Origin of the sequence: Micromonospora terminaliae (assembly GCF_009671205.1) — a bacterium.
Lineage (GTDB): Bacteria > Actinomycetota > Actinomycetes > Mycobacteriales > Micromonosporaceae > Micromonospora > Micromonospora terminaliae.
In genome coordinates, this window is record NZ_CP045309.1 from 2,611,888 (window position 1) to 2,723,997 (window position 112,110).

At 75.0% G+C, this 112,110-nt stretch carries 115 protein-coding genes and 1 pseudogene (2 of these 116 cut by a window edge); 51 read left to right on the forward strand and 65 right to left on the reverse strand.

Translation table 11 applies throughout. From position 1 onward, the window contains the following. On the forward strand, positions 1–99 hold the 3' end of the coding sequence (locus GCE86_RS11690) for an archease (RefSeq protein WP_154226973.1). 330 nt of this gene lie to the left of the window's left edge; 99 of the gene's 429 nt are visible here — the last part of the coding sequence; its start codon lies beyond the left edge, outside the window; its stop codon occupies positions 97–99. A 6-nt stretch (positions 100–105) separates the two neighbouring features. Here GCE86_RS11690 and GCE86_RS11695 read toward each other — a convergent pair whose 3' ends face one another. Next, positions 106–1,524: an RtcB family protein gene (locus tag GCE86_RS11695; protein WP_154226974.1), complete on the reverse strand. Its 1,419-nt coding sequence runs from the start codon at positions 1,522–1,524 to the stop codon at positions 106–108. A gap of 76 nt (positions 1,525–1,600) precedes the next feature. On the opposite strand from GCE86_RS11695, the gene GCE86_RS11700 reads away from it, so the two are divergent. From GCE86_RS11700 to GCE86_RS11720, 5 genes are all read left to right on the forward strand, one after another. Beyond that, positions 1,601–2,407 carry an SDR family oxidoreductase gene (locus GCE86_RS11700; protein ID WP_154226975.1) on the forward strand — a complete coding sequence of 269 codons (807 nt, stop codon included), beginning with the start codon at positions 1,601–1,603 and terminating at the stop codon, positions 2,405–2,407. A 160-nt stretch (positions 2,408–2,567) separates the two neighbouring features. Beyond that, entirely contained in the window at positions 2,568–2,978 is a 411-nt protein-coding gene (locus GCE86_RS11705) for an SSI family serine proteinase inhibitor (protein WP_154226976.1), read from the forward strand. Between the two features lie 138 nt (positions 2,979–3,116). Further along, positions 3,117–4,052, forward strand: a complete 936-nt coding sequence (locus GCE86_RS11710; RefSeq protein WP_244317269.1) for a pentapeptide repeat-containing protein — start codon at positions 3,117–3,119, stop codon at positions 4,050–4,052. Between the two features lie 114 nt (positions 4,053–4,166). After that, on the forward strand, positions 4,167–4,403 hold the full coding sequence (locus tag GCE86_RS11715) for a preprotein translocase YidC (protein ID WP_091259783.1): 237 nt from the start codon (positions 4,167–4,169) through the stop codon (positions 4,401–4,403). A 36-nt stretch (positions 4,404–4,439) separates the two neighbouring features. After that, positions 4,440–4,700, forward strand: coding sequence for a hypothetical protein (locus GCE86_RS11720; protein ID WP_154226977.1), 261 nt, complete (start codon positions 4,440–4,442; stop codon positions 4,698–4,700). A 27-nt stretch (positions 4,701–4,727) separates the two neighbouring features. Here the strand turns inward: GCE86_RS11720 and rnhA are convergent, their stop codons facing one another. Then, a complete protein-coding gene (gene rnhA, locus GCE86_RS11725; protein ID WP_154226978.1) occupies positions 4,728–5,204 on the reverse strand; it encodes a ribonuclease HI in 477 nt (158 codons plus the stop codon). Between the two features lie 108 nt (positions 5,205–5,312). Between rnhA and GCE86_RS11730 the strand changes: the two genes are divergently transcribed. Then, positions 5,313–6,425, forward strand: a complete 1,113-nt coding sequence (locus GCE86_RS11730; RefSeq protein WP_239543521.1) for a serine hydrolase domain-containing protein — start codon at positions 5,313–5,315, stop codon at positions 6,423–6,425. Between the two features lie 106 nt (positions 6,426–6,531). Here the strand turns inward: GCE86_RS11730 and GCE86_RS11735 are convergent, their stop codons facing one another. Further along, positions 6,532–7,791, reverse strand: a complete 1,260-nt coding sequence (locus GCE86_RS11735) for a lycopene cyclase family protein (protein ID WP_154226979.1) — start codon at positions 7,789–7,791, stop codon at positions 6,532–6,534. A gap of 89 nt (positions 7,792–7,880) precedes the next feature. Here GCE86_RS11735 and GCE86_RS11740 point away from each other — a divergent pair, with 89 nt between their 5' ends. Then, entirely contained in the window at positions 7,881–8,939 is a 1,059-nt protein-coding gene (locus GCE86_RS11740) for a Gfo/Idh/MocA family protein (protein ID WP_154226980.1), read from the forward strand. Positions 8,940–8,946: 7 nt separating this feature from the next. Here the strand turns inward: GCE86_RS11740 and GCE86_RS11745 are convergent, their stop codons facing one another. After that, positions 8,947–10,206 carry an MFS transporter gene (locus GCE86_RS11745; RefSeq protein WP_154226981.1) on the reverse strand — a complete coding sequence of 420 codons (1,260 nt, stop codon included), beginning with the start codon at positions 10,204–10,206 and terminating at the stop codon, positions 8,947–8,949. 78 nt (positions 10,207–10,284) lie between these two features. Between GCE86_RS11745 and GCE86_RS11750 the strand changes: the two genes are divergently transcribed. The 4 genes from GCE86_RS11750 (at position 10,285) to GCE86_RS11765 (ending at position 13,769) form a co-directional block, all read left to right on the forward strand. Further along, complete coding sequence (locus tag GCE86_RS11750) at positions 10,285–10,806, forward strand: pyridoxamine 5'-phosphate oxidase family protein (RefSeq protein WP_154226982.1); 522 nt, start codon at positions 10,285–10,287, stop codon at positions 10,804–10,806. Between the two features lie 80 nt (positions 10,807–10,886). After that, positions 10,887–12,218, forward strand: coding sequence for a nicotinate phosphoribosyltransferase (locus GCE86_RS11755; RefSeq protein WP_154226983.1), 1,332 nt, complete (start codon positions 10,887–10,889; stop codon positions 12,216–12,218). 54 nt (positions 12,219–12,272) lie between these two features. After that, positions 12,273–12,782, forward strand: a complete 510-nt coding sequence (locus GCE86_RS11760; protein ID WP_154226984.1) for a DinB family protein — start codon at positions 12,273–12,275, stop codon at positions 12,780–12,782. A 162-nt stretch (positions 12,783–12,944) separates the two neighbouring features. Beyond that, on the forward strand, positions 12,945–13,769 hold the full coding sequence (locus GCE86_RS11765) for an ArsR/SmtB family transcription factor (protein ID WP_154226985.1): 825 nt from the start codon (positions 12,945–12,947) through the stop codon (positions 13,767–13,769). A 44-nt stretch (positions 13,770–13,813) separates the two neighbouring features. On the opposite strand, the gene GCE86_RS11770 is transcribed toward GCE86_RS11765, so the two are convergent. Next, the gene (locus GCE86_RS11770) at positions 13,814–14,236 is read right to left on the reverse strand and encodes a DUF6069 family protein (RefSeq protein WP_154226986.1); all 423 of its coding nucleotides are present in this window, start codon (positions 14,234–14,236) and stop codon (positions 13,814–13,816) included. Positions 14,237–14,409: 173 nt separating this feature from the next. Between GCE86_RS11770 and GCE86_RS11775 the strand changes: the two genes are divergently transcribed. From GCE86_RS11775 to GCE86_RS11795, 5 genes are all read left to right on the forward strand, one after another. After that, on the forward strand, positions 14,410–15,537 hold the full coding sequence (locus GCE86_RS11775) for a sensor histidine kinase (protein WP_244317270.1): 1,128 nt from the start codon (positions 14,410–14,412) through the stop codon (positions 15,535–15,537). A gap of 59 nt (positions 15,538–15,596) precedes the next feature. Further along, complete coding sequence (locus GCE86_RS11780; RefSeq protein ID WP_154230457.1) at positions 15,597–16,208, forward strand: response regulator; 612 nt, start codon at positions 15,597–15,599, stop codon at positions 16,206–16,208. A gap of 303 nt (positions 16,209–16,511) precedes the next feature. After that, positions 16,512–17,000 carry a hypothetical protein gene (locus GCE86_RS11785; protein ID WP_154226987.1) on the forward strand — a complete coding sequence of 163 codons (489 nt, stop codon included), beginning with the start codon at positions 16,512–16,514 and terminating at the stop codon, positions 16,998–17,000. 86 nt (positions 17,001–17,086) lie between these two features. Then, positions 17,087–17,737, forward strand: a complete 651-nt coding sequence (locus tag GCE86_RS11790) for a class F sortase (protein WP_154226988.1) — start codon at positions 17,087–17,089, stop codon at positions 17,735–17,737. Between the two features lie 75 nt (positions 17,738–17,812). Further along, positions 17,813–18,925, forward strand: coding sequence for a magnesium and cobalt transport protein CorA (locus GCE86_RS11795; RefSeq protein WP_154226989.1), 1,113 nt, complete (start codon positions 17,813–17,815; stop codon positions 18,923–18,925). Between the two features lie 4 nt (positions 18,926–18,929). Here the strand turns inward: GCE86_RS11795 and GCE86_RS11800 are convergent, their stop codons facing one another. Continuing rightward, positions 18,930–19,928, reverse strand: coding sequence for a phosphotransferase family protein (locus GCE86_RS11800; protein WP_154226990.1), 999 nt, complete (start codon positions 19,926–19,928; stop codon positions 18,930–18,932). A 79-nt stretch (positions 19,929–20,007) separates the two neighbouring features. Between GCE86_RS11800 and GCE86_RS11805 the strand changes: the two genes are divergently transcribed. Both GCE86_RS11805 and GCE86_RS11810 read left to right on the forward strand, forming a co-directional pair. Beyond that, the gene (locus tag GCE86_RS11805) at positions 20,008–20,784 is read left to right on the forward strand and encodes an SGNH/GDSL hydrolase family protein (protein ID WP_154226991.1); all 777 of its coding nucleotides are present in this window, start codon (positions 20,008–20,010) and stop codon (positions 20,782–20,784) included. A gap of 149 nt (positions 20,785–20,933) precedes the next feature. Next, positions 20,934–22,409 carry a PhoX family protein gene (locus tag GCE86_RS11810; protein WP_154226992.1) on the forward strand — a complete coding sequence of 492 codons (1,476 nt, stop codon included), beginning with the start codon at positions 20,934–20,936 and terminating at the stop codon, positions 22,407–22,409. 129 nt (positions 22,410–22,538) lie between these two features. Here the strand turns inward: GCE86_RS11810 and GCE86_RS11815 are convergent, their stop codons facing one another. Together GCE86_RS11815 and GCE86_RS11820 are read right to left on the reverse strand one after the other, a co-directional pair. Then, a complete protein-coding gene (locus tag GCE86_RS11815) occupies positions 22,539–23,762 on the reverse strand; it encodes an MFS transporter (RefSeq protein ID WP_154226993.1) in 1,224 nt (407 codons plus the stop codon). 1 nt (position 23,763) lies between these two features. Next, positions 23,764–24,381 (reverse strand): mycothiol-dependent nitroreductase Rv2466c family protein, encoded by a 618-nt coding sequence (locus tag GCE86_RS11820; RefSeq protein WP_154226994.1) that lies wholly within the window; start codon positions 24,379–24,381, stop codon positions 23,764–23,766. 287 nt (positions 24,382–24,668) lie between these two features. Between GCE86_RS11820 and GCE86_RS31840 the strand changes: the two genes are divergently transcribed. Further along, positions 24,669–25,250, forward strand: a complete 582-nt coding sequence (locus GCE86_RS31840) for a histone H1 (protein WP_154226995.1) — start codon at positions 24,669–24,671, stop codon at positions 25,248–25,250. Between the two features lie 21 nt (positions 25,251–25,271). Continuing rightward, a complete protein-coding gene (locus GCE86_RS11830) occupies positions 25,272–25,691 on the forward strand; it encodes a YchJ family protein (protein WP_154226996.1) in 420 nt (139 codons plus the stop codon). A gap of 17 nt (positions 25,692–25,708) precedes the next feature. Here the strand turns inward: GCE86_RS11830 and GCE86_RS11835 are convergent, their stop codons facing one another. The 8 genes from GCE86_RS11835 to GCE86_RS11870 form a co-directional block, all read right to left on the reverse strand. Beyond that, positions 25,709–26,254: a gluconokinase gene (locus tag GCE86_RS11835; RefSeq protein ID WP_154226997.1), complete on the reverse strand. Its 546-nt coding sequence runs from the start codon at positions 26,252–26,254 to the stop codon at positions 25,709–25,711. Beyond that, positions 26,244–27,473: a D-mannonate dehydratase ManD gene (gene manD / locus GCE86_RS11840; RefSeq protein ID WP_154226998.1), complete on the reverse strand. Its 1,230-nt coding sequence runs from the start codon at positions 27,471–27,473 to the stop codon at positions 26,244–26,246. The genes GCE86_RS11835 and manD overlap by 11 nt, the downstream gene beginning before the upstream one ends. A 40-nt stretch (positions 27,474–27,513) precedes the next feature. Beyond that, positions 27,514–28,467, reverse strand: a complete 954-nt coding sequence (locus GCE86_RS11845; protein WP_154226999.1) for a sugar kinase — start codon at positions 28,465–28,467, stop codon at positions 27,514–27,516. Continuing rightward, entirely contained in the window at positions 28,464–29,087 is a 624-nt protein-coding gene (locus tag GCE86_RS11850; RefSeq protein ID WP_239543523.1) for a bifunctional 4-hydroxy-2-oxoglutarate aldolase/2-dehydro-3-deoxy-phosphogluconate aldolase, read from the reverse strand. The genes GCE86_RS11845 and GCE86_RS11850 overlap by 4 nt, the downstream gene beginning before the upstream one ends. 2 nt (positions 29,088–29,089) lie before the next feature. After that, positions 29,090–30,238 carry a galactonate dehydratase gene (gene dgoD, locus GCE86_RS11855; protein WP_154227001.1) on the reverse strand — a complete coding sequence of 383 codons (1,149 nt, stop codon included), beginning with the start codon at positions 30,236–30,238 and terminating at the stop codon, positions 29,090–29,092. A 5-nt stretch (positions 30,239–30,243) separates the two neighbouring features. After that, positions 30,244–31,059 (reverse strand): carbohydrate ABC transporter permease, encoded by an 816-nt coding sequence (locus GCE86_RS11860; protein ID WP_154227002.1) that lies wholly within the window; start codon positions 31,057–31,059, stop codon positions 30,244–30,246. Further along, on the reverse strand, positions 31,056–32,003 hold the full coding sequence (locus GCE86_RS11865; RefSeq protein WP_239543525.1) for a carbohydrate ABC transporter permease: 948 nt from the start codon (positions 32,001–32,003) through the stop codon (positions 31,056–31,058). Before GCE86_RS11865 ends, GCE86_RS11860 begins: the two co-directional genes overlap by 4 nt. A gap of 74 nt (positions 32,004–32,077) precedes the next feature. After that, positions 32,078–33,367 carry an ABC transporter substrate-binding protein gene (locus GCE86_RS11870; protein WP_244317272.1) on the reverse strand — a complete coding sequence of 430 codons (1,290 nt, stop codon included), beginning with the start codon at positions 33,365–33,367 and terminating at the stop codon, positions 32,078–32,080. A gap of 137 nt (positions 33,368–33,504) precedes the next feature. Between GCE86_RS11870 and GCE86_RS11875 the strand changes: the two genes are divergently transcribed. From GCE86_RS11875 to GCE86_RS11885, 3 genes are all read left to right on the forward strand, one after another. Further along, positions 33,505–34,245: a FadR/GntR family transcriptional regulator gene (locus GCE86_RS11875; protein WP_244317273.1), complete on the forward strand. Its 741-nt coding sequence runs from the start codon at positions 33,505–33,507 to the stop codon at positions 34,243–34,245. A gap of 221 nt (positions 34,246–34,466) precedes the next feature. Next, positions 34,467–35,165 (forward strand): DUF4287 domain-containing protein, encoded by a 699-nt coding sequence (locus GCE86_RS11880; protein ID WP_239543527.1) that lies wholly within the window; start codon positions 34,467–34,469, stop codon positions 35,163–35,165. Next, positions 35,162–35,551, forward strand: coding sequence for a VOC family protein (locus GCE86_RS11885; protein WP_154227004.1), 390 nt, complete (start codon positions 35,162–35,164; stop codon positions 35,549–35,551). The genes GCE86_RS11880 and GCE86_RS11885 overlap by 4 nt, the downstream gene beginning before the upstream one ends. Positions 35,552–35,593: 42 nt before the next feature. On the opposite strand, the gene GCE86_RS11890 is transcribed toward GCE86_RS11885, so the two are convergent. Both GCE86_RS11890 and GCE86_RS11895 read right to left on the reverse strand, forming a co-directional pair. Continuing rightward, the gene (locus GCE86_RS11890; RefSeq protein WP_154227005.1) at positions 35,594–36,388 is read right to left on the reverse strand and encodes a maleylpyruvate isomerase family mycothiol-dependent enzyme; all 795 of its coding nucleotides are present in this window, start codon (positions 36,386–36,388) and stop codon (positions 35,594–35,596) included. Positions 36,389–36,461: 73 nt separating this feature from the next. Continuing rightward, entirely contained in the window at positions 36,462–36,851 is a 390-nt protein-coding gene (locus GCE86_RS11895; RefSeq protein WP_154227006.1) for a DUF2267 domain-containing protein, read from the reverse strand. Between the two features lie 123 nt (positions 36,852–36,974). On the opposite strand from GCE86_RS11895, the gene ligD reads away from it, so the two are divergent. Continuing rightward, positions 36,975–37,937, forward strand: a complete 963-nt coding sequence (ligD, locus tag GCE86_RS11900) for a non-homologous end-joining DNA ligase (RefSeq protein WP_420846515.1) — start codon at positions 36,975–36,977, stop codon at positions 37,935–37,937. Positions 37,938–37,961: 24 nt separating this feature from the next. Here the strand turns inward: ligD and GCE86_RS11905 are convergent, their stop codons facing one another. From GCE86_RS11905 to GCE86_RS11980, 16 genes are all read right to left on the reverse strand, one after another. Then, on the reverse strand, positions 37,962–39,815 hold the full coding sequence (locus tag GCE86_RS11905) for a transketolase (RefSeq protein WP_154230462.1): 1,854 nt from the start codon (positions 39,813–39,815) through the stop codon (positions 37,962–37,964). Between the two features lie 59 nt (positions 39,816–39,874). Next, a complete protein-coding gene (locus tag GCE86_RS11910; protein WP_154227007.1) occupies positions 39,875–41,227 on the reverse strand; it encodes an MFS transporter in 1,353 nt (450 codons plus the stop codon). Between the two features lie 198 nt (positions 41,228–41,425). Further along, on the reverse strand, positions 41,426–42,388 hold the full coding sequence (locus tag GCE86_RS11915; RefSeq protein WP_154227008.1) for a mechanosensitive ion channel family protein: 963 nt from the start codon (positions 42,386–42,388) through the stop codon (positions 41,426–41,428). Between the two features lie 76 nt (positions 42,389–42,464). Continuing rightward, the gene (locus GCE86_RS11920) at positions 42,465–43,385 is read right to left on the reverse strand and encodes a hypothetical protein (RefSeq protein ID WP_154227009.1); all 921 of its coding nucleotides are present in this window, start codon (positions 43,383–43,385) and stop codon (positions 42,465–42,467) included. A gap of 55 nt (positions 43,386–43,440) precedes the next feature. Then, positions 43,441–45,075, reverse strand: a complete 1,635-nt coding sequence (locus GCE86_RS11925; RefSeq protein ID WP_154227010.1) for a serine/threonine-protein kinase — start codon at positions 45,073–45,075, stop codon at positions 43,441–43,443. A 170-nt stretch (positions 45,076–45,245) separates the two neighbouring features. Further along, positions 45,246–45,746, reverse strand: a complete 501-nt coding sequence (locus tag GCE86_RS11930) for a hypothetical protein (protein WP_154227011.1) — start codon at positions 45,744–45,746, stop codon at positions 45,246–45,248. A gap of 17 nt (positions 45,747–45,763) precedes the next feature. Further along, on the reverse strand, positions 45,764–46,537 hold the full coding sequence (locus tag GCE86_RS11935) for a hypothetical protein (protein WP_208818092.1): 774 nt from the start codon (positions 46,535–46,537) through the stop codon (positions 45,764–45,766). A gap of 23 nt (positions 46,538–46,560) precedes the next feature. After that, the gene (locus GCE86_RS11940; protein ID WP_154227013.1) at positions 46,561–47,799 is read right to left on the reverse strand and encodes an MCE family protein; all 1,239 of its coding nucleotides are present in this window, start codon (positions 47,797–47,799) and stop codon (positions 46,561–46,563) included. Next, complete coding sequence (locus GCE86_RS11945; RefSeq protein WP_244317274.1) at positions 47,796–49,220, reverse strand: MCE family protein; 1,425 nt, start codon at positions 49,218–49,220, stop codon at positions 47,796–47,798. Before GCE86_RS11945 ends, GCE86_RS11940 begins: the two co-directional genes overlap by 4 nt. Continuing rightward, positions 49,217–50,461, reverse strand: coding sequence for an MCE family protein (locus tag GCE86_RS11950; RefSeq protein ID WP_154227014.1), 1,245 nt, complete (start codon positions 50,459–50,461; stop codon positions 49,217–49,219). The genes GCE86_RS11945 and GCE86_RS11950 overlap by 4 nt, the downstream gene beginning before the upstream one ends. Then, complete coding sequence (locus GCE86_RS11955) at positions 50,461–51,447, reverse strand: MCE family protein (protein ID WP_154227015.1); 987 nt, start codon at positions 51,445–51,447, stop codon at positions 50,461–50,463. The genes GCE86_RS11950 and GCE86_RS11955 overlap by 1 nt, the downstream gene beginning before the upstream one ends. Beyond that, on the reverse strand, positions 51,444–52,478 hold the full coding sequence (locus GCE86_RS11960) for an MCE family protein (protein ID WP_154227016.1): 1,035 nt from the start codon (positions 52,476–52,478) through the stop codon (positions 51,444–51,446). The genes GCE86_RS11955 and GCE86_RS11960 overlap by 4 nt, the downstream gene beginning before the upstream one ends. After that, entirely contained in the window at positions 52,475–53,764 is a 1,290-nt protein-coding gene (locus GCE86_RS11965) for an MCE family protein (protein WP_154227017.1), read from the reverse strand. The genes GCE86_RS11960 and GCE86_RS11965 overlap by 4 nt, the downstream gene beginning before the upstream one ends. A 2-nt stretch (positions 53,765–53,766) precedes the next feature. After that, entirely contained in the window at positions 53,767–54,570 is an 804-nt protein-coding gene (locus GCE86_RS11970; RefSeq protein WP_154227018.1) for an MlaE family ABC transporter permease, read from the reverse strand. Position 54,571: 1 nt separating this feature from the next. Then, positions 54,572–55,342 (reverse strand): MlaE family ABC transporter permease, encoded by a 771-nt coding sequence (locus tag GCE86_RS11975; RefSeq protein ID WP_154227019.1) that lies wholly within the window; start codon positions 55,340–55,342, stop codon positions 54,572–54,574. Then, positions 55,339–56,307, reverse strand: a complete 969-nt coding sequence (locus GCE86_RS11980) for an ABC transporter ATP-binding protein (protein ID WP_154227020.1) — start codon at positions 56,305–56,307, stop codon at positions 55,339–55,341. The genes GCE86_RS11975 and GCE86_RS11980 overlap by 4 nt, the downstream gene beginning before the upstream one ends. A gap of 164 nt (positions 56,308–56,471) precedes the next feature. Here GCE86_RS11980 and shbA point away from each other — a divergent pair, with 164 nt between their 5' ends. The 3 genes from shbA to GCE86_RS11995 are packed head-to-tail and all read left to right on the forward strand — an operon-like array spanning position 56,472 to position 59,549. Then, the gene (gene shbA, locus GCE86_RS11985; RefSeq protein WP_154227021.1) at positions 56,472–57,050 is read left to right on the forward strand and encodes an RNA polymerase sigma factor ShbA; all 579 of its coding nucleotides are present in this window, start codon (positions 56,472–56,474) and stop codon (positions 57,048–57,050) included. Then, positions 57,047–57,886 (forward strand): anti-sigma-D factor RsdA, encoded by an 840-nt coding sequence (locus GCE86_RS11990; protein WP_154227022.1) that lies wholly within the window; start codon positions 57,047–57,049, stop codon positions 57,884–57,886. Before shbA ends, GCE86_RS11990 begins: the two co-directional genes overlap by 4 nt. Before the next feature lie 52 nt (positions 57,887–57,938). Then, a complete protein-coding gene (locus GCE86_RS11995) occupies positions 57,939–59,549 on the forward strand; it encodes a sensor histidine kinase (protein WP_204342002.1) in 1,611 nt (536 codons plus the stop codon). A gap of 22 nt (positions 59,550–59,571) precedes the next feature. On the opposite strand, the gene GCE86_RS12000 is transcribed toward GCE86_RS11995, so the two are convergent. The 16 genes from GCE86_RS12000 to GCE86_RS12075 all read right to left on the reverse strand — a co-directional run bounded on the left by GCE86_RS12000 (position 59,572) and on the right by GCE86_RS12075 (position 76,890). Continuing rightward, positions 59,572–60,648: a hypothetical protein gene (locus tag GCE86_RS12000; RefSeq protein ID WP_154227023.1), complete on the reverse strand. Its 1,077-nt coding sequence runs from the start codon at positions 60,646–60,648 to the stop codon at positions 59,572–59,574. Then, positions 60,645–60,992 (reverse strand): PadR family transcriptional regulator, encoded by a 348-nt coding sequence (locus GCE86_RS12005; protein WP_154227024.1) that lies wholly within the window; start codon positions 60,990–60,992, stop codon positions 60,645–60,647. The genes GCE86_RS12000 and GCE86_RS12005 overlap by 4 nt, the downstream gene beginning before the upstream one ends. A gap of 42 nt (positions 60,993–61,034) precedes the next feature. After that, complete coding sequence (locus tag GCE86_RS12010; RefSeq protein WP_154227025.1) at positions 61,035–61,934, reverse strand: SPFH domain-containing protein; 900 nt, start codon at positions 61,932–61,934, stop codon at positions 61,035–61,037. A 156-nt stretch (positions 61,935–62,090) separates the two neighbouring features. After that, positions 62,091–63,875 carry a CehA/McbA family metallohydrolase domain-containing protein gene (locus GCE86_RS12015; RefSeq protein WP_154227026.1) on the reverse strand — a complete coding sequence of 595 codons (1,785 nt, stop codon included), beginning with the start codon at positions 63,873–63,875 and terminating at the stop codon, positions 62,091–62,093. Between the two features lie 165 nt (positions 63,876–64,040). Beyond that, the gene (locus GCE86_RS12020; RefSeq protein WP_154227027.1) at positions 64,041–64,862 is read right to left on the reverse strand and encodes an HpcH/HpaI aldolase/citrate lyase family protein; all 822 of its coding nucleotides are present in this window, start codon (positions 64,860–64,862) and stop codon (positions 64,041–64,043) included. Then, positions 64,862–66,049, reverse strand: a complete 1,188-nt coding sequence (locus GCE86_RS12025; protein ID WP_154227028.1) for a CaiB/BaiF CoA transferase family protein — start codon at positions 66,047–66,049, stop codon at positions 64,862–64,864. Before GCE86_RS12025 ends, GCE86_RS12020 begins: the two co-directional genes overlap by 1 nt. Then, entirely contained in the window at positions 66,046–67,992 is a 1,947-nt protein-coding gene (locus GCE86_RS12030; RefSeq protein WP_154227029.1) for an SUMF1/EgtB/PvdO family nonheme iron enzyme, read from the reverse strand. The genes GCE86_RS12025 and GCE86_RS12030 overlap by 4 nt, the downstream gene beginning before the upstream one ends. Further along, the gene (locus GCE86_RS12035) at positions 67,989–68,927 is read right to left on the reverse strand and encodes a ribokinase (RefSeq protein WP_154230465.1); all 939 of its coding nucleotides are present in this window, start codon (positions 68,925–68,927) and stop codon (positions 67,989–67,991) included. Before GCE86_RS12035 ends, GCE86_RS12030 begins: the two co-directional genes overlap by 4 nt. A gap of 47 nt (positions 68,928–68,974) precedes the next feature. Beyond that, on the reverse strand, positions 68,975–70,378 hold the full coding sequence (locus GCE86_RS12040) for an ADP-ribosylglycohydrolase family protein (protein WP_239542452.1): 1,404 nt from the start codon (positions 70,376–70,378) through the stop codon (positions 68,975–68,977). Next, positions 70,375–71,508, reverse strand: a complete 1,134-nt coding sequence (locus tag GCE86_RS12045; protein ID WP_154227030.1) for an ADP-ribosylglycohydrolase family protein — start codon at positions 71,506–71,508, stop codon at positions 70,375–70,377. Before GCE86_RS12045 ends, GCE86_RS12040 begins: the two co-directional genes overlap by 4 nt. 2 nt (positions 71,509–71,510) lie before the next feature. Then, entirely contained in the window at positions 71,511–72,806 is a 1,296-nt protein-coding gene (locus GCE86_RS12050; protein WP_154227031.1) for an ABC transporter substrate-binding protein, read from the reverse strand. 37 nt (positions 72,807–72,843) lie between these two features. Continuing rightward, a complete protein-coding gene (locus GCE86_RS12055) occupies positions 72,844–73,683 on the reverse strand; it encodes a carbohydrate ABC transporter permease (RefSeq protein ID WP_154227032.1) in 840 nt (279 codons plus the stop codon). 1 nt (position 73,684) lies between these two features. After that, positions 73,685–74,617: a carbohydrate ABC transporter permease gene (locus GCE86_RS12060; RefSeq protein WP_154227033.1), complete on the reverse strand. Its 933-nt coding sequence runs from the start codon at positions 74,615–74,617 to the stop codon at positions 73,685–73,687. Then, positions 74,614–75,705 (reverse strand): LacI family DNA-binding transcriptional regulator, encoded by a 1,092-nt coding sequence (locus tag GCE86_RS12065; protein WP_154227034.1) that lies wholly within the window; start codon positions 75,703–75,705, stop codon positions 74,614–74,616. Before GCE86_RS12065 ends, GCE86_RS12060 begins: the two co-directional genes overlap by 4 nt. 185 nt (positions 75,706–75,890) lie before the next feature. Further along, positions 75,891–76,331, reverse strand: coding sequence for a DUF4395 domain-containing protein (locus GCE86_RS12070; RefSeq protein ID WP_154227035.1), 441 nt, complete (start codon positions 76,329–76,331; stop codon positions 75,891–75,893). Between the two features lie 115 nt (positions 76,332–76,446). Next, complete coding sequence (locus tag GCE86_RS12075) at positions 76,447–76,890, reverse strand: TlpA family protein disulfide reductase (RefSeq protein WP_208818093.1); 444 nt, start codon at positions 76,888–76,890, stop codon at positions 76,447–76,449. 222 nt (positions 76,891–77,112) lie between these two features. Here GCE86_RS12075 and GCE86_RS12080 point away from each other — a divergent pair, with 222 nt between their 5' ends. The 14 genes from GCE86_RS12080 to GCE86_RS12145 all read left to right on the forward strand — a co-directional run bounded on the left by GCE86_RS12080 (position 77,113) and on the right by GCE86_RS12145 (position 92,652). Next, entirely contained in the window at positions 77,113–78,246 is a 1,134-nt protein-coding gene (locus tag GCE86_RS12080; protein WP_154227036.1) for a peptidoglycan recognition protein family protein, read from the forward strand. A gap of 157 nt (positions 78,247–78,403) precedes the next feature. Then, complete coding sequence (locus tag GCE86_RS12085) at positions 78,404–78,817, forward strand: VOC family protein (RefSeq protein ID WP_154227037.1); 414 nt, start codon at positions 78,404–78,406, stop codon at positions 78,815–78,817. A 96-nt stretch (positions 78,818–78,913) separates the two neighbouring features. Then, complete coding sequence (locus GCE86_RS12090) at positions 78,914–79,999, forward strand: endonuclease/exonuclease/phosphatase family protein (RefSeq protein WP_154227038.1); 1,086 nt, start codon at positions 78,914–78,916, stop codon at positions 79,997–79,999. A gap of 194 nt (positions 80,000–80,193) precedes the next feature. Then, entirely contained in the window at positions 80,194–83,382 is a 3,189-nt protein-coding gene (locus tag GCE86_RS12095) for a penicillin acylase family protein (RefSeq protein ID WP_154227039.1), read from the forward strand. 60 nt (positions 83,383–83,442) lie between these two features. Continuing rightward, entirely contained in the window at positions 83,443–84,189 is a 747-nt protein-coding gene (locus GCE86_RS12100; protein ID WP_154227040.1) for an ABC transporter permease, read from the forward strand. A 42-nt stretch (positions 84,190–84,231) separates the two neighbouring features. Beyond that, entirely contained in the window at positions 84,232–86,382 is a 2,151-nt protein-coding gene (locus GCE86_RS12105) for an amylo-alpha-1,6-glucosidase (protein ID WP_154227041.1), read from the forward strand. Between the two features lie 54 nt (positions 86,383–86,436). Continuing rightward, entirely contained in the window at positions 86,437–86,931 is a 495-nt protein-coding gene (locus GCE86_RS12110; protein ID WP_154227042.1) for a DUF2231 domain-containing protein, read from the forward strand. A gap of 27 nt (positions 86,932–86,958) precedes the next feature. After that, positions 86,959–87,876 carry an NADP-dependent oxidoreductase gene (locus GCE86_RS12115; protein WP_154227043.1) on the forward strand — a complete coding sequence of 306 codons (918 nt, stop codon included), beginning with the start codon at positions 86,959–86,961 and terminating at the stop codon, positions 87,874–87,876. A 38-nt stretch (positions 87,877–87,914) separates the two neighbouring features. Continuing rightward, entirely contained in the window at positions 87,915–89,102 is a 1,188-nt protein-coding gene (dinB, locus tag GCE86_RS12120) for a DNA polymerase IV (protein WP_154227044.1), read from the forward strand. A 15-nt stretch (positions 89,103–89,117) separates the two neighbouring features. After that, positions 89,118–89,519 (forward strand): VOC family protein, encoded by a 402-nt coding sequence (locus GCE86_RS12125; RefSeq protein WP_154227045.1) that lies wholly within the window; start codon positions 89,118–89,120, stop codon positions 89,517–89,519. A gap of 108 nt (positions 89,520–89,627) precedes the next feature. Next, positions 89,628–90,560 carry a hypothetical protein gene (locus tag GCE86_RS12130; RefSeq protein ID WP_154227046.1) on the forward strand — a complete coding sequence of 311 codons (933 nt, stop codon included), beginning with the start codon at positions 89,628–89,630 and terminating at the stop codon, positions 90,558–90,560. After that, the gene (locus tag GCE86_RS12135; protein ID WP_154227047.1) at positions 90,557–90,766 is read left to right on the forward strand and encodes an abscisic acid-deficient protein Aba4 family protein; all 210 of its coding nucleotides are present in this window, start codon (positions 90,557–90,559) and stop codon (positions 90,764–90,766) included. Before GCE86_RS12130 ends, GCE86_RS12135 begins: the two co-directional genes overlap by 4 nt. Before the next feature lie 9 nt (positions 90,767–90,775). Continuing rightward, positions 90,776–92,029: a sensor histidine kinase gene (locus tag GCE86_RS12140; RefSeq protein WP_154227048.1), complete on the forward strand. Its 1,254-nt coding sequence runs from the start codon at positions 90,776–90,778 to the stop codon at positions 92,027–92,029. Beyond that, on the forward strand, positions 92,026–92,652 hold the full coding sequence (locus GCE86_RS12145; protein WP_154227049.1) for a response regulator: 627 nt from the start codon (positions 92,026–92,028) through the stop codon (positions 92,650–92,652). Before GCE86_RS12140 ends, GCE86_RS12145 begins: the two co-directional genes overlap by 4 nt. 13 nt (positions 92,653–92,665) lie before the next feature. Here GCE86_RS12145 and GCE86_RS12150 read toward each other — a convergent pair whose 3' ends face one another. The 3 genes from GCE86_RS12150 to GCE86_RS12160 all read right to left on the reverse strand — a co-directional run bounded on the left by GCE86_RS12150 (position 92,666) and on the right by GCE86_RS12160 (position 95,595). Further along, entirely contained in the window at positions 92,666–93,379 is a 714-nt protein-coding gene (locus GCE86_RS12150; protein ID WP_154227050.1) for an RraA family protein, read from the reverse strand. Positions 93,380–93,465: 86 nt separating this feature from the next. Beyond that, positions 93,466–94,788, reverse strand: coding sequence for an FUSC family protein (locus GCE86_RS12155; protein ID WP_154227051.1), 1,323 nt, complete (start codon positions 94,786–94,788; stop codon positions 93,466–93,468). Positions 94,789–94,842: 54 nt separating this feature from the next. Next, positions 94,843–95,595, reverse strand: a complete 753-nt coding sequence (locus GCE86_RS12160; protein WP_154227052.1) for a dienelactone hydrolase family protein — start codon at positions 95,593–95,595, stop codon at positions 94,843–94,845. A gap of 127 nt (positions 95,596–95,722) precedes the next feature. Here GCE86_RS12160 and GCE86_RS12165 point away from each other — a divergent pair, with 127 nt between their 5' ends. From GCE86_RS12165 to GCE86_RS12180, 4 genes are all read left to right on the forward strand, one after another. Beyond that, complete coding sequence (locus tag GCE86_RS12165; protein WP_154227053.1) at positions 95,723–96,061, forward strand: hypothetical protein; 339 nt, start codon at positions 95,723–95,725, stop codon at positions 96,059–96,061. Positions 96,062–96,142: 81 nt separating this feature from the next. Then, entirely contained in the window at positions 96,143–96,895 is a 753-nt protein-coding gene (locus GCE86_RS12170; RefSeq protein ID WP_154227054.1) for a L,D-transpeptidase family protein, read from the forward strand. Between the two features lie 100 nt (positions 96,896–96,995). After that, positions 96,996–97,394, forward strand: a complete 399-nt coding sequence (locus tag GCE86_RS12175; RefSeq protein WP_154227055.1) for a DUF2267 domain-containing protein — start codon at positions 96,996–96,998, stop codon at positions 97,392–97,394. 19 nt (positions 97,395–97,413) lie between these two features. Beyond that, positions 97,414–97,677: a hypothetical protein gene (locus tag GCE86_RS12180; RefSeq protein ID WP_244317275.1), complete on the forward strand. Its 264-nt coding sequence runs from the start codon at positions 97,414–97,416 to the stop codon at positions 97,675–97,677. A 3-nt stretch (positions 97,678–97,680) separates the two neighbouring features. On the opposite strand, the gene GCE86_RS12185 is transcribed toward GCE86_RS12180, so the two are convergent. Together GCE86_RS12185 and GCE86_RS12190 are read right to left on the reverse strand one after the other, a co-directional pair. Continuing rightward, a complete protein-coding gene (locus GCE86_RS12185; protein WP_154227057.1) occupies positions 97,681–98,610 on the reverse strand; it encodes a diacylglycerol/lipid kinase family protein in 930 nt (309 codons plus the stop codon). Between the two features lie 61 nt (positions 98,611–98,671). Further along, positions 98,672–99,895: a multidrug effflux MFS transporter gene (locus GCE86_RS12190; RefSeq protein ID WP_154230468.1), complete on the reverse strand. Its 1,224-nt coding sequence runs from the start codon at positions 99,893–99,895 to the stop codon at positions 98,672–98,674. Between the two features lie 168 nt (positions 99,896–100,063). Between GCE86_RS12190 and GCE86_RS12195 the strand changes: the two genes are divergently transcribed. Beyond that, positions 100,064–100,828, forward strand: coding sequence for a DUF427 domain-containing protein (locus GCE86_RS12195; protein ID WP_154227058.1), 765 nt, complete (start codon positions 100,064–100,066; stop codon positions 100,826–100,828). Between the two features lie 191 nt (positions 100,829–101,019). Continuing rightward, a complete protein-coding gene (locus tag GCE86_RS12200; RefSeq protein ID WP_244317306.1) occupies positions 101,020–101,790 on the forward strand; it encodes an alpha/beta fold hydrolase in 771 nt (256 codons plus the stop codon). Positions 101,791–101,796: 6 nt separating this feature from the next. On the opposite strand, the gene GCE86_RS12205 is transcribed toward GCE86_RS12200, so the two are convergent. The 6 genes from GCE86_RS12205 to GCE86_RS12230 form a co-directional block, all read right to left on the reverse strand. Further along, a complete protein-coding gene (locus GCE86_RS12205) occupies positions 101,797–102,720 on the reverse strand; it encodes a carbohydrate ABC transporter permease (RefSeq protein WP_244317276.1) in 924 nt (307 codons plus the stop codon). Beyond that, on the reverse strand, positions 102,717–103,667 hold the full coding sequence (locus tag GCE86_RS12210) for a carbohydrate ABC transporter permease (protein WP_154227060.1): 951 nt from the start codon (positions 103,665–103,667) through the stop codon (positions 102,717–102,719). The genes GCE86_RS12205 and GCE86_RS12210 overlap by 4 nt, the downstream gene beginning before the upstream one ends. 8 nt (positions 103,668–103,675) lie before the next feature. After that, positions 103,676–105,028 carry an extracellular solute-binding protein gene (locus GCE86_RS12215; RefSeq protein ID WP_154227061.1) on the reverse strand — a complete coding sequence of 451 codons (1,353 nt, stop codon included), beginning with the start codon at positions 105,026–105,028 and terminating at the stop codon, positions 103,676–103,678. 105 nt (positions 105,029–105,133) lie between these two features. After that, positions 105,134–106,378, reverse strand: coding sequence for a low temperature requirement protein A (locus GCE86_RS12220; protein ID WP_154227062.1), 1,245 nt, complete (start codon positions 106,376–106,378; stop codon positions 105,134–105,136). A 98-nt stretch (positions 106,379–106,476) separates the two neighbouring features. Next, entirely contained in the window at positions 106,477–107,259 is a 783-nt protein-coding gene (locus GCE86_RS12225) for an SIR2 family NAD-dependent protein deacylase (RefSeq protein ID WP_154227063.1), read from the reverse strand. Then, on the reverse strand, positions 107,256–107,543 hold the full coding sequence (locus tag GCE86_RS12230; RefSeq protein ID WP_154227064.1) for a DUF1905 domain-containing protein: 288 nt from the start codon (positions 107,541–107,543) through the stop codon (positions 107,256–107,258). The genes GCE86_RS12225 and GCE86_RS12230 overlap by 4 nt, the downstream gene beginning before the upstream one ends. A gap of 113 nt (positions 107,544–107,656) precedes the next feature. Here GCE86_RS12230 and GCE86_RS12235 point away from each other — a divergent pair. Beyond that, positions 107,657–107,914, forward strand: a pseudogene (locus tag GCE86_RS12235) (helix-turn-helix domain-containing protein); the annotation flags it as partial. Here the strand turns inward: GCE86_RS12235 and GCE86_RS12240 are convergent. The 4 genes from GCE86_RS12240 to GCE86_RS12255 all read right to left on the reverse strand — a co-directional run bounded on the left by GCE86_RS12240 (position 107,911) and on the right by GCE86_RS12255 (position 110,852). After that, positions 107,911–108,333 (reverse strand): acyl-CoA thioesterase, encoded by a 423-nt coding sequence (locus GCE86_RS12240; protein WP_154227065.1) that lies wholly within the window; start codon positions 108,331–108,333, stop codon positions 107,911–107,913. The pseudogene GCE86_RS12235 and the gene GCE86_RS12240 overlap by 4 nt on opposite strands. A gap of 27 nt (positions 108,334–108,360) precedes the next feature. Continuing rightward, the gene (locus GCE86_RS12245) at positions 108,361–109,155 is read right to left on the reverse strand and encodes an amino acid ABC transporter ATP-binding protein (RefSeq protein WP_154227066.1); all 795 of its coding nucleotides are present in this window, start codon (positions 109,153–109,155) and stop codon (positions 108,361–108,363) included. A gap of 4 nt (positions 109,156–109,159) precedes the next feature. Beyond that, on the reverse strand, positions 109,160–109,954 hold the full coding sequence (locus GCE86_RS12250; RefSeq protein WP_091258375.1) for an amino acid ABC transporter permease: 795 nt from the start codon (positions 109,952–109,954) through the stop codon (positions 109,160–109,162). Between the two features lie 79 nt (positions 109,955–110,033). After that, positions 110,034–110,852, reverse strand: a complete 819-nt coding sequence (locus tag GCE86_RS12255; protein WP_154227067.1) for a basic amino acid ABC transporter substrate-binding protein — start codon at positions 110,850–110,852, stop codon at positions 110,034–110,036. 216 nt (positions 110,853–111,068) lie between these two features. Between GCE86_RS12255 and GCE86_RS12260 the strand changes: the two genes are divergently transcribed. Beyond that, a complete protein-coding gene (locus GCE86_RS12260; RefSeq protein WP_154227068.1) occupies positions 111,069–111,668 on the forward strand; it encodes a TetR/AcrR family transcriptional regulator in 600 nt (199 codons plus the stop codon). After that, positions 111,665–112,110, forward strand: partial view of an acyl-CoA dehydrogenase family protein gene (locus GCE86_RS12265; RefSeq protein WP_154227069.1) — the 5' portion only. Its footprint extends 1,183 nt past the window's final position; only the first 446 of its 1,629 coding nucleotides appear in the window; its start codon is at positions 111,665–111,667; its stop codon lies off the right edge, out of view. Before GCE86_RS12260 ends, GCE86_RS12265 begins: the two co-directional genes overlap by 4 nt.

A 112,110-nucleotide genomic window follows, 5' to 3' on the forward strand; every position in this document is an offset into this window, starting at 1 on the left:
GAGCTGGTCGGCGCGGTCCCCAAGGCGGTGTCGCTGCACGAGCTGAGCTTCACCGAAGGGCCGGACGGCTGGCGGTGCGCGGTGACCCTGGACGTGTGAGCGGGTTCAGCCCTTCACCACGCCCAGCGGCACCAGCCGGGCCACCTTCCGGCACAGGCCGGCCCCCTCGGCCGCCGCGACCACGGCGGTGACGTCCTTGTACGCGGCCGGCATCTCCTCGGCCAGCCCGCGCCGGCTGGCGCCCCGTACGGCGATGTCCTGCGCCTCCAGCTCGCGGCGCGGGTCGTGCCCGCGGACCGCCTTCGTGGCCTGCTTGCGGCTCTGCACCCGGCCCGCCCCGTGACAGGTGGACGCCCAGGCCGGCGAGCCGGCCACGCCGGTGAGCACGTACGAGCCGGTGCCCATCGAGCCCGGGATGAGGACCGGCTGCCCGGCGGGGCGCAGGTCCTCGGGCAGCTCGGGGTGCCCCGGCGGGAGGGCCCGGGTGGCGCCCTTGCGGTGCACGCAGAGCGGGCGGGACGTCCCGTCCACCTCGTGCGTCTCGATCTTGGCGAGGTTGTGCGAGATGTCGTACACGAGGTCGAGGTCGCAGCCGGTGACCCGGGCGAACACCTGCCGGGCGGAGTGGGCGAGCAGCTGCCGGTTGGCCCGGGCGTAGTTGGCCGCCGCGGCCATCGCCCCCAGATAGGCCCGGCCCTCGTGGGACGCCACCGGCGCGCACGCCAGCTGCCGGTCGGGCACGTCGATGCCGTGCCGGGGCATCACCTTCTCCATCTCCCGGACGTAGTCCGTGCAGATCTGGTGGCCCAGCCCGCGCGACCCGCAGTGGATCATGACGCAGACCTGGCCGGCGCGCAGCCCGAAGGCCCCCGCCACGGTCTCGTCGTAGATCTCCTCCACCGCCTGCACCTCGAGGAAGTGGTTGCCCGAGCCGAGGCTGCCCACCTGGCGGGCGCCGCGCTCCACCGCCCGCTCGCTCACCTGGGCCGGGTTCGCGTCGCCCACCGCGCCGTAGTCCTCGCACCGGTCCAGGTCCCGCTGGACGCCGAAGCCGCGCTCGACGGCGTACCGCGAGCCGCCGCGGAGCACCGCGTCGAGTTCGGCCCGGTCGGTCAGGTGCCACACGGCGCCCTTGCCCATGCCGCGCGGGGTGGACTCGCTCAGGCCGTCCATCACGGCGTCCAGCCGCGGGCGCAGCGCGGCCCGGTCCAGGTCGGCGGCGAGCAGCCGCACCCCGCAGGAGATGTCGAAGCCGACCCCGCCGGGCGAGACCACTCCCCCGGCCTCGACGTCGGTGGCGGCCACCCCGCCGATGGGGAAGCCGTAGCCCCAGTGCACGTCCGGCATGGCGTAGGAGGCGCCGACGATGCCCGGCAGGGTGGCCACGTTCGCCACCTGCTCCAGCGACTTGTCCGCCCCGGCGTCGGGGAGCAGGTCGCGGGACGCGAAGACGACGCCCGGCACCCGCATCGGGTCGTGCCGGTCGATCCGGAACCGGTACGGCGACTCCTCGACCAGGTCCATCCCGCCCGGCTACCCCGGCCCGGACCGGTTACACGCGGTCCGGTTCCCTTCCGCCCGGTCCGGGTAGTGCGCCTGCATGCCCCAGCGATACGAGAACTACGACCGGATCGCCGTCGTCACCGGCGCGGACTCCGGCATCGGCAAGGCGTGCGCCGTCGCGCTCGCCGAGGCCGGCTTCGACATCGGCATCACCTGGTACGGCGATCCGGACGGCGCCGAGCGCACCGCCGGGGAGGTACGCGCGACCGGCCGCCGCTGCGAGGTGGCCGAGATGGACCTGACCCGGCTGCCCGCGCAGGCCGCGGTCGTCGACGACCTGGCCGACCGGCTCGGCGGGCTCGGCGTGCTGGTCAACAACGCCGGCACCGGGCTGGCGACTCCCTTCGTCGACGTGGCCTGGGAGAAGTGGCGGGAGGTGCTCGCCGTGGACCTGGACGGGCCCTTCCTGTGCTCCCAGCGCGCCGCGCGGCGGATGCGGGCGGCCGGCCGGGGCGGCCGGATCATCAGCATCACCAGCGTGCACGAGCACGCCCCGCGGGTCGGCTCGTCGGCGTACTGCGCGGCGAAGGGCGGGCTGGGACTGCTCACCAAGGTGATGGCGCAGGAACTGGCGGCCGACGGGATCACCGTGAACGCGGTGGCCCCTGGCGAGATCGCCACCCCGATGACCGGGCAGGAGGACGTGGACCCGTTCACCGAGGAGCGCCCCGGCGTGCCGGTGGGGCGGCCCGGGGACGCCCGGGAGGTGGCGGCCGTGGTGGCGCTGCTCGCCTCACCGGCGGCCGCGTACGTGACCGGGGCGTCCTGGCCGGTGGACGGCGGGATGCTCATGATGGGACCGCAGGCGTCGTCCCTGCCGGACGACACCTGGCGCTCGGTCTGAGGGTCGTTGTCACACCCCCGGTCAGCCGCGGGTGAAGGGTGTAACACTTCGTGACGCTGCGCGTTCACACCGTCCACTTAGGGTTCTCGTCGGCCCGGTCACACGACGGTCCGGGCCGACGCCCGGCCCCGACCCCGGGGTCCCGACGGAAGGACGACGCATGCCCTTCGCCCGACGTACCGCCGCGCCGGCGCTGGCCGCCGCGCTCACCGGCCTCGCCGTGTTCGCCGCCCCCACGGCGGCCGGCGCGGCCCCCCGCCCCGGCCCCGAAACGCCGTCGGCGCTGCTGCTCACCGTCGACGCCGGCGGCGGCGACGTCCGCGCCACGGTGCTGGTCTGCGGCCCGGCCGGCGGGCTGCACCCCGACCCGGCGACCGCGTGCCGGCTCGTGGCCCGTGTCGACGGGCACCTCGACGCGCTCGAGGTGCAGCCGGGCCCGTGCACCCGGGAGTACGCGCCGGTGACCGCCCGCGCCGTGGGCTTCTGGCAGGGCCGGCCGGTCACGTACACCCGGACCTTCGACAACGGGTGCCACCTGCGGCGCGGCACCGACGTGCTGTTCGACTTCTGAGCCGCCGGGGGCGCGGCGCCCACGCCGCGCCCCCGTCACACCCGCGCGCCCCGCCGGGTGGGCCGGGCGGACCCGGGCGGACAATGGCCACGGGTGCGAGGGTCGCGCCCGGCGGTGACGGGCGGGAGGCCGGGCGGCGTGTCCGAGGCGGTGGACCAGCAGGTGGCGGGCGGTGCCCGGGAGCTGCGCGCCGACTGCGCGCGCTGCGTCGGGATCTGCTGCGTCGCGCCCGCGTTCGCCGCCTCCGCCGACTTCGCGATCGACAAGCCCGCCGGGCGGCCCTGCCCGAACCTGGGCGCCGACTCCCGCTGCGGCATCCACCGGGACCTGCGCCGGCGCGGCTTTCCCGGCTGCACCGTCTTCGACTGCTTCGGCGCGGGCCAGCACGTCGCCCAGGGCACCTTCGGGGGGCGGGACTGGCGGGACGACCCGGCGACCGCGCGGCGGATGTTCGACACCTTCGCGGTGATGCGGCCGCTGCACGAGTTGCTCTGGTATCTGACCGAGGCGCTGGCGCTGACCCCGGCCGGCCCGCTGCGGGACGACCTGGCCGCCGCCCTCGCCGAGACCGGGCGGCTCACCGACGGCACCCCGGAGGAGCTGCTCGCCGTCGACGTCGACGCGCAGCGGGAGCGGGTCAACCGGCTGCTGTCCCGGGCCGGCGAGCAGGCCCGCGCCGGCCGGGCCGGTGCGGACCGGCGCGGCGCCGTGCTGATCGGCGTGGACCTGCGCCGCGCCCGCCTGGCCGGCGCGAACCTGCGCGGGGCGTGCCTCATCGGCGCGGACCTGCGCGGGGTGGACCTCGGCGCCGCCGACCTGACCGGGGCCGACCTGCGTGGCGCGGACCTGCGCGGCGCCGATCTGGGCGGCTGCCTGTTCGTGCACCAGTCCCAGCTCGACGCGGCCCGCGGCGACGACCGCACGGTCCTGCCGCCCGGCCTGCGCCGGCCGGCGCACTGGTCGCTGACCGTCACCCCGGCCGGTTCGGCCGGGGCCACCCGGTCGTCCGGGGCCACCCGGTCGTCCGGTGGGCGGCCGGCGGGCGGCCGCTCCGGGGGCCGGCGCCGCCGCTGACGACACTCCCGCCCGCCGCGGCCGGACGGCCGGGTTTCGTGGCACCCGGGCCGGGTAGGCGGCGTCACCGCGCGACGGACGGGAGGCGGACCGGTGAAGCCCGAGACACGGCCAGTGAAATACGAGACACGGCAGAGCAGGCAGCCGGTCGACCCGGCGCACGCCGAGGACGAGGCCGGCCAGGCCCGGCTGGTCCAGGTGGAGGCGGACACGGACGTGCCGGCACCCGAGCCGGGCGCGCCGAAACCGGACGAAGTGACCGAGGACGACGGTTCCGGCGTGGCGGGCGGGGCGTCGGGCAGCAGCTCCGGCGGCTCCTCGATGCCGACCCACCCGGACGCGGCCCGCTGAGCGTTTGCCCCCGGCCGGGGCGGGCAGGAGTGCCACATGACGAGTGAAGAGTCCTTCGGACGCGCCAGCACCGACGAGCCGGACGGCGCGACCGCGTACGAGGCGTCGCTGCGCCCGCCGGGCGAGTCCCTGCACACCACCGACGACACCGGTGACGACTTCGCCGACCTGCCGGCCGAGGACCGCCGCTCGGCACGGGAGATCAGCCGGGCCGGCTACGACGTGGCCGAGGTCTCCGGCACCGCCGACCCGGCGAACGAGCCCGAGGAGATCGAGGAGGGCCGCCCGGAGCGGTAGGCGGACCCGCCGTCACGGCGCCGCGGCTCAGCGCGCGGCCACCGCCGCGGCCCGCGCCTCGGCCATGCCCCGGTTGGCCAGCGCGTCGGCCCGCTCGTTCTCCGGGTGCCCGTTGTGGCCCTTCACCCACAGCCAGGTCACGTCGTGCCGGGCGCAGGCCGCCTCCAGCCGCTGCCACAGGTCGGCGTTCTTCACCGGCTGCTTCGCCGCGGTCAGCCAGCCGTTGCGCTTCCACGAGGCCAGCCAGCCGGTGATGCCGTTGCGGACGTACGTGCTGTCGGTGTGCAGCCGCACGGTGACCGGACGGGTCAGGCTCTCCAGCGCCCGGATCGCGGCGGTCAGCTCCATCCGGTTGTTCGTGGTCGGCGCGGCCTCGCCGCCGCACAGCTCGCGCTCGTGCCCGCCCCAGCGCAGCAGCACACCCCACCCACCGGGGCCCGGGTTGCCGCTGCACGCGCCGTCGGTCCAGATCTCCACGACCCCGCCGGTCGCCGCCTCCGCCATGCCGGCAACCTACCCGGTACGGCCCGCCGCGGGACCAACCGCCCCACCGGCGACCGGCGGCGGAAAACCCCACGACGCCCACCCGGCCGTCTGGCAGGGTCCCTGATCATGGACGGGCGATGGGACGGCCTGCGGGCCGAGGTACACGCGGCAGTCGGCGAACTCGTCACCTCCGGGCGCGAGGCCGGGGTGCAGGTGGCCGCCTACCTGGCCGGCGCGCCGATCGTCGAGGAGCAGGCCGGGCTCGCCGACACCACCACCGGCCGGCCCATGACCGCCGGCACGCCGGTGCACGCCGTGTCCACCGGCAAGGGGCTCACCGCCACCGTGGTGCACACGCTGGCCGAACAGGGACGGCTCGACTACGACCTGCGCGTCGCCGAGGTGTGGCCGGAGTTCGCCCGGCACGGCAAGGACGGCATCACGCTGCGGCACGCCCTCACCCACACCGCCGGGCTGCCGGCCCTGCCCGCCGACGTCACCCCGGCGGACTTCGCCGACTGGGACCGGATGTGCGGGCTGCTCGCCGACGCGCGGCCGCTCTGGGCTCCGGGCGAGCGGCTGGCGTACCACGCCTGGACCTTCGGCTGGCTGGTCGGCGAGGTGGTCCGGCGGGTCACCGGCAAGCCGGTCTCGCAGGTGCTCGCCGAGGAGGTGGCCGGGCCGCTCGGCGTGACCGGCGAGCTGTTCCTCGGCGTGCCGGAGGTCGACCTGCCCCGGCTGGCCCGGCTGGAGGACGCCGGCCTGGCCGCCCTCATGACGTACGCGAGCGCGAACCTGCCGAACTTCGACGCGGTGGCCCCGGCGCACGTCCGGCCCGACGCGACCACCGGCAGCCGGCCCGAGGTGCTGCGCGCCGACGTGCCGGCGGTCGGCACGATGTCGGCCCGGGCGGTGGCCCGGATGTACGCGGCGCTGCTCGGCCCGGTCGACGGGGTCCGGCTCGTCGGCCCGGACCGGCTCCGCGAGGTGTCCGCGCCGGCCGTGCGCGCCGAGGAGTGGGTGTTCGGGCAGGAGGCGACCTTCGGTCTCGGCTACGCCGTGGACGCCGACGGGTCGTTCGGCACGGCCGGCAGCGGCGGCAGCCTGGCGTTCGCGTACCCGGAACTGGGGTTGACCGTGGCGGCCGTGCGCAACCGGCTCGGCGCGGGCGACGGCGACCCCATGGAGGGCCTGCGGGTGCTGGTCCGCGACCGGGTCGCCGCGGAACTCGGCCGCTGAAGGCGCAGCCCGGGCCGGACATCGCGGTGCTGGGCAGCGGTGCGCTGGTCCGGTCGCTGCGGTTGACCGACAGCGTCACGACCACCATCGGGGTGGTGATCGCCCGCTACGAGCCGGCCTGACCGGCCGCGCGCGGGCCGGCCTCCGGCACCGGGGTGGCGGCCGGATCGCGGCGCAACCGGGCGCGCAGCCGACCGGCGGCGTCGCCGAGGACCGCGCCGGTCATCGGCAGCAACGGACTCGACCGCATGACCGCCAGGTCCTCGGCCGGCGAGGTCGTCCCGTCGAGGAAGCGCAGCACCCGTTCCGGCGGGTTGCGGTCGAAGAGCCGCTCGAAGAACGCCACCCCGCCGACGTGCCCCCGGTCCAGGGCGCGCAGCGCCACCGCGTCCATCCACCGGTGCCGCCCCGGGTACGCGGGCGCGGGCACCGGCGGCCGGCCCGCCGCCACGGCCCCGGCCACCTGCTCGGCCTGCCGGAGCATGGCCGAGAACGTGAACCCGGTGGACGGGCGGGTGGCGCCACCGGCGGTGCCGAGCCGGACCACCCGCGGCGAGGGGCGGGCCACGAACGGGCCGTCGGTCATCGGGATCACCCCGTTCTCCACCTCCCGCACCCGCAGCGCGGTCAGGTCCAGGCCGAGCAGGCCGGCGTACCCGCGCAGCGCCGCGTCGTAGCCGGCGTCGGTGAGCAGGGCGGGGCCGAACTCGGTGTACTCGACCAGCGCGTACCGGTCGTCGACCGGCAGCACGTAACCGAAGGAGACGCCCCGGTCAGGCTGCGGGGTGCGGAAATCCATGAGCACCGCCCGGCCCGGGTCGAAGGTGGGCCGGTCGGCCGCCAGCCACCAGCCCCGGAAGTGCTGCAACCAGCTCGTCCGCCCGGGCCGGGCCGGCGGGCGGGGACGGGAGTCCAGCACCCAGCCGGCGCGCACCAGCGGCCGCCCCTCCGGGTCGTGGACGGTCACCCGGTCACCGTCGTCGACGAGAGCCCCGGCCGGCGCGCCGATCCGCACGGCGCCCAGCCGCCGCTCGGCCGCGGCAGCCCGGTCGTAGACCGGGGCCGAGCGGAGCATGGCGTACCGGAGCGGGGCGAGCGGCAGGACGCGGCGGCCCGCGGGCGTGACCACGTCGACCCGCGACCAGCTCGCGCTGAGCAGCGGTTCGAGGTCACCGCCCGGCGCGCCCCAGAACGCCCAGGTGCGGTCCTGGCCGCGCTTGCGCACCGGGTCGACCACGGCGACCCGCAGGCCGGTCAGGTCGTGCCGGTCCAGGGCGGCCAGCACCAGCGACGCGGCGCCGCCACCGCCGACCAGCGCGAGGTCGGCCTCGACCGGGGTTGGCTGCACCCGCCCACGCTGCCACACCCCCCGGTGGCCCGTCGCCCGGGACCCGCCGTCCCGCGCCGGCCGCGGCGCGTAGATTCGCAGGGGATCATCGGATACGGGGGGACGGCATGGCGCAGGCGCCGCTGCGGGTGGGGTTGCTGGGGTACGGGATCGCCGGGCGGGTGTTCCACGCCCCGCTGGTCGCCGCCACGCCGGGCCTACGGCTGGACGCGGTCGTCACCCGCGACCCGGAGCGCCGCGCGCAGCTCGCGGCCGAGCACCCCGAAGCCCGGGTGCTCGACGACGCCGACCAGCTCTGGCAGGCCGCCGACGCCCTCGACCTGGTCGTGGTGGCCACCCCGAACCGGCAGCACGTCCCGATGGCGCGGGCCGCCCTGGCGGCCGGGCTGCCGGTGGTGGTGGACAAGCCGCTCGCGCCGACCGCCGCCGAGGGCCGCGCGCTGGTCGCCGAGGCGGCCGCCGCCGGGGTCCCCCTCACGGTGTTCCAGAACCGCCGCTGGGACGGCGACTTCCTGACCGTGCGCCGGCTCGTCGAGGCGGGCGAGCTGGGCCGCGTGGCCCGCTTCGAGTCCCGGTTCGAGCGGTGGCGACCCGCGATCAAGCCGGGCTGGCGGGAGAGCGCGGCGCCCGGCGAGGCCGGCGGCGCCCTGTTCGACCTCGGCGCCCACCTGGTCGACCAGGCGGTGCAGCTGTTCGGCCCGGTGCGGCAGGTCTACGCCGAGGTGGACCGGCGCCGGCCGGGCGCCGAGGTGGACGACGACGCGTTCGTGGCGCTGACCCACGTCGGCGGGGTCCGCTCCCACCTGTGGATGAGCGCCGTGACCGCCCAGCTCGGCCCGCGTTTCCGGGTGCTCGGCGACCGCGCCGCCTACACGACCTACGGGCTGGACCCGCAGGAGGCCGCGCTGCGCGACGGCGGCCGGCCCGGCACCCCCGGCTGGGGCGAGGTCGAACCCGACCGGTACGGCCGGCTCGGCGCCGACGGTGACCTGCGGGCGGTGCCCACCGAGGCGGGCCGGTACCAGGACTTCTACGCGCACCTGGCGGCGGCGCTGCGCGACGGCGCGCCGCTGCCGGTGGACCCGGCGGACTCGGTCGGGGTGGTCGAGCTGATCGAACTGGCGCACCAGGCGGCCATGCGGGGCGTGACCCTGCCGGTGCTCTGAGGCCCGCTCAGGCGACCGCCGCCGGGGTGTCCCGGCCGTCCGGGGCCGGCTCGGCGTACGCGGCGGCCACGGTGGCCCGGTCGAACACCCGCCAGGTCGTGCCGATCACCGCCACGGCCACCACGAGCCCCACCCAGTAGGGCGCGGTGATCCCGAACCGGTCCGCGAGCACCCCGCCGAGCAACGCCCCGACGCAGTTGCCGCCCGCCGCGATGAACAGGGTGGTGCTGCCCACCCGCCCCATCAGCGCGGGCGGGGTGAGCCGCTGGCGCAGCGAGTTCGCGACGATGTTCCACAACGCGCTGTGCACCCCGAAGGCGAACAGCGCCACCCCGACCACCACGGCGTCGCGCGAGGCGGCCAGGGCCAGGTGCAGGCCGGCCTCGATCAGCAGGCCCACCCGCACCGTCCAGGTGGCGGTGATGGCGGCGATCAGCCGGTCGCCGACCGCCGACCCCAGCAGCCCGCCCACGGCCATGCAGGTGAACAGCGCCCCGTAGCCGACCGAGCCGAGGCCGAGCCGGTCGGTGGCGAGCAGCACCAGCACCGCGAGGGCGGCGGTCAGCGTGACGTTCAGCAGCCCGATCAGCAGGGCCATGGTCCGCAGCAGCCGCTGGGACAGCAGCCAGCGGAACCCCTCGGCGACCTCCGCCCGGACCGAGCGCCGCCCGCCCGCACCCGGCGCGCCCCGGTACGACCCGGCGAGCAGCCCGACGAGGACGGCGCTGAGCGCGTACGTGCCGGCATTCACGGCGAACGGGATGGCCGCGGCCACCACGAAGAGGAAGCCGCCCAGCGGGCCGGCGACCATGTTCTGCATGATCTGGGTGCCGCCGCCCAGCCAGCCGTTGGCCCGTTCCAGGCGGGACCGGGGCACCACCGCCGGCACGACCGCCTGGGCCGCGGTGCGGAACACCACCTCACCGGTGTTGACCACGAACAGCACCACGTAGAGCAGCGGCACACCGGCCCGGCCGGTGACCAGCGCGGCGGCCAGCACGGCCAGGGCGGCGACCCGCACCCAGTCGATGACCACCATGAGCCGGCGCCGGTCCACCCGGTCCACCAGCACCCCGCCGGGCAGCGCGAACAGCAGCCAGGGCAGCCAGGCCACGGCGGCGCCGGCCGACACGGTCAGCGGATCGTCGGTCTGCGAGGCCACGTAGAGCGGCGCGGCCACCGTGGCCATCCCACTGCCCAGCGCCGACATGGTGCTGGCCGTCCAGAGCCGGGCGAAGCGCCCGTCGAGCCGATCCGTCCCCGTCACGGCGAGGCAACCTACCAGCCCCGGAGCGTCACCCGAACCGGGTTTCCCGCCGTCGCGGCCGCGATGAAAGGATCAAGCATGCCCGTCACGAACCCCTGGCTCGCCGGCCCCGCGCCCACCGCCCGCCTCGACCGCGACCGCCTGGAGGAACGCATCCTCCACCTGCTCTCCACGCAGAACATGTGCGTGCTGGCCACCGCCGGCCCGGACGGGCCCCTCGCCACCCCCGTGCGCTACTTCCACCTGGACTTCACCCTGATGTTCACGGCGGTCGCCGACTCGCCGAAGATGCGCAACCTCGCCGCCGACCCGCGCGTCTCGATCGGCGTCTTCGCGCCCCTGGTCGGGCAGGCCAGCAGCCGCGGCGCCCAGGTCTTCGGCCGGGCCCGGGTGCTGCACCCCGGCGACCCCGGCTTCGACCGGCACTGGCCGGCGTACCGGTGGCAGTCCGACCACGTGGAGCGGTCCCGGTCCCTGGACGAGCCACCGGCCGGGCCGCTAGTGGTGGTGCCGGCCGAGCGGATCGTCTACACCGAACACTGGCTGCGCCGGGAGGGGTACGCGCCGCGCCAGTTCTGGCGGGCCGCCGGCCCCCGCTGAGCCGCCCGTGGCGGATCTCCTGTTTCCCGTACGCCTCGCCACCGGATGGATCACAGTGGTGGCGTGGTGGAGGAGGTGGCATGACGGGACTGCGGACCGACCTGTACGAGCTGCGGATGGCGGCCAGCTACCTGCGCCGCGGCATGACGGAGCAGGCCACGTTCAGCCTCTTCGTCCGCCGGCTGCCGCACCGGCGCGGGTTCCTGGTCGCCGCCGGGCTGGCCGAGGCGCTGGCGTTCCTGGAGGACTTCGCCTTCGACGACACCGAGCTGGGCCACCTGCGCGACGTCCTCGGGTTCGACGAGCCGGCCCTGACGGCCCTGGCCGGGCTGCGGTTCACCGGCGACGTGTGGGCCGTGCCGGAGGGTCGCGTGGTCTTCGCCGACGAGCCGCTGCTGGAGGTCACCGCGCCGATCGCCGAGGCACAGCTCGTGGAGACGGGCGTGCTGAACCTGATCACGTTCCACACGACGGTGGCCACCAAGGCGGCCCGCTGCCGGCTCGCCGCCGGCGGCGCACAGCTGGTCGACTTCGCGTTCCGGCGTACCCACGGGATCGAGGCCGGCGCGGGCGTGGCACGGGCGTCGGCCATCGCCGGCTTCGCCGCGACCAGCGACGTCGAGGCCGCCATGCGGTACGGGATCGCCCCGTCCGGGACCATGGCCCACTCGTACGTGGAGGCGTTCCCGGACGAGCGGGCGGCGTTCCGGGCGTTCGCGGCCGACTTCCCCACGAATCCGATCTTCCTGGTGGACACCTACGACACGCCCGCCGGAGTCCGGGCCGCCGTCGACGTCGTCACCGAACTCGGGTTGACCGGCCCGCTCGGCGTACGGCTCGACTCCGGCGACCTCGGGGCGCTGGCCCGGGAGGCCCGGGCGATCCTCGACGAGGCCGGGCTGCGGCAGGCCACGATCATCGCCAGCGGCAGCCTCGACGAGGACGTCATCGCGGGGCTCGTGGCGCAGGGCGCACCGATCGACGGGTACGGCGTGGGCACCAAGATGGGCGTCTCGTACGACGCGCCGTCGCTGGACAGCGCCTACAAGCTGGTCGCCTACGGTGACCGGCCGGTGCTGAAGCTGTCCCCGGGCAAAGCCACCCTGCCCGCCGCCAAGCAGGTCTTCCGTGCTCCGACCGGCGCGGCGGGAGACGTGGTGGGGCTGCGGGACGAGCCACCACCGGACGGCCGGGAGCCGCTGCTGGTGCAGGTCATGCGCGGTGGCCGCCGGCTCGACACCGCCGACCCCGCCGAGGCGGTCCGCGCCGCCCGTGGCCGCTTCGACGCCGATCTCGACTGGCTGCCGGAGCCGGCCCGCCGGCTGACCGACCCGGCGCCGCCAACCGTGACGGTCAGCCCGGCGCTGGCGGCGCTGCACGAGCGGGTGGCCGCGCGACTCGGGCGCCACTAGCCGGAACGACCCGGCCGGCCCGATGACGGCGACGGCCGGCGCATACTGCCCGGCATGCGCGTGCCGTTTCCCGAGCCCGGCCCGTCGTCGGACGTGCCGGCGCTGTTCCTCACCTACCTCGACTACTACCGGGACACCGTCGCCGATCGCGTCGCCGGGCTGACCGACGCGCAGGTCCGCACCGCCCTGGTGCCGTCCGGCTGGACGCCCGCCGAGCTGCTGAAGCACCTGGCCTTCATGGAGCGGCGCTGGCTGGTCTGGGGCTTCCTCGGCGAGCCGGTGCCGGACCCGTGGGGCGACCGGGCCGACGACCGCTGGCACGTGGCTCCCGGCGAGACCGTCGCCGGCCTGGTGGCCACGCTGCACGAGGGCGGACGGCGGACCCGGGAGATCGTCGAGGCCACCCCGCTGGACTCCCCCGCCGCCCTGGGCGGCCGGTTCACCGACCCGGCACGGCGTCCCACCCTCGCGGCGATCCTCTTCCACGTCCTTCAGGAGTACTCCCGGCACGCCGGCCATCTCGACATCGCCCGCGAGCTGGCCGACGGCCGGACCGGGGAATGATCGCCCGGCGCGGATGCATCCCCGTGCTGCCGTCCGGGCCCGCACACCCGCTAGGGCATCCTAGGAGGCTAGCCGTCTGGCCGAGGCTGGACAGGCAGCCGGATGGTTGCGTATGGTCGTGACAGGCAGCCGGATGGTTGCCTTTTGCGGGAAGGAAGCCGGGTGGACGACGTGTTCCGGGCGCTCGCCGACACCAGTCGGCGGCGGCTGCTCGACCGCCTCAACCTCCGCAACGGCCAGAGCCTGCGTGAGCTGAGCGCCGGCCTCGACATGACCCGGCAGTCGGTGAGCAAGCACCTGGCCGTGCTGGAGGCCGCCGGCCTCGTCACCACCACCCGACAGGGGCGGGAGAAGCTGCACCACCTCAACGCCGCCCCGATCAACGCCGTCGCGGACCGGTGGATCGGCCGGTACGACCGGGCGCGGGCACAGGCCCTCGCCGACCTGCGGACAGCATTGGAGGGGCAGCCCGTGACGAGCCCGACGTTCGTCTACACCACCTACATCCGCACCACCCCGGAGCGGCTCTGGACGGCGCTCACGGCGCCGGAGTTCACCCGCCGCTACTGGGGCGGTGTCACCCTGGTCTCCGACTGGCGGCCCGGCTCGCCCCTGCTCTGGCAGGACACACCGGACGCCGAGCCGAAGGATCTCGGGCAGCGGGTGCTGGAGGCCGAGCCCTACCGGCGGCTCGCGTACACCTGGCACGGCTTCCAGCCCGAGCACGCGGCGCACTTCGGCTGGTCCGACGAGGAGTTCGCCGCCCGGCTCGGCGAGCGCCGCTCGAAGGTGACCTTCGACCTCGCGCCGCACGGCGAGACCGTCCGGCTGACCGTCACCCACGACGACTTCTCGCCGGACAGCGAGATGCACCGGGCCATCAGCGGGCAGCTGACCGGCAGCGGCGGCTGGCCGGAGCTGCTGGCCAGCCTCAAGAGCCTGCTGGAGACCGGCGCGCCGCTGCCGGAGCCGGTGGCGGCCGACTGAGCCGGGGCTGCCCTCCCCCGTGGCGGCAGCCCCGGCCCGCCGGCTCAGCGGCGGGCGGTGCGCCGCAGCAGCGGCACGAGCACGGCGGCGGCCACCAGGTGCAGGGCGACCAGGGTGAGGGTCGCCGCCGTGCCCGCTCCCCCGCCCAGCGGGCCGAGCAGCGACACCAGCAGCACCAGCCCGGCCACGCCGGTCCACGCGGCGCGCGCCCGGGCCGTGAACCGCTCCAGCAGGGCCAGCAGCGCCCACGCCGCCAGGCCGGCGAGCAGGGTGCTGGCCCCGACCGCGACCGCGGTGACGGACTGTTCGGTCCCGCCGGTGCGTACGACCGGGTCGACTCCGGCCACGGGGACGGCGGCGACCCACCCGGTCAGGGTGGCCGCGGTGGTGGCGAGCACCGCCAGGGCGCGGTCGCGGCGGCGCGCCGGACGGGCGGCGGGGACGGCGGGGGCAATGGTGGTGTCCATCGGTGCGTACCTCCAGGAGCGGAATCGGTCACCAGGGACGCTAGGCCCGCGCCGGGGGCGAGCGGATCGCGCCGCGGACCGGTTCACGGCTCCGTCCCGGGGACCAGATCCGGCCCGGATCTCCGTCTGGCGACCGATGAGCCCGAGCCGGTACGCGGCCTAGCATCCGGGGCGTGAACTCCCGGCCTCACCCCCGTAACCTGCTGCTGCTCGACGGCGGCTTCGCCGCCGTGATGCTCACCATCGCCCTGGCCGTGCTGCTCGCCCCGGGCACGCCCCCGGCCTCGGCCGGCGGGACCGCCGCCGCGGCCGGCCTCGCCGCCGTGCAGGCCAGCTGTCTGCTGTGGATCCGCCGGCGACCGGGGTACGCGCTCGCGGTGGCCGCCCTGGCCGGTGTCGGGCTGGAGGTGCTCTGCCCCCCGCTCGGCTGGCTGGGCCTGGTCAACGTGCCGCTGGCCTACGTCGCCCGGCTCCGCCCGCCCCGGTTCTCGCTGGTCGCGCTGGGGCTGCTGCTCCTCCCCACGCCGTGGGAGCTGGTCACCGGCGGCTGGCGGGACCTGCTGTTCGCGTGGACCGCGCTGGGTCTCGGCTGGGCCCTCGGCGAGCTGCAACGGGGGCACTTCCAGCGCCGCCACGACCGGCAGCGCCAGGTGCTGGCCCGGGAGCGGGAGCGGATCTCCCGTGAGCTGCACGACGTGGTGGCGCACCACGTGGCGGTCATCGCCGTGCAGGCCGCCGCCGCCGAGGACGTCTTCGACGCGTACCCGGAGCGGGCCCGGGCCGCGCTCGGCGCGATCCACACGGCGGCCCGGTCGGCGCTCACCGAGCTGCGGTCGATGCTGCACGCGCTGGCCGCCGACGACGGCACGGATCCGGACGGGCCGCAGCCCGGCCTCGCGCAGCTCGACGCCCTCGCCGACGCCGTCCGGGCGGTGGGCCTGGAGGTCACATTGGACCGGGACGCCGGCGCCGAGGCCCTGCCCGGCGGGGTGCAGCTGTCGGCGTACCGGATCGTCCAGGAGTCGCTGACCAACGCGCTGCGGCACAGCCACGCCAGCCGGGCCGACGTCAGCGTCCGCTACGGTGACGGCGTGCTGAGCCTGGCGGTGGTCGACGACGGCACGGGCCCGCCGCGCCGCATCGGTGCGGGCGCGGGCCGGGGCATCGTGGGGATGCGCGAGCGGGCCCGGCTGCTGGGCGGCACGCTGGAGGCCGGTCCCCTGCCCTCCGGCGGGTTCCGCGTCGCCGCCCGCCTTCCCGTGGCGGCAGAGCGAGCCCCACGAACCGAGGTGGCACAGTGAGCGGGAGCGTCCGGGTGGTGATCGCGGACGACCAGGAGCTCATCCGCGCGGGGCTCGCGATGGTGATCGACGCGCGGCCCGACCTGACCGTGGTGGGCGAGGCCGCCGACGGGGTCGAGGCCGTGGCCGTGGCGAACCGGACCCGCCCCGACGTGGTGCTCATGGACGTGCGGATGCCCCGGCAGGACGGCATCGCCGCCACCCGCGAGCTGGTGTCCGGCGGCAACCCGGCGCGGGTGGTCATGCTCACGACCTTCGACCTCGACGAGCACGTGTACGCGGCGCTGCGCGCGGGTGCCAGCGCCTTCCTGCTCAAGGACACCCGCCCGGCCGACCTGGCCGAGGCGGTGCGGGTGGTGGCGCGGGGCGAGGCGCTGCTGGCGCCGACGGTGACCCGCCGGCTGCTGGACCGGTTCGCCGACCGGCTGCCCGGCGCGTCCGGCGATCGGGGGCGGCTCGCCGCACTCACCGCCCGCGAGGTGGAGGTGCTGACGCTCGCGGCGCGGGCACTGTCCAATGCGGAGATAGCCGAGCGGCTGTACCTGAGCACCGCCACCGTGAAGACGCACGTGTCCGCCATCCTCACGAAGCTCGGCCTGCGGGACCGGATCCAGGCGGTGGTCTTCGCCTACGACGTGGGCCTGGTCCGGCCCGAGCCGCCGCCCCGCTGACGTTCGCCCGGGTCCGGTCGACCACCCCAGCGCGGGCCGAACCGGACAGACGCGCCGGCACCGTCGGGACGGGACGTTCCACGCACGGCCGGACGAGCCGCCGTGCCCGGTGCCCGGGCTGGGCGGGCATGTCCGTCGCACCCGGGAGCGACCGGGAACACGTGACGACGGCGAAGATTTCTCAATTACGCCGAGTGACCGCCGCAACCCTCCTAGTGTTGGCCACACCGGTGCTAGTCACGGAGTTGGCCACCCGAACGACGTCCCACGCAGACAGCGGACGAAAAGTGAGGGAAGACGCGGATGAAGGCAAAGACAGTTCTCGGATCGGCGGCGGTCGGCGTGGGCCTCGGCACACTGCTGCTCCCGGCCGCCGCCCTCGCGGACACCACCGTCTCACCGGCCACCACCCCGGTCGGCGGGACCGTCGTGCTCACCACGACGTCGTGCAACCCGAAGGCGGGTGACGCGCTCTTCCGCGTCACCGGCCCGAACCGGGATCAGAACGTCAGATCCACGACCGCCGCGGCGGGCGGCGGCCTGAGCGCCGAGCTCTTCACCGCCGGGTTCACCCTCGGCACGTACACGGTCACCACCACCTGCGGCGACGGCAGCAACGGCGGCACGGCCAGCTTCACCGTGACCCCGATCGGCGGCGCGCAGGCCGGCGCCGGCGGCCGGGACGGCGACACCGGCGTGCTGGTCGCGGGCGGCGCCCTGGCCGCCGCGGCGGTCGCCGGCGGGACGTACGTGCTGGTGCGCCGCCGCCGGCGCGGGACCGCCGTCGCCTGACGGCCCCGCCACACCATCCCTGAGCGGGTGCCCGCGCCGGTCGGACCGGCGCGGGCACCGCGTCCACGACGGACGGAGGTGGGACCCTGTCGTCGCAGCGCCACCGGGCGGGCGGTCCGTCGAGAACCCGCACCGCCGTCATCGTCGCCGCGGTCACCCTGGCGGGCGCCACCGGCGCCGGACTGGTCGCCGCCGGCCTCGGCACCACCTCGACCCCGCCGCCCCAGCCGGGCGCCTCGGCGGCGCCGACCGTCGAACCCTCCGGCGCCACCGGCCCGGTGCTCCCCCGCGCCGAGCCGGTCCGCGTCACCATCCCGCGGATCGGCGTCGACGCCGACATCGTCCCGGTCGCCACCGACGAGAACGGCGCGCTGGAGGTGCCACCGCTGGACCACCCGGAGATCGCCGGCTGGTACCGCCGTGGCCCGACGCCGGGCGAGGCCGGCAACGCCGTGCTGGTCGGGCACGTCGACTCGCTGCGCGGCCCGGCGGTCTTCTTCGACCTCGGCCGGCTGCGCCCCGGCGACACCGTCGAGGTGACCCGGGCCGACGGGCGGGTCGCGGTGTTCACCGTGGACGGTGTCGGGGCGTACCCGAAGGAACATTTCCCCACCGAGCGGGTGTACGGGGGCGGCGCCGAGGCCCGGCTCCGGCTCATCACCTGCGGTGGACGGTTCAACCCGCGCACCGGGAGCTATCCGGACAACATCGTGGTCTTCGCCACCGCGTCCCGCTGACGCGGGCCGGACAGTCCCACGCCGCCGGCAGGCCGTACGGTAGGCCGTCAGTTCCTCGGCGGGCGGAGGTGCGCGGTGGGCCGGTCGGCGGCACGGACCCGGTGGGGCGGGCGCCTGCTGCCCGGCCTCCTGACCCGCCTGCTCGGACGCGCCGACGGGGCGGCCGGCCCGGCGCCCCGGCGGGCGAATCCGGACGCCGTGGTGGACTGCGCGGTCTACGTGGCCGGGCGGCGGGAGCCGGGCCGGCCGCACTACGCCGACGCGTACGACCGGGCCCGCCGGACCCGGCGCGCGTTCGTCTGGCTCGGGCTGCACGAGCCCGGCGCGGCCGTGATGGCCGCGGTCGGGCGGACCTTCGGGCTGGACGAACTGGCCGTGGCGCAGGCCCTCGCCGACGGGCACCGCCCCACGGTGCAGCGGCACGGCGACGTGACGCTGCTGGTGCTGCGCACGGCCGGCTACGTGGAGCACACCGAGCTGACCGCCACCTCCGAGGTGATCGACACCGGCGACGTCATGGTGTTCCTCGGCGACCGGTTCGCGCTCACCGTCCGGCACGGCGCGACCGGCGCGCTGACCCCGGTGCGGGAGGACGTGCAGCGCCGGCCGGGCGTGCTGGCCGAGGGGCCGTGGGCGGTGGCGTACGCGGTCTGCGCCCGGATGGTCGACCTCTACCTGGAGGTCGCGGGGCACCTGGAACGGGACCTGGAACGGGTCGAGGAGAGCGTCTTCGCCCGCGACCGGGACGCCGACATCCAGCACATCTACCAGCTCAAGCGGGAGGTGGTGGAGTTCAAGCGGGCGGTGCTGCCGTTGCAGGCGCCGCTGCGGGTGCTGCTGGAGCAGCGGGGCGGGGGCCCGCCGCCGGGGCTGCACCGCTGGTTCGCCGACGTGGAGAGCCGGCTCACCCGGGCGGTGGACCGCATCGGCTCGTACGACGACCTGCTCAACTCGATCCTCCAGTCCCGGCTGGCGCAGCTCGCCGTCGAGCAGAACAACGACATGCGCAAGATCGCGGCGTGGGCGGCGATCGCCGCGACGCAGACCGCCGTGGCCGGCGTCTACGGGATGAACTTCACGCACATGCCGGAGCTGGGCTGGCGCTACGGCTACGCGGGGGCGCTGCTGCTCATGGCGGCGGCCGCGGTCACCCTGCACCGGCTGTTCCGCCGCTCCGGCTGGCTCTGAGGAGTCACGCGCCCTCCAGGTCGGACAGCTCGGCGTCGAGCAGCCCGGCCAGCCGGGCCACCCGGCCCGGGTCGGACTCGGCCGTGATGCCCCGGCTGGGCATCTCCACGGTCATGAGCAGGTAGAGGTGCAGCCGGTAGAGCCCGAGCCGGCGGCGCGCCCCGGCGTCCAGCGGGAACGGCGCGGCCGCCCGGTAGGCCCGCACGAGGGGGTCGTCCGGCTCGTCCTCGGCGCGCCGGAACAACAGCGGCGACACCAGGTCCAGCAGGGGGTCGCCCCAGAGGTGGCGCTCGCCGTCGACCAGCCCGGTGAGCCGGGGCGTCCCGTCGGGGTCGTCGAGCGCGAGGACGTTGCCGGCCCAGCCGTCGAAGTGCAGCAGCGCCGGGCGGCGGACCGCGTCGAGGACGCCGGCGTGCCGGTCGACCAGCTCGCGGATCCGGGCCGCCGGCACGGGCAGCGGCACCGACCAGTCGGCCGCGTCGGCGAGCAGGTCGTCCAGCATGGCCGTGTACGCCCCGCGCCAGGTGGGCGCGCTCGCCCGGCCGCCGTCGTAGCCGTAACGGCCGCCGGTGACGCCGTGCAGCGCGGCCAGCGCCCGGCCGAGCTCGGCCCGGAGCGGGCCTACCTCGGCGCCGGCCTGGCTCAGGTCCCACAGGGTGCGCCCGGGCAGCAGGCCGGTGAGCAGCCAGTCGCCGAGCACCGTGTCGCGCCCGTGGTGCAGCAGCGGCGGCACGGGCACCGCGGGCGCCCGCGCGGCGACCAGCCGCAGGTAGCGCGCCTCCGCGCCGATCATGTCCCGCTCGTAGCGCAGCAGCGGCACGTGCGGCGGCGGGCCCACCTTCAGCGCCACGGCCCGCCCGTCGTCGAGGGTCGCCCACCAGACGGCGGCGAACCCGCCGCCGGTCAGCGGCCCGCAGTCGGTCACGCCCGCCGTGGGGCCGAGCGACGCCGCCACGTAGCGCCGGACCTGATCCGGGTCGAGGAGGCGTTGGGTCGGGCTCATCTCCCGCACCACGCTAGCGGGCCGGCCGGGCCGGCGCTGTCCCGGAATCCGCCGGGCGGGGTTCCGTAGGCTGGCGCGCATGATGTGGCGGCGGTACGTGGCGATCGGCGACAGCACCACCGAGGGTCTGGACGACCCGGACGAGGCGGGCGGCTACCGGGGCTGGGCCGACCGGTTCGCCCTCGCGGTGGCCCGGGCCCAGGGCGGCCTGGAGTACGCGAACCTGGCCATCCGCGGCCGCACCACCGCGCGGATCCGGAGCGAGCAGCTGCCGGTGGCGCTGGAGCTGGCGCCCGACCTGGCGACCGTGGTGGCCGGCATGAACGACGTGCTCCGGCCGTCGTTCGACGCCGATCGGGTGGTCGAGGACGTGCGCGCCATGCAGAGCGCGCTGGTCGGCCAGGGCGCGACCGTGCTCACCTTCACCCTGCCCGACCCGGCGCCGGTGATGCCGCTGGCCCGCCCGCTGCGCGGGCGGGTGCTGGCGCTCAACGAGGCGGTCCGGGCGGCCACCGCGGAGACCGGGGCGACCCTGCTCGACCTGGGCGCGCACGCGGTGTCCTCGGACCCCCGGCTGTGGAGCGACGACCGGCTGCACGCCAACACCGCCGGCCACGAGCGGATCGCCGCGGCGCTCGCGCACACCGCCGGCCTGCCCGGGTACGACGACTCGTGGTCGCACCCGCTGCCGGTGGCTCCCCGCCGGCGCCGGCGGGAGGCGGTCCGCGCCGAGCTGGCGTGGACCCGGCGGCACCTGCTGCCCTGGCTGGGCCGGCACCTGCGCGGGCGCTCCTCCGGCGACGACCGGGTGGCGAAGCGGCCGGTGCCGCTGCCCGTGGAGCTGCCGGCGTCCTGAGCAGCCCGACCAGGCGGAGCTGCGGTCCGGAACCGCCGCCCCGGCGACCCGGCCGGAGGGTTGCCAGGCGGCGGACAGGTGACGAGGATCACTCGGAGGATCGGTCCCCGGCCTCGATGGACGGAGACCCGGCGACAAAGGAGTCCCCGATGCCTGATCTCCACCGGCGCACCCTGCTGCGCGGCGCCGCCACCGCGGCCGGCGGCGCCGTCCTCGGCGGCCCGTTCCTCGGGTTCGTGGCGCGCGGCGAGGCCGGCGCGGCCGGCCGGCGCCCGGCACCCCAGCCGACACTGGGGCCGGTGCCCGATCTGCGCGACGGCGCGGTCCGCCTGCACCTGCCCCCCGGCTTCCAGTACCGCTCCTTCCACGACACCGAGTTCCCGGTCACCCTCGACGACGGCACGCGGCTGCCCGGCCGGCACGACGGCATGGGCGCCTTCCGCGGGCCGGACGGCACCGTCCGGCTGGTCCGCAACCACGAGGTGAACAACCCGGGCCCCGCCTTCGGCGACGCCGCCGCGGCGTACGACCCGATGGCGCAGGGCGGCACCACCACGGTCGAGGTCACCCGCCACGGCGAGGTCCGGCGCTCGTGGACCAGTTTGAACGGCACCATGATGAACTGCTCCGGCGGCCGGATGCCCTGGGGCAGCTGGATCACCTGCGAGGAGACGGTCAACGGGCCGGACGTCGGCCCGGACTTCACGGGCGCCTCCAACGTGCCCCTCACCAAGCCGCACGGCTTCATCTACGAGGTGCCGGCGGGCGGGCGGTCGGACCGGGCGCCGGTCACCGCCGCCGGACGGTTCGCGCACGAGTCGGTGGCCTACGACCCGCGCGGCGGGCACCTCTACCTGACCGAGGACAACTTCGGCTACCCGTCCGGCTTCTACCGGTACACGCCACCGGTGGACCCCATGAAGCGCGGCCGGCTGACCGACGGGGGCCGGCTGCAGATGCTCGCGGTGCGCGGCCGCCGCAATCTGAACCTGGCCGCGGCGCAGCGGCGGCACGCGACGTACCCGGTGCAGTGGGTGGACATCGACGACCCGGCGCCGCGGTTCCCGTACACCCCCGGGCAGGTCGCGCCGACGACGAACGACCAGGCGCTGACGTACGTGTCGCGGCAGGGCTGGGACCGGGGCGCCGCCTACTTCTCCCGGCTGGAGGGGTCGGCGTACGACGACGGCGTCGTCTACTTCACCGCCACCCAGGGCGGTGGCCCCGCGGAGACGTCGACCGGCCCGGTGGCCGACGGGTACGGCAACGGGCACGGCCAGGTGTGGGCGTACGACTGCCGGGCGCAGGTGCTGCGGCTGGTGTACGAGTCGCCCGGGCCGGATGTGCTGGACTTCCCGGACAACGTGACCACCAGCCCGCGCGGCACGCTGGTGGTCTGCGAGGACAACGTGGACGACAACTACGTCCGCGGGCTCACCCCGCGCGGCGAGTTGTTCGACATCGCGTTGAACCGGCTGGTCAGCAGCACCGGAGCGGACCGCTCCAACGACGAGTTCGCCGGTTCCACCTTCAGCCCGGACGGGCACACCCTGTTCGTCAACATCCAGGCGAGCCGCGGCATGACGTTCGCGATCTGGGGTGACTGGTCCCGGATCGGGGTCTGAGGCACCGGCCGGCGGCGGGTGGGGACCCACCCGCCGCCGGCACCTGCGCGGGCGCTCCTCGGGCGACGACCGGGTGGCGAAGCGGCCGGTGCCGCTGCCCGGGGAGCTGCGGGCGTCCGGAGCGCCGGATCAGCCGGCCACCGGCACCGGGGACGGGCGCCCCGCGCCGCGCACGGCCGGGCCGATGCCGGCCGCCGCGGCCGCGTAGAGGGCGGCGAAGGCCAGCCAGCCCGGTCCGCCCCCGTCGACGATCAGCCAGGTCAGCAGCACCGGGCCGAGCATCCGGGCCAGCGGCACCCCGACGCCGAAGAAACCCTGGTAGAGGCCGTGCCGGTCGGCCGGCGCCAGGTCGAAGCTGAGCTGCCAGGCACCGGCGCCGTGCGCCATCTCGGCGTACACCTGGGCGCCGGCGCCCAGCAGCAGGAGCGCGGCCGCCGGCCAGGCCCCGGCGGCGGTGGCCGACAACGCGAACAGCGCGCAGGCCACGACCATGGCCGCGCCGGCCCGGCGCAGCGCGCGCACCGCGCCGGCCGGGTCGGTCACCCGCCGGGCCACCCGCACCTGGGCGAGCATCACCGCGACCGTGTTGACGACCAGGAGCGCCGCGGCCACCCAGGCGGGCGCCGCGGTACGCCGGGCCACCCAGAGCGGCAGGACCAGGCTGAGCAGCGGCAGGTACAGCATGAGGACCGCGTTCAGGGCGGTGAGCAGCGCGTAGCGCCGGTCCCGGAGCACCGCGAGACGACCGCCGCCCGCCGCGGGCCGCACCGCCGGGCCGCTTCCTGCGGGAAGGCGCCGCAGCAGCACGGCCGTGGTCAGGAAGGCCGCCGCGTCGAGCAGGAGCACCGACCGGTACGCCCCGGCGGTGTGCGCCCAGAGCGCCAGTCCGCCGAGCGCCGCGCCCAGGCCGAGGCCGGCGTTCGCCACCGACTGCAGGCGTGCCCGCACCCCGGTCCGGCGGTCCGGCTCGACCAGCCGCGCCAGGAGCGCCTGCCGCACCGCCGCCAGCGCGGTCTGGCAGCCGGCGTAGAGGCAGGCCACCAGCACGAACCAGGCCGCCCCGCGAACGAGCAGGAAGGCGGCGACGGCCAGCGCCGTGGCGGCGGCCAGCCCGACGGCGACCCGGCGCGCGTCCCGCCGGTCGGCGGCGTGCCCGGCCGGCACGCCGGCCAGCAGGCCCACCGCCCAGCCGGCGGACAGGCCGAGCCCGACCTGGCCGGGTGACAGGCCCACCACCTGCGTGAAGTAGAGCGCCGAGGTGACGAGGAAGGCGCCGTCCCCGACCGAGTTGGCGAGCTGCGCGAGGGCGAGCGTGCGCGCCGGGCCGGGCGCGGGCAGCAGGCGGCCGGACACGTCAGCGCTCGATCGGCCGGCGCGTCCGCGCCCGCTTCAGCTCGAAGAACCCGTCGGTGCCGGAGACCAGCAGCACCCCGTCCCAGAGCCGGCCGGCGGCCTCGCCGCGCGGGATCGGCGCCACCACCGGCCCGAAGAACGCGTTCACCCGCCCGTCGGGGCCGGTGACGTGGATGGTCGGCGTGCCGAGGTCCTCGCCCACCGGGGCCAGCCCGGCCTGGTGGCTGGCCAGCAGGGCCGCGTCGTGCTCGGTCGTGTCGGCGGCATCGGCCAGGTCGACGGGCAGGCCGACCTCGGTCAGCGCCGCCACGTACAGCTCCCGGCCGATCGGGGCGCCCTCGTGGTGGATCCGCTCGCCGAGTGCCGTGTAGAGGTCGCGCAGCACCTCGGGGCCGCACTTCTGCGCGGCGGCCACGCAGACCCGGACCGGGCCAAGACCCGGCTTCAGCCACTCCTGATACCACTCCTCCAGGTCCGCGCGCCCCTCGTTGAGCAGCGACAGGCTCAGCACGTGGAACCGGACGCGGACCTCGCGGACCCGCTCCACCTCCAGCAGCCAGCGGGAGGCGTTCCACGCCCACGGGCAGCGCGGGTCGAACCACATGTCGGCGGTGGTCATCGTCGTCTCGGTCCCTTCGCGAGTGCCGCTTGCCGAGTCGACGGTATGCCGTGAAGTGGCCCATCAGCAGAGCCAATCCATGCCCTGATCGTTGGGCCAATAGCCGAGACGCCGGTCGGTGTCGTCGTCGATGCGGTCCTCGCACCACCGCCCGCAACCGCCGGTGGGGTCGCTCGCGCCGGGTTTGAGCTGCGACGCGGCGGGAAGACACGCGCGCCGCGCGGGCCGGCCGGCCCGACGTCGCCGGGCGCACCCGTCCGGGCCGCGGCGGACCGCGAGGAGGACCGATGGCCCAGGCGGCCACCAGACCGAGCAGCGCCAGGAAGGCCACCGGGGCCCGCAAGGCCCCGATGCCGAACAAGGCGGCGGCGAAGAAGGTCGCGACCGCCACCAAGCGGGCGACCGGGGCCACCGCCGCCAAGACTCCCGGCGAGAAGCCGACCCCGACCACCGCGCGGGTGGCGCGGAAGAAGGCCACCTCGGCCACCACCGCCACACCCACCCGCAGGCCCACCGCCAAGGCGGTCGCCGCGAAGAAGGCCACCACGGCGAAGAAGGCCCCCGCCACCAAGGCCGCCGTCAAGAAGGCGCCCGCCAGGAAGGCCGTGGCGAAGAAGGCCCCCGCCAAGAAGGCCGTGGCCAAGAAGGCGCCCGGCACCAGGAGCACGGTGAAGAAGGCCCCGGCCACGCGGACCACGGCGAAGAAGGCGCCGGCCGCCAAGGGCACGGCCCACGCGGCCACCGTCAAGAAGGCCGCCGACCGCGCCGCCGAGGCGCGGCGGGTCGCCGCTACGCGTACGCCGGCGAGGAAGGCCACCACCATGGAGTCGTTCGGTAACCGGCGGACGGCCCGGACGAGCGGCCGGTGAGCCGTCGGCGAGAATGACCGGGTGGCGAAACGCGGTGCCCGCCCGAGCGCGGCCGACCCGACCAGCGGGGCCTGTCCGTGCGGCTCCGGCCTGCCGTACGCGGACTGCTGCGGCCCGATCCACCGGGGCGTCTCGGCGGCGGCGACCGCCGAGGCGCTGATGCGCTCCCGCTACAGCGCCTTCGCGCTCGGCGACGCCGCGCACCTGCTGCACAGCTGGCACTCCACCACCCGGCCGCCGCGCCTGCGGCTGGACCCGGGCACCAAGTGGACCCGGCTGGAGGTGCTCGGCACCGACCGGGGCGGGCTGTTCGACAGCGCGGGCACGGTCCGGTTCCGCGCCCACTACCGGGAGGCCGGCCGGCCCGGCACGGTGGCCGAGCACAGCCGGTTCGTCCGGGAGGACGGCCGCTGGGTCTACCTGGACGCGCTTCCCGACTGACCGGCCGGCGGCGCCGGTCAGGGGCGGGCGACCGCGGCGCGCACCGGCAGGCCGAGCCGGCGGACCGCGGCCCGGACCAGCTCGTCCGGCGACGCCGCCACCTCCAGCACCACACCGGACTCGTCCGGCCCCAGGTGCTCGAGGATGGCCCGCTGCGAGTCGAGCAGGCTGGCCGGCATGTAGTGCCCGACCCGCCGGTCCAGCCGGTCCCGGATCAGCTCGGCCGCCCCGTCCAGGTGCAGGAACTCCACGTGGGCGGGCCCCTGCCGCAGCACGTCCCGGTACGCGCGCTTCAACGCCGAGCAGGTCAGCACGGTGGACACCCCCTCGGCGTGCCGGTCGGCCATCCACCCGGCCAGGGCGCGCAGCCACGGCCAGCGGTCCGCGTCGTCGAGCGGGACGCCGGCCCGCATCCGGGCCACGTTGGCCGCCGAGTGGAACTCGTCGGCCTCGGCGAACCGCAGGCCGGTCAGCTCGCTGATCCCCCGGGCCACCGTCGTCTTGCCCGCCCCGGACACGCCCATCACCACGACGTGCCGGGTGGGCGGCCGGTCACCAGTCATGGACGGTGCCGTCCTTGAGCCGGTTGAACGGCAGGTACGCCGGCTGGTACGGGAACCGGGCCGCCGCCTCGTCGTCCAGCTCCACGCCGAGGCCGGGCTGGTCGCCCGGGTGCAGGTACCCGTCGGCGAAGGTGAACGACTGCCGGAACACCTCGTTGGTGAGCGGGCCGTGCTGCATGTACTCCTGGATGCCGAAGTTGTGGATGGCCAGGTCCAGGTGGAGCGCGGCGGCCATGCCGACCGGCGAGATGTCGGTCGGGCCGTGGATGCCGGACTTGATCTGGTACTGGGCGGCGTAGTCGAGCAGCTTCCGCATCGCGGTGATGCCCCCGGTGTGGGTGACCGCGGACCGGACGTAGTCGATCAGCTGTTCCCGGATGAGCGTCTGGTAGTCCCACACCGTGTTGAAGACCTCGCCGATGGCCAGCGGGGTGGTGGTGTGCTGGCGGACCAGCCGCAGCGCCTCCTGGTTCTCCGCCGGGGTGCAGTCCTCCAGCCAGAACAGGTCGTACGGTTCGAGCGCCTTGCCGAGCTTCGCGGCCTGGATGGGGGTCATCCGGTGGTGGCCGTCGTGCAGCAGCGGCAGCTCGGGGCCGAACTCGTTGCGAACCGCCTCGAACACGGCGGGCAGGTGGCGCAGGTACGCGCGGGTGTCCCAGTCCTCCTCGGCGGGCAGCGGGATGCGCTGGGCGGGCTCGTAGTCGTACCGCTTGCCGTCGACGCTGGGCTGGGCGGCGACGCCGTACACGGCGTTGATCCCGGGCACCGCGGTCTGCACCCGGATCGACCGGTAGCCCTGCTCCAGGTGCGCGCGGATGGAGTCGAACAGCTCGGGCAGGTCCCGGCCGGACGCGTGCCCGTACGCCATGATCCCGGTCCGGGACGCGCCGCCGAGGAGCTGGTAGAGCGGCATCCCGGCGGCCTTGGCCTTGATGTCCCAGAGCGCCACGTCGACGGCCGCGATGGCCGCCATGGTCACCGGCCCGCGCCGCCAGTACGCCGACCGGTACAGGAACTGCCAGGTGTCCTCGATGCGGTGCGGGTCCCGCCCGATCAGCAACGGGACGACGTGGTCGGCCAGGTAGGACGCGACCGACAGCTCCCGGCCGTTGAGGGTGCCGTCGCCGAGCCCGGTGTGCCCCTCGTCGGTGGTGATCCGGAGGGTGACGAAGTTGCGGTCGGGGCTGGAGACGATCACGTCCGCTGCGACGATCTTCACGCGGATGCCTTTCTCGGGGTGGGTCAGCTCTCGGGGTGGGTCAGCGAAGGGTGTCGCCGGGTTGCCGGGAGTCCAGGAGGGACAGCTCGTCCCGGCGCGGCAGCGTCTCCCAGTCGCCGTGTCCGGCGACGGCGAAGGCGCCCAGGGTCACGGCGCGACGCAGCCGCCCGGCCAGGTCCAGCCCGTCCAGGTGGCCGGAGAGGTAGCCGGCCGTGAAGGCGTCCCCCGCCCCGACGGTGTCGACCGCCGTCACGGGCAGCGCCGCCGCGTCCCGGCGGCCGTCGGCGGTGTACGCCCGGGCGCCCTCACCGCCGCGCTTCACGAGCACGGTCGACACGCCCCGGGCCAGCAGCCCGGTCACCAGGGTCTCCTCGTCCGCGCCCGGCGCCCCGACCAGGTCCAGTTCGTCGTCCGAGGCGACCACGACCGAGGCGTGCCCGGCGAGCGGAGTGAGCACGGCCCGCGCGGCGTCCCGGGACCACAGCTTCGACCGGTGGTTGACGTCCAGGCAGACCAGCGTCCCGGCCCGGGCCGCGGTCTCGGCCGCCCAGCCGGCGGCCTCCCGGGCGCCCGCGGAGAGCGCCGGGGTGATCCCGGTGAGGTGCAGCACCCGGGCGCCGGCCGCCAGGGCCGGCCGCAGGTCGTCGACGCCCAGCGCCGACCCGGCCGAGCCGGCCCGCTGGTAGAGCACCCGGGTCAGGTCGGCGGTGCGCCGCTCCAGGAACATGAGCCCGGCGGGGCGCCCGGGGTCGCGGACCACGTGCGTCACGTCGACGCCCTCGGCGCGGAGCTGGCGCAGCAGGAAGGTGCCCAGCTCGTCGTCGCTGACCCGGCCGGCGAAGGCCGCCCGGTGGCCGAGCCGGGCCAGGCCGATCGCCACGTTGGCCTCGGCCCCGGCCAGGTGCGGGGTGAGCGCGCCACCGGCCGTGAGCGGCCCGGCCGACCGCAGCGACACCAGGGCCTCGCCGAAGGTGAGGAGGTCGGGGCCGCTCATGCGACGGCGGCGAGGTAGGCGCGGGCCCGCTCGCGCAGGGCGTCGAGGTCGCCGCCGGAGGCGGCGTCGCCGACCAGCGGGCCGCCGACGCCCACGGCGATCGCCCCGGCGGCGAGGTAGCCGGGCAGCTCGGCCAGCCCCACCCCGCCGACCGCGACGAACGGGATGTCCGGGAACGGGTCGCGCAGCGCCTTCAGGTACGCGGGCCCGCCCAGGGAGGCCGGGAAGAGCTTCACGGCGGCGGCGCCCGCCCGCACGGCCGCGTACGCCTCGGTCGGGGTGAGCGCCCCGGCGGCCACGGGCAGCCCGCGGCGGGCCGCCTCGCCGATCGAGTCGACGACGGCCGGGGTGACGACGAACTGCGCGCCGGCCGCGGCCGCGTCGGCCACGGCGGCCGGGGTGAGCACGGTGCCCGCGCCGACCAGGGAGCCGGGCGGGGCGGCGGCCCGGATCGCGGCGATGGCGTCCAGCGCGCCGGGCGTGGTCAGGGCCACCTCGACCACGCGGACGCCCTCGGCGAGCAGGGCGGTGCCCGCGGCGATGGCGGCGGTCGGGTCGGTGCCGCGGATGACCGCCAGCAGGCGGGTGGCGGCGAGTTCGGCGGTGAGGTCGAAGGTCATGGTCACCATTCCGCGTAGGAGCCGTCCCGGTGCCGCCACATGGGGCTGCGCCAGGCGTGGCCGCGCCGGTCGGCGGCGCGTACCGCCGCCTCGTCGATCTCGATGCCCAGGCCGGGCGCCGTGAGCCGCTCGACGTAACCGTCCACGAAGGTCAGCGGCGTCTTGTCGAGGCAGTAGTCGAGCACCTCGGCGCCGAGGTTGTAGTGGATGCCGATGCTCTGCTCCTGGATCAGGTAGTTCGGCGTGGCGAAGCCGACCTGCAGGCAGGCCGCGAGGGCGATCGGGCCGAGCGGGCAGTGCGGGGCGAGCTGGACGTCGTACACCTCGGCCAGCGCCGCGATCTTGCGGACCTCGGTGATGCCGCCGGCGTGCGAGAGGTCCGGCTGGGCGACCGCGATGCCGGCCTGGAGGACGGGCAGGAACTCCTGCCGGCTGTAGAGCCGCTCCCCCGTGGACACCGGCGTGGTGGTGGAGCGGACGAACTCGCCGATGAGGTGCGAGTTCTCCGGCACCACCGGCTCCTCCAGGAAGAACGGCCGGTAGGGCTCCAGCAGCGGGGCGACCCGGCGGGCGCTGGCCAGGCTGAAGCGGCCGTGGAAGTCGACCGCCACGTCCCGGTGGTCGCCCAGCACCTCGCGGGCGGCGGCCACCCGCTGGACCACGCCGTCGAGTTCGGCCACCGAGGCCACCGCGCTCATCCGGCCGGCGGCGTTCATCTTGACCGCGGTCAGGCCCGTGTCGAGGGCGGCGCCGATCTGGTCGCGGACCTCGCCGGGCTCGTCGCCGCCGACCCAGCCGTAGACCCGGATCCGGTCCCGGACCGGGCCGCCGAGCAGCTGGTGCACGGGGGCACCCCAGTGCTTGCCGGCGATGTCCCACAGGGCCTGGTCGAGGCCGGCCACGGCGCTGGCCAGGATCGGCCCGCCCCGGTAGAACGACCCCTTGGTGAGCACCTGCCAGTGGTCCTCGATGCGCAGCGCGTCCCGGCCGATCAGCAGCTCGGCGAGCTGGTCGACGGCGGCGCGGACGGTCTCGGAGCGCCCCTCGCAGGTGGCCTCGCCCCAGCCGACGATCCCGGACTCGGTCTCCACCCGAACGAAGAGCCAGCGGGGCGCGACCAGGAAGGTCTCGATGCGCGCGATGGTGGTCACGGTGCTCAGCCCTTCGTCGCGCCGGCGGTCAGGCCGGAGACCACGTACTTCTGCACGAACAGGGCGATCACCATGATCGGCAGGGTCACCACGGTGGCCGCCGCCATGAGGCCGCCCCAGTCGATGCTGGCGTACCCGACGAAGTCGAAGATCGCCACCGGGAGCGTCTTGGTGTCCGCGCCGGAGAGGACCAGGGCGAACATGAAGTTGTTCCAGGAGAAGATGAAGGACAGGATGCCCGCCGTGGCGATGCCCGGCACGGACAGCGGCAGGGTGATCCGGCGGAACGCGCCGATGTGGGTGAGGCCGTCGACGAGCGCCGCCTCCTCCAGCTCCTCCGGCAGGCCGTCGAAGAAGCCCATCATGATGTAGACGATCAACGGCAGTGAGACGAACATGTGGCTGAGGATCAGCACCGTGAAGCCGCCGACCAGCTGCAGGTTCGAGAAGACGTAGTACCAGGGCACCAGCAGCGAGACGCCGGGGATGACCCGGGCCATCAGCACCACGAGGGCCGACTTCTTCATGTTGAACCGGCTCATCGAGTACGCGGCCGGCACGCCGAGGATCAGCGACAGCACGGTCGCGGCGAACGCCACCCAGAGGCTGTTGCCGATGAACGAGACGTAGTGCGACTGCTTGAGCACGGTCGCGTAGTTGTCCAGGGTGGGCGAGAAGGCCAGCGCCTTGCCGGTGTCGTAGATGTCGACGTTGGTCTTGAACGACGCCGCGATCATCCAGAGCAGCGGCGTGACCAGCGAGAGCACCACGACGACGAGCGCGACCACCCGGAACACCCGGTACGCGGGACTGGCCTTCATCGCTTGGCCTCCTTGCGCCGCGCGGTCAGGGCCCACATCGACCCGATGATGATCAGGAAGAAGAGGATGAGGACGGTGGAGGAGACGCCGTACTCGTTGTAGTCGAAGCTCAGCCCGTAGGCGTACACGTTGAGGGTCTCCACCTCGTGGAAGGAGCCGCCGCCGCGACCCTTGGTGGCGTAGAGGATGTCGAACGTCTTCAGCGCGTCGATGCCGCGCAGCAGGATCGCGACGATCACCGTGGGCATGAGCAGCGGCAGGGTGACGTGCCGGAACCGCTGCCAGCTGCTGGCGCCGTCGATCCGGGCCGCCTCCTGCGGCTCCTCGGACAGCGAGGTCAGCCCGGCGAGCAGGATCAGCACCACCATGGGCGTCCACTGCCACACGTCGATGAAGATCGTGGTGGGCAGCGCGGAGTGCTGGCCGGCGAGCCACGGCTGCGGGCCGATGCCGACCCAGCCGAGCACCTGGTTGGCCAGGCCGATGTTCGGGTCGAAGATGAGCCGCCACATCATGCCGACCGCGACCGGGGTGGCGACCAGCGGCATGAGGATGGCGACCCGGACCCACTTCTGGCCCTTGAACGGCCGCCACAGCAGCAGCGCGACGGCCATCCCGAGGACGACCTCGAACAGCAGCGCGACGACGGTGAAGGCGGCGGTCCGGCCGACGGCCGGCCAGAACCGGTCGGTGTCCGACAGCACGTCGAGGTAGTTCTGGAAGCCCACGAACTCGCTCTCGGCGCGGACGGAGCCCTCGGCGTCGGTGAGGCTGAGCCAGGCGGTCCAGCCCAGCGGAATCACGATCAGGGCGGCGACGAAGACCATCGCGGGCGCGGCGAACAGCCACTTGCGGTGGTCGTTGGCCCAGCGCGCCCAGCCGGGCGTGTCGGGCATGACGCCCGCGCCGCCGGGCGCGCGGCGGGGGGTGGTGACGGTAGCCATGAGATCTCCGGGGTGGGCGGACCGACAGTGGTACGCGGGTGGCGGGGCGAGCCGCCCCGCCACCCGCGCGCGTGCTACTTGGCCTCGTCGTCCAGGAACTTCTGGAAGGCCTCGTTGGCGGTGTCGGCGGCGGCCGCCGGGTCCTTGCCGGTGATCGCGTCGACGATCGGCTGGCCGACGAGCTCGCGGGCCTGGCCGACCTTCACGACCACGGGCCGGTCGTGGGCGACGCCGCCCTGCGTGCTGGCGTTGATGGCCTCGACCAGGTCCTTCGGGTAGTTCGCGGTGCCCTCCGGGTTCGCCCAGACCGAGGTGCGCGCGCTCGGCACGCCGGCCTTCTGCTGGGCGAGGGTCTGCTCCTTGCCGGTCGCCCACTCGACGAACTTCCAGGCGTTGCTCTTGTTCTTCGAGGCGTCGTTGACGCCCAGCGCCCACGACGGGATGTTGTACGGCTTGGAGCCGGCCGGGCCCGCCGGGAACGGCGCGAAGCCGACGGTGTCGGACACCTTGGACTTGGCCGGGTCGGTGGCGTTCTTGTAGAGCGAGTTGGCCTCGGTGTAGAAGGCGGCCTTGCCCTGGGTGAAGATGGCCATCGCCTCGGGCCAGCTCATGTCGGTGCTGACGTTGGCCGGGCCGGAGTCCTTGATGAGCCCGCCGTAGAAGGCGTACGCCTGCTTGGCGGCGTCGCTGTTGACGGTCGCCTTGCCGCTGCCGTCGACGAAGTCACCGCCGAAGCTGTAGAGGAAGCTGGAGAACTGGGTGACCGCCGGCGACTTGCCGGTGCGGGCCACGAAGCCCGCGGTGCCCGGGACGGTGGCCTTGATCTTCGCGGCCGCGGTCTTCAGCTCGTCGAGCGTCTTCGGCGGGGCGCTCAGGCCGGCCTTGGCGAGCAGGTCCTTGCGGTAGTACAGGACCTCCTGCTCGGTGATGATCGGGACGCCCACCGGCTTGTCCTTGTAGGTGGTGGCCTCGACCGGGCCGGACTGGAAGTCGGAGTAGTCCCAGTCCTTGCTGGACTTGACGTGGTCGGAGAGGTCCGCCAGGTACTTGTTCTTGGCGAAGAGCTTCCCCTCCTGGAGGGGCCGGTACATCATCACGTCGAGGTCGGACGAGCCGGCGTTGAGCTTCACGTTGTACTGGTCGGAGAGCTGGTCCTCGCCGAGCTGGGTGATCTCGACCTTGAGCCCGGTCTGCTTCTCGAACTCGGGCAGGGCCGCCTTGATGTTCTCCGTCCAGACGTGGTTCGCCAGGGTCACGCGCACCGTCTTGGACGCGCCGCTGTCGTCGCCACCGCCGCCGCAGGCGGCCAGGCCCATGGCGGCGACCACGGCCAGAGACGTACCGAATATCGATCGACGTCGCACGTCTTCTCTCCTTTTCTCGTGGTCGCCGCCCCGGGGGAAGAGCGCCACAACGCTGTAACGTCCGCTTAACCACGGGATGCTAGGCCGATAAAGCTGACTTATTCAAGGGGTGTTCCCCGACTGATATGCTCCGACCCGTGGATCACTCCTCCTCCGGGGGCGAGACCGGGCTGCACGCCCGCGTACTCGACGAACTCGGCACGGCCGTCTGTGGCGGCGAGCTGGCCGCCGGCTCCGTGCTCAACATCGACGAGCTGGTCGACCGGCACGCGGTCTCCCGGTCGGTGATCCGCGAGGTCCTCCGGGTGCTCGCCTCGATGGGCCTCATCGAGACGCGGCGCCGGGTCGGCGTCCTGATCCGCCCCGCCGAGGCGTGGAACGTCTTCGACCCGCAGGTGATCCGCTGGCGGCTCGCCTCCGCCGGCCGGATGGCCCAGCTCCGCTCGATCACCGAGCTGCGGACCGCGGTCGAGCCGCACGCCGCCTGGCTGGCCGCCCACCGGATCACCCCCGACGACGCCAGCGACCTGGTCGGGATCGCGGCCAAGATGTGGGCCGCCGGGCAGGCCGGGGACGAGGACCGCTTCCTGCGCCTGGACATCGAGTTCCACCGGCGGGTCCTCGCCGCCTCCGGCAACGAGATGTTCGGCAAGCTGCGGGAACTGGTCGCCGAGGTGCTCACCGGCCGGCACCACTACCACCTCATGCCGCACCACCCGGACCAGCAGGCGTTGCAACTGCACGCCGACGTGGCCTCGGCGATCCAGCGCCGCGACGGCGAGGCGGCCCGCCGCGCCATGGTGCAGATCATGGAGCAGGCGTTCGACGAGATGAAGTCGATGTGGGAGCAGACCACCGAGCCGGACCCGGTGGGCTGACCCTCTCCCCCTCCGGCGGCCGGCGGCGTACGCTGGGCTCGGCGCAGTCCTGCGCCCCACCTCCAGCCCGGTGCTCACGCCACCGGCTCCGCGGAGGCAAAGGGGGCCCGAGCCCTCGGGACGCGGTGCCGTCCGGCCCACCCGACATGCGCCACCTGCCCACGGCGAGGTCGACCGGGAGCGTGAGTCCCTGCGACCGCGCCGTCGACAGGGAGCATGCGATGACGAGTCAGAGGTCGTTCAAGTCCCGGGTACGCGCCCGGATGGCCCGCACCGGCGAGAGCTACACGACCGCCCGCCGGCAGTTGCTCGCCCGGGCCACGGCCGACCCCGCCCCGGCGCCCACCGTGGACGCCGGCCGCGGCCAGCAGGACCGGATCTCCGCCGCGCTGCTGCGCGAACGCACCGGCCACGACTGGGACGAATGGTTCGCCCGGCTCGACGCGTGGGGCGGCGCTGGCCGGACCCACACCGAGATCGCCCGCTGGCTGGTCACCGAGCACGAGGTGCCGGGCTGGTGGGCGCAGACCGTGACCGTCGGCTACGAGCAGGCGCGCGGCCTGCGGGCCCCCGGCCAGCGCCGCGGCGGCGGCTTCGAGGCCACCGGAAGCCGCACGGTGGCGGTGCCGGTGGCGGTCCTGTTCGAGGCGTTCGCCGACGAGGCGGTACGCCGGCGGTGGCTGCCCGACGCCGTCCGGGTCCGCACGGCCACCGCACCGAAGAGCTTCCGCGCGGACTGGGCCGGCGGGCCCAGCCGGATCGCCGTCGGCTTCACGCCGGTGGGCGAGAGCAAGGCCCGGGTGGCGGTGCAGCACGAGAAGCTCACCGGCGCCGAGGAGGCCGACCGGCTCAAGGCGTACTGGCGGGACCGCCTCGCCGCATTGAAGCAGCTGCTGGAGCAGCCGGAGGCGACCCGATGAGCGCCGCGACGTTCGTCAACCTGCCGGTGGCCGATCTCGACCGGGCGGTCGAGTTCTTCACCGCCCTGGGCTTCACGGCCGGGCCCCGGCAGGCCGGCGCGGGCAGCGCCCAGCTCAGTCTCGGCGACACCGTCAACCTGATCCTGCACGACGCGGCGGCCTTCGCCGCGTTCGCCGGCGCCGAGGTGTGCGACACCGCCACCAGCCGGGAGGTGATCGTCGGCCTCGCCGTCGACCGGCGCGAGCGGGTCGACGCGCTGGTCGACGTGGCCGTCCGCGCGGGCGGCACCGCGCTCGGGCCCGGTCAGGACCTCGGGTTCATGTACATGCGCGGGTTCCGGGACCTCGACGGCCACCAGTGGTCGTTCCTGCACCTCGCCGGCTGAACCGGTGACGGTGCCGGCGGCCACCCGCCGCCGGCACCGCCGTCAGCCGAACGCGACCGCCGCCAGCCAGCGGTCCAGCAGCTTCTCGTCGCCGAGCACCTCGACGACCGCGGTGTCGACCGGGCGCCGCCGGTAGACCAGCAGCAGCAGCTCGGTCACCGGGCCACGGACCGCCACGCTCGCCTTCTCGTGCGCCCGCCGCCAGGCGAGGGTGTCGCCGGTGAGGTCCACGAGCCACTCCGCACCGAGCTCGGCGGGCACGTCGGTGGCGTGCAGGTGCAGGGTGCGGCCGGGGCCGAGCAGGTCGCGCCGGTGCGGGAAGATGTCCAGCATCTGCGGCAGGGAGCCCAGCTCCAGCCACTCGTCCAGCGCGTCGACCGCCACGGCGGGGTCGACGGCGAAGTCCACGCCCAGGGCGAGGGCGGCGTCCGCGCGGTGCAGCAGCGTCTCGTTGGCGAACCGGCGCGCCCAGAACACCCCGGCGGCCGGCACCGGCATCGGCGTCCAGGTCGCCACGTCGGGGCCGGCGTCGCCGAGCGCGCCGGACAGCGCCGCGGCGCTCTCCACCAGCCAGGGCCCGACCACCGCCGGCTCCTCCCGGGCGTACGGGGTCAGGTCGCGGAAGTGGGTGTCCGACGGCGGCTGCCCGGCCCGGGTGCGGACCACCTCGGCCGCCCAGCGCTGCCCGCCGCCGAGGTGCCGGGCCAGCTGGCCGACGTTCCACCCCGGACAAGAGGGGACGGGCGCGGTCAGGTCGGCGCCGCCGAGGTGGGTGCGGAGCAGGTCGCTCTGGGCGACGATCTCGGCGCGGTGGCGGTCGAAGCTCAGGGCGGCCATCAGCCCAACCTAGTCACCGACCGGCCGTCCCGGCGGGAGCCACCGGTGGGCGTTTCGTCCCGCCCCGGGCCGGTCAGGGCGTGCGGGGCACCGGCTGGGCCAGCGCGCCGATCTCCCGTGGCAGCTCCGACATGGCCTGCTCGAACTCGGCGTGCCCGACCACGCGGTGCAGCGTCTGCAGGACCGCCCGCGCGCCCTTCGCGGCGATGTCCGGCGCGGTGCCGGCGCGGTCGGCCACCCGGCGCAGGAACTCGTCGTACCCGAACGCCTCCGGCTCCTCCGGGCGGGCCCGGGCCAGCAGCGGGCGCAGCTCGTGCGCCACGTGGTCGGCCAGGTCGGCCGCCTCGCCGCCGCTGATCCGCTCGGCGAGGGTGCGCAGGGTGGCCTCGGTCAGGGAACGCGCGGTCTTCGCCGGGAGGCCCGCCCGTTCGGCCACCTTCGCCACGAACTCCAGCTCCGCCATTGCTCGGTCCTTCCGTCCCGGAGACCGCGTGGCTACCCGCAGGCGACCACCACAAACGACCGCCGTCCGGGCGAAAGACCGGAAACCGGCGTCGGCCGGGGCCAGGACCGCCAGGATCGGGACGTGGCAGCCAGGATGCCGACGCTCGTGCCGCCGATGCTCGCCGGGCTCGGCGCGCTGCCCACCGGGCCCGGATGGGGCTACGAGTTCAAGTGGGACGGCGTGCGCGCGGTCGCCTACGTCGACCGCGGGCTGCGGCTGCTCAGCCGCAACGACCGGGACGTCACCCGGGCGTACCCGGAGCTGGGTGAGCTCACCGACCTGCTGGCCGGGCGGCGGGCGGTGCTCGACGGCGAGATCGTGGCGCTCGACGCCGGCGGCCGGCCCAGCTTCTCGGCGCTCCAGCGGCGGATGCACGTCCGGGCGCCGGCGGCCACGCTGGTCGCCTCGACCCCGGTCCGGTACTACGTGTTCGACCTGCTGCACCTCGACGGGCGGGACACCACGGCCCTGCCCTACACGGAACGCCGCACGGCGCTGGAGGAGCTGGGGCTCAGCGGCGAGACCGTGGAGACACCGCCCTACTGGACCGGCGAGGCCGGCCGGGACCTGGCCACGGCGGCGGCCGACCTGGGGCTGGAGGGGGTGGTCGCCAAGCAGCTCGGCGCGCGGTACGAGCCGGGCCGCCGCGGCGCGGCGTGGGTCAAGGTGCCGCTCAACGACACCGTCGAGGTGATCGTGGGCGGCTGGAAGCCCGGCTCCGGCCGGCGGGCCGGCGCCATCGGGTCGCTGCTGCTCGGCATGTACGACGAGGACGACCGGCTGCACTACATCGGGCAGGTGGGCACCGGTTTCACCCAGGCCGTGCTGCGCGACCTGGCGGGCCGGCTCGAGCCGCTGAGCCGGCCCGACCCGCCGTTCACGGAGGTGCCGCGCGAGCACGCCCGCCACGCCGTCTGGGTCGACCCCGTGCTGGTCGGTGACGTCACCTTCCGGTCGTGGACGCCCGACCGCCGGCTGCGCCATCCCTCCTGGAAGGGACTGCGCAGCGACCGGGACCCGGCGGAGATCCGGCTGCGGCGCTGACCGGGTGCGCTCGCCGCCACCCCGTCACGCGAGGGCGCGGGCCGCGCTCACGATGGCGTGGGGGCCGATGCCGGCCATGTCCATCTGCTGCGTCGGCGTCCCCGAGCCGGGCAGCCCGCGTACCGCCAGGTGGGTGATCCGCACCGGCTCGGCCAGGCCGGCCAGCTCCTCCAGCACGGCGGACCCCAGCCCACCCTGCGGGTAGTGGTCCTCGACCACCACGAGCCGGCCGCCGGTGTCGCGCACGGCCTCGAGCAGCCGTTTCCGGTCGACGGGCTTGACCGAGTAGAGGTCGATCACCCGCGCGTCGATGCCCTCCCGGGCCAGTTCCTCGGCGGCGGCAAGGCAGTTGTGCACGGTCACCCCGGCCCCGATGAGCGTCACGTCGGTCCCGTCGCGGACCAGCTTGCTGCCCCCGATCGGGAACTCGTCGCCGTTGTCGTAGAGCACCGGGTACTTGCCGCGGGTGGTGCGCAGGTAGCTCACGCCCGTGCAGTCGACCATGGCGGCGACCAGGGCCGCGCAGGAGACCGCGTCGCTCGGGTAGAGCACGGTCGAGCCATGCACGGCGCGCAGGGCGGCGAGGTCCTCCAGCCCCATCTGGGAGGGGCCGTCCGGGCCGATCTCCACCCCGGCGTGCGAGCCGGCGAGGGCGATGTCGGCGCGGGAGATGCCGGCCATCCGGATGAAGTCGTAGGCGCGGGAGAGGAACGCGGCGAAGGTGGCCGCGAAGGGCCGGTATCCGCGGACTCGCAGGCCCACCGCCGCGGCGATCAGTTGCTGCTCGGCGATGAACATCTCGAAGAACCGGTCCGGGTACGCCTCGCCGAACTTGTCGGACCGCGTGGAGTCGGCGACCTCGCCGTCGAGGACCACCACGTCCCGCCGGACGCCGAGCGCGCGCAGCGCGTCCCCGTACGCGTTGCGGGTGGCCACCTTCGCCCCCTTCTCGTACCGGGGCAGCTCCGGCCGCTCCTCGGCGGGGGCGGGTGCGGGCGGCGCGGCGGCCGGGCGCGGCCCGGCGACCCGGATCTTCCGCACGCCGCCCAGCGCCTGGACGGCCCGCTCGGCCTGGTCCGGTTCGAGTGCCTTGCCGTGCCAGTCGGGCCGGTTCTCGATCTCCGGGACGCCCTTGCCCTTGACCGTCCGGGCGAGCACGACCGTCGGTCCGGTCGCCTCCCGGGCCCGCCCGAACGCGTCGTCGATCGCGGCGAGGTCGTGGCCGTCGACGACGATCGGGTGGCAGCCGAACGCCTCGACCCGCCGGCGGTAGGTGTCCAGGTCCCACTCCAGCTCGGTCGGCCCCCGCTGCCCGAACCGGTTCACGTCCACGATCGCCGTGAGGTTGCGCAGCCCGAAGTGGCCGGCCTTGTCCAGGGCCTCCCAGATGGAGCCCTCGGCCGTCTCGCTGTCGCCGCAGAGCACCCAGACGTGGAACGGCACCCGGTCCAGGTACTGCCCGGCCAGGGCGATGCCGACGCCCACCGGCAGCCCCTGGCCGAGCGAGCCGGTCGCGACGTCCACCCAGGGCAGGACCGGGGTGGGGTGGCCCTGGAGCCGGGAGCCCGACTGGCGGTAGCAGTCCAGCAGCTCCTGCTCGCTGATCGCGCCGGTCGCCCGGAAGACCGAGTACAGCAGCGGCGAGGCGTGCCCCTTGGAGAAGATCAGGTGGTCGTTGGCGCGGTTGCCCGGATACGACCAGTCGTAGCGCAGGTGGCGGGCGACCAGCACCGCGAGCAGGTCGGCGGCGGACAGGCTCGACGTGGGGTGACCGGAGCCGGCCCGGGTGCTGCACCGGATCGAGTCCACGCGGAGCTGGGCGGCGAGGTCCGCCAGCCCGGTGAGTTCCTCGTCCTGCAGGGTGCGCTCTGCTTCCATCGTCACGACGCGTCGCCTCCGTCCGGGCCAGCCCAGGGCCGCTTCCGCACATACGGTAATCATGAAACAGCGGAATTTTCGGACAACGACCTATTCGACGGAACCGGGCGGCGCGGGCGGCGGGTGGCCAGTCGGCCGGCCAGGAGCAGGTACGGCAGCACGGCCACCGCGAACGCGACCGCGTGACCCGCGGCGCCCGCCACGACGCCGTACCCGGCGTAGACGCCGATGATCGTCAGGTCGGTCGCCATGCCCGCCACGGAGGTGACCGTCGCCCGGTCCGGCCCGCTGATCCGGGCCTGGAGCCGGACGTCGGCCAGCACGGTGGCCAGCTGGAACGCGGCGAACGCGAGCCCCACCAGCACGAACCCGGCCGGATGGCGGACCAGTGCGCCCCCGGCGAGGGCCAGCGCCGCGCCGGCCAGCAGGGCGGCGAAGCCCCGGTCGCCGAGCCGCTCCCCCGCCGGCGCCAACAGCCCGCCCACCGTCGTGCCGGCCCAGACCAGCACGAGCAGCAGCGGGACGGTGGCCGCCGGAACCCCCGTGTCGCGGGCCAGCAGCGGCGTGTACTCGTCCAGCGCGCCCCACACGGCGGCGACCGCCGGCACCAGCAGCAGCGCGGCCCGCACCGAACGGTCGGCGCGGGCCTCGGCCAGCCCGCCGCGCAGGCTGTCCCACCAGCCCGGCTCGGCCGGCTCAGGCTGCTCGGCGCCGGCCGCGCCGGATCCGGTCGTGCCGGCCGGGCAAGGTCCAGCCGTGCCGCCCGAATCCTGGCGGGTCGCCGCGGCCGCGCCGGTCGTGCCGGCCGGGCCGTGGGGTGCCCGCTCCGCGGCCCGGTGTTCGGGGAACCGGGTGGCGACCGCCGCGGCGGCCAGGCACGCCGCCACGCTCGCCGCGCCGACCGCCGGATAGCCGCCGAGGGCCAGCACCGGGGCGGCCAGCCCCATGGCGCCGACCACCCCGAGCAGCTCGGCCGTCCTCGCTCGCCCGGCCAGCCGGGCGTACCGGCCGGTGGCGCCGAGCCGGTCGAGCTCGGTCCAGACCAGGGCCTCCAGGGCGCCGGAGCGCAACGCGCCGCCCGCACCCCAGAGCAGGAACCCGACGGCGAACGCCGGGTAGGACGGCAGGAGCACCCAGAGGGCGAAGCCGGCGGCGGTCAGCAGCGGGGCGAGGACGAGCAACAGCCGCCGGGAGACCGCGTCGGCCCAGGCGCCCGACGGCACCTCCAGCAGGATGCCGGCGGCGGACCACAGCACGAAGAGCGAGGAGATCTGCCCGACCGACAGCCCGGTGTCGGCGAAGAGCAGCGTGTAGACCGGATAGAGCAGGACCAGGTCGGTGAGGAACGCGTAGGCGTAGAGCGTGGCGGCGAGCCGGCGCTCGGCGGACACGCGTGCGGAGACGATGAGCATGGAGGCCTTCCCACGGGGACGTGACGGACACCGGACGTGCGGTGTCCGCGGTGGCCCGCGGGCTCGGCCCTCGGCAGGGCATCAATGTCGCCAGTGCATGCGCCGATCCTAGCCGGGCGCCCGGTCCTCACGCCGCCCCACGCAGACGAACCGGGGTGGGACCCGGACGGGCCCCACCCCGGTTCGACGCGCGGTCGGTCAGCGGCGCGAGCGGTCCACGTCCGCCTGCGGGATGACCATCGTGGCGTCGCTGTCCGCGGCCTGCTCGGCCGTCGGCTGCCGCGGGGCGGTCGGCTGGGTGCGGTCCGGGTCGGCGTACGCCGGCACGGGCTGGGTCGGCTCCGCCGCGCCGTACGGGGCGACCGGCTGGGTCCGGTCCGCCTCGGCCGCGCCGGCCACCGGCCGGGTCAGTTCGGCCTCGGCGTACGGGTCGGCCGCGCCGAACCGCGCCTCGACGTCCCGCCGCCCCGCCTGGTACGCCCGGGCGTGGGTGGCGATGGTCCGCGATTCCTCCTCCGCGCGGGCCAGCCAGTTCTCCCAGCGGCTCTGCATGGGCCGGACCAGTCCGCCGCCGACGCCCACGATGAGGATGCCGCCGACGGTGGCGAGCACGGCGATCAGCACCGGGGTGGTCACCGTGGTGGCGACGCCGATCTGGTTGAGCGCGGCGATGACGCCGAGGCCGAGGATGAACACCGAGGCGATGTTGGCCAGCACCCGGCCGTAGGACAGGCCGCCCAGGGCGCTGGAGATGATGTCCTTGACCGCCTTGGCGATGGCCGCGGCCACCACCACGATGACGATGGCGACGAACGCCCGGGGCAGCCAGGCCACGACGCCGTGGATCAGGTCCGAGATGGGGTTCGGGCCCCAGATGCCGAAGGCGAGCTGGAGGGTCACCAGCAGCACCGCGTAGTAGGCCAGCTTGGCGACGATGTCGCTGGCGTCGTACTTCGAGCGGGCCAGAGCGGTCTTGATGCCGCCCCGCTCGACGGCGCGGTCGAAGTGGACCCGCTCCAGGACCTTGTCCACGATCTTCAGCACGGCCTTGGCGACCAGCCAGCCCACGATCAGGATGGCGATGAAGGCGACCGCCTTGGGCAGGAACAGCATCACCGAACGGAACGCGTCACCCACCGCGTCCCCGAAATTGTCTCTCATCGAATCGGCCTCCACGCACAGGGTCAGGGGTCTGTTTCGCCTGGAGCTACCCTGTGCGGCCGTCGGGGAAACGCGGTCAGCCGCCGGGGCAGCGGTAACTGACCTGCGTACCGGCCTGCACCGGCGACGGTTCGACGATGTTGACGGTGGCGCTCTCGGTGGTCGCACCGACCCCGCTGAACGTCCACTTGAGGGTGAGGGTGGCGGTCCGCTGGCCGCGCCCGACCCGCTCGGTCAGCAGGGCACCCGGCGGGGCGTCCGAACGGAACCACTGGTAGCGGATCACGCCACCGCGCCCGTTGGTGCGCACCGTGGCCACCACGTCGACGGTGACGTCGCAGGCCACCCCGGGCGGCCGGGGCACCGCCACGGTGACCCCCTCGACCGCCAGCGGTTGCAGCCGTTGCCACAGGTAGAGGCCGACCGTCACCAGCAGCGCCGCCGTGAGCAGGGTGGACAGTGCCGAGACGACCCGGCGCCAGACGGGGCGGGACCGCCGCGCCGGCGGGACCGCCGGCCAGGCCGGAGCGGGCGGTGGGGTGGCCGGCACGCCCGGCCCGAAGCGCAGTTCCCCGCCGGGCGCCGGCGGTCCGCTCACCGCCCGCGCGCCCGCCGTCCCCTCCCGGTACGCCCCGGCGGTCGGCCCGCCCCCGGCCACGGTGCCCGGCCCGGCCGGGTGCTGCCGGGGCGGCGCGGTGACGTGCAGCGTCGGCTCGGCCGGCTGCGGCGCACGGCCCGTCGGGGCACCGAACGGCGTGGTCGGCGTCGGCACCGCGCCGAAGTGCACGGTCGGCTCGGCCACGCCGGGCACGCCCACGGTCGGCGCGCCGAAGTGCACCGTCGCGTCGGGGCCGAGGGGCGCAGCGCGCCGGTCGGCGGCGCCGAGGTGCACGGTCGCGTCGTCGGCGCCGCCGGAGCCCAGGTGGACGGTTGCGCCGGGGTCGGTGGGCAGCGCCCGGGTGGGCAGCGCCTCGGTCGGTTCCTCCGGCCGGGTCACGTCGGCCGTCCCCGGGTCGCGGTGCAGGTCTGGGCAGCGCGCACGGTCACCACTCCTAGCCGGGGGTGCAGTAGTTGTAGAGCGTCACGTACACCGGGGACGCCGAGGTGGCCGCGTTGCCGGCGGCGTCGACGGCGGTGACCTGGATCGGGATGCGGGTGCTCTGCTTCGGCCCGGGCAGCGGGCCGAGCGTGCCCCGGAACAGGCCGCGCCCGGCGGAGGCCATCGACCCCGTGCCGGTGGCGCCCGCCAGGGTGTAGCGGAAGGTGACCGTCAGGGCGGCCGGGCCGCTGCGGTCGTCGGTGACCATCGCGGTGACGGTGCTGGTCTTGGCGCCGTAGCGGCAGCCGTCCGGTTCGAGCTGACCGGGGTCGGCCGTGACGCCGCCGACGGTGGGAGCCGTGACGTCGGGCGGGGGCGGCGGCGAGGTGCTGGTCGACGGGGTCGGCGCGGGCGCGCTGGTGCGTACCGGTGAGCGGGTGGGCGTCGCGGACCGGGAGCCGCTCGGGGTGGCGGTCGGCGACGGGGTGGCGGTCGCCGACGGGGTGAGGGCCGGCGTGGGCTCCGCCGTGCCGGTCGGGGCGGCGCCGCTCGGGCCGGTGGTGGTGCCGGCGACGGCCGGACCGGTCGGGCCGTCGGCGGCGACCGGTTCCTCGTTCGCGGCGTAGCTGTAGCCGGCGCCGCCCGCCAGCAGGGCGGCCACCAGGGCGCCGCCGGTCAGCGCGGCCCGCGCGCGGCCCCGGCGAACCCGTCCGCCGCGCCCCGCCGCCGCACCGAGCGTGGTGCCGGCGAGGCTGGTGGCGCCGCCCGCGCCGTCGGGGAACGGCCAGAGCGCGGCGAGCAGGGCGGCCCGGCGGGCCAGCTCGCGCACCCCGCGCTCCTCCCACTCGCCGCCGTAGCCGGCGCCGGCCACCCGGTCGAGGAGTTCCAGGAACACCTGGGCGGGCTGGGGCCGCTCGTCGGGGCTCTTGGCCATGCCGTGCCGGAGCAGGTCGTGCACGGGCGCGGGCGCCGGGTCGGTCGGGATGGGCGCGGAGGCATGCTGCTCGCGCAGGCTGAGAAGGTCCGGCCCCTGGTACGGGGGCCGGCCGGTGAGGCACTCGAAGAAGGTGGCGGTGGCCGCGTAGATGTCGCACGCCGGGCCGGCCGGCGCGCCGGTCCACTGCTCCGGGGCCATGTAGCGGGGCGTGCCGGAGACGGTGGTGTCGGAGCCCTGGCCCACCGGCATGGCGATGCCGAAGTCGGCCAGCTTGCTCAGCCCGTCCCCGGTGACCAGCACGTTCTCCGGCTTGTAGTCGCGGTGCACCACGCCGCGGGCGTGCGCGGCGGCCAGCCCGGCGAGCGAGCCCTTCAGCACGCAGAGCGCCGCCTCGGGGGTGGTGGGGCCGTGCGCGCGCAGCATCTGGCGCAGCGAGACCCCGTTGACCAGCTCCATCACGATGGCCGCGCCGTGCGGGGACTCGACGTACTCGTAGAGGCGGCTGGCGTGCCGGTCGTCGATCTCGCCGAGCAGCCGGGCCTCCTCCCGGAAGGCGGTCCGGAAGGACGAGTCGGCGCCGATGTCGCGCAGCAGGTACTTGACGGCGACCGGGGTGCCGGTGGCGTCGTGCGTGGCGAGCACGACGCTGCCCGACGCGCCGGCGCCGAGCCGACGGACCGGCGTGTAGCCGGACAGCTGCCAGCCGCTCATGCGACGGCCTCCACCGCGTTCCAGGGGCGGGTGTCGGCCTCCGCCTCGCTGGTCATTCTGGTCGCAGGAGCGCCGCCGTCCATCGGCGCAACGGATGCTTCCGCCCGTGCGGGCGGATGGTCGAGAACGGACACACCGCCACTGCTAGCAGACGCCGGCAAGGCCGCCGGTCAGATGGCCGTGGCCTGGACCACCTTCCATTCGCCGTGCACCGGCACCAGGGTCAGCACCACCCGGTTCTGGTCCACCTTCTCCCCCGCCGTGGTCACGTTGCGCCGGTACTGGTTGAGGTAGAGCAGCAGCTCCACCCGGTCCGGCTGGGCGTCGATCACGCCGGTGGCGGAGACCTCGGCGAGCACCACGGCCTGCTGTTTCGTGGCGGTCTCCTTGAGCGCCGTGGTGGTCTGCGCGTACTCGTCGGCGAAGGCGCCGGTGGCGAACGTGCGGCCGTTGGCGACGCTGTCGTCGAAGGTGCGGTAGTCGTACGAGAAGAGGGCCTTGGCGGCCGCCGGCGCGGTGGCCAGGGCCTGGCGGACGGCCTGGTCGCGCTGGCCGGCGCGGCGGTCGGCGGTCCAGCCGGCCACCGCCACGGCGGCGGCCAGCAGCAGCGCGACGACGAGCAGCGGCACGGGACGCAGCCGGGGTCGCCGCAGTACGGTCGGTAGGCGCATCGGTCTCCTCCTGTCGGTCATCCGACGAACTGGAGCCTGGTCACGAGCCAGTCCCCCGAGTCCCGGTCCCGGACCAGGTCGAGCTGGATCCGGTAGTGCGACGGTCGCCCGTCGGGCGCCTTGACGTTGCGGACCGTGGCGTCGACCGCCACCAGCACCACGGCGCGCCGCCGGTCGCCGGAGACGAGCCCGGCGCGCAGCACGGTGCCCTGCGACTGGACCTTGTTCTCCACCACGGCGGAGCGGACCTGGGCCTGGCCGCGGGTGAACTCGTCCTTGAAGTCGCCGGTGGCGCCGGCGGTGATCCGGCTCAGGTCCCGGTCGACGCTGGCCGCGCTGACCGAGACGAAGTTGACGGCGGCCTGCCGGGCGGCGGCCACGGCCTCCCGGCGGGCCTGGTCGGTGGCCCGGTCGACGTACCAGCGGTGGCCCTGCACGCCCGCGCCGGCCAGGGCGGCGGCGAGCAGCACCACGAGCAGGGCGACGAGCGCCCGGGCCCGGCGGGACGGGCCGGCGCCGGCCGGCTCGGCGGCGGCGTCCCGCTCGGCGGGCTCCGGCTCGGCGGGCTCCGGCTCGGGCTGGTCCTCGACCTCCGCCGGGTCGCCGACGACGGTAAGGTCCCCGGCCTCGATCGGGTCCTCGACGGGTTCCCGGTCCAGGCGTTCCAGCACCCGTTCGATCGGTTCCGGCGACGTCGGGACCGCGCGGCTGACCAGGCGGCGGCGCGGTGTGGCCGGGCCGGCCTTCGCGCCCTTGATGACCTTCAACGTGGGGTTCCTGCGGTTGGGCATCGCCACCTCCTCGGGTACGCCGGTCACGGGGTCACCCCGGCGAGCAACAGCTGTTTCCAGGACTGGGCCCCGGCGGTGCGGTACTGGCCGCCGGTGCCGCCGAACTGCAACGGGCGGCCGTCGGTGCCGAGCACCAGGCCGGTCGCCGGGTCGTACCCTGGGTCGCCGCCCCGGTCGGCCTCCGGCGGGGGCGCGGGGTCGGCGCCCCCGGGCCGGGGCGCGTTCCCGGCGCCGCGCACGCTCGCCCCGGCGGCCCGCTCGCCGGCGTCGCACCGGGTGGCGCCGCCGGAGTAGACGCAGGACGGCGGGTTGCCCAGGTTGACCACGAGGCCGAGGTGGGCGGTGCCGTCGCCGGGGGTGACCGTGTACCCGCCGGCCACCGCTATCGGGTACACCACCAGCAACTGCTCGATGCCGGGCAGCCGGCGGGCGGCGATGCCGTTGACGGTGACGAGGTTGCCGAGCAGCACGCCGATGTCGGGTTCCAGGCCGCGCAGCAGCGCCCGCAGCTCGGCGCCGGCGGGCGGGCCGCCGGCCAGCAGCCGACGCAGGTCCGGGTCGGCGGAGCGGAGCGTGGCGGCGAGCTGCGCCAGGCCGGACGACCAGCGGCGCAGCGCCTCGGCCGACTCGGCCTGGGTGGTCAGCACCGTCCGCGCGTCGCGGATCAGCGCGAGGGTCTCGGGCAGCCGCCGGTCCGCCTCGGCGAGCAGCGCGTCCCCGGCGTCGAGGAGCCGGGCCAGGGCCTGCTCGTTGCCCTCGAACGCGGTGCCCAGCTCGGTGACGAGCACCGCCAGGTCGTCCGGGTCGACCGAGCGGACCAGCGCGTCCAGGTTGGTCAGCAGGGTCTCGGGGGCCAGCGGCAGGCCGGTCCGGTCGGCCGGGATCACCGCCCCGTCGGCCAGGTACGGTCCGCCGTCGCGCTCGGGGCGCAGGTCGAGGTACTGCTCGCCGACGGCGGAGCGCTGGGCGACCACGGCGCGCAGCGCGTCGGGAACCCGGACGCCCCGGTCGAGGCGCAGGTCGGCGCGGACGGCGTCGCCGCGCAGGGCGACGGCGGTGACCCGGCCGACCGGCACGCCCCGGTAGGTGACCGGCGCGTTGGCGAACAGGCCTCCCGCGCGGGCCAGGTCGACGTGCACGACGTAGCCGGTGTGGAACAGCCGCTCGCCGAGGCCGACGTAGCGGACGCCGACGTAGCCGACGCCGAGGATGCTCACCAGCACGAAGGCGAGCACCTGGAGCTTCACGGTGCGTCCGATCACGGGTTCAGCCCTCCCCCGAGCACGTCGGTCAGGTCGCCGACCTGGCCGAGGACGGCGCCGGTCACCGGCAGCACGCACTCGGCGGTGAGCACGGTGCCGTCGGGCAGTTCGGTGCCGGCGGGCAGCGCCGTGCCCTGGGGCACCAGGCCCTTGGGCAGCAGCAGCCCGCCCAGCGGCACGGTGGAGCCGGGCTTGAGCAGCTTGCAGCCGGCCGGCAGGCCGCACTCCTTCGGCGGGGTGAAGACGGCCGGGAAGTTCTTCAGGTCCGGCAGGCACTTCAGCAGCGGCAGGTCGGGCAGGCCGGGCAGGACGCCGCCGCCGGGCTTGGCCCCGGGTTGCGCCGGGCGGCCGGTGGCGGGCGGCCGGGGTGCCCCCGGAGTGGCCGGCCGGGACGTCCGGGGCGCCGGGGCGGGCGCGGCGGCCACCAGGTTGGCCAGGATGGTGGCGGCGTCCAGGTCGGCCGTGATGGACAGGTTCACGAAGTCGCCGACGATCGCGCCGGTGACGTTCGGCGGGAACGGGAACGACAGCATGAAGTCCAGCGACTTCGGCAGGTCGTCGCCGGCCCGGGCGAGCTGTTCGAGGATCGGTTGCAGGGCCGTCACGGCGGCCACCGTGTCGGCCCGGCTGCGCTCCACCACCCGGGTGCCCACGGTGCCGAGCCGCCCGAGCGCGGTGAGGGCCTTGGTGAGCTGCGCGCGTTGCCGGGCCAGCACGGTGAGGCCCGGTGCGAGGGAGTCCAGCGCGTCGCCGACGACCTGGCGTTGCCGGGCCAGGCGGCCGCTGAGCCGGTCGAGCGCGTCGATGGCGCGGACGATGTCGGCCTTCTGCCGGTCCAGCCCGCCGAGGAAGGTGTCGAGCTGGGTGAGGGTGTCCCGCAGCGCCGGTTCGCGGCCGGCGAGGGCCCGGTTCAGCTCGGCGTTGATGGTGCGCACCTGGGCCAGGCCACCACCGTTGAGCAGCAGGCCCAGGGCGGCGAGGACCTCCTCCACCTCGGCGCCGCGGGTGGTCCGGGACAGCGGGATGAGGTCGCCGTCGGCGAGGTCGCCGCGCGGCGGCTCGGCCGGTGGCGGGGCCACCGCCACGTACTTCTCGCCGAGCAGGCTGCTCTGGCGGACGGCCGCGGTGGCGTTCGCCGGCAGCCGCACCCCCCGGTCGATGCGCAGCCGGACCCGGGCGTGCCAGCCGTCCAGCGAGATCTTCTCGACGCCGCCGACGGTGACGTCGTCGACCTTGACGGCGGCCCGGGGCACCAGGTCCAGCACGTCGCCGAACTCCGCGGTGACCGTGTAGCCGGGGCCGGCCGGGCGGCCGCCGGGCAGCGGCAGGTCGGCCACGTCGGGCAGGCCGCAGCCCGCCGGCAGCAGGACCAGGGCCAGCGCGCCGGCCAGCAACCGCGAGCCGGTCCGCACGGGGGTCACGCCGGGCCCCGCAGGATGCCGCCGAGCGTGGGGTCGCTCGGGATGGAGGAGCCGCCCGGCGCCTCGTCGGCGGTCGGCGCACCGGGGGAGCTGATGGTTCCCGGTGAGGACCCGCCTCCCGCCGGGGCGCCGGGCGGCAGCTTGAGCAGCTTGCGCAGCTGGTCGGTGAGGGGCAGCCCGCGCTGGCGCAGGGTCTGCGCGAGTTTGGTGCAGATCGCCGGCACCTGGGCGACGGGAAGCTGGTCGGCCATGAGTGAGCAGGCGAAGGTGGCCGGGTCGTACGGGCCCAGCGCGTTGTCCCGGGTGTCCAGGGTGCCGGAGCGGGGGTTGTAGGCGAGGTTGAGGTTGCCGATGGCGAGCGGGGCCACGTCGAGGATCTGGATGACCGCCTGCTGCTGGCGGACCAGCACCCGGGTGATGTCGGCCAGCGCGGTGACGTTCGAGGTCAGCGCGGTCCGGTTCTGCCGCACGAAGGTCGTCACGTCGCCGAGCGCGGCGGCCAGGTTGCGCAGCGCCCGGGCCAGCTCCTCCTTCTCCCCCGCGAGCTGCTGGGCGACGTCGGCGAGCTGCTGCTGGAAGCCGCGTACCTGCTGGTCGCTGCGGGCCAGTGTGGTGGTGAAGCGTTGCAGGTTGGCCACCGTGCCGAACAGGTCGTCGCGCCCGGTGGACAGGGTGGACAGCGCGCGGGAGACCCCGTCGAGGGTGTCGTGCAGCTCGGCGCCGTTGCCCTCCAGGTTGGCCCGGCCGGTGGCGACCAGGTCCGACAGGGCCCCGTCGGCGTTGGCACCCTGCGGGCCGAGGGTCCGGTTGAACTCGTCGAGCGCCGCGTAGATGTCGTCGATCTCCATGGGCGCCGCGGTCCGGTCGACCGGAATCCGTGCGCCGTCGTCGAGCGCCGCCCCGCCGGTGTACGCGGGGGTGAGCTGCACGTACCGGTCGCTCACCACGCTGGGCGGGACGATCAGGGCCTGCGCGCCGGCCGGCAGCCGCAGGTCCGGGTCGTAGCGCATCTCGACGCGGACCACCCGCCCCTGCGGGACCACCTTCTCGACCTCGCCCACGCGGACGCCGAGGACGCGCACATCGGAGCCGGCGTAGACGCCGACCGCGCGGGTGAAGTAGGCGACGACCCGCCGGTCGGGTGGTTCGTGGCGCCACACGGCCGCCCCGACGGCGACGGCGGTGAGCAGCACGGTGGCCGCGGCGAGCGGCCGCCGCCAGCGCTGGATCCGACCGGGCATCAGCGACCTCCGGTGGCGGCGGGCAGGTACGGCTGGAGCATTCCGTCCACGTACGAGTCGAACCAGCGCCCGTTGCCCACCACGTTGGCGAACGCCGTGACGAACGGGCCCATCCGGCGGATGGTCTGCTCCAGGTCGTCGCGGTTGCGTTGCAGCACGGCGACCACGTCGCGCAGCTTGCGCAGCGCCGGTTCGAGCCGGGTGCGGTTGTCGGCGACCAGCCCGGACAGCTGGGTGGCGAGCTGGTCGGTGCCGACGAGGAGCTGGTGGATGGCGTCCCGCCGCCGGCTGACCTCGGCGAGCAGCTTCTCCCCGTCGGTGACCAGCTTGCGGAACTCCTCGTCCCGTTCGGCGAGCACACCGGTGACGCCCCGGGCCCGGGACAGCAGCGTGCGCAGCTCGGCGTCGCGGTCCGAGACGGTGCGGGACAGCCGGGACAGGCCGGTCAGCGAGGTGTTGACGCTGGCCGGGGTGTCGGCGAACGTCTCCGACAGGGTGGTGAACGCCCGGGCGAGCTGGTCGGTGTCCACCTTGTCGAGGGTGTCGGCGAGGCCGGTGACGGCCTGCACCACGTCGAACGGGGCGGCCGTGCGGTCCAGCGGGATCTGGCCGCGCTCGGGCAGCTTCCCGGGCCCGGCCGGGGCGAGGGCCAGGTACTTCTGCCCGAGCACCGTCTTGATCCGGATGGTGGCGCCGGTGTCCCGGCCGAGGCGTACGCCGTCGTCGTCGACCCGGAACCGCACCCGCACGTACGGCTGCGGCTCGCGGGCGAGTTCCACGGCGGTCACCTGCCCGACCCGCACCCCGGCCACCCGGACCTCGTTGCCGGTGGCCAGTCCGCTGGCGTCGTGGAACGCGGCGGCGTACGACCGGCCGGTCAGCGCGGCGATCCGGTCGAGCTGGAACGCGCCGAGCAGGGCGGCCACGAGCACGGTCAGCCCGATCGCGCCGACGAGCACCGGGTTGCGTTCGCGGAACGGTTTCACCGGGCACCTCCGGTGGCGCAGCGGGCGGCCGTGGCGTCGACGCCGGGGACGGTGAGCGGCGCGTGGCCGTCGACGGCGAGCCGGCCGTCGAAGTCGCAGAGGTAGAAGTTGAACCAGGACCCGTAGGAGGCGACCCGGGTCAGCGACTCGTAGCGCTCCGGCAGCCGGCCCAGGGTGGCGTCGATGACGGCGGAGTTCCGGTTGAGCGTGCCGGCCAGCTCGTCGAGGGCGCGGACGTCGGCGGCGAGCGGGGGCCGGGTCTGGCGCAGCAGCCCGGCGGTGGTGTCGGTCAGCTCGCCGAGGCTGACGAGCGCCTCGCCGATGGCGGTGCGGTCGGCGGAGAGCCCGGAGACGAACTGCTGGAGCTGGCTGATGCTCTGGTCGAGTTCCTCGTCGTGGCTCGCCAGGGTGCCCAGCACCTGGTTGAGGTTGGTCACCACCCGGCCGATCACCGCGTCCCGGTCGGCCAGGGTGCTGGTCAGCGAGGCGGTGCGCCGCAGCAGGCTGGCCACCGTGCCGCCCTCGCCCTGGAGCACCTGGACGATCTCGTACGCCAGCTTGTTGACCTCGGCGGGGTCGAGCGCGGTGAACAGCGGCCGGAAGCCGTTGAACAGCACGGTCAGGTCCAGCGCCGGCTTGGTCTGGGCGAGCGGGATGAGGCCGTCGGGGCGCAGCGGGCGGGGGTCGCCGGGGCCCTCGGTCAGCGCCAGGTAGCGCTGGCCGACCAGGTTGCGGTAGCGGACGGCGGCGCGCACGCCGACCGCCACGGGCACCGTCCGGTCGACGGTGAAGGCCACCTCGGCGGTCGTGTCGTCGACGACCCGGATGCCGGACACCTTGCCCACCCGCACCCCGGCGATCCGCACGTCGTCGCCGGGGAGCAGCCCGGTCACGTCGGTGAACCGGGCCCGGTAGGTGGTGCCGCCGGGCGGGAACGCGCCGAGGGTCTGCGCGAGCAGCGCGGTGGCCAGCAGCGTGATCGCCGCGAACACCACGAGCTTGACCAGCGCGGGGGTCGTCTTCCCGGTCATCGGGCGGTCACCACCGCTCCGCGCAGCAGCGGGCCCCAGAGCAGCACCGCGATGTCGGGCACCTCGGCGGGCGGTGTCCCGGTGAGGCCGCCGACGAGCGGCTTCACGAGCGCCCGCTCCTCGCCGGTGCCGGCGCGGCCCATCGCCGGGGACGCGGGCGCCGCGGCGGCCCCGCCGGCCGGCACGCCCACGGGCAGGGGCTTCGGGGTACGGGTGCCGCCGTAGTCGTAGCCGTCGGCGACCGCCACCTCCGGGGCGGGCACCTTGGGGTTCGGCAGGCCCCGGCAGTCCGGGCCGTCCTGCGCGCCGTAGACGGGCTCGTCGCGGCCCCGCTCGTACGGGCCGCCGTCGCGGGTCACCTCCAGGGTGATGTGCATCCGGCCGCCCGCGAAGACCTCCTCGACGCGGGGTTGCAGGTCGACCAGCCCGTGCACGAGGCACGGGTACTCGGGCGCGTACGCGGCGAGCAGTTCCAGCACCGGGCGGCTGACCTGGCCGACCCGGATGAGCTGGTCGCCGTGCCGGTCGAGGAAGCCGCGGGCGGTGTCGGCCGTGTCGGTGGTGTCGGCGAGGAAGGCGGCCAGCTGGTCGCGCTGGTCGCCGACGGTGCGGGCCGTGACGGTCACGTCGCGCAGCAGGGCCAGCAGGTCGGGCAGTGCCGCGTCGTAGCTGTCCAGCACCGCGGCGAGCTGCCGCAGGTCCTCGGTGACGGTCGGCAGCTGCGGGTTGAGCTGCCGCAGGTACGCGCCGAGCTGGACCAGGTTCGCGCCGAGCCGGTCGCCGCGCCCCTCCAGGGCGGTGGTGAGCGCGCCCAGGGTGGTGGCGAGCTGGTCGGGGCGCACGGACTGGAGCAGCGGCAGCGCCTCGTCGAGCACCCGTTCCAGCTCGACGGCGGTGCGGCTGCGGTCCTGGGTGATCACCGCGCCGTCGCGGATCGGCCCGGCGGTGCTGCCCGGGGGCGGGACGAGTTCCACGTACCGCTCGCCGAACAGGGTCTTCGGCAGCAGCCGGGCGCTCACGTCGGCGGGGATCCGGCCGGTGGTGGCCGGGTCGAGGGCCAGCCCGATGACCGCGCCGTGGCCGTCGCTGCGCACCGAGCGGACGGCGCCGACCACCACGCCGCGTACCTTCACGTCGGCGCCCTCCAGGAGGTGCAGGCCGGCGCGGTCGGCGCGGAGGGTGACCCGGTCGACCGGGGTGAACGCCCCGCGGTACTGGAGGACGGCGGCGGTCAGCGCCGCGGTGAGCAGGGCGACGAAGACGAGGCCGAGAAGACGGTGTCGCATGGTCACCCCGCGATCCGGACGGTGGTGGTGGCGCCCCAGATGGCCAGGGACAGGAAGAAGTCGACGACGTTGACCGCGACGATCGCGGTCCGCACGGCCCGGCCCACCGCGACGCCGACGGCGGCCGGCCCACCCTTGGCGGTGTAGCCGTACCAGCAGTGCACGAGCACCACGATCACGCTGAACACCAGCACCTTGCCGAAGGACCAGAGCACGTCCGCGGGCGGCAGGAACAGGTGGAAGTAGTAGTCGTAGGTGCCGGCGGACTGTCCGAAGTAGCCGACCGCGATGGTGCGGGTGGCCAGGTAGCTCGCGAGCAGCCCCAGCACGTACAGCGGGACGACCGCGATGAAGCCGGCGATCATGCGGGTGGTGACGAGGAACGGCAGGGAGGGCACGCCCATCACCTCCAGCGCGTCGACCTCCTCGGAGATCCGCATGGCGCCGAGCTGGGCGGTGAAGCCGCAGCCGACCGTGGCCGACAGGGCCAGCGCGGCGACCAGCGGCGAGATCTCCCGGGTGTTGAAGTAGGCCGAGACGAAGCCGGTGAAGGCGCTGCTGCCGATCTGGTCGAGCGCCTGGTAGCCCTGGAGCCCGACCTCGGTGCCAGTGAAGAAGGTGAGGAAGCAGATCACCCCGACGGTGCCGCCCAGCACGGCGAGCGCGCCGGTGCCGAAGCTGACCTCGGCCAGCAGGCGGACCACCTCGCGCCGGTAGCGGCGCAGGGTGCGCGGCGCCCAGGCCAGCGCACGCAGGTGGAAGGCGAGCTGCCCGCCCAGGTCGTCGAGATAGCGCAGGACCGCCACGTCAGCTCCCCTTCTGCGGGACGACCTGGAAGTACACGGCCGTGACCACGAAGTTCAGCGCGAACAGCAGCATGAAGGTGATCACCACGCTGCGGTTGACCGCGTCCCCGACGCCCTTCGGCCCGCCCTTCGCGTTCATCCCCTGGTGGCTGGCGACCAGCGCGGCGGCGGCGCCGAACAGCAGCGCCTTCACCTCGCCGACCAGCAGGTCGGGCAGTTGACCGAGCGCCTGGAAGCTGGCCAGGTACGCCCCGGGCGTGCCGCCCTGGAGCACCACGTTGAACGCGTAGCCGCCGCTCACCCCGACCACGCTGACCAGGCCGTTGAGCAGCACCGCGACCAGCATCGAGGCGAGCACCCGGGGCACCACGAGGCGGTGGATGGGATCGATGCCGAGCACCTGCATGGCGTCCAGCTCCTCGCGGATCTTGCGGGAGCCCAGGTCGGCGCAGATGGCCGAGCCGCCGGCGCCGGCGATGATCAGCGCGGTGACGATCGGGCCCGCCTCGCGGACCACGGCGAGCACCGAGGCCGCGCCGGTGAACGACTGCGCGCCGAGCTGCCGGACCAGCGAGCCGAGCTGGAGCGCGATGACCGCGCCGAACGGGATGGAGACCAGCGCGGCGGGCAGGATGGACACCGAGCTGATGAACCAGGCCTGCTGCACGAACTCGCGCACCTGCACGGGCCGGCGGCCCAGCCCGCGCAGGGTGTCCAGGCAGAACGCGAAGAACTCGCCGGTGCTGCGGACGGCGGCGACCGGGGCACTCATACCGCCACCTCGCTCGGGTCGGCCGCCCAGCGGCCCTCGAACGACCCGGGCGGCGGGGTGACGCCGTGCTCGCGGCACCACTGCCCGGGCGGGCGCTCGGCCGCGCGCGGCCGGCCGTCCGACGGGGGCAGTTGCAGCGGGATGGGCGGCAGCGGCGGGAGTTCCGCACCCGCCTGCGCCTCGGCCGCCAGCTCCTCGGCGTCCTTCTCCTCGGCCATGCCGATGGGACCGATCCGCTGGGCGTTGAGGAACTGCCGGACCACCGGCTCGGTGCTGGACAGCAACATCTCGCGCGGCCCGAACATGGCCAGGTGCCCGTGGTAGATGAGGCCGATGTTGTCCGGCACGGTCCGGGCCGTGTTGATGTCGTGGGTGACGATCAGGAAGGTCGCCCCGGTGCGCTGGTTGAGGTCGACGATGAGCTGGTTGAGGTAGGCGGTCCGCACCGGGTCCAGCCCGGAGTCCGGTTCGTCGAACAGGATGATCTGCGGGTCGAGGACGAGCGCCCGGGCCAGCCCGGCCCGCTTGCGCATCCCGCCGGAGATCTCGCCGGGCAGCTTGTGCTCGGCGCCGACCAGGCCGACCATCTCCAGCTTCTCGGTGACCACGGCCCGGATCTCCGACTCGGACCGGCGGGTGTGCTCGCGCAGCGGGAACGCCACGTTGTCGTAGATGGTCATCGAGCCGAACAGGGCGCCGTCCTGGAACAGCACGCCGAACAGCTTGCGCACCTCGTACAGCTCGCGCTCGGAGAGCCTCGGCAGGTCCCGGCCCTCGATGAGGACGGAGCCCCGGTCCGGCTTCAGCAGGCCGACCAGCATCTTGAGGAACACCGACTTGCCGGTGCCGGAGGGTCCCAACAGGACGGAGATCTCCCCGGCGGGCAGGGTCAGGGTGAGGTCCGACCAGACCGGGTGCCCGCCGAAGGACTTGGTCAGCCCGCGTACCACGACCTCGACGCCCATCGTTCCCCTCCCTTCGTGTCCCACTGGGACATCGGGTGGGGCCGGCCGGACGCAACAACTACTTTCCGTCACCGGCCGGGGACGACCGGCGAGCTATGCAAAACCCCGGGGGTGTCGATAACGTGCCGGAAACCGGCCGGCGATGAGGATGTTCCACGAACGCCATGACGACAGTGATCGAGTCCGAACTCGTCCGCCGGGCCGCCGCGGGCGACCCGGCGGCGGTCGAGGAGTTGCTCGTCGGGGTGCGTCCGGGGCTGGTCCGCTACTGCCGGGCCCGGCTGGGCCGGGTGGGCGGGGCGTACACGACCGCCGACGACGTGGCCCAGGAGGTCTGCGTGGCCGTGCTGCGCGCCCTCCCCCGCTACCGCGACCAGGGCGCCCCGTTCGCCGCGTTCGTCTACGGCATCGCCGCACACAAGGTGGCCGACGCCCAGCGCTCCGCCGTCCGCGACGCCGCCGTCACGCCCACCGACGCCCCGGTCGACCGGCCGGACGCCGCGCCCGGCCCCGAACAACAGGCGGTGGCGAGCGACCTGGCCCGGCGGCTGTCCGCCCTGCTCGACCGGCTCCCCGACGCGCAGCGGGAGATCATCCTGTTGCGGGTCGCGGCCGGCCTGTCCGCGGAGGAGGTCGGCGGCATCGTGGGCATGTCGGCGGCCGCGGTCCGGATGGCCCAGTCCCGCGCCCTGGCCCGGCTCCGTACCCTGGCCGGGGGCTCACTGGACGAGGTGGCGGCATGACCGGGCGGATGCCGGGCGACGGCGACGAGGCGATGGACCTGGGGACCATCGCCCGCGACGACGCGCTGCTCGACGCGCTCGGCCGCGGCGAGGCCGCACCCGAGGGCGACGCGCTCGCCGGGCTGCTCGCCGCCTGGCGGTCCGAGCTCGCCGAGGAGCCGGCAACCGCGGTACGCCCCGGCGCGCCCGCCCCCGCCGACGAGACGCCCCCGCGGCGCGCGGTCCGCCGCCCCCGCCCCTGGACGCTGCGGCTGGCGGCCGCCGCCGTGGCGCTGCTGGCCCTGGTCTCCGGGCTCGGCATCGGCAGCCGCGACGCCGGACCGGGCAGCCCGCTGTGGTCGCTGACCCGGCTGCTGCATCCCCAGCAGGCCGAGGTGCGCGGCATCGAGGACACCATCGCCAAGGCCCGCGCGGCCCTGGACGCCGGCCGGCTCGACGACGCCGGGGCCCTGATCGCGCAGGGCCGGCGGGACCTGGCCCGGGTCGAGGATCCCGCGGCCGTCACTCGCCTGAGCGCCGCGCTCGACATCCTGGCGCGCGACCTGGCGGCGGCCCGGGCGGCGACCGCGCCGCCGACCCCCGCGCCGGCCGCCACCACCGGTCCGGCCACCCCCGCGCCCACCGCCGTGCCGAGTCCCACCACCAGCGGTACGCGCCGGCCCGCCCCCGCCACCTCGGGCGGCGCGCCGAGGCCCGGGTCGACCGGTTCGCCGGCCCCGGCCGACAGCCCGCTGCTGCCGCTGCCCAAGCTCCCGCTGCCCGTGCCGTCGGTGTCGGTCTCCGGGCTGCCGCTGCCCGAGCTACCGCTGCCCACCCGCGGCGGGCTGCTCGACTGAGCGCGGCTCCCGGATCCGCGCGACGAACCGGACACTCCGTTACTGTGCTGCCGTGAGCAGCGCAGCGACGGTGGCCGGGCCCGTCACGGAGGGTCGCCGGGGCCGGATGACCACGAGCCGGCGGCTGAGCGTCATGATGCTCGGGATGACCGTGCTCGTGCTGACGGGCGGCGGGGTGGGCGCGGTGGCGCTGTCCCACACGGCCGCGGTCTCCAACCGGCTCGCCGACCACATCTCCCCGGCCCGCACCGCCGTGAGCCGGCTGGAGAGCGGGCTGCTGGAGCAGGTGGCGGCGGTGCGCGGGTACGTCGTCACCGGCGACCCGGAGCTGCTGCGCCCGTACGAGGAAGGGGTGGCCGCCGAGCGGGCGACCGCGCAGCGGGCCCGCGACCTGCTCGCCGACGAGCCGGAGGCGCGCCGTGAGCTGGACGCCGCGCTGGCCCTCGCGGAGCGCTGGCGGGCCGAGTACCCGACCCGGCTGATCGCCGCCCGACGGGCCGGCACGAGCGCGGCGGAGCTGGCGCCCGTGGTGCGGCGGAGCGGGCTCGCGTTCGACGCCGCGCAGGCCGCGCTGACCAGCCTGGAGGCCCGGCTGGACCGGGTGCAGGCGGCCGGCCGGGCCGACCTGGACCGGGCCCGCGCGCTGCGGGACCTGCTGTTCGTGGCGATCCTGGCCACCCTGCTGCTGTCCAGCATCGTCATCTCGGTGCTGGTCCGCACCACGGTGCTGCGCCCGCTGGACCGGCTGGGCGCCTCGGTGCGGCGGGTCGCGGGCGGCGACTTCGAGCACCGCCTCGCCCCGGAGGGCCCGGCGGACATCGCCCGGCTCACCACCGACGTGGAGACCATGCGGCAGCGGATGGTCGACGCCCTGCACACCGGCCGCCGGCAGCGGGACGCCCTCGAACAGCAGGCCGCCGAGCTGCGCCGGTCCAACGAGGATCTGGAGCAGTTCGCCTACGTGGCCTCGCACGACCTCCAGGAGCCGCTGCGCAAGGTGGCGTCGTTCTGCCAGATGCTGCACCGCCGCTACGCCGACCAGCTCGACGACCGGGGCCGCCAGTACATCGGGTACGCGGTGGACGGGGCCACCCGGATGCAGAGCCTCATCAACGACCTGCTGGCGTTCTCCCGGATCGGCCGCGTCTACAGCGACGACCGGGAGGTCGACCTGGCCGCCACACTCGCCCAGGCCGAGTCGAACCTCTCCGAGCCGATCGCCGAGGCGGGCGCCGAGATCGTGGCCGACCCACTGCCCGTGGTGCACGGCGACCCGACGCTGCTCACCATGCTCTGGCAGAACCTGCTCGGCAACGCCGTGAAGTTCCGCCGCCCCGACCGGGCGCCCCGCGTCCGGGTGACGGTGACCGAGGACGCGGCCGGCTGGGAGTTCGCCGTGGCGGACAACGGCATCGGCATCGACCCCCGGTACGCCGACAAGATCTTCCTGATCTTCCAGCGGCTGCACCCGCGCGGCACCTACGACGGCACCGGCATCGGGCTCGCCATCTGCAAGAAGATCATCGAGTACCACGGCGGCACGCTGTGGCTGGACGATGCCCACACCGAGGGCGCCCGGTTCGTCTTCACCCTGCCGAAGCCCGCCGCGACGGCCGCCGTGCCGGAGCAGAAGGGCGAGCGGGCGCCGGTGGCCCCGGCCTGAGGACGGGGCCACCGGCGGCGGCTCAGCCGGCGGGGCGCTCCCGGTCGGCGGCCCGGCCCAGTGCGACCATCCGCAGCGTCTCCTCGCGACGCCGCAGCAGCAGCACCCCGGCCAGGAAGGTGACCGGCGGCACGAGCACGAGCAGAAGCCACTGGGCCGGCACCAGCGGGATGGCGTGTCCCATGTGCACGGTCGACACCGACCAGCCGGCCAGCGCGCTGTCGATGACCAGGGCCAGCGCGGCGACCGGCACCAGCAGGACGGCGATCCGCCGGCGTACCGGCGCGGCCAGCGTGGCGACGGCGACCACGACGGCCAGGGCCGCGGCGGCGAGCCCGGCCACGTAGAGCCAGATCACCAGCTCGCTGCGGGCTTCCAGCCCGTAGAAGCTCCGGTAGCTCGTCGGGCCGGCCGCCACCTCGAACAGCGGGCTGGTCACCCGGTTGAGCTCCAGCAGGACGAGTGCCACGACCGGACCGGCCACCAGGGCGGTGAGCCGCCGTGACCCGAGTACCGCGGGCGCCCGGCGGGGCGGCGCGGGCACGGTGAGCGCGGCGGCGGCCACCAGAGCGAGGGCGAACTGGGGCAGGGTGTCGACGACGTACGCCGGCTGGTCGACGACGCCGGGGCCGACCAGCACCGCCCAGCCGGCCACCGCGGCCCAGGCCAGGCCGGCGGCCACCCGGGGCAGCCCGGCCAGCGCGGTCACCGCCACCGCCGCCCAGCCGGCCACCCGCAGCCAGTCGACGAGGTCGGGGGCGACGGCGCGCAGCGGCGGCGGCAGGGAAGGATCCACCAGCAGGTGGTCGAGCACGCTCCGCCCGGCCGCCGCGCAGAGCACCAGCGCCACCAGGACGCCGGTGACGGCGGCGGCGTCGGCCCAGGCCGGCTCGGTGAACCCCCGTGCGCCCACCCGCAGCCGGGCCCGCAGGCCGGCGCCGACCAGGTCGACCGTGTCCCGCAGCCCGGGCCGGGTCTGCCCGGGCCGCGCCCCGGCCAGGAGGACGGCCACCATCTCCTCCTCGTACACCCGGCGGTGTTCCCAGGGGTGGACGGCGAGCAGCCGGCGGTAGCGGCGCTCCAGCTCGGCGGCGCTCACGCCATCCCTCCCTCGGGCAGCAGGCCGGCGGCGCGCAGCCGGCGGCCGGCCGTGTCGGCGTGGCGGCGCAGGCGCGCCACCTCGTCGGCGAGCCGGGTGGCCCCGAGCGCGGTGAGCCGGTAGTAGCGGCGCAGCCGGGACTGCACCACCTCCTCGCGGTCGACCTCGATGAGGCCGTCGGCGCGGAGCCGGTCGAGGACGGCGTAGAGGGTGCCGGCGCGCAGCCGGACCCGGCCGTCGGAGATGCGCAGCACGTCCTCGATGACCGCGTAACCGTGACGGGGTGTCTCGGCCAGCGCGGTGAGGACCAGGAACGTCGGTTCCCGTAGGGGGCTGTCGGTCATGCGGGCGAGCATATACCGGCTATCGGTATATACGCGGTACCGTCACTCGGCCGGTCGCCGTCCGTCCCCGTCGGCGGCGGCCGCCGCGACGTTCTCGGTGACCGGCCCGAGGCCCGCCGCGGCCGGCTCGGTCCCGCCCGACGCGGCCTGGCCGGTCGGCACCGCCGGCGCGCGGCCACCGCCGGCGAGCCGGTCGAAGAAGCTCAGCAGCTCCACCGGGAACGGCATGACCAGGGTGCTGTTCTTCTCGGCGGCCACGTCCACCACCGTCTGGAGCAGCCGGAGCTGGTACGCCCCCGGCGTGTTGGCCATCGCCCGCGAGGCGTCGGCGAGCCGCCGGGACGCCTGGAACTCGCCGTCCGCCGCGATGACCCGGGCCCGGCGCTCCCGCTCCGCCTCGGCCTGCCGGGACATCGACCGCTTCATCCCCTCGGGCAGCGACACGTCCTTCACCTCCACCCGCTCGATGAGCAGGCCCCACGGCTTCTCGGTGGGCGCGTCGATGACCGACTTGAGCTCGGCGTTGATCCGGTCCCGGTCGCGCAGCAGGGTGTCCAGGTCGGCCTTGCCAATCACCGACCGCAGCGCGGTCTGCGCGACCTGGAGCACCGCCGACGGGTAGTCGCGGACGTTGACCAGCACCTTCACCGGGTCGACCACCCGGTAGTAGACGACCGCGTCGACGGTGAGCGTCACGTTGTCCCGGGTGATGACACCCTGCGCGGGCACCCCGATCACCGTGGTCTGCATGCTCACCCGCACCATGCGGTCGGCGACCGGGATGATGAGCTGGAAGCCGGGCTGCCGGATGCGCTCCAGCACGCGGCCGAAGCGGAACACCACGCCACGCTGGTACTGCTGCACGAGCCGGATGCTCAGCGAGGCCACGAGCACCACGAGCACGACGACGATGACCAGCGCGACGACGGCGGCGGCTGCCATGGTCTCCCTCGATCCCGGAGGCGCCCGCCTCCCGGCCGCGCGCGTACCCACTCCCCCGCACTTCACGCCTGCCACCCGCAGAGGCCCAGTCGCAGCTCTTGGTGAGTTGCCGTCACCAGCGAACGGGAACTCGCCAAGATCTGAGCGGATCCGGCCTCAGAAGCGGCGGGCGGCCGGGATGCCGCGGGGTGGGGCCTGGCGCAGCAGCCAGACCGGGTTGCTCGCGCCGATGATCTCACCGTCGCGCCCCCGGACCTGGGTGCGCAGGTACGCGCCCGCACCCGGAGCCACCGGCAGGTCGTGCCAGCCCTCGCGGAGCTGGCGCCACGGGACCTGTCCGGTCCGGATCGCCGGGGTGGGGTCGGCGACGCCGGCCCGGTCGACCGTGCCGGTGACCACCTCCAGGGTCGCGCCGGCCGGCAGGTCGGTGGCCCGCAGCCGCACGGTCAGGTCGTCCGCGGCGGTGGTCACCACGGCGCCCATCGCGCTGCGGCCGCCGATCTCCAGGTCGAGCGCGCCCCGGTAGCGGGCCAGGTCGGTGAACCAGGCCTGCCCGGCGCGCAGCGCCGCCACGAGGTCGTCGCGGGCCGTGGAGGCCGCCCAGACGTACGTGACGTGCCGGTCCCGCCCGGCCCGCCAGTCGGTGCCGTTGTGGTCGTCGGTCACCCCGACGGCCGTAACGGGGATCGCGTTGCGGGCCGCCACGTCGTACGCCCAGAGGTGGTCGTCGACCGGATTGCGACCGATCTCGATCAGGTCGGCGCCGAGCGCGTGCCGCTCCACGAGCAGGCGCGCGAGGGACTCGCGCCGTTCCACGTCGAGCGGGTGGTTCCAGCAGACCACCCCGCCGTGGCCGTGCAGGAACTCGACCATCCGCTCGGTCGCCGCGGCGTCGTTGTCCCGGTACGGCGGGGACGGGAAGGACGGCAGCGTCTGGTCGCCGCCGAACCAGTTGAGGTGCCGCACCATCGACACCTCGTAGGCGCGGTGGTGGGTGACGCCGGGATACGCCTCGGCGTACCCGCGCAGCACCTCAGCGCGCAGTTCCTCGCCGGCCTGCCCGGCGCGCCGCGCCCGGTCGAAGACCAGCCGGTCCACCACGAACGCGCCGCGCGCGCCGGCCCCGACCTGCACGCCGAGGCGCAGCCCGCGCAGCGAGTTGTCCCCGGCGACCAGGTCCGGCCAGAGCCGCCGGACGTCGGCGAGGAGGTCGAGGGTGTGCCGCCGCCAGACGCCGGCCGGGGCGGGCAGGTCGACGGTGCCGTGCCGGCCGTCGGCCCGGTGCCGCGTCTCGGCCGCCGTACCGAGGCGGTAGCGGAGCACGAGCTGGCCGGCGGGGCGCCCGGCCCCGGCGGGGTGGTGGGACAGCGCGATCTCCACGATCAGCGCGGCGTCCGGGCCGGTGGCCTCGGGCAGCACGTCGAGGTGCAGGGTGGTGTCGGAGATGTTCCCGGTGTGCGTCCAGTTCCAGGCCTTGCCGGCGTACCAGAGGGCGCCGGCGCCTGCGGCGCTGAGGCGCAGCGCGCGGCCGGGGTCGTCGGCGGCGTGCGGCGCGGGCACGAAGTCGGCGGCGGAGGTGGTGAGCCGGCCCTCGGTGGACGCCGTCCAGGTCCAGGCCAGGCCGCCCTCGGGTTCCTCGGGACCGTCGAAGTGGACGGTCCGGCGGTGGTCGTGGGCGGCGACGCGGAAGTCGTGGTCGGTCCACCAGAGCACGTCGACGGCGTTGCGCCGGGCCTGGTCGAGGTGGGCCGCGTAGCTGGCGATGCCCTCGCTGAACGAGGCGTGCAGGTGCATGGCCATGCTGATCGGCCGCCGCCCGCCCCGGGCCGGCACCGGGTCGCCGGTGGCGGCCAGGCCGACCGGCACGCCGATCCCGGCGACCGCGAGCCCACCGGCGGCGACGAGCAGGCTCCGCCGGTCCAGCCGCGCCCGTCCACCCATGCCGCTCCCCCGCTCCCGTGCCGGCCCGCGCCAGCCTACGGGCGTCCGCGCCACGCCGGCATCCGGCGATCGTGCCCGCCGGCCGACGGACGGCGGAGGGCCGCCGGGCCGGTGCGCGTAGCGGCCGGCGAAGAGCCGCGTAGCGGACGGCGGAGGACCGCCGGGTCAGGCGGCGTAGCGGGCGGCGAGGTCGATCACCCGGCGGGCCGCGGCCACCATGGCCCGGTCGGCGAACCGCCCGTCGGGCAGCACCACCGTGCCGGAGTCGCGGGTCTGCGCCTCGGCGACGGCGGCGAGCAGTTCCCGGGCCCGGTCCACCTCCCGGTCGCCGGGGCGGAACGCGGCGGCGATCACCGGGAGCTGGCGCGGGTGGATGGCGGCCCGGCCGAGGAAGCCGAGCCGCCGGCCGGCCGCGCAGGAGGCGGCCAGGCCGTCCAGGTCGGCCACGTCGGCGTACACCGACATGGCGGGCGGCGGCAGGCCGGCCGCGCGGGCCGCGACCACGATCCGGCCGCGGGCCCAGAGCAGGCCCTCGTCGTCGGCGACGCCCAGGTCGGAGCGGAGGTCCGCCTCGCCGAGCCCGAGCGAGGCCACCGCCGGGTGGGCGGCCGCGATGGCGTACGCGGACTCCAGCCCGACGGCCGACTCGACCAGCGGGTGCAGCGGGGTGCCGGCCCGGGCGGCCACGGCGGCCACGGTCGCCGGGGACTCCACCTTGGGCAGTCGCAGCCCGGCCAGTCCGGGCCGGCCCGCGACGGCGGCCAGGTCGGCGTCGAGGTCCGGGCCGGTCAGCTCGTTGACCCGCACCTGCACGGGCAGGGGCTGCGGGTGGGCGAGGAACTCGGCGACGGCGTCCCGGGCGTACGCCTTGCGGCCGGCCACGACGGCGTCCTCCAGGTCGAGGATGACCGCGTCGGCACCGGCGGCGACCGCCTTGGCGAACCGGTCGGGCCGGTCACCGGGCACGTAGAGCCAGGTGAGCAGCATCAGATCACCCCGCGCTCGCGCAGCGCGGCCAGCTCGTCGGCGGTCAGCCCGAGCGCGCCGAACACCGCGTCGGTGTCCTGGCCGTGGCGGCGGCCGGCGTGGCGGATCTCGCCGGGGCTGTCCGACATCCGGAACGGCACGTTCTGCATCCGCACCTCGCCCAGTTCCTCGTCGGGCACGGTGACCACGGTGCCGAGGGCCGCGTACTGCGGGTCGGCGAGGATGTCCCGCACGTCGTAGACGGGGGCCACGGCGGCCTGGGCCGCCTCGAACGCGGCGACCACCTCGTCGCGGTCCCGCTTGGCCACCCACGCGCCGACCGCGGCGTCGAGTTCGTCGGCGTGCGCGGCGCGGCCGCTGCCCGTGGCGAACCACGGCTCGTCGACCAGTTCCGGGCGGCCGACGAGCCGGACCACCCGCTCGGCGATGCTCTGCGCGCTGGTGGACACGGCCACCCACCGCCCGTCGGCGCAGCGGTAGGTGTTGCGGGGCGCGTTGTTGTTGGAGCGGTTGCCCAGCCGGGGCTGCACGTAGCCGAGCTGGTCGTACCAGGTGATCTGCGGGCCGAGCATCGCCATGATCGGTTCGATGATGGCGAGGTCGACCACCTGACCCCGGCCGGTCAGGTCCCGGCCGCGCAGGGCCAGCATCACGGCGTACGCGGCGGCGAGCGCGGCGACCGAGTCGGCCAGCCCGAACGGCGGCAGGGTCGGCGGCCCGTCGGGTTCCCCGGTGGCCGCGGCGAACCCGCTCATGGCCTCGGCGAGGGTGCCGAACCCGGGCCGGGGCGCGTACGGGCCGATCTGGCCGAAGCCGCTGATCCGGGCGACGACCAGCCGCGGGTTGACGGCGTGCAGCTCGTCCGGGCCGAGGCCCCAGCGTTCCAGGGTGCCGGGGCGGAAGTTCTCCACGAGCACGTCGGCGTCGGCGAGCAGCCGGCGCAGCAGGTCGGCGCCCTCCGGCTGCGAGAGGTTGAGCGTGACGGTCCGCTTGTTGCGGCCGAGCACCTTCCACCACAGGCCGACGCCGTCCCTGGCGGGGCCGTGGCCCCGGGACGGGTCCGGCTTGGCGGGGTGCTCCACCTTGACCACGTCGGCGCCGAAGTCGCCGAGGAACGCGGCGGCCAGCGGGCCGGCGAACAGGGTGGCCAGGTCGACGACCTTGACGCCGTGCAGCGGGGCGGTCATCGCACCGCTCCCGGCAGGTCGGCGGCACAGCGGAAGCCGATCGAGGTGGAGCGGCCGAGGCCGGCGCCGGTGAGCAGCAGCTTCGCCGACACCTCCGGCGGCTGGGGGCCGCCGTCGAGGTACCAGTCGGAGCCCTCCGCCCGGTAGGCGCAGCCGCCCTTGAGGATGACGAAGCGGGTACGCCCGTCGGAGTGCTCGCTCTCGGTCAGGTTCCACACCAGGGGCTCGCGCCGGATCAGCAGGCCCGCCTCGGCGGCCACCTGCCACTCGTCCTCGGTGGGCAGCCGCAGCCCGGCCCAGTCGGCGTACGCGCGGGCGTCGGCGAGGTCGACCCCGGTGACCGGGGCGTCGGCCGGCCCCTGCCCCGCGGTGAACCGTTCCGGCCGCGCCGGCCGGTAGCCGGTGGCCGCGAGGAAGCGCGCGTACTGGCCGTGGGTGACCTCGTGGGTGTCGATGGCGAAGCGGCCGAGCCGGACCTGGCGGCGCAGCGTGCCGGTGTGGTGCAGGCGGGGCGGCAGCGGCTTCCACTCGTCCACGTACGGGGCCTCGCCGTAGAGGCCGGTCTCCCGGACGCGGTGGCGCACGGTCAGCTCGTGCCGGCCACCGTCGACGGTCACCATGCCCTCGGGCAGGGCGGCCAGGGGCGACCACGGGGTGCGGGCGCGCACGGCGGCACGGGCCGGGAAGGACGGGTCCCCGGTCGGCGGCTCGTACCGGGGCACCGGGGTGTCGGTGGCGACCACGGCGGCGATCGCCCCGGCGGGCAGCGGCCCGCCGACGGCCACCCGGCCGTCCGCGAGCTCGGTGACGGTCAGCTCGGCGCCGGTGACCAGATCGACGAAGCGGCCCGGCCGGGCCTCGGTGCGCAGCCAGGGACCGTCGTGGTCGGCGCCCCGGTTGACCACCGTCCACAGCGGCTGGTCGTCGTGGGTCCAGCGGGACGCGTACACCTGGCCGGCGCCGGGGTGGTCGGCGAGCGGGACCCAGTCCTCGGCGCGCAACCACGCGGCGTGGCTGGCCTGGACCCGGCGCATGGCCCGCAGCACGGCCCGGTCCCGCTCGTTCCAGCCGACCCAGACGCCGAAGACGCTCTCCCAGACCAGCACGCCGCAGCCGTTGAGCCAGGCGGAGTGCAGCTCGTCGAGGTGGTCGCGGTGCCAGCGGCGGGTGTGGTGCAGGACGTGCCGGCGTTCGAACCACTTGGCCCGCAGCACGCCGGGGGTGTCCGAGTCGGCGAACCACTGCGCCCACGACATGGCGTGGTCCTCGATCCGGGCCAGCGGCACCCGGCTCTCCCCCTCCAGGACCAGGCCGGGGCGCACCGCGTCGAGGGCCTTGCGCAGCTCGCCGGCGCCCTCCTTGAGGGTGTCCAGGAAGACCCCGTCGACGCCGAGCCGGGCGGCCAGCGCGGCCACCTCCTCGGCGTCGGCGCCGGGCTCCCGCCGCGTGCCGGTGTCCCACGGGTTGTAGTCGACGAACACCCGCACGCCGGCGTCCTGGAACGAGCGGACCACCTCGGGCAGCTCGGGCACGTCGCGGTACCAGTCGAACTGGTTGCGCTCGTCCAGGCCGATCACCGGGTACGCGTGCCAGAGCACCACCCCGTCGAAGCCGCCGAAGTCGCGCCGCGCCGCGTCGAGGAACGCCTCCACGGTGAACTCGCCGCGGTCGTGGTCATACAGGGTCTCGTCCCAGAGCCAGGCGAGGCAGACGCTGAAGCAGTCCCCGGCGATCTCGTCGTAGTGCGCGCCGGTGTAGCCGAGGCGGGCGCGGGCGTCGGCCCGCCACCGGGTGAGCTGCTCCCGCCAGGCCGGCCAGTCGGCGGGATCGCCGGGGGCGGCGAAGATCTTCGCCTCGTCCAGGGTGGTCAGGTCGGCGTGCGCGCCGAGCGGGACCTCGGTGGGCCGGTCGATCGGCCGCGGCACGTACGGGTTGAAACTCACTGGACCTCTCCGTAGGTGGCGGCGGCGAGCGCGTCGATGGCGGCCCGCTCGGGCAGGGCGGTGGACGCGCCGGGACGCTGGGCGCAGGCCGCGCCGGCCGCGCACGCCCAGCGCAGCACGGCGGTGGCGGTGTCCCCGGTGAGGCCGCCGCGTTCGGCCAGGGCGACCGCGAGCGCGCCGGTGAACGCGTCGCCCGCGGCCGTGGTGTCCACCGCGTCGATCGTCGGAGCGGGCACCTCGACGCGGGCGCCGTTCCGGTCGGCGTAGGCGGCGCCGCGCGCGCCGAGGGTGAGCACCACCCGGGGCACGAGGCCGACCAGGGAGTCGAGCAGCGCCGCCGGCTCGTCGGTGAACACCCCGGCCACGACCGCCGCCTCGTGCTCGTTGACCACCAGCACGTCGACGAGGTCGAGCAGTTCGGCCGGCAGCGGGCGGGCCGGGGCGGCGTTGAGGACCACGGCGGCGCCGGCGGCGCGGGCCCAGCCGGCGGCGCGGGTGACCTCCGCGAGGGGCACCTCCAGTTGCAGCAGCAGCACGCCGGCCGCGGCCACCGCGTCGCGGTCGCCGTCGTCGAGGGTCAGCGCGGCGTTCGCGCCGGGCGCGACCACGATGCAGTTCTCGGCCGCGTGGTCCACGGCGATGAGCGCGACCCCGGACGGCCCGTCGACGGTGCGCAGGCCGGTGACCTCGACGCCGGCGGCGGCGAGGTTGTCCCGCAGGAGCCGGCCGAACCCGTCGCCGCCGATCGCGCCCACGAAGGCGCAGTCCGCGCCGGCCCGGGCGGCGGCCACGGCCTGGTTTGCGCCCTTGCCGCCGGGCACCATCCGGAAGTCGTCGCCGAGCACCGTCTCGCCGGGGCGGGGCAGCTGCGGAGCGGTGACCACGAGGTCCAGGTTGGCGCTGCCGACCACGACCACCCGGGCGCTCCGGGTCAGCTCTGTTCGCGACTGCGGGGCTCGCAGGCCCGGCTCACTCCTCGCGCTCACGCCGCACCCCGGTGGGCCAGGGCGAGGGTACGGTCGGCGAGGGTGTCGAAGCCGATGCCGTCGAAGCCGGCGATGCTGCTGGCCAGCCGGTTGCGCAGGGGCGCGACCCAGCGCCCCGGCAGGCGGGCGGCCCCGGTGAGGGCGCCGGTGACCGCGCCGACGGTGGCGCCGTTGGAGTCGGTGTCCCAGCCGCCCGCGACCACCGCGCAGATCGACCGTTCCAGGTCACCCCGCCCGTACGCGAGGGCCGCCGCGACCAGGGCGGCGTTGTTGCGGACGTGCACCCAGTGCAGGTGACCGTGCCGCGCGTAGAGGGTGTCCACGATGCTCTCCCAGTCGTCGCCGGTGGCGCCGAGGGCGCGCGCCTCGCGGACGGCGGCGGTGAACCGGCTGCCCGGGGGCAGCACCGACTCGCCCGCGTCCAGCACCGCGTCGACGTCGCCGGCCACCGGCGCGGCCGCGGCCATGGCGGCCACCCAGACCGCCCCGTACGCCCCGGCTCGGACGTGGCTCACGGCCGCGTCGCGCCAGGCGGCCTCGGCGGCCCGGTCGGGGCGGCCCGGGTTGGTCCAGCCGTACACGTCGGTGCGGATCTGCGCGCCGATCCACTCCCGGAACGGGTTGTGCCGGCGGGCGGTGTCGGGCGGCGTGAGGCCGAGCAGCAGGTTGCGGTAGGCGACCCGCTCGGCCGTGAAGACCCGCCCGGCGGGCAGCCAGTCCAGCCAGGCCTGGGCCACGTCGGCGCTGGTGAAGCCGGGCCCGTGGGTCTCCAGGATCCGCAGCGCCAGCAGCGGGAAGTTGAGGTCGTCGTCCTCCGGCATGCCGGCGATGTTCTCGGCGAGGCTGGTCGGGGCGCTGCGCCGGTTCCACGGCCAGCGGGCGGCCACGTCGGCCGGCAGCCCTTGCGCCGTGAACCAGTCGCGCAGCGGCCACCGGCCGGTGGCGGAGAGGATCTCCCGGATCCCGTGGCGGGGGATCTTCTCCACGGGCTTGCCGAGCAGGCAGCCGGCCGCCCGGCCGAGCCAGGCGCCGTGCAGCCGGTCCCGCTCGACGGTGGTCGGCAGGTCCCAGGCGCCCGGCCAGGTCTTGCGGACCCCGTCGAGGTCGGCGGGCTCGTCGGTGGCGTCCGGCCCGGGCAGCGCGTCGGCGGCGTCGAGCAGGTCGACGGCGAGGGCCCGCAGCTCCGGCGGCGCCGGCACCGGCGAGGCCCCGGTTACCGGCGCCGTGACGTCGCCGCCGGCCGCCGCCCAGTGGTCGGCCAGGGCGGTGACGTCGCGGCCCTCGTCGCGGCTCGCCGCCAGTTCGTGCGGCAGCAGGTCCTCCGGCTGCACCCAGGTCAGCCGCAGGCCGCCGGCCGTCCCCCTCGGCCGGCCGGCGGCCGCCGCGCCGGCCGCGCTCATGCCAGCCCGCCGAACCGCTCGGCACGCCGGGCGAAGCGCTCCCGGTCGCGGTCGAAGACCTCGGTGGCGACCCCGGCGAGGACCCTTGCGGGCTCGACCAGGTCCGTGCGGGAGGCCGTGGCGACCACCTGCGACCATTCCGCCGGCACCGCCGCCGCGCCGCCGAGCGCACCGGCGATCGCGCCGGCCATGGTGGCCGTGGAGTCGGCGTCCCGGCCGTAGTTCACCGAGCCGAGCACGGCCGCCCGGTAGTCGCCGCCGGCCACCACGAGCATGCCCAGCGCCACCGGGAGCTCCTCGATGGCGTGCAGGCGGCTCGGGCGGCGGGCGCCCAGGCCGGGGCTGCGGTACTCCTCCCCCACCGTGTCGTAGGGGGCCACCGCGGCGCGCAGCGCCGGGATGGCGGCCTTCCAGTCGTCGTGCCCGCGGGCCTCCTTGACCACCGCGTCGATGGCGGCACGGGTGCCGTCGCGGGCCAGGTCGAGGGCGGCGGCCACGACGTCGTCGACGCTCGCGCCGGCGGTCGCGGCGGCGGCGACCGCGGCCGCGAAGACCGCCGCGGCCTCCCGGCCGTAGCTGTGCTGGTGCGCCCCGGCGATCTCCACGGCCTCGGCGTACGCCCCGGCCGGGTCGCCGGCGTTGACGATGCCGACCGGCGCCATGTACATGGCGGCGCCGCAGTTGACGATGTTGCCGACGCCCGCCTCGCGCGGATCGGCGTGGGCGTGGTGCAGGCGGGTGACCAACCACCGCTCGGCCGCGGCCAGGCGGTGGAAGGTCACCCCCTCCCGCTCCAGGTCCGGGATGTACACCACCCGCTCGATCAGGTCGGGGACGAGCAGTTCCACCACGTCGTACGCGTCGAGGTGGTCCCGCTTGGCCGCGTACGCCCGGACCAGGGCGTGGGTCATCAACGTGTCGTCGGTGATGTGCCCGTCGCCCTTGTGGTACGGCGCGAGTGGCCGCGCGGTGGCCCAGTCGGCGTGGTACGGGGGGACGATCCCCTCGACCCAGCCGCCGAAGCGGGCGCGGATCTGCTCCGGAAGCGCCGTCTCGGTGGCCCCGCCGAGGGCGTCGCCCACCGCGGCGCCGACCAGGCATCCGACCGACGTGTCGAGCAAGAGTGACATCGTTACCTCAGAACCTGCTTGCCACCGTCGACCAGCTGCGTGCCGAGCTGGTCCAGGGTGATCTTGTTGGCGAAATACTGCTGGAGGGCCGGGGTGGCGTACTTGGTCTTCCACTCCGGGTAGCCGTCGGCCTTCTGGAACGGGGCGACGGTCAGGTCGGCCGCGCTGTCCGCGGCGACGTCCCAGCCCTGCTTGCCGTTCGTGAGCTTGACCAGCTCCTCGTTGGCCTGCTTGCCGGTGGGCACCAGCCAGTCGCCCTTGGCCAGGGCGGCCATGTTGGCCGGGTTGAGGAACCACTCCAGGAACTGCGCGGCCTGCTTCTTGTGCTTGCTGTCCTCGGCGATGGACAGGGTCTGCGGGTTGGCGGCCTGCTTGCTGGAGAGGCCCTTGATCGGCGGGAGGGTCACCCACTCGAAGCCGGCCGGGGCCTGCTCGACCATCTGCTGGCGCAGCGAGACCGAGCCGGGGAGCATCGCGTACTTGCCGCCGAAGAAGCCGGGCAGGGTGTCCGCGCCGCTCATGCCGAGCGCCTCCGGGGAGGCCGACTTGCTCGTGTAGATCATGTCGTGGATCCGCTTCGGCACCTCCTTCTCCGCGTCGCCGACCTTGACCTCGGTCTTGCCGCCGTCGCTGTAGAAGAACTTGCCGTCGTAGTTCAGCGCGAGGTTCAGCACCCGGTTGGTGGGCGACTTGAGCGCCCACGCGGCGCCGTACTGGCCGGGCTTCGTGAGCTTCTGGGCGTTGGCCTGGAACTCGTCCCAGGTCCAGCCGCCGTCGGCCGGCGGCACGGCGATCCCGGCCGCGTCGAGCAGCTTCTTGTTGGCGATGACGACCTGCGACTCCAGGAGGAACGGCACACCGGCGACCTTGTCGTCGAAGGTGGCGGTGTCCCAGACGCCCTGGTCGATCTGGCCCTTGAAGTCGTCGCTGAGCAGCTTCGAGACGTCGGCCAGGTAGCCCTGCTTGCTGAACTCGCCGATGGCCGAGGCCTCGTAGTGCACGATGTCGGCCACGTCGCCACCCTCGAACGAGGTGACGAGCTGGTCGTGGACCGAGTTCCAGTCGCCCTGGACGTACTCGACCTGGATGTCCGGGTGCTCGGCGTTCCACTTGGCGACCAGGTCCTTGTTGGCCTGCAGCGACTCCTTCTGCCAGGCGAGGCTCAGGAAGCGCAGCTTGACCGGGCCGGACGAGGTCTCGTCCTTGCCGCCGCCGTCACCGCACGCGGTGAGGGCGCCGAGCCCGACGACCGCGACCGCGGCGGCCGCGGCGAGTCGGCGGAACCTGCTACGGAGCATGGGGGATTCCTCCTTGGTGGTGGTTGGGGGTTGTGGTTCAGCCCTTGACCGCGCCGGCGAGCGACCCGGACGAGAGGCGGCGTTGCATGACCGCGAAGAAGATCAGGCTCGGCAGTGTGGCCAGCAGCGAACCGGCCGCCAGGGGGCCCAGGCGGGCGGTGCCCTCGATGCCGACGAACCGGGCCAGGGCGACCGGCAGGGTCGCCAGCTCGGGGGTCTTGACCAGCACGAGGGCGAAGAAGAACTCGTTCCAGGCGGAGATGAAGGAGAACAGCGCGGTCGCCACGATGCCCGGCGCGAGCAGCGGGAAGACCACCCGGCGCAGCACCTGGAGCCGGCTCGCGCCGTCGACGCTGGCCGCCTCCTCCAGCTCGCGCGGGATGTTGCGGACGAACCCCTGGAGCATCCACAGCGCGAACGGCAGCGCCCAGACCACGTAGATCAGGACCAGCCCGGCGTGTGTGTTCGCCAGCCCGACCTGCCGCAGGATGAGGAAGATCGGGATGATCAGCAGCACGAACGGGAAGAGCTGCGACAGCAGCACCCAGCCCAGCGCCACGGTGCCCAGCCTGGTCCGGAACCGCGCGAGGGCGTACGAGGCGGGCAGCGCCACCAGCACGGTGAGCACCGCCGAGGCGAGCGACACCTGGAGGCTGTTCAGCGCGGCCCGGCCGAGCTGCTGCTCGGTGAAGGCCTGCACGAAGTTCTGCACGGTGGGGTTGCTCGGGATGAGCGAGGGGTGCAGCCGCACCAGTTCGCGCGGCGGCTTGAACGCGGTGGACAGCAGCCAGACCAGCGGGAACCCGAGGAAGATCAGGTAGCCGGTCAGGGCGACGTACTGGAGCGTCCGCCCGGTGTGGCTCGGCTTTCCGAACATGTCAGTTCGCCTCCCGGAGTCGGCGCCGCAGGTAGACCGCGAGCAGCGCGACGATGATCACGACCATGACGTTGCCGAGGGCGGCCGCGTAGCCGTAGTTGCCGTAGCGGAACGCCTCCTCGTAGGCGAAGAGCATCGGCAGCATGGTCTTGCCGCCCGGCCCGCCCGCGGTCAGCACGTAGACCAGGCCGAACGAGTTGAAGTTCCAGATGAAGTCCAGCGAGGTGATCGCCACGACGACCGGCGCGATGGCCGGCAGCGTCACGTTGCGGAACCGGTGCCAGGTGCTCGCGCCGTCCACGGCGGCCGCCTCGTGCAGCTCGCGCGGCACGCCCTGCAGGCCGGCGAGGAGCACCACGGTGGTCTGCGGCATGCCGGCCCAGACGCCCACGATGATGACCGCGGGCAGGGCCGTGCTGAAATCGCCGAGCCAGTTGGTGCGCAGCCCGTCCGCGCCGACGCGGTAGAAGAACTCGTTCAGCAGGCCGGCGTCCGGGTGGTAGACCAGCTTCCACAGGATGCCGACCACCACCGGGGGCATCGCCCAGGGCACCACGGAGAGCACCCGGGCCAGCCCGCGGAAGCGCAGCTGCTGGTTGAGCAGCAGCGCCAGCCCGAGGGCGAGCACGAACTGGAGCACGGTCACGCCGACCGCCCAGAGCAGGCCGATCTTGAACGAGTTCCAGAAGAGCTCGTCGCCGAGCAGCTCCCGGTAGTTCTCCAGCCCGGTGAAGCTGATCTCGACGTTGCGCCCGGCCCGGGCGTCGGTGAAGCCCAGGTAGATGCCGCGCACCAGCGGGAAGACCGACAGCACCACGATGGGCAGCAGCGACGGGAGCAGCAGCAGGTAGATGCCGAGCCGGTCGGATTGGGACCGGGCCCTGCGGGGCCCGTCGGCGCGGGCGACGTCGGGCCGTTCGGCCACCGTGGTCATGCCGTCACCTCCGGGGTACGCGGCGCGGGCGCGGGCTCGGCCGGCGCGGGAACGAACAGCGAGGTCGTGCCGCTGGAGGCGCGCACGGCGAGGCTGGGGGCGACCTGCTCGCGGCGCGGCGGCAGGCTGGCGTCGGCGATGCGCTGGAGCAGCAGTTCGGCGGCGCGGCGACCGCGCTCGGCCGAGCCGAGGGAGACGCTGGAGAGCTGCGGGAACGTCATCTGGGCCAGCTCGGTGTCGTCCATGCCGACCAGCGCCACCTCGTCGGGGACGCGCCGGCCGGCGGCGAGCAGGGCGTGCAGCGCGCCCACGGCGATGAGGTCGTTGGCGCAGACCAGCGCGTCGGGCTCGGCGCGGGCCAGGAGTCGCTCGGCGGCCGCCCGGCCGGCCGCGTAGCGGAAGTCGCCGATCTCGACGAGGCGCTCGTCGAGGGCGATGCCGTGCCGGTCGAGAGCGGCCCGGAAGCCGGCGTCGCGGGCCGCGCCGGGCACGGTGTCGAGCGGGCCGTTGAGGAAGCCGATCCGCCGCCGCCCGGCCGCGACCAGGTGGTCGACGGCCAGCCCCACGCCGGTACGCGAGTCGGTGCGGACGTTGTCCACGGGCGCGTCGGCGGGGAGCTGCCCGACCACGACCACCGGGACCGGGTTGTCGACCAGCGCGGCGAGGTGGTCGTCGGTGACCCGGATCGGGGAGACGATCATGCCGTCGACGTAGCGGTGGGCCAGCCGGCGCAGCAGGGCGGTCTCGTTGTCGATCCGCCCGCCGGTGGCGTGCACGAGCAGCTGCCGGCCGGAGGCGGCCACCACCGACTCGATGGCCCGCATCATCTCGACGTACACCGGGTTGCCGATGTCCTCGACGGCGAGCGCCACGAGGCCGGTGCGCTGGGACTGGAGCGAGCGGGCGATGGCGTTGGGCACGTACCCGACCTCGGCCGCGGCCTCGCGCACCTTGCGGACGGTCTCCGGGCTGCCGCCGACGCCGTTGAGCACGCGCGAGGCGGAGGCGATGGAGACACCGGCGCGGGCGGCGACGGTGTGGACGGTGGGCCGGCCGTCGGCCGACTCCTGTAAACGTTTACGACCCACGCCCGCACCTCCAGCTGCTCTGCTGTAAACGTTTCCGGAAGTCTGCGCCCCGTCCGACGGTCCGGTCAAGGCCTCGTTACGAAAACGTTTCCAACCGCGCTGACCTCGCGCGATCGACTCCAGCTCGGCGTCGTGGCGGCATCCGGCGGGCCGGGACCCCGCCAGCTCGGCGAGCCGGCGTCGCCTCAGCGTGAGGGCGCCGGCACCCGCGCGGTGAGGGGGCGGCCGGTGAGGCGGCGGATCGCCAGGTAGCCCTCGCAGCCGAGGCACAGCCCGAAGGCCGCGTTGAGGAAGGCGGCCGCGAGCGCGGCAGCGGTGGCCACCAGCCCGAGCAGCGGCACGCCGGCCAGCCAGCCGGCCGCGCCGGCCGTGGCGAAGACGAGGCCGACGAGCTGGGCGAACCGGACCGGGGCCAATGGCTCCAACTCGGCCGGCGGGGCGAGCCGGGGCGCGACCAGCAACCGGAAGAGCAGGCCGTACGGGCCGAGGCGCGGGTGGACGGCGGTGAGCGCGAAGACGACGGCCTGGGCCAGGGCGAGCCAACCGGAGCCGGTGACCAGGGCGGCGGCGAGGACGACGGTGGTGAGGGCGGCGGCGAATCGCGGCCCGCGGGGGTCGAGCAGCATGAGGGCTTCCGTTCGGGTGGCGAAGGGGTCGGTCAGGCGGTCGCGACCGGCGCACAGAGGCTCGCCGCGAGCCGCCCGTGGTCCACGACCCGCCGCCGGACCAGCCGGACGCCGGTCACGACCGCGCCCCGGCCAGTGGGGCGAGCGCGGCGAGCAGGTCCGCCCGGTCCGGCACGCCGGCGGCCCGCCGGACGATCCGGCCGGCGGCGTCCACCACCAGCACCGTCGGGGTCCGCCAGACGTCCAGCTCGCGGGCCCGGTCGAGGTGCTCGTCGACGCCCACCTCCAGCAGGGTGACCCCGTCGAGCCGCCCCGCCACGTCCTCGAGCACCCGGCGGGCGGCCCGGCAGGGCGCGCAGACCGGTGCGGAGAACTGGACCAGCGTGACCTCGCCGGCGCGGACGCCGAGCGCGGCCAGCGCGGCCCGGTGCGCCGCGTCGCCGGCCGGGGACACGGCGCGCAGCCGGCCGTCGCGACGCCGATGCCACCAGCCGAAGGCGCCGGCGGCCGCGAGCACCGCGACGAGCACCAGGAGACCGGTCAGGCGGGGTGGCTGCACCGTCCCAGGCTGCCACGACGACCGGCGCAGCGGACCCCGCCGTCCCAGCCACCGGACGTGACATCGCCTACTCCGGCGGTGGGAATGGCGTCCCAGGAATCGGCGGTCGTCGCATTTGTCCTCTGGCGCACCGGCCGATCCTGGCAATATTCTCCACTTCGCGCGCAGCAGTTGGAGTTCCTTTACATGCCCGCACGCCCGTCGGGCCATTGAGGAGATGCCATGCACTTCGACCACCCCGAGCTGGACCGTCGTACCCTGCTGCGGGCCGGCCTCGGCGCCGCCGCGGTGGCGGTCGTCGGGAGCGAACTCGCCTTCCCGGCCGCCGCGCAGGCCGCGCCGGGCGCGGACCTCGGCTGGATCATCAGCTGCGACGAGTGGGGCGCCCGCCCGCCGGCGGATCCGCTGTCGATCAGCGCGATCGCGACCAACAAGATCATCGTCCATCACATGGCGTTCCCGAACAGCACGGACTACTCCGAGGAACACGCCAAGCAGCTCGCCCGCGACTGCCAGGACCTGCACATGGACACCAACCGGTGGTCGGACACCGGGCAGCACTTCACGGTCAGCCGGGGCGGCCACGTCCTGGAGGGACGGCACGGCAGCCTCGAACGGTTGCAGGCCGGCGACCGGCAGATGATCTCGGCGCACTGCCCCGGCGAGAACGGCCGGGCCATCGGCATCGAGAACGAGGGCACCTACGTCACCGAGACGCCGCCCGAGGAGCTGCTCGACTCGCTCGTGAAGCTCTGCACCGCCGTCTGCCGGCAGTACGGCCTGCACGCGCACGACATCTTCGGCCACTGGGACTTCCGGGCCACGCAGTGCCCCGGCGCGATGTTCTACCGGGAGTTCCCGGCGCTGCGCCGCCGGGTCTTCGCCAAGCTCGGCACCCACCTGTCCGACGTGCCGGCCCGCCGCTGGCCGGACATCTGGCGCTTCGTCGGCGGCCCGGTGGTGCAGGTCGCCCAGCGCCTGCTCACCTTCCGCGGCTACACCGTCCCGGTCACCGGCGTCTTCGACGCGGCCACCGTGGCGGCCGTGCAGGACTGGCAGGCGCGCAACGGCATCCCGGTCGACATCGACGCCACCCTCACGGCGCCGACCTGGGAGACCCTCGCGCCCGAGTTGGAGAAGGACGCCACCGGCATCCCGGTGGAGACGGTGCAGTTCATGCTCAACTCCAAGGGCTACGCCGACGTCGCGATCACCGGCGAGTACGACTACCCCACCAAGAAGGCCCTCAAGGACCTGCAGGAACTGCACGGTCTCGACCCGAACGGCAAGGTCAGCACCACCACCTGGTGTGCCCTGGTGGGGGGTGTGGTGCGTCAGTCGTTCCAGAAGAACTGACGGCGCACCGGCGGGGAAAAAGGCGGTGGGGGTGGCAACGGCGCCACCCCCACCGCTGCCGTCCGCACCCGCGGCGACTCACCGGTCACGCGTCGTTGTGACCGTCGTACCCGCCTGCGACGATGACCCTCGTTCACGGACGAAGGAGGGTCGCACAATGGCGTCTCGGCTCAACCCGTACCTCAGCTTCCGCGACGACGCGCGGCAGGCGATGGAGTTCTACCAGAAGGTGTTCGGCGGCACGCTGACGCTCAGCACCTTCGGCGAGTTCGGCAACCCCGATCCGGCGGTGGCCGACAACGTCATGCACGCACAACTGGAGACCGACCGCGGCTTCACGCTGATGGCCTCCGACACGCCGCCGGAGATGGACTACCAGCCCGGCGCCCGCATCTCGATCAGCCTGAGCGGCGACGACGCCGACGAGCTGCGCGGCTACTGGCGGCAGCTCGCCGAGGGCGGCACGGTCGCGGTCCCGCTGGAGAAGCAGATGTGGGGCGACGAGTTCGGCATGTGCGCCGACCGGTTCGGCATCAACTGGATGGTCAACATCGCGGGCGCCCAGGCCTGACCGCCGGGCGGAGGTGGCCCGAACGGCGGTGTCCACGGTGGTGTGACCGGCGTTAACGTACGCCGATCACGATCCCGCCGGGAAGGACGACAAGTCATGGACGGCAGCCTTCGCGCACATCTCCGACGCCTCGCCAGGCTGGCCACCGCGGCCGCCCTCGCGGTGGCCGGCCTGGGGCTCGTCGCCCCGCCGGCACACGCGGACGCCGGGCCCAAGGTGTCCGTGCTGACCCGCAACCTCTACCTGGGCGGCGACCTCACGCCGTCGATCGGGGCGCCGACCCTGCCGGCGTTCCTGGCCGCCAACGCCGCCCTGCTGAGCCACGTGGACCTGGTCGACTTCCCGTCCCGGGCGGCGCTGATCGCCGACGAGATCCGGGAGCGCAAGCCCGACCTGGTCGGGCTCCAGGAGGTGGCCCTCTGGCGCACCGGCCCGCTCGGCGACCCCGCCCCGGCCACCGAGGTCCGCTACGACTACCTGGCCCTCCTCATGGGTGAGCTGGCCGCGTCCGGCCACCGGTACGACGTCGTGGTGGTGCGGGACGAGGCGGACCTGGAGGGCCCGGCCGGCGCGCCGCACCTGCGGGACGTCCGGCTGACCATGCGCGACGTGATCCTGGTGCGGCACGGCGGCCGGGTCAAGGTGAACGCCACCTCGTCGGGCAACTTCGTCAACAACCTGGTCTTCCCGCTCGCCGCCACCGGCGGCACCGCCACGAGCACCCGCGGCTGGACGGCCGTGGACGCCACGCTGGGCAGCCGCACGTTCCGGTTCGTCAACACCCACCTGGAGGCGTTCCACCCCGGCGTACGCCTGCTGCAGGCGCAGGAGCTGCTGCGCGGCCCGCTGAGCGTGCCCGGCCGGCTGATCCTCCTCGGTGACCTGAACAGCGGGCCCGAGCTGCCCGACCCGAACAACCGGCTCGCCTACCTCGCGCTGGTCGCCGGCGGGATGGTCGACACCTGGCCGATCCTGCACCCGGGCGACCCCGGCTACACCTCCGGCCTGGGCGACGACCTGACCGAGCCGGCCGACGACGTCGAGCACCGGATCGACATGGTGCTGGTCCGCGGCGCGGTGACGCCGGTTTCCAGCGAGGTCTTCGGCAACGAGCGGCGGACCCCGGGCGGCCGGTGGGCGTCGGACCACCTGGGGCACGAGGCCGTGCTCGCGTTGCCGTGACCGATCCGAAACGTCGGCATTCGCGCCTGGTGAACGCCACCTATCCCCACGCATGGAACGCCATCAATCATTACCCGGAGGTAGACATGAGTCACTCTCACCTCCGGGTGTGACGCCCGGGCGCGGAGGGCGAGACGTCGGCAAGCGGTAGCCGGGCGCAGTCCCGGCCCGACTCCGCACACCGGAGGATCCGCATGCCCCGTCCCACCACCCGCAAGCGGCTCGCGGCTCTGGCCGCGACCCTCACCGCGGCGGCGAGCGCCCTGACGGTCGTCCCACCGTCACCGGCGCTCGCCGCCACCACCTTCGCCCCCGGCGACTACTGCCTCGGCCAGTGCGCCGACATCCTGCCCCCCGGCGAGAACGGCAACGCCACCCTCGCCGCGATCCTCGCCCACCAGGCGCTCGGCACCCGGCCGGCGCACTCCGGCGACCAGCTCGACGAGTACGCGAACCTGGTCTACGGCTACGCCGGGCTCACCGACGAGCAGATCGCGCAGTTCTACAACGACGCCTCGTTCGGCGTCCCGGACGCGCAGGTGGAGAGCACCGTGCGGCCCCGCGCCGACGTCACCATCGTCCGCGACAAGGCGACCGGCGTCCCGCACGTCACCGGCACGACCCGCTCGGGCACCATGTTCGGCGCCGGGTACGCCGGGGCCCAGGACCGGCTCTGGGTCATGGACCTGCTGCGACACGCCGGTCGCGGCACCCTCACCTCCTTCGCGGGCGGCGCGCCCGGCAACCGGGAGCTGGAGCAGAGCATCTGGGCCAACTCGCCCTACACCGAGGCGGACCTCCAGGCCCAGGTCGACGCGCTGCGCCAGAAGGGCGCCCGCGGCCAGCAGCTCTACGACGACGTCACCGACTACATCGCCGGTGTCAACGCCTACGTCGACAAGTCCATCGCCGACGACAACTACCCCGGCGAGTACGTCCTGGCCGGCGCCGGCAAGCCGACGCACTTCACCATGACCGACCTCATCGCCACGGCCGGCGTCATCGGCGGGCTGTTCGGCGGGGGCGGCGGCTCCGAGATCCAGTCCGCCCTGGTCCAGGTGGCCGCCCGGGCCAGGTACGGCGCCACCGAGGGCGACCGGGTCTGGCAGGCGTTCCGGTCCCAGAACGACCCGGAGACCGTGCTCACCCTCCACGACGGACAGAGCTTCCCCTACGGCGCCACCCCGCCGGGCGCCACCGGCGCGGTGCTCCCCGACGCCGGCAGCGTCGTGGCCGAGCCGCTGGCCTACGACCCCGCCGGCGGCGCGACCACCACCAAGGCCGGCGGCGGTGGCACGGACGGACTGCTCAGCGGCCTCGCCGGGCTGCGGTCGCACGGCATGTCCAACGCCGTTGTCATCTCCGGCCGGCACACCACCACCGGCAACCCGGTCGCCGTGTTCGGCCCGCAGACCGGCTACTTCGCCCCGCAACTGCTCATGCTCCAGGAACTCCAGGGGCCGGGGGTCAGCGCCCGGGGCGCCGCCTTCGCCGGGCTGAACCTCTACGTGCTGCTCGGCCGGGGCCAGGACTACGCGTGGAGCGCCACCTCCGCCAGTCAGGACCTCACCGACACGTACGCGGTGCCGCTGTGCACCACCGACGGCAGCGCGCCGACGGTCGCCTCGAACCGCTACCTGTGGCACGGGCAGTGCGTGGCCATGGAGGTCCTCGAGCACCGCAACTCCTGGTCGCCGACGCTGGCCGACTCCACTCCCGCCGGCTCGTACACGCTGCGTGCCCTGCGCACCCGCTACGGGCTGGTCGCCTACCGGGGGCTGGTGAACGGGCAGCCGACCGCGTTCACGAAGCTGCGCTCGACCTACCGGCACGAGGCCGACTCGGCGATCGGCTTCCAGGCGTACAACGACCCGGCCGCCATGGGCTCGGCGGCGGCGTTCCAGCAGTCGGCCGCGAACGTCGGCTACGCGTTCAACTGGTTCTACGTCAACTCGACCGAGGCGGCCTACTTCAACTCCGGGTCCAACCCGGTCCGGCCGGCCACCGCCGACCCCAACCTGCCCACCCGGGCCGAGGCGGCCAACGAGTGGGTCGGCTGGAACCCGGACACCAACACGGCCAGCTACACGCCGGCCGCCGCCCACCCGCAGTCGGTGAACCAGGACTACTACGTCAGCTGGAACAACAAGCAGGCCCGGGACTTCGGCGCGGCCGACGGCAACTTCAGCTTCGGGTCCGTACACCGGGGCCAGCTCCTCGACGGGCCGGTGCGGGCCGCCATCGGCCAGCGCAAGCTGGGCCGGGCCGACGTCGTGCGGATCATGGCCGACGCTGCGGTCACCGACCTGCGCGGCCAGCAGGTCCTCGGCGACCTGCTCCGAGTGCTCGACAGCGCCCCGGTCACCGATCCCGCGCCGGCCGACGCCGTGGCCAAGCTGCGGGCCTGGCAGCAGGCCGGCGCCCGCCGGGTGGAGACCGCCCCCGGCTCCAAGGTCTACCAGCACGCCGACGCCATCCGCATCTTCGACGCCTGGTGGCCGCTGCTGGCCGCCGCGGAGTTCCGGCCCGGCCTCGGCCCCGACCTCTACGGGGCGCTGGTGGACGCCATCGAGGTGAACGAGGCGCCGTCCGGCGGCCAGAACGGCGGCCGCGACGGCAGCGCCGTCTGGGCCCTTGCGGGCCAGCCGCACAAGGGCTCCTCCTTCCAGTACGGCTGGTGGGGCTACGTCGACAAGGACATCCGGGCCGTGCTCGGCGACCCGGTGGCCGGCGGGCCGGGCCGGACGTACTGCGGCAACGGCGACCTCGGCGCCTGCCGGCAGGGCCTGCTCGGCACCCTCGCGCAGGCCGCCGCGGTGCCGGCCACCACCGTCTACCCCGGCGACAAGTCCTGCGGCGCCGGCGACCAGTGGTGCGCCGACGCCATCGCCCAGTCCGGCCTCGGCGGCATCACCCACCCGGTGATCGCCTGGCAGAACCGCCCCACCTACCAGCAGGTCGTCTCGTTCCCGGCGCGCCGCGGCGACGACGTCACCAACCTGGCCCAGGGGCGCGCCGCGACCGCGTCGAGCACCCAGTTCCTCACCAGCCACACCCCGGACAAGGCGGTCGACGGCAGCCTGAGCAGCCGCTGGGCCAGCAGCTACAACGACAACCAGTGGATCCGGGTGGACCTGGGAACCGCCCGCACCATCGCGCGGGTGGTGCTGCGCTGGGAGGCCGCGTACAGCAGCGCGTACCGGATCGAGGTCTCCGCCGACGGCAGCACGTGGCAGCCGGTGTTCAGCACCACGGCCGGCAACGGCGGCACCGACAACGTCACCGTCACCCCCGTCACCGCCCGCTACGTGCGGATGTACGGGGTCAAGCGGGCCACCTCGTACGGCTTCTCGCTCCACGAGTTCGAGGTCTACGGCCGGTGACCCGGGCGGCCGGCCGGCGGGACCGCACCCGCCGGCCGGTCCCCGGCATACGATCATCGGGTGAGCGGCGGCACCGTACCGATCGGCCCGGCCCTCGTCGTCGCGCTCACCGCGCTCACCCTGGCCGGCGCGGCCGTGCTGCGGCTCACCGGGCTCGGCCGGGCCCGCACCGTGCTGACCGCGGCCGCCCGGGCCACCGTCCAGCTCGGCGCCGTCTCGCTGGTCATCGTCGCGGTGCTCCGCGCCTGGTGGAGCACCGCCGCGTTCGTGCTGCTCATGTACGCCGTCGCCGGGTTCACCGCACGCCGGCGGATCGGCGCCGAGGCGCCCGCCCGGGTCGCCCCGCTGGCCGTCGCGGCCGGGGTGGTGCCCAGCCTGGCGGTGCTCCTGGCCAGCCGGGCCCTGCCGGCGACCCCGCTCGTGGTGCTGCCGACCGCCGGCATCCTCATCGGCGGGGCGATGACCGCGACCAGCCTGGCCGGCCGGCGCACGCTCGACGAGCTGCGCAGCCGGCACGGCGAGTACGAGGCCGGGCTCGCCCTGGGGCTGCTCCCCCGCGACGCCGCGCTGGAGATCTGCCGCCCGGCCGCCGGGCAGGCCCTCGTCCCGGCGCTCGACCAGACCCGCACGGTCGGGCTGGTCACCCTGCCCGGCGCGTTCGTCGGCGTGCTGCTCGGCGGGGCCGGTCCGGTCCGCGCGGGCGCCACCCAGCTGCTGATCCTGCTCACCCTGCTGGCCGTGGAGGCGGTGGCCATCGCCGTGGTGGTCGAGCTGCTCGTCCGGGACCGGGCCCGCACCGCGCCCTGACCGCCCGGTGTAGCGGGGGCGCGAAGGGGTAACGGCGGGCCGATGACCTGGGTGGGCAACCTGCGCGTCCGGCCCGACCTGCTCTACGTCGCGAGCGGGTGGAGCACCCTGGTCACCGACGTGCGCGGCCGGATCGCCGGGGCCGACCCGCAGGGCTTCTTCGCTCGCAACACCCGCGTGCTCAGCCGCGAGCGGATCACCGTGGACGGCCGGGAGCCGGTGCCGTTCGCCACGGCCAACGTGCGCGGGCACGCCCAGCTCTCCTACGCCGAGCTGGGCGACGGGGAGGTGCTGCCGTCGCGGGCCGCGTACCTGACCGTCGAGCGGTTCGTCGGTCCCGGGCTGCGCAGCCGGTTCACGGTCCTGAGCTACGCCGCCGAGCCGCTGCGGTTCCGGCTCGGGGTGACGGTCGACGCGGACTTCGCCGACACCAGCGAGGCCGAGGCGGGCCAGCGGCTCCAGGTCGGCGAGGTACGCACCGGGTGGGATCCGGGTGCCGGCGAGCTGCTGCTGACCTACCGGCACGAGGGCCTGGACCGGGCGGTCGCCGTCCGGCTGCGCGCCGACGCCCCGGTGGCGTACGCCGACGGCGGGTTCACGGTCGACCTGGCTGTGCCGCCGGGCGGCCGGGCCGCCGCCGAACTGCTCGTCGAGCCGGTCTTCGACGGGCACCGGCTGCCCGCGCCCCCGGCCACCTTCACCGAGCCCGGCGACCCGGCCGCCCGGGCCCGGGCGCGGCTGGACGCCGAGCTGGCCCGGCTGTCCAGCAGCAACTTCGACGTCACGGCGGCCTGGCGGTGCGCCGTGCGGGACCTGGCCGTGCTGCCGCTCGGCGAGCCGGCCGGCCCGGCGGCGCCGATCGCCGGCCTCCCCATCTACCAGGAGATCTTCGGTCGGGACACGATGACCGCCTCCTGGCAGGCGCTGCTGGCGGGCCCCACCATGCTGGCCGACAGCCTCCGGCTCAACGCCGAGCACCTGGGCCGCCGCCTGGACGACTGGCGGGACGAGGAACCCGGCAAGCCGCTGCACGAGGCCCGGCAGGGCCCGGTCTCCCTGCTCGGGCTGAACCCCTTCACGGCGTACTACGGCGACTGGTCCACGGCGCCGGACTTCCTGGTGTTCCTCGGCCAGTACCTGGCCTGGACCGGCGACCTGGCCACGGTCCGGGACCTCCTGCCCACCGCGAGCCGGGCGCTCGCGTGGCTCGACCGGTACGGGGACCCGGACGGCGACGGCTTCCTCGACTACCACTGCCGCTCCCCGCGCGGACTCAAGAACCAGGGCTGGAAGGACTCGGACACGGCGATCGTCGACGAGCGGGGCGAGGTGGTGCCGAACCCGATCGCCAGCAGCGAGCTCCAGGGCTACTGGTACGCGGCCCTGCGGCACGCCGCCGTGGTGTTCACGGTGACCGGGCACCCGGCCCGGGCCGCCGCCCTGCTGGCCCGCGCCCGGGCGCTGCGCCGCCGGTTCCACCGTGCGTTCTGGCTGCCGGACCGGGGCTGCTACGCGATGGCGCTCGGGCCGGACAAGCAGCCGGTCCGGTCGGCCAACTCCAACGACGGTCACCTGCTCGCCACGGGCATCGTGCCCACGCGGGTCGCCGAACGGGTGGCCGACCGGCTGCTCGCCCCGGACCTGTTCAGCGGCTGGGGCGTGCGGACCCTGTCGGCCGAGCACCCGGCGTACAACCCGTTCAGCTACCACCGCGGCAGCGTCTGGCCGGTGGAGGCCGGCACCATCGGCCTGGGGCTGGCCCGGTACGGCTGCTGGCCGCACCTGCACCGGCTGGCCGAGGGCATGTTCGGCGCCGCGGCGCTGTTCGCCGACCACCGGCTGCCCGAGGTGCTCAGCGGCCTCCCCCGGGACGCCGCCCACCCGCACCCGGGGGTCTACCCCAACTCGTGCTCCCCGCAGGCCTGGTCGGCCAGCGCCGTGGTGGCCCTCGTGCAGGCCCTGCTGGCGCTGCGCCCGGCCGCGCCGCTGCGGACGGTCCTCGTCGACCCGCACCTGCCCGAGTGGCTGCCCGACCTGCGGCTGGAGGGCGTACGGGTGGGTGGCGCGATGGTGGACCTCACGGTGCGGCGGCGGCGCGGCGGGCGTACTTCGGTGCGGGTGCGCGGCGACCGGCTCGCGGTGGTGCGCCGGCCGCCCCGGCAGGCCGTCGCCCTCACCCGCCGCGAGGTGTAGCACGCGCCGGACGGGGAAACCGGCCGCGCCTGGGGCCGAGAAGGAAGGACCGGCATGGAGAGTCGCGCGAAGTCGATGGGGCACGCCATCCACCCCATCCTGATCGTGTTTCCGCTCGGACTGCTCGCCACCGCGGTGATCTTCGACATCCTGTACCTGATCACCGACCGGACGGGCTTTCAGGTCTCCGCCGCGTACACCATCGCGGCCGGCGTGATCGGCGGCCTGGTGGCGGCGGTGTTCGGCCTGATCGACTGGTCGGCCATCCCGGCGGGCACCCGCGCCAAGCGGGTCGGCGCGGTGCACGGCCTCGGCAACGTGGTCGTCCTGGTGCTGTTCGCGGTGAGCTGGCTGCTGCGCCGGGGCGCGGAGAACTGGGAACCGAACGCCGGTGCGCTGGTCTGCAGCTTCGCCGGCATCGTGCTGGCCGGGTTCACCGGCTGGCTCGGCGGCGAACTGGTCGAGCGGCTGGGGATGAGCGTGAGTGACGACGCGGGTCTCAACGCGCCGAGCTCGCTGTCCCACCGGCCCCGCGCCCGCGGCGCCTGACCGGGTCGCGGAAGAAGGGACGAGCGGATGCAGGCGGTCACTCTCGACCGGGACGGTGCGGCGCCGGCCGCCCGGGACGACCTGGCCCGGCCCAGTCCCGGCCCGGACGAGGTGCTGGTCCGGGTACGGGCGTCCTCGATCAACGGCTTCGACGTCAAGGCGGCGGCCGGGGCGATGCGCGGGGCGATGGACTACCGGTACCCGGTGGTGCTCGGCAAGGACTTCGCCGGCGAGGTCGAGGCGATCGGCGGCACCAGCGAGTTCCGGGTCGGCGACCCGGTGTTCGGGGTGCTCATGCGCTCCTACCTGGGCGACGGCACGTGGGCCGAGTACGTGACCGTGGGCGGCGCCGACGGGATCGCCCGCGTCCCGGACGGTGTCGAACTGGCCACGGCCGGGGTGCTCGGGCTGGCCGGCGCCACCGCGCTCGACACACTCGACGCGCTGGACGTCCGTCCCGGCGACACGGTGCTGGTGGCCGGGGCGACCGGCGGGGTCGGCGCGCTGGCCGTGCAGTACGCCCGGCTCGCGGGGGCCCGGGTCGTCGCCACCGCCCGCCCCGGCCCCGCCACCGACTTCGTGCGGGACCTGGGCGCCGCCGAAGTGGTCGACTACACCGGCGACCTGACCGGGCAGGTGCGCGCGCTCGCCCCGGACGGCGTCTCGCGCATCGTGCACCTGGCCGGCGACGGCGCGCCGCTGGCGGGGCTGCTTGCGGCCGGCGGACGGCTGGCGTCGACCATCGGCTTCGGGCCCGACCAGCACCCGGCGGCCGTGTCGATCCTCGCCAAGCCGGACCGGACCGACCTCGACCGGCTCGCCGACGACGTGCAGGCCGGTCGCGTCCGGGTGCCGGTCGAACACCGCTACGAGCTGGACGAGGTGCCCCGGGCGCTCACCGAGTTCCGCGGCACGCTGGGGAAACTCGCGGTCAGTCTGCCCTGATCGGCCCGCTCTTCGAACATCTGTGCGAACATGTGGTCGTGTCGAGCGAGGCCACCATCCTGCACGCCGACCTGGACGCGTTCTACGCCTCGGTCGAGCAGCGCGACGACCCCCGGCTGCGCGGGCGGCCGGTGATCGTCGGCGGCGGCGTGGTCCTCGCCGCCAGCTACGAGGCCAAGGCGCGCGGGGTGCGCAGCGCCATGGGCGGCCGCCTGGCCCGGCGCCTCTGCCCCGACGCCGTCGTGGTGCCACCCCGGATGGCGGCCTACACGGCGGCCAGCCGGGCGGTGTTCGAGATCTTCCGGCGGACCACCCCGCTGGTCGAGGGGCTCAGCATCGACGAGGCCTTCCTCGACGTGGGCGGGCTGCGCCGGCTCGTGGGCCCGCCCGCCGGGATCGCGGCCGAGCTGCGCCGGGAGGTGCGCCGGCAGGTCGGCCTGCCGATCACCGTGGGGGTGGCCCGGACGAAGTTCCTCGCCAAGGTGGCCAGCGGCGTGGCGAAGCCGGACGGCCTGCTGGTCGTCGCCCCCGAGGGCGAGCTGGCCTTCCTGCACCCGCTGCCCGTGGAGCGGCTCTGGGGCGTCGGCCCGGTCACCGCCGCCAAGCTGCGCGAGCGGGGCATCCGGACGGTCGGGCAGGTGGCCCGCCTCGACGAGCCGACCCTGGTGTCGCTGCTCGGCGCGGGCGCCGGCCGCCACCTGCACGCCCTCGCCCGCAACCGCGACCCGCGCGCCGTGCAGGTCGGCAAGCGCCGCTCCTCCATGGGCGCCCAGCACGCGCTGGGCCGCGAGCCGCACTCCCCCGCGGAACTGGACGCCGTCCTGGCCGGGCTGGTCGACCGGGTGACCGGGCGGATGCGGGCGGCCCGGCGCACCGGCCGCACGGTGACCCTGCGGCTGCGCTTCGCCGACTACACGCGGGCCACCCGGGCGCACACCCTGGAGAAGCCGACCGCGCAGACCGGGCCGCTGCGGGCCGCCGCCCGGGCGCTGTTGCGCGCGGCGCTGCCGGAGATCGAGACCCGCGGCGTCACCCTCATCGGCGTGGCCGTCGGCAACCTGGACGGCGGGCACGTGCAGCTCACCCTGCCCTTCACCCCCGATCCGGGGCCGGCGCTGGACGCCGCCGTGGACGCGGTACGGGACCGGTTCGGGTCGCGGGCGCTGACCCGCGGGGTCCTGCTCGGCCGCGACCCCGGCGTCGAGATGCCGATGCTGCCCGACTGACGGTACGGTCGCCCGGTGTCGAGGTTCCGCACCCCGCAGGTGATCCTGTTCAGCGAGGACGTGCCCCGGGCCGCCGCCTTCTACACCGGGCTGGGCTTCACCGAGACGTTCCGGGTGCCCGCCGAGGGCACGCCCATCCACGTCGACCTGACGCTGGACGGCTACCGGATCGGCATCGCCTCGGTGGCGTCCACCCGGGACGACCACGGGCTCGACCCGGTGCCGAGCGGGCAGCGGGCCGCCGTGGTGCTCTGGACCGACGACACCGCGGCCGCGTACGCGAGGCTGACCGACGCGGGCGCGCCGGCGCTCGCCGCCCCGCACGTCTGGCTGGACCGGCTGCTCATCGCCTGGACGGCCGACCCCGACGGCAACCCGATCCAACTCGTCCAGCCCCTGCCCGCCGACGCCACGTAGCGCGCGGCCGCCTCCTCCCTCGGTAGGAGGCGGGTTCCGGACCTGCGGCCGCCGTCGTGGCCCGCGGTCGGGCGCGCTCGCCCGGCCCGCTCACGAGCATCTACAGGCATGACCACCATGCTGAACCGGGCGGCCCACTGGCACCGCCCCCTCATGCTCTTCGTCGCGGCGATGGCGGCGCTCACCGTCGTCGCGGCGGTCGGCGTCGTGGCCGACCCGCGGGTGCTCACCGGCGCGCCGATCTGGCTCAAGCCGCTGAAGTTCGCCGTCTCGTTCGTGCTCTACGGGACCACCCTCGCCTGGATGCTCACCCTGCTGCCGCGCCGCAGCCGGGTCGCCGAGTGGGCGGCCACCCTGATCGTCGGGATGTCCGTGGTGGAGATGGCCATCATCGTCACGCAGGTGCTGCGCGGCACCACCAGCCACTTCAACGGCACCACCCCGCTGAACGGCGCCCTGTTCTCGGCGATGGGCGCGGCCATCATGGTGCTGTTCATGGCCCAGCTGGTCATCGGCGTCGTGGCGCTGCTGCGGCCCACGGCGGACCGGGTCGCCGGGTACGCCGTCCGCCTCGGCCTCGGCCTGTCGCTGCTCGGCATGCTGGTCGCCGTCCCGATGGTGGCCCGCACGCCGGACTCGGCGGCCGAGGGGATCAGCGGGGCGCACAGCGTCGGCGTGGCCGACGGCGGGCCGGGACTGCCGCTGGTCGGCTGGAGCACCACCGGCGGCGACCTGCGGATCGGGCACTTCGTCGGGCTGCACGCCCTCCAGGCGCTGCCGCTGCTGGCGATCCTGCTCAACCGCTTCCTCGGCGCCCGGCTGGACGCGTCGACCCGGGCCCGCCTGCTGCTCGTGGCCGGGGCGGCGTACGGCGCGGCCACCCTGCTGCTCACCTGGCAGGCGCTGCGCGGGCAGCCGCTGCTGCGCCCGGACGCGCTCACCCTGGCCGTCGCGGCGGCCCTGGTCGCGGCCACGGCGACGGCCGCCGGCGCGGTCCTGGTCCGCGGCCAGCGCCGCGCGGACGTGGTGGTGGCCGCGTGACCGGGACGCTGTTCACCCTGACGTTCGCGGTCGCCGCGCCGTTCTGGGCGCTGCTGATCCTGGCCCCGCGCTGGTCGTGGACGGCCCGGATCGTCGGCTCGCCGCTGATCGTGGCCCCGGTCCTGCTGAGCTACGCCGTCCTGGTGCTCCCGGCGCCCGGCCGGGAGCGGCCGGCCGTCACCCCGGTTCCCGGCCGCACCGCCTAGGCTGTCGTCGTGGGCTGGGTGGGACGCCTCTTCGACCCGCGGGACACGCTCGCGCGGATGCTGCTGCTGGACTTCAGCGGCCTCGGTTACCTGATCTTCGGCGCCCAGGGCCACCATGTCCCGACGGGCACCCAGTGGGCGCTGGCCCTGGCCGCGTTCGCCGTCGCGTTGCTGTGCCACCGCCGGCCGCTGGTGAACCTCGCGGCGCAGGCCGCCCTGCTGGCGGTCGCCTTTCCGCTGGTGGACGACACGACGATCAACCAGGTCGGCGCCAGCTGGGCGCTGCTGGAGCTGACGATGTGGGCGGGGCGGGCCCGCACCATCTGGCTGGCCGCCGGGCTGCTGGCCGCGGTCGACCTGACCGACTCCATCGGGGACCCGGTCCCGCGGGTGCTGTCCGGCGTCTTCGGGCTGACCGTGGAGGTGGGCCTGCCGCTGCTGCTCGGCCTGGTCATCCGCACCACCCGGGAGCTGGCCCGGCAGGCCGAGGAGCGGGCCGCCGCGGAGCAGCGCCGGCGGGAGTCCGAGAGCCGCGCGGCCCGCGCCGACGAGCGCACCGCCATCGCCCGGGAGTTGCACGACGTCGTGGCGCACCACGTGGCCTCGATGGTGCTGCGGGTCGGCGTGGCCCGGCACGTGCTGCCGGATCTGGATCCCCGGGTGAGCGAGGTGTTCGACGACGTGCACGGCACCGGGACGGCGGCCCTGACCGACCTGCGCCGCCTGGTCGCGGTGCTGCGCGACCCCGACGGGGTGCGCGACGCCGCGCTCACCGCGATCGAGCCGTCGGCGGTGCCGGCGGCCCTGGACGCGGCGGTGGACCGGGCCCGCCAGGCCGGCGTCACCGTGGAGGCCGACGTCGACCCGGCGGTCGGGTCGCTCGACGCGGTGCGGGGCCAGGCGGTCCTGCGCCTGACCCAGGAGGCGCTGACGAACGTGGCCAAGCACGCGGGCACCACGGCCCGGGCCCGGCTGACCGTGGCCGTGGTCGACGGGTCGGTCCACTGGGAGGTGTCGGACGACGGGCGGGATGCGGCCCCGGCCGCGGTGCCGGCCGGCGGCGGCCACGGTCTCACCGGGATGCGGGAGCGGGTCGAGGTGCTCGGCGGGCGGCTGGAGGCCGGCCCCACCGGCGCGGGCTGGCGGGTCCGGACCGTCCTGCCGGCCGGGAGTCCGGCACCGCCCGGCTCACCGGCCCGCCCCGCGGAGCCCGCGGCACCCCGCCCGCGTCCGGCCGGCCCGCACACGCCGGAGCCCGCGTGATCCGCGTCCTGCTGGTCGACGACCAGCACCTCATCCGCGCCGGCCTGCGCATGCTCTGCGACGCCCAGCCCGACCTGGAGGTGGTCGGCGAGGCCGACAACGGCCGGGAGGCGGTCACCCTGGCCGCGCGGCTGCTGCCGGACGTGGTCGTGATGGACCTGCGGATGCCCGGCGTCGACGGCATCACCGCGACCAGCCGGATCCTCGCCGAGCGCCCCGCGACCCGGGTGCTGGTGCTCACCACGTTCGGCGACGACGACCATCTCTACCCCGCCCTCACCGCCGGCGCCTGCGGGTTCCTGCTCAAGGACGCACCCCCCGCCGACCTGCTCGACGGCGTACGCCGGGCGGCCGCCGGGGACAGCCCGTTCAGCCCGGAGGTGCTGCGGCGGCTGGTCCAGCGGGCCGTGCAGGCGCGCGTCGAGGCGCCCCGGCCGGTGGACGGCCTGACCGCGCGCGAGCGGGACGTGCTGGATCTAGTGGCCGAGGGCCTGTCCAACACCGAGATCGCCGACCGGCTGCACATCGGCGTCACCACGGTCAAGACCCACATCACCAGCCTCATGACCAAGACCGCCAGCCCCAACCGGGTACGCCTGGCCCTGTGGGCGCGCGGCGCCTGAGGGCCACCGGGCCTCACTCCTCGATGGCGCCGCCCACCGCGCGCAGGTGCTCCCGGAAGGTCAGCGCCGGGTTCTCCGCCCGGCCCGCCAGGTAGGCCCCGAACCCGACCTGCGCGCGCAGCGGCTCGCCGGCCCGGATCCGGTCGGCCTGCCGGCGCTCGGTGTCCCGGATGGACTCCGCGAGGTCGAACAGCTCGCCCACCCGGCCGGCCGGCACGAACAGCACCCCGTCCTCGTCGGCCAGGGCCACGTCGCCGGCGTCGACCGTCCACGGCCCGACTTGGGCGGAGGCCAGCGCCTCGACCGGCCGCGGGTCCAGCCGCTGCGGCCCGCTGGGGGTGGCGCCCAGGCTGAACACCGGCAGCCCGACGGCCCGGATGTCGACGGTGTCCCGGTGCAGGCCCCAGACCACCAGGCCGGCCAGGCCGGCGGCCCGCGCCTCCAGCACCACGAGGTCGCCCACGCACGCCTCGTCGGTGCGCCCGTCGTTGTCCACCACCAGCACGTCGCCGGGGGCGGCCCGGTCGATGGCCTCCAGGAAGATGTCGACGCTGCCGACGTGCCGTGCCGGCAGCACCCGGCCGGCCAGCCGGCCGTCGGCCAGCACCGGCCGGACGCCGGCCGGGGCGCAGCGCACCGGAACGCCGGCTCGCAGGCAGGCGTCCGCGACATGGGCGGTGGTCAGCGCGGCGAACCGGCGGGACAGCTCCGCTCGATCGATGCTCATGGGCCGACGCTAGCCACCGGGCGCGACCGTGGGAGGGGCCAGTTCCCGGCTCGTGGCTCCGGTTCCCTCGCCGGCCCGCGCCCCGGTCAACTCGGGCGGGGCGTGCGCGTCGGCGGACGGAACGCGTCGGGGCGGGCCCGGGCGCGCCGGGCCAGCCGGGTCCACCGCCGGGCCCGCGGGGTGCGGCCGATCGGCCGCGACATGTGTGCCCGCAGCGGCGGGCGCAGTTCGGCCTCCCCCGCGCCGGCGGCCGTGCGCACCATCCGGTTGGCGTCGTCCGGGTCGCATCCCGTGGCCCGCAGCACCTCGCTGTCGGCCGTGCGCAGGTCGGTGATCACGCCGTCGCCGAAGGAGCGGACCCCCTGGGCCCACGCCCGGCCGGCCAGTTCGGCGCTCTCCCGGATCAGCCGGCGGGTGTCCGTCGGGTCCCCCTCGCCCTGGCGGCACTCGCGGCGCATGACACGGACGGCCTCGCTGAGGCGGGTCACGGCGTCCGCCAGGGTCGGCGGGATCGGTTCGCCGTACTGGAGGGCGGTGGCGGAGCGGCGGGCCACCGAGCGGGCGTAGAGGATCACCCGCTCCAGGTGCCGCGCGGCCGTCGCGTACCGGTGGAACCGGGCACGCCGGTGCCAGAAGACCGGCGCGAGGGTGACCACCTCCTCGGCCCCGCTGAGCGCGTCGTTGAGCCGCCCCACGTCGGCGTCGAGTCCCCGCATCCGCTCCAGGGCGGCGACCGCCGCGTCGGCGTCCCGGTTGGTCAGCGCCGCGGCGACGGCGTCGAGTTCGGTGGTGAGCCCGGTGACGATCGGCTCGGTCGCCCGGTCCAGCACGCGCAGCGGGTTGATCGGCAGCAGCAGCGCCACCACGAGGAGGCCGACCAGGCCGCCGACCAGCGCGTCGAAGATCCGGGGCAGCTCCAGGCCCGGTTGGACGGGGGCGAGGGTGGCGATCAGCACCGCCGTACCGCCGGCCTGCCCGACCAGGGCGCCACCGCGCCCGGCGACGAGCAGCGCGGTCGCGATGGCCAGGGTGACCACCAGGCCGGTCTGCCACGCCCCGGAGCCGAGCAGGTCGCGCAGCACGTCGCCGACCACGATGCCGAGCCCCACCCCGACCAGCAGTTCGAAGGTGCGCCGGGCCCGTTGGCCGATGGCGGTGGCGATGGTGCCGACCGCGGCGGCGGGCGCGAAGACGTGCGCGCCGGGCCCGAGCAGGCGCTGGGCGAGCAGCGCGGCGAGCGCCGCCGCGAGCCCGGCCTGGACCGCGATCACGATGGTGACCTCGAGCTGGCGCAGCCGCAGCCGGCCGGCGGCGGACCCCTCGGCGCGCAGCTCGGTCAGCTCCCGTCCGGTCCGCTCGGCGGCCCGGTCCAGCGGCGAGCGGACGGTGTCGGGGCGCTCGTCGGCCATGGCGGCGCTTACCCGGAGCGACGCGGGTGAATCGTCCGCCCGGCCGCCGCCGGTTCAGCGCGGGAAGGTGCGGTCGAGCAGGTCGAACAGGGCGGCCCAGTGCCGCTCGGTGGCCTTCTCGTCGTACATGGGGGTGTCGGCCTGGGTGTAGCCGTGGCGGGCCCCGGGATAGACCTCCGAGCGGTAGGTGACACCGGCCGCGTCGAGCGCCTTCTCCAGCGTGACGATCTGCTCGGCGGTCATCGACGGGTCGTTGTCGGCGTGGCCGAAGTACAGCTCGCCGGTGACCGCGCCGACGCCCAGGTGCGGGCTGTCCGGGGCGTCGGTGACCACCCGCCCGGCGTGGAAGGCGGCCGCCGCCGCGAGCCGGTCCGGGTGCGCCTCGATGGCCCGGAGGGCGTTGGTGCCGCCCATGCAGTAGCCGGTGATCGCCGCGGGACCGGGGGCGGTGCCGGGCTGCGCGGCGAGGAAGTCCAGGTAGGCGGCGGTGTCCCGGGCGATGACGTCCGGGGTCAGCGAGCCGATCATCGGCGAGACCTTCGCGAACACCTCGCCGCGCCGATTCTCGTCGCCCAGGCCGGAGAGGTCGACCAGCGGAGCGCGGCCGAAGCGGTGGAACAGGTTCGGCACCAGCACGACGTACCCGCGGGCGGCGATCGTCGCGGCCATCTCGGCCATCCTGGGCCGGAGGCCGAACGCGTCCATGAAGACCAGGACCGCCGGGAAGGGACCGTCCCCGTCGGGCCGGGCGAGAAGGGCGTCGGCCACCCCGTCGGCGGTCGGCACGTCCACGGTCGTCGTCTGCACTGTCCGGACCTCCCTGGGCTGCGCGTTCCGCGGTGCACGCTACCCCTGCGCCCGGGGCCCGGCACGGCGAGGTCTTCCGCCGGGAGCGCCGGCCGGGCATCCTGGGTTGATGGGAGAGGTACGACCGATGCCCGCTTTCGGCGACCTGTTCACCGACCTGCGCGGCGAGGACCGGACGTTGCGGGTCAGCTACCACCCGGACCGCGGCGCCGTGGTGCTGTCGCTGTGGAGCGGCACGCTATGCCGCGGGTCGTTCCGGCTGCCCGCCGGCGACGTGGACCGGCTGCTCGGGCTGCTCACCGCCGTCCGGGCCGCCGCCGACGGGGACGATGCGGCCGGGCCGGGGACGGCCGCCGCCGAGGTCACGGCCCCGGCCGCCGAGCCGGCCGTCGAGCGCACCGGCGACATCTCGGGTACGGCCCGGCGCGTGGCCCTGCCGAGCGTGCCGGCGCCCCGGGTCGCCTGACCGGGCCACAACCGGACAAAAGTAGGGACTTTTCCCCTTCCGCGAATTACCTTCTGAACAGGAATTCGGAAGGGAGGGACGATGCTTCCCGCCTCGTCGCACACCAGTCGCCACCGCCGTCCCGCCTCGCGCGCCGCGCTCGGGATGGCCCTCCTCGTCGGGCTGGCCGGGCTGGCCGTACCGGCTGCCCCCGCCGTGGCCGCTCCGGCTACGGCCGCGGCCACTTCGCCCCCCGCCGCCGCGGCCGGGACGCTCGCCGCCGCGAGCCGGCCGCTCCTCCGCCAGGGTTCCCGGGGGACGGCGGTCACCACGCTCCAGCAGCGGCTCACCGCCCTGCGCTACGACGTGGGCGGCGTCGACGGCATCTTCGGGCCGTCGACGCACCACGCGGTCGTCGCCTTCCAGAAGGTCAACGGCCTGGTCCGGGACGGCATCGTGGGCCCGCGCACCTGGGCCGCGCTCGACCGGCCGGTCGTCCCGAAGCCGAAGTACACCCACGCCGGCTACTCGGTCGAGGCCAACCTCACCCGGCAGGTGCTCTACCTGGCCAAGGGCGGAACGGTGGTGCGCATCCTGGACGCCTCCAGCGGCAAGGCCAGCACCCCCACGCCCACCGGCAACTGGACGATGCAACGGCGCATCGACGGGTGGCGGCAGAGTGACCTCGGCCTGCTGTGGCGGCCGAACTACTTCTACCGCGGCTACGCCGTGCACGGCGCCACCTCGGTGCCCGCCTACCCGGCCAGCCACGGCTGCGTCCGGGTGCCGGTCCCGGCGATGAACCGGCTCTGGAGCACCATCGGCGTCGGCACCCCGGTGCACGTCTACCGCTGACCGCCGACCGGCGCGGCACCGGTGCGCCCGGGGCCGCGCCGGTCGTTTGCGGGGACGGAGCGCGGGAAGACGCCTTCCTCCAGGAGAGGGAGGCGTCGAGGTGGACCAGGACGAGTTCATCGGCTCGGTGGCGAAACGCTGCGGCATGTCGCCGGAGCAGGCCGCGGCCGTCACGCGCGCCACGTTGACCACACTGGCGGAACGGATCGACGGCGGGGAGGCCCGGGACCTGGCCGACCGGCTCCCCGAGGCACTGCGGGCGTACGCCTTCGGCGGCAGCGAGACCGGCGAGCGCTTCGGGCTCGACGTCTTCGTGGCCCGGGTCAGCGGGCGCGCCGACATCGACGTGGAGCGGGCCCGCGACGGCGTGACGGCCGTGTTCGACGTGCTCCGCGACGCCGTGGACCCGGCCGGTTACGCGGAAGCGGTCGCCCAGCTCCCGGCGGAGTACGGCGACGTGGTCGACCAGACCGCGCCGTTCGTCCAGCGCAGTCGGTGACGGGCGCCGGACGATGAGCGTGGGTGACGAGGATCCGCTGCGCCGGCCACCCGAGGCCGACGCGCAGGAGCAGCGCCAGGACGAGACGCTGGTGGGCCCGCCGGACACGATCGCGGACGCGGTGCCGGAGGCGACCGAGGCGGACCTGGCCGAGCAGGGCGTGCTGACCGCGCCGAGCGATGCGACGGGCCTGCCCGACGCGGTCCGCGACGACCTCACGCCGGCCGACGCGGTGGAGCAGAACCAGGAGATCCCGCTGCCCGACGAGGAGCGCTGGGCCTGACGCTCAGCGGTCCGGGCTGTCCGCCGCGGCCATCAGGCGCAGCGCGTTCGGGTCCAGCCCGATCCGCACCGGCGTCTCGCCGTAGGGCTCGCCGTCGACCTCGATCCGCGCGGGCCGGTCCGTCTCCAGCCAGAGCTGGCGGACCGCCAGGAACGGCTCGTCGCCGAGGGTGCGGCGGTACCCGGCCGCCGCGTTGCGCGCCGTCTCGCGCAGCAGGCCGCGCCGGGACGGCCCACCCACGGGGTACGCGACCAGCAGCCGGTCGTCGGCGTTGGCGTCCGCGGTGATCGGCCGGCCGGCGTGGAAGCCGCCGTTGGCCACGTACACCTGGTGGGTGGCGAAGCCGTGCTCCCGCCCCTCGGCGCGCACGGTGACCCGCAGCGGCCGGTGCCGGGCCAGCAGCCCCAGCGCGGTCAGCGGGTACGCGAGCCGGCCGACCACCCGCTTCAGCCGGGGCGGCGCGGTCAGCATGATGTCGGCCGACAGCCCGATCCCGACGTGGTTGGTGAACCGGGTGTCGCCGATCAGCCCCAGGTCGACGTCGATCACCTTGCCGTCGGTGAGCAGCGCGACGGCGGCGTCGAGGTCGAGCGGGACGCCGACGGTGCGGGCGAAGTTGTTCGTGGTGCCCAGCGGCAGCAGGCCCAGCGCCATGTCCCGGTGGGCGAGCAGCCGGGCGGCCGCGCCGATGGTGCCGTCGCCGCCCCCGGCGACCAGCAGGTCCGGGCCGAGGCCGGCGGCCTCGGCGAGCACCCGGTCCAGCTCGCCGGGCCGGTCGACCGGGTACGCGCCGAGCAGGGTGAAGCCCGCCGCGCGCAGTCGGGAGTGGACGGTCTCGTAGAGCCGGCGGCCCCGTCGGGAGTGCGCGTTGACGACCAGGGCCGCCCGTCGCCGTTCCCGGATCGCCGCCCCCAGCTCCTGCTTGGTCCGCACGGTTCCCGACCCTATCCGCCGGCGCGCCGATCAGGGTCGCAACGGCGGGCCGGCGTCGAGGTCAGTGCGCCGCGACGGCGACCGCGGCCGGCTCGACCGCCGCCAGCCGGGCCGGCCGGACCACGGTGAGCAGCACGGCCAGCGCCAGCGCCATGCCACCGGCCACCACGGCGGCCATGGCCACGCTGCCGGTGCCCAGCACGCCGACCAGCGGCGCGGCGAGCGCGCCGACACCGAACTGGACGGCGCCCAGCAGCGCGGCGGCGGTGCCGGCCGCCTCACCGTGCCGGGACAGCGCCAGGGCCGGCGCGTTGGGCATGGCGAGCCCGGCCGCGGCGAGCACCACCCAGAGGGCGGCCAGCACGGCCGGCAGCCCGCCGACACCGGTGGCGGCGAAGGCCACCAGCACCAGACCGGCCGCGGTGCCGACGATGAGCGCGGTGACCAGGATGCGCTGCGGGGTGTACCGGCGCAGCAGCCGCACGTTGAGCTGGGTGGCGGTGATGAGCCCGACCGCGCCGGCGCCGAAGGCGAGCCCGAACTGCTGCTCGTCCAGCCCGTACCGCTGCTGGAAGACGAACGACGACCCGGCCACGTACGCGAAGAGCGCCGCCATGGCGAGCCCGGTGACCAGCACGAGCCCGACGAACGTCCGGTCCCGCAGCAGCGCGCGGTAGTCCCGGCCCACGGCGGCGACGCCCCCGTGGCGGCGGCGCTCCGGCGGCAGGGTCTCCCGGAGGCCGACCGCCGCGACCACGACCAGCAGCAGGCCGAAGACGGCGAGGGCCACGAACACCCCCCGCCAGTCCGACCAGCGCAGCAGCCCGCTGCCGAGGGTGGGCGCCAGGATCGGCGCCGCGCCCATCACCAGCATGAGCCGGGAGAACAGCCGGGCGAAGGCGGCGCCGCTGAACAGGTCGCGGACCACGGCCGTGGCGACCACCGAGGTGGCCGCCACGCCCAGGCCCTGCAGGACCCGGAGCACGCCCACCACCTGCACGGTTGGCGCGACCACGCAGAGCAGCGAGGCCAGGATGTGCAGCGCGATCCCGGCGAGCAGCGGCAGGCGCCGGCCCACCGCGTCGGAGAGCGGGCCGATCAGCAGCTGGCCGAGGGCGAGCCCGGCGAGGGTGCCGGTGAGGGTGAGCTGCACGGCGGCCGAGGTGGTCTCCAGGTCCGCGGTGATGGCCGGCAGCGCGGGCAGGTACATGTCGATGGTCAGCGGCCCGATCGCGATGAGCGAGCCGAGCACCAGCACGAGGCGCAGCTGCTGCCCGCGGCTCATCAGGTCACCCGGTGTCTCGGCGGTCGGGGCGGGAGAGGACTGCGCAGTGGTCACACCTGGCAGCAAATCACCGGGAGCGGATCTCATTCCCGTCATGACCGAAGGTGCCCCAGGTCACATCGGCTCGTTGAACCGTCCGCCGCAGGTCGGCACCGAGAGGAGAGACACGTGCCCGAGTACCCCCAGCCGGCCGCCGAGGTCGGCCGGATCGAGCCGGCGCCCCGCCGGATCCGCGCCTTCCTGGCCGGCGAACTGGTCCTGGACACGAGCCGGGCGCGGTACGTCTGGGAGTGGCCGCCCTACCCGCAGTACTACGTTCCCGCCGCCGACGTCCGCCGGGACCTGCTGGTCGACGAGGGGCGCACCGAGGAGACCCCGTTCGGCGCCGCCCGGGTGCACGGGCTGCGGACCGGCGAGTTCGCGCGGGCCTCCTGCGCCCGGTGGTACGGCGCCGACGCGCCGCCCGGGCTGGCCGACACCATCCGGTTCGACTGGTCCGCTCTGGACGCCTGGTTCGAGGAGGACGAGGAGGTGTTCGTCCACCCGCGCAGCCCGTACGCCCGGGTGGACGCGCTGCGCTCCACCCGCCGGGTCCGCGTCGAGCTGGACGGGACCGTGCTGGCCGAGTCGACCTCGCCCGTGCTGGTCTTCGAGACCGGCCTGCCGACCCGCTACTACCTGAGCCGCACCGACGTGCGCTTCCGGCATCTGGTGCCGTCCCGCACCCGGACCGCCTGCCCGTACAAGGGGCGCACCAGCGGCTACTGGTCGGTGCGCGCCGGCGACCGGGTCCACCCGGATCTGGCCTGGTCGTACGACTTCCCCACGGCCGCGTTGCTGCCGATCGCCGGGCTGGTGGCCTTCTACAACGAGAAGGTCGACCTCATCGTGGACGGGAAACGCCTCCCCCGGCCGCGGACGCACTTCTCCTGACCCGGCGCGGCGGGGCAGCGCGCGGCCCCCGCCGCTGCGTAGGGTGAGGGCCGCGGTCCGTGACCTCACGGCCGGCGCCGTCGGGGTCCGCACCGCCACCATCGCCGCCGCACGGGAGGAGCGTCACCGTGACCGCCACCGACTGGACCGCCGAGGTCGCGGGCGTCGGCCGCTACGCCGAGGTCAACGGCATCAACCTCTACTACGAGACGCACGGCACCGGGCACCCGCTGATCCTGTTGCACGGCGGGCTCGGCTCGGGCGAGATGTTCGGGCCGGTGCTGCCCGCGCTGGCCGCGCGCCACCAGGTCATCGCCGTCGACCTGCAGGGTCACGGCCGCACCGCCGACGTCGACCGCCCGCTCGACCTGCGGACGATGGCCGACGACATCGCCGCGCTCATCGACCACCTCGGGCTGGACCGGCCCGACCTGGTGGGCTATTCGCTCGGCGGCGGGGTGGCGCTGCGCGCCGCCGTGGCCCACCCGGAGAAGCTGGGCCGGCTCGTCGCGGCGTCCGCGCACGTGCGCTCCGACGCCGTCTACGCCGAGATGCGCGCGCAGCAGGGCCAGGTGACCGGCGCCGCCGCGGAGTTCATGAGGGACACCCCGATGTACCAGCTCTACCAGCGGGTGGCGCCGCGTCCGGAGGACTTCCCCCGGCTGCTCGACAAGATCGGTGCGCTGATGGCCGAGGACTTCGACCTCACCGAGGAGGTCCGCAACCTGCGGGTGCCGACGCTGATCGTCGCCGCCGACGCCGACATGGCGCCGCCGAGCCACTACGTCGAGGTGTTCAAGCTGCTCGACGGCGGTCTGCGCGACGGCGGCTGGGCCAACGAGGGCCGGCCGAAGGGCGGGCACGCGCTGGCCATCCTGCCGGGGCTGACCCACTACAGCATCTTCACCTCGCCGCTGTTCGCGGCGGTCACCCTGGCCTTCCTCGACGAGCCGGCGGGCTGAGGGCGGTCAGCCCTTGCGGCCGGTGGTGGCGATGCCCTCCACGAAGTGCCGCTGCGCCAGGAAGAACAAGATGATCATGGGTACGGTGGCGATCACGCTGCCGGCGAGGACGATCTCCCACTGCTGCTCGCCGCCGTACCCGAACCGGTCGAGGATCACCTTGAGCCCGCGGGGCAGGGTGTAGAGCTGCTCGTTGCGCAGGTAGATGAGCGGCTTGATGAGGTCGGTCCAGCTCGCCTTGAACTCGAAGACGAACGCCACGAGCAGCGCCGGGCGGATCAGCGGGAAGGCGAGCTTCCAGAACAGCTGCGGATAGCTCGCCCCGTCGACCCGGGCCGCCTCGAAGTACTCGCGGGGCAGCGAGAGGAAGAACTGCCGCAGCAGGAAGATGTAGAACGCCGACCCGAAGAGGTTGCCGGCCCACAGCGGCACCTGGGTGTCGACGAGGCCGAGCCGGTTCCAGATCAGGTAGGTCGGGATCATGGTGACCGCGAACGGCAGCATCATGGTGGCGAGCACGAGACCGAAGAGCAGGTTCCGGCCGGGGAAGCGGAAGTACGCGAACCCGAACGCCACCCACGCGCTGGACAGGGTGGCCGCGGCGGCGGCCGCCACCCCGACCACCACGCTGTTGAACAGCCAGGTGAGCAGCGGCATGGCGTGCCAGGCCTCGGCGTAGTTGTCCGGCGCGAACGGCGTGGGCAGGAAGCCCGGGGCGAAGACGTACTCGCGGGGCCGTAGCGAGGCGCTGACCAGCCAGACGAACGGCAGCATGAAGATCACCGCCGCGGCCACCAGGGTGACGACGAACAGGACCCGCTGCCAGCGCGGTCGCGGGCCGTCCTCCCGCGCCCGGTCCGGCCGGGGCGCCACGGGCGCGACCGCGGTGCTCGCGACGCCGGTGCCCACCGGCTGACTCGTCGTGGTCACCGGTCCTCCCCCTCGTAGTAGACGAACCGGTTGCTCAGCTTCACCTGCACGGCCGTGATGATCAGGATGATCACGAAGAGCAGCCAGGCCATCGCCGAGGCGAAGCCCATGTGGAGGAACTGGAACGCCTCCTGGAACAGGTGGATCACGTAGAACGACGCCGCGTCGCTGTTGAACGAGCCCTGCGTCTGCCGGTTCCCGAAGTACATGGTGTAGACCTCGGTGAACATCTGCAGCGACGCGATCGTGTTGACGATCAACGTGAAGAAGAGCGCGCCTGAGATCATCGGCAGGGTCACGTGGCGGAACCGCGCCCACGCGCCGGCCCCGTCGAGGTCGGCGGCCTCGTACAGATCCCGCGGCACGTTCTGCAAGGCGGCCAGGTAGATGATCACAGTGGAGCCGAGGCTCCACAGGCTCATCAGCACGATGCCGGGCAGGACCCAGTCCGGGTCGGTGGTCCAGCTCGGACCGTCGATCCCGAGCAGCGCCAGGCCGCGGTTGATGAGGCCGTCCTGGGTGTTGAGCAGCAGCAGGAACAGGATGCCGACGGCCACCGCCGGGGTCATCACCGGCAGGTAGAAGACGGTACGGAAGAAGCCCTGCCAGCGGCCCACCCGCTTCAGCAGCAGGGCCAGCCCCAGCGAGATCAGCATCACCAGTGGCACGTGCAGGGCCGTGTAGTAGACGGTGTTGCCGAGGCTGCGCGCCACCTGCGGATCCGACACGAGCTGCCGGTAGTTGTCCAGGCCGCTCCACCGCGGCGCGTTGATCACGTCGTACTCGGTGAAGCTGAGCCAGAGGCTGGCGATCATCGGGCCGGCCGTGAACACGAGGAACCCGACGATCCAGGGCGCCAGGAAGACGTACGCCCAGCGGGCCTCCCGCCGGGCCAGCGGCGTGCGGCGCCGCCGGCCCGGGACGGGAGGGGTGACGGTGGTGGCCATGTCGGGGCTCAGCCCGCGGCCTTGTCCAGCGCGGCGGTCGCCTCCTGCTGGGCCCGGGCCAGCGCGTCGGCCGGCTGCGCCTGCCCGGAGAGCACGCGGTTCACGGCGTCGGTCCACGCCTTGTCGAACTCGGCGCCGGCCGGGGAGGCGGGCATCGCGAACGCGGCGTCCTGGGCCTCGCGGATGGTGGCCACCGCGTCGTCGAAGCGCTTGTTGCCGGTCGGCTGGTACAGCTCGTCGAAGATCTTCTTGTCGGCGGCCGTGTTGCCGGTCCAGACGCCGGTGAACGGCAGGTTGGCCGCCTTGCGGGCCTCGGCTCGCGCCTTCGCGGCGGCGAACCAGGTGTCGGTGGCGGTCATCTGCTTGACGAAGGCGCAGGCCGCGTCCGGGTTCTTGGCGCCCTTGGTGATCACCCACGCCTGGCCGTTGGACATGCTCAGCGGCTTGCCCTGCCGGTCCACGAACGGCTTCACGACCAGCTCGGCCTTGGGGCTGTTCTTGGCGGCCTGGTTGAGGAACCACTCCTCCATGGGCCACGCCGCGATCTGGTTCTTGGCGAGGGGGTTCTGGGCGCCGAAGAAGTCGAAGGTGTCCCGGAACGACTTGAACTTGCCCCAGCCGCCCTGGTCCTGGATGAGCTTCACGCCGGTGGTCAGCGCCTCGACCACCTTCGGGTCGGCCAGGTTGGCCTTGGCGCCGTCCGCCGAGATCATCTCGGCGCCGTTGGCCCTGGCCCACATGGGCAGGAACTCGGGAATCTTCGGGTCGATGCCGATCCGGCTGAGCCGCCCGTTGGAGACCTTGGCCAGCTTGGCGTTGACCCCGGGCAGGCTCGCCCAGTCGGCGAGGTTGACGTCGTCGGCCGTCAGGCCGGCCTGCTTCAGCAGCGCCTCGTTGAGGTAGAGCACCCGCACGGTGGAGAACTCCGGGATGCCGTAGACCGTGCCGTCGAGCGTGACCTGGTCCTTGGCGGACTGCCGGTACTGCCCCAGGTCGATCCGCTGCTTCTCGACGCAGTCGGTGAGCGGCTGGATCGAGCCGCGCTTGGCGTACGTGCCGATGAGCTTGCGGTCCATGTACACGAGGTCCGGCGGGTTGCCCGAGGCGACCGCCGACAGGAACTGCTGCTCGTCGAAGGCGCCCTCGGTGATGTTCAGCTGGACGTCCGGGTGGTCCTTCTTGAAGGCGTCCACCCGCGTCTTGGCGATCTCGTCGGAGAGGCCGAAGCCCATGGTGCTCAGGGCGCCGCTGCCCTTGCCGCCGCCACCGCCGGAGTCACCCCCGCCGCCCACTCCGCCGCAGCCGCTGATCGCCAGGGTCAGCACCCCGGCCAACGCGGTCGCCCGCAGTCTCCGTGACATGGCAACCTCCCGTAGTCGCGCGGGCCACCCTGCCCGCGCGACCTGCACTTCTCCGGTTCGCCGAACGTTCAAACCCGGTTCGGAGAAGTCGTCGGTCAGTCGATGTCAACCGCCCTCGGGAGGAGGCGCACCGGCGGTCGTCCGGCGCCGCCCCGACAGCCGCTCGACGGCGACCGCGGTGAGCAGGACCACGCCGAGCACGCCGAGCGCCGCGGCGGGCGGCAGCAGCACACCGAGCGGCAGCAGGAGCAGGACCAGCACGACCACGGCCCGCTGCGCCGGTGGCGCCGGCTGCCCGGTGAGCCGGAGGAAGAGCAGCCGGCCACCCAGGAAGAGCGCGGCACCCCCGTACAGGGCCACCGAGGCGGACCAGGTCGTCGTGGCGCCCTCGTCGTGCGCCTCGCCGTGGCCGCCGGCGACGAGGGCGAGCACCTGTTCGACACCGAGCGACAGGTAGATGACGCCGATGATCAGCAGCAGGTGGGTCTGGCTGTAGGCGTCCGAGGCGATCCGGTCCCGCCGCTCCCCCGTCGCCGTGGCCAGCACGCGGGCGGCGGCGGGTCCGGCCCGGTCGAAGTACAGCCACCACAGGCAGGAGGTGACCGCGAAGCCGACCAGCGCCACACCGAGGACCGGCGGCCGGGTCACCGCCGAGGCGGCGCCCACCCCGGCGGCGACCAGCGACTCACCGAGGGCGATGATCAGCACCAGGCCGTGCCGCTCGGTGAAGTGACTGGCGCTGCGCAGCGGCCAGGTGCCGCGCCGCGCGTAGGACAGGCGTTGCCCGCCGATCTCGACGACGAACGCCACCACCCACAGGACGGCGTGCGCGGTCCCGCTCAGCAGCGCGCCGAGCAGCAGCGGCACCCAGCCGGCGGCGCTGACCGCCGCGAAGAACCGGATCCGCGGCCGCAGCCCGGGCACCCCGGCCGCCGCCCAGTAATAGAGCCCCAGGTGGACGACGCGGAGCAGCACATAGGCGAGGGCGACGAGCAGCGGCCCGTCCAGGCCCGGCCCGGACGTCCAGGCTTCGGGCATGGCCAGCGCGGCCACGAACAACGCCGCCATGGCGACCAGGAACCCGAGGCGGACCATGCCGACCTCGGCCCGCGTCTGGTTGCCCAACCAGGTGTACGAGGACCAGGCGATCCACAGCAGCACGAGCAGGATCAGCCCCTGGACCATGGTGGCCGGGGTGGACTGCCGCCCGATCAGCGACATGATGCGGGTGAGCGCGAAGACGAAGACCAGGTCGAAGAAGATCTCGAACGGCGTGACCCGGCGCCCGGCCGGCGCGGGAGCGGGCGGGCGCGGCCACGACGGACGCCACCGTGTCCTGTCCCGCCCCACCTCGTCGCCCCTCCGCCGCCCCGACCGCTCGCCTCCGCCGACGGTAGGCGGCCCGGCGGGAGCGGTGCAGGGATTCCGGTGATCGGCGGGGCGCCCGGTCACACGTCCGCGGCGGCACCCCAGGCGGCCCGCACGAGGGCCGGGAGCACGCGGGCCGCCGGTCCGTGCAGGTTCACCGCGCACACCGCGTCCAGCGGCGTCTCCTCGGGGTTGACCTGGATCACGGTGCCGCCCCGGCGGGCCGCGACCTGCGGGATCTCGGCGGCCGGGTACACGAGGCCGGACGTGCCGACGGTGAGCAGCACGTCGCAGCGGTACGCCGCCTCGACGGCGGCCGCGAGGGCCGGCTCGGGCAGCGCCTCGCCGAACCACACCACCCCGGGCCGGACCGGCGCGGCGCAGTGCCCGCAGCGGGGCGGGTCGAGCCGCCGGCCCTCCTCCGGCTCGGCACCGGGTCCGGGCGCGGGCGCGGCGCAGGCCGAACAGCGCGGCGCGAACAGGCTGCCGTGCAGGTGGACCGTGCCGGCGGAGCCGGCCCGCTCGTGCAGGTCGTCGACGTTCTGGGTGACCACCACGGTGTCCGGCACCCGGGCGGCCATCGCCGCCACGGCCCGGTGCCCGGGGTTCGGCTCGGCGCGAGCGACGGCGGCGCGCCGCCACTCGTACCAGCCCCAGACCAGCGCGGGGTCGGCGCGGAACGCCTCCGGGGTCGCGAGGGACCGGGGGTCGAACCGTTCCCACAGGCCGGTGAGCGCGTCCCGGAAGGTGGGCACGCCGCTCTCGGCCGACATTCCGGCGCCGGTGAACACGACCAGCCGCCGCGCCCCCGCGAGCACCTCCGCCGCGGGCGCCAGGTCCTCCCGCTCCCGCCGGCCGGTCACCGGGTGAGGGTCAGGCGGACGTCGACCCGGTCGCCCAGCGCGATCCCCTCGGCCCGGCGGACCGCGGTCTTCACCGGCACGATGTAGCGCCCCTCCCAGGGCCAGAGCGACGTCTGCCAGCCGGTCCCGCCGATCCGCGCGGTCACCGGGATCATCCCCCAGCCGTACGTGACCGACGCCGAGGCGGCCTCCAGCTCACCGCACAGCTCGTCGGGCACGGTGACGAAGTGCCAGGGCGCGGGCCCCCGCCAGAACCACACCTCGCCGCTGAACTCCAGCTCCACCCGCTCAGGATAGGCGTCGATCCCGTCCGGCCCGCAACAGCCGCAGGCCGACCAGCACCGTCCACACCAGCGGGGGGAACACCGCCAGGGTGCACGACGGGGCCCAGCCGCGGCTCAACCCCGGCGTGGTGCGGCACCTGCTGCGCCGTCCCCGGGATCCCCTGGCGGCCCTGTCACCGCGGGAGCGGGAGGTGCTCGCGCTGGTCGCCGAGGGCCACTCCAACGCGGCGATCGCGGCGCGGCTGCACGTCACCGAGGCGGCGGTCGGCAAGCACGTGGGGAACATCCTCACGAAACTGGACCTGCCGCCCGCCGAGGACACCAACCGCCGGGTGCTGGCCGTGCTCGCCTACCTGCGCGCCGGCGCCTAGAGGTTCATCGGCGCGGGGTCGGTGGCCAGCTCCCGGAACCGCACGCGCGGGTCGGGCACCAGCCGCCGCGAGGCCAGGTCGAGCAGGCCGCCCACCCCGGTGATCGTGGCGACCGGGGTCCCGTCCGGACGGGTGAGGTCCTGCACGATCTCGAAGGTCTTCCCCTCGCCCCAGCGGAACTCGCAGGACACGTCCACCTCGTCGCCGCCGCGCAGCTCCCGCAGGTAGCGCAGGGTCACCTCCAGGGCCACCGGCCCCACCCCGCCGGCGAGGAGCCGGTCCTGCCGGATGCCGGCGGCGCGCAGGCACTCCCAGCGGGCGTGCTCGGCGTACTGGAGGTAGACGGCCTGGTTCAGGTGGCCCTGGGTGTCGAGTTCGTAGCCGCGGACGGTGACGCGCACCCGGAACGGATCTCCCATGGGTCGAGCCTAGTCACCGGTACGACATCACCCGGCGGTCTCGTCGGGCCGCCCGAGCTGCGCGACGTGGGTCGGGTCGAGGACCCGGGAGAGGAACGCGCGGGTCCGCTCGTGCCGCGGCGCGCCCAGCACCTCCTCCGGCGGCCCCTGCTCGACCACCACGCCCCCGTCCATGAAGACCACCCGGTCGGCGACGTCCCGGGCGAACGCCATCTCGTGGGTAACCACCATCATGGTCATGCCGTCCTCGGCCAGCTTGCGCATGACGGTGAGGACGTCGCCGACCAACTCGGGGTCGAGCGCGGAGGTCGGCTCGTCGAAGAGCATCAGCTCGGGGTCCATGGACAGCGACCGGGCGATGGCGACCCGCTGCTGCTGCCCGCCGGAGAGCTGGGCCGGGAACGCGCCGGCCTTGTCGCTCAGGCCGACCCGGTCCAGGTTGGCCCGCGCGACCCGCTCGGCCTCGGCGCGGCCGCGCCGCAGCACCCGGCGCTGGGCGATGGTGAGGTTGTCCAGCACGGTCAGATGCGGGAACAGGTTGAACGACTGGAAGACCATGCCGATGCCGCGGCGTACCGCGTCGATCTCGACGTCCGGGTCGGTCATCTCGGTGCCGTTGACCCAGATCTTGCCGGCGGTCGGCTCCTCCAGCAGGTTCACGCAGCGCAGCAGCGTCGACTTGCCGGACCCGGACGGCCCGATGACGCAGACCACCTCGCCGTGGCCGACCTCGAAGTCGATGCCCTTGAGCACCTCGAGCGGCCCGAAGGACTTGTGCAGGTCGCGGATCTCGACGGCGGGCTGGGACGGGCTGGTCGTCATGGGGTCACCGGGCCTTGGCGTAGCGGAGTTCGAGGCGGCGTACCACCTGCGAGAGCGGCAGGGTGATGATCAGGTAGGTGAGCCCGGCCACCAGCAGCGGAGTGGCGTTCACCCGGTCGTTCAGCGTGTCCCGGCCGAACTTCGTGACCTCGATGGTCTGCGCCGTCACGCCGAGCACGTAGGCGAGCGACGAGTCCTTGGTGAGCAGGATCAGCTCGTTGGTCAGCGGCGGGATCACGATGCGGAACGCCTGCGGGATGACGATCGTGCGCATCGCCGTGAAGTGCGACATGCCGAGGGTGCGCGCCGCCTCCATCTGCCCCTTCGGCACGGCCTGGATGCCGGCCCGGATGGTCTCGGCCATGTACGCGGCGGCGGTCAGCCCGAGGCCGATGGCGATCGACCCGAACACGCCGCCCGGGATCTCCCGCTCGGGGAAGGCGATGGGGATGCCGTAGCCGACGAGGAACAGCACCAGCAGCGCGGGCAGGCCCCGGAACAGCTCGATGTAGGCCGTGGCCACCCACCGGTACGGCGCGACCCGGGACAGCCGCATGAGCGCCAGGACGGTGCCGAAGACCAGGCCGAACGCGAACGCGCCGAGGGTGTAGAGGATCGTGTTGCGCAGCGCGACGGTGATGATCGTCGGGAACATCGACTCGATGATGTCGACGCGGAAGAACGCCTCCCGCAGGCGGCCCCAGTCCGCCGCGAAGATCACCACGGCGATGACGGCCACGAAGGCCAGGTACTGGAGCCAGAGGGACAGCCGCTCTCGCTGGCGGCGTCGCAGCTTCACGTTCGAGCGCTCCTTGGACGGTGCGGAGGGGTGCCGGCGCGGAGGGCGCGCGGGGCGCGCCCTCCGTCCGGGTGGTGGCTCAGGCGTTCGGCTTCTTGCCGATCCACTTCTCGTAGATCGTGTCGTAGGTGCCGTCCTGCTTCGCCTTGGCGAGCACGTCGTTGATCTTCTTGAGCAGCTCCGGGTTGCCGTCCTTCTTCACCGAGAAGCCGTACTGCTCACCGGTGTCGAACTCGGCGGTCACCTCGAACCCGCCCTGGTGCTCCTTGATGTACTCGGTCCAGACCGGCAGGTCGTTGATGGCGGCCTCGACCTGGCCGTTGGCGAGGGCCTGCTGCTCGGCGGCGAGGTCCTCGAACTCGACGAGCTGGAGGCCCTTCTCGTCGGCGAGCTTCTTGGCGTAGTCGCGGCCGGTGGTCGCGGCCTGGACGCCGACCTTCTTGCCCCGCAGGTCGTCGAGCGACTTGTACGGCTTGCCGGTCTTGACGAGCATCGCCTGGGTCGCGTCGAAGTAGGGGTCGGAGAAGTTCATGACCTTCTGCCGTTCCTCGGTGATGGTCATGCCGGCGGCGGCCGCGTCGCACTTGCCGGTGTTCAGGTCCTGGCCGGACTTGATCCCCTCGAACGGCGTGTCGACGATCGTCTGCTCGACGCCCAGGTCCTTGGCGACCAGGTCCATCACGTCGACGTCGAACCCGACCACCTTGCCGCTCGCGTCCTTCGACTGGAACGGCGCGTACGGCAGGTGGGTGCAGACGGTGAGCTTGCCCTTCTGGACGAGCTTGACGCCGCTCGCCTGGGTCTCGCCGTCCTCCTTCTTGGCGCATCCCGCGCTCGCCGCGAGAGCGGCGATCGCCACGACGACGCCGACCCTGCGGACTGCGCTCTGGAACGTCACGGCAGTGTCCCTCCGTTCGACCCTGGTATGACAGCCAGCCAGGGCTGGTGCAAAGACGATGTGACAGGGGACGCTACCCGATCGGTGCGGGCCTACCAAGATCACCGCGGGCGGCCGCACCCAAGCTGTGACCGATTCCGTCGAGTGAACCCGGCACTCGGGCACGCAACCGGACGGACCTTGCGGGCAAGGACTGAATGCTGGTTCACTTCTTGCGTGGCGTACCGGAGCACCGAGCGGGTGAAGGCCCGGCTGAGCGCCTCCCGTGAGCGGATCATCGCGGCCGCGCTGGAGATCATGGCCGGCCACGGCTACGCGGGCTGCTCGGTCGCGGCCGTCGCCGAGCGCGCCGGCGTCGCGACGGGCACCGTCTACCGCCACTTCCCCACCAAGGCCGACCTCTTCGCCGAGGTGTTCCGCACCGCCTCGCAGCGGGAGGTGGACGCCGTGGCGCGGGCCGCGGCGCAGCGGGCCACCGCCGCCGCGCAGATGTCGGCCGTCGTCGAGACGTTCGCGGGCCGCGCCCTGCAGTCCCCCCGGCTGGCGTACGCGCTGCTCGCCGAGCCGGTCGACCCGGCGGTCGACGCCGAGCGGCTCACCTTCCGCCGCGCCTACGCCGACCTGATCGCCGGTCACGTGGCGGCGGGGGTGGCGAGCGGCGAACTGCCCGCGCAGGATCCCGACCTGACCGCGACCGCGCTGGTCGGTGCCCTCGCCGAGGCCATGGTCGGCCCGCTGGCCGCCGGCGTCGCGGGCCCCGGCACCATCCCCGACCTGACCAGGTTCATCCACCGCGCGCTGGGAGTTTCGCCGTGATCACACACGAGGTCCGCAACCAGGTCCCCCCGCTGGCCGGTCACGACACGGCCGACGACCCGGCACTGCTCGACGGGCTGGACCGGGAGGGCGCCGGCTGGGCCACCGCCGAGGTGCGTGACCTCGGCCGCCTGGGGGGCGCCGCGCCGGCGATCGAGCACGGCCGGCTCGCGAACGAGCACCCGCCGGTCCTGCGCACCCACGACCGCTCCGGCCACCGGATCGACGAGGTGGAGTTCCACCCGTCCTGGCACGAGCTCATGCGCACGGCGGTCAGCCACGGCCTGCACGCCGCGCCGTGGGCCGACGGCCGGCCGGGCGCCCACGTGGCCCGGGCGGCCAAGTTCTACGTGTGGCGGCCCGACGCCGGCCACGGCTGCCCGATCTCGATGACCTACGCGGCCGTGCCAGCGCTGCGGCACGCCCCGGACCTGGCCGCGCG

Bases quoted from the DNA above. Each gene is read 5' to 3' on its own strand.
- GCE86_RS11695 (WP_154226974.1), bottom strand. From the start codon at position 1,524: ATGGACCTGGTCGAGGAGTCGCCGTACCGGTTCCGGATCGACCGGCAC.
- GCE86_RS11700 (WP_154226975.1), top strand. From the start codon at position 1,601: ATGCCCCAGCGATACGAGAACTACGACCGGATCGCCGTCGTCACCGGC.
- GCE86_RS11705 (WP_154226976.1), top strand. From the start codon at position 2,568: ATGCCCTTCGCCCGACGTACCGCCGCGCCGGCGCTGGCCGCCGCGCTC.
- GCE86_RS11720 (WP_154226977.1), top strand. From the start codon at position 4,440: ATGACGAGTGAAGAGTCCTTCGGACGCGCCAGCACCGACGAGCCGGAC.
- rnhA (WP_154226978.1), bottom strand. From the start codon at position 5,204: ATGGCGGAGGCGGCGACCGGCGGGGTCGTGGAGATCTGGACCGACGGC.
- GCE86_RS11730 (WP_239543521.1), top strand. From the start codon at position 5,313: ATGGACGGGCGATGGGACGGCCTGCGGGCCGAGGTACACGCGGCAGTC.
- GCE86_RS11740 (WP_154226980.1), top strand. From the start codon at position 7,881: ATGGCGCAGGCGCCGCTGCGGGTGGGGTTGCTGGGGTACGGGATCGCC.
- GCE86_RS11750 (WP_154226982.1), top strand. From the start codon at position 10,285: ATGCCCGTCACGAACCCCTGGCTCGCCGGCCCCGCGCCCACCGCCCGC.
- GCE86_RS11755 (WP_154226983.1), top strand. From the start codon at position 10,887: ATGACGGGACTGCGGACCGACCTGTACGAGCTGCGGATGGCGGCCAGC.
- GCE86_RS11760 (WP_154226984.1), top strand. From the start codon at position 12,273: ATGCGCGTGCCGTTTCCCGAGCCCGGCCCGTCGTCGGACGTGCCGGCG.
- GCE86_RS11770 (WP_154226986.1), bottom strand. From the start codon at position 14,236: ATGGACACCACCATTGCCCCCGCCGTCCCCGCCGCCCGTCCGGCGCGC.
- GCE86_RS11780 (WP_154230457.1), top strand. From the start codon at position 15,597: ATGGTGATCGACGCGCGGCCCGACCTGACCGTGGTGGGCGAGGCCGCC.
- GCE86_RS11785 (WP_154226987.1), top strand. From the start codon at position 16,512: ATGAAGGCAAAGACAGTTCTCGGATCGGCGGCGGTCGGCGTGGGCCTC.
- GCE86_RS11800 (WP_154226990.1), bottom strand. From the start codon at position 19,928: ATGAGCCCGACCCAACGCCTCCTCGACCCGGATCAGGTCCGGCGCTAC.
- GCE86_RS11805 (WP_154226991.1), top strand. From the start codon at position 20,008: ATGATGTGGCGGCGGTACGTGGCGATCGGCGACAGCACCACCGAGGGT.
- GCE86_RS11810 (WP_154226992.1), top strand. From the start codon at position 20,934: ATGCCTGATCTCCACCGGCGCACCCTGCTGCGCGGCGCCGCCACCGCG.
- GCE86_RS11820 (WP_154226994.1), bottom strand. From the start codon at position 24,381: ATGACCACCGCCGACATGTGGTTCGACCCGCGCTGCCCGTGGGCGTGG.
- GCE86_RS31840 (WP_154226995.1), top strand. From the start codon at position 24,669: ATGGCCCAGGCGGCCACCAGACCGAGCAGCGCCAGGAAGGCCACCGGG.
- GCE86_RS11835 (WP_154226997.1), bottom strand. From the start codon at position 26,254: ATGACTGGTGACCGGCCGCCCACCCGGCACGTCGTGGTGATGGGCGTG.
- GCE86_RS11845 (WP_154226999.1), bottom strand. From the start codon at position 28,467: ATGAGCGGCCCCGACCTCCTCACCTTCGGCGAGGCCCTGGTGTCGCTG.
- GCE86_RS11850 (WP_239543523.1), bottom strand. From the start codon at position 29,087: ATGACCTTCGACCTCACCGCCGAACTCGCCGCCACCCGCCTGCTGGCG.
- GCE86_RS11860 (WP_154227002.1), bottom strand. From the start codon at position 31,059: ATGAAGGCCAGTCCCGCGTACCGGGTGTTCCGGGTGGTCGCGCTCGTC.
- GCE86_RS11865 (WP_239543525.1), bottom strand. From the start codon at position 32,003: ATGGCTACCGTCACCACCCCCCGCCGCGCGCCCGGCGGCGCGGGCGTC.
- GCE86_RS11880 (WP_239543527.1), top strand. From the start codon at position 34,467: ATGACGAGTCAGAGGTCGTTCAAGTCCCGGGTACGCGCCCGGATGGCC.
- GCE86_RS11885 (WP_154227004.1), top strand. From the start codon at position 35,162: ATGAGCGCCGCGACGTTCGTCAACCTGCCGGTGGCCGATCTCGACCGG.
- GCE86_RS11890 (WP_154227005.1), bottom strand. From the start codon at position 36,388: ATGGCCGCCCTGAGCTTCGACCGCCACCGCGCCGAGATCGTCGCCCAG.
- GCE86_RS11895 (WP_154227006.1), bottom strand. From the start codon at position 36,851: ATGGCGGAGCTGGAGTTCGTGGCGAAGGTGGCCGAACGGGCGGGCCTC.
- GCE86_RS11905 (WP_154230462.1), bottom strand. From the start codon at position 39,815: ATGGAAGCAGAGCGCACCCTGCAGGACGAGGAACTCACCGGGCTGGCG.
- GCE86_RS11910 (WP_154227007.1), bottom strand. From the start codon at position 41,227: ATGCTCATCGTCTCCGCACGCGTGTCCGCCGAGCGCCGGCTCGCCGCC.
- GCE86_RS11915 (WP_154227008.1), bottom strand. From the start codon at position 42,388: ATGAGAGACAATTTCGGGGACGCGGTGGGTGACGCGTTCCGTTCGGTG.
- GCE86_RS11925 (WP_154227010.1), bottom strand. From the start codon at position 45,075: ATGAGCGGCTGGCAGCTGTCCGGCTACACGCCGGTCCGTCGGCTCGGC.
- GCE86_RS11930 (WP_154227011.1), bottom strand. From the start codon at position 45,746: ATGCGCCTACCGACCGTACTGCGGCGACCCCGGCTGCGTCCCGTGCCG.
- GCE86_RS11935 (WP_208818092.1), bottom strand. From the start codon at position 46,537: ATGCCCAACCGCAGGAACCCCACGTTGAAGGTCATCAAGGGCGCGAAG.
- GCE86_RS11950 (WP_154227014.1), bottom strand. From the start codon at position 50,461: ATGCCCGGTCGGATCCAGCGCTGGCGGCGGCCGCTCGCCGCGGCCACC.
- GCE86_RS11960 (WP_154227016.1), bottom strand. From the start codon at position 52,478: ATGACCGGGAAGACGACCCCCGCGCTGGTCAAGCTCGTGGTGTTCGCG.
- GCE86_RS11965 (WP_154227017.1), bottom strand. From the start codon at position 53,764: ATGCGACACCGTCTTCTCGGCCTCGTCTTCGTCGCCCTGCTCACCGCG.
- GCE86_RS11975 (WP_154227019.1), bottom strand. From the start codon at position 55,342: ATGAGTGCCCCGGTCGCCGCCGTCCGCAGCACCGGCGAGTTCTTCGCG.
- GCE86_RS11980 (WP_154227020.1), bottom strand. From the start codon at position 56,307: ATGGGCGTCGAGGTCGTGGTACGCGGGCTGACCAAGTCCTTCGGCGGG.
- shbA (WP_154227021.1), top strand. From the start codon at position 56,472: ATGACGACAGTGATCGAGTCCGAACTCGTCCGCCGGGCCGCCGCGGGC.
- GCE86_RS11990 (WP_154227022.1), top strand. From the start codon at position 57,047: ATGACCGGGCGGATGCCGGGCGACGGCGACGAGGCGATGGACCTGGGG.
- GCE86_RS12005 (WP_154227024.1), bottom strand. From the start codon at position 60,992: ATGACCGACAGCCCCCTACGGGAACCGACGTTCCTGGTCCTCACCGCG.
- GCE86_RS12010 (WP_154227025.1), bottom strand. From the start codon at position 61,934: ATGGCAGCCGCCGCCGTCGTCGCGCTGGTCATCGTCGTCGTGCTCGTG.
- GCE86_RS12015 (WP_154227026.1), bottom strand. From the start codon at position 63,875: ATGGGTGGACGGGCGCGGCTGGACCGGCGGAGCCTGCTCGTCGCCGCC.
- GCE86_RS12020 (WP_154227027.1), bottom strand. From the start codon at position 64,862: ATGCTGCTCACCTGGCTCTACGTGCCCGGTGACCGGCCCGACCGGTTC.
- GCE86_RS12025 (WP_154227028.1), bottom strand. From the start codon at position 66,049: ATGACCGCCCCGCTGCACGGCGTCAAGGTCGTCGACCTGGCCACCCTG.
- GCE86_RS12040 (WP_239542452.1), bottom strand. From the start codon at position 70,378: ATGAGCGCGGCCGGCGCGGCGGCCGCCGGCCGGCCGAGGGGGACGGCC.
- GCE86_RS12045 (WP_154227030.1), bottom strand. From the start codon at position 71,508: ATGTCACTCTTGCTCGACACGTCGGTCGGATGCCTGGTCGGCGCCGCG.
- GCE86_RS12050 (WP_154227031.1), bottom strand. From the start codon at position 72,806: ATGCTCCGTAGCAGGTTCCGCCGACTCGCCGCGGCCGCCGCGGTCGCG.
- GCE86_RS12055 (WP_154227032.1), bottom strand. From the start codon at position 73,683: ATGTTCGGAAAGCCGAGCCACACCGGGCGGACGCTCCAGTACGTCGCC.
- GCE86_RS12060 (WP_154227033.1), bottom strand. From the start codon at position 74,617: ATGACCACGGTGGCCGAACGGCCCGACGTCGCCCGCGCCGACGGGCCC.
- GCE86_RS12070 (WP_154227035.1), bottom strand. From the start codon at position 76,331: ATGCTGCTCGACCCCCGCGGGCCGCGATTCGCCGCCGCCCTCACCACC.
- GCE86_RS12080 (WP_154227036.1), top strand. From the start codon at position 77,113: ATGCACTTCGACCACCCCGAGCTGGACCGTCGTACCCTGCTGCGGGCC.
- GCE86_RS12085 (WP_154227037.1), top strand. From the start codon at position 78,404: ATGGCGTCTCGGCTCAACCCGTACCTCAGCTTCCGCGACGACGCGCGG.
- GCE86_RS12090 (WP_154227038.1), top strand. From the start codon at position 78,914: ATGGACGGCAGCCTTCGCGCACATCTCCGACGCCTCGCCAGGCTGGCC.
- GCE86_RS12095 (WP_154227039.1), top strand. From the start codon at position 80,194: ATGCCCCGTCCCACCACCCGCAAGCGGCTCGCGGCTCTGGCCGCGACC.
- GCE86_RS12105 (WP_154227041.1), top strand. From the start codon at position 84,232: ATGACCTGGGTGGGCAACCTGCGCGTCCGGCCCGACCTGCTCTACGTC.
- GCE86_RS12110 (WP_154227042.1), top strand. From the start codon at position 86,437: ATGGAGAGTCGCGCGAAGTCGATGGGGCACGCCATCCACCCCATCCTG.
- GCE86_RS12115 (WP_154227043.1), top strand. From the start codon at position 86,959: ATGCAGGCGGTCACTCTCGACCGGGACGGTGCGGCGCCGGCCGCCCGG.
- GCE86_RS12130 (WP_154227046.1), top strand. From the start codon at position 89,628: ATGACCACCATGCTGAACCGGGCGGCCCACTGGCACCGCCCCCTCATG.
- GCE86_RS12150 (WP_154227050.1), bottom strand. From the start codon at position 93,379: ATGAGCATCGATCGAGCGGAGCTGTCCCGCCGGTTCGCCGCGCTGACC.
- GCE86_RS12155 (WP_154227051.1), bottom strand. From the start codon at position 94,788: ATGGCCGACGAGCGCCCCGACACCGTCCGCTCGCCGCTGGACCGGGCC.
- GCE86_RS12165 (WP_154227053.1), top strand. From the start codon at position 95,723: ATGCCCGCTTTCGGCGACCTGTTCACCGACCTGCGCGGCGAGGACCGG.
- GCE86_RS12170 (WP_154227054.1), top strand. From the start codon at position 96,143: ATGCTTCCCGCCTCGTCGCACACCAGTCGCCACCGCCGTCCCGCCTCG.
- GCE86_RS12190 (WP_154230468.1), bottom strand. From the start codon at position 99,895: ATGAGCCGCGGGCAGCAGCTGCGCCTCGTGCTGGTGCTCGGCTCGCTC.
- GCE86_RS12210 (WP_154227060.1), bottom strand. From the start codon at position 103,667: ATGGCCACCACCGTCACCCCTCCCGTCCCGGGCCGGCGGCGCCGCACG.
- GCE86_RS12215 (WP_154227061.1), bottom strand. From the start codon at position 105,028: ATGTCACGGAGACTGCGGGCGACCGCGTTGGCCGGGGTGCTGACCCTG.
- GCE86_RS12240 (WP_154227065.1), bottom strand. From the start codon at position 108,333: ATGGGAGATCCGTTCCGGGTGCGCGTCACCGTCCGCGGCTACGAACTC.
- GCE86_RS12245 (WP_154227066.1), bottom strand. From the start codon at position 109,155: ATGACGACCAGCCCGTCCCAGCCCGCCGTCGAGATCCGCGACCTGCAC.